This window comes from Odoribacter laneus YIT 12061 (genome assembly GCF_000243215.1).
GTDB lineage: Bacteria > Bacteroidota > Bacteroidia > Bacteroidales > Marinifilaceae > Culturomica > Culturomica lanea.
In genome coordinates, this window is the sequence record NZ_JH594596.1 from 247,560 (window position 1) to 362,902 (window position 115,343).

At 40.5% G+C, this 115,343-nt stretch carries 80 protein-coding genes, 1 tRNA gene and 1 pseudogene (1 of these 82 only partly in view); 45 read left to right on the top strand and 37 right to left on the bottom strand.

Going from position 1 to position 115,343, the window contains the following annotated elements; genetic code table 11:
* The 10 genes and pseudogenes from HMPREF9449_RS15705 to HMPREF9449_RS01170 all read right to left on the bottom strand — a co-directional run.
* Positions 1 to 400, bottom strand: a pseudogene (locus HMPREF9449_RS15705) (leucine-rich repeat domain-containing protein); the annotation flags it as partial.
* A gap of 133 nt (positions 401 to 533) precedes the next feature.
* A complete protein-coding gene (locus HMPREF9449_RS01130; protein WP_009135385.1) occupies positions 534 to 932 on the bottom strand; it encodes a hypothetical protein in 399 nt (132 codons plus the stop codon).
* Between the two features lies 1 nt (position 933).
* Positions 934 to 1,350 carry a hypothetical protein gene (locus HMPREF9449_RS01135; RefSeq protein WP_009135386.1) on the bottom strand — a complete coding sequence of 139 codons (417 nt, stop codon included), beginning with the start codon at positions 1,348 to 1,350 and terminating at the stop codon, positions 934 to 936.
* Between the two features lie 2 nt (positions 1,351 to 1,352).
* Positions 1,353 to 1,835, bottom strand: coding sequence for a hypothetical protein (locus HMPREF9449_RS16660; RefSeq protein WP_009135387.1), 483 nt, complete (start codon positions 1,833 to 1,835; stop codon positions 1,353 to 1,355).
* A gap of 841 nt (positions 1,836 to 2,676) precedes the next feature.
* A complete protein-coding gene (locus tag HMPREF9449_RS01145) occupies positions 2,677 to 3,129 on the bottom strand; it encodes a JAB domain-containing protein (protein ID WP_009135388.1) in 453 nt (150 codons plus the stop codon).
* A 95-nt stretch (positions 3,130 to 3,224) separates the two neighbouring features.
* Positions 3,225 to 3,497: a hypothetical protein gene (locus HMPREF9449_RS01150; protein ID WP_009135389.1), complete on the bottom strand. Its 273-nt coding sequence runs from the start codon at positions 3,495 to 3,497 to the stop codon at positions 3,225 to 3,227.
* 173 nt (positions 3,498 to 3,670) lie between these two features.
* Positions 3,671 to 5,233 carry a hypothetical protein gene (locus HMPREF9449_RS01155; RefSeq protein ID WP_009135390.1) on the bottom strand — a complete coding sequence of 521 codons (1,563 nt, stop codon included), beginning with the start codon at positions 5,231 to 5,233 and terminating at the stop codon, positions 3,671 to 3,673.
* 67 nt (positions 5,234 to 5,300) lie between these two features.
* On the bottom strand, positions 5,301 to 6,518 hold the full coding sequence (locus HMPREF9449_RS01160) for a site-specific integrase (protein WP_040611493.1): 1,218 nt from the start codon (positions 6,516 to 6,518) through the stop codon (positions 5,301 to 5,303).
* Between the two features lie 127 nt (positions 6,519 to 6,645).
* Positions 6,646 to 6,718, bottom strand: a tRNA-OTHER gene (locus tag HMPREF9449_RS01165).
* Between the two features lie 124 nt (positions 6,719 to 6,842).
* On the bottom strand, positions 6,843 to 8,345 hold the full coding sequence (locus tag HMPREF9449_RS01170; RefSeq protein WP_040611494.1) for a potassium/proton antiporter: 1,503 nt from the start codon (positions 8,343 to 8,345) through the stop codon (positions 6,843 to 6,845).
* Between the two features lie 160 nt (positions 8,346 to 8,505).
* Here HMPREF9449_RS01170 and HMPREF9449_RS01175 point away from each other — a divergent pair, with 160 nt between their 5' ends.
* The 7 genes from HMPREF9449_RS01175 to HMPREF9449_RS01205 all read left to right on the top strand — a co-directional run bounded on the left by HMPREF9449_RS01175 (position 8,506) and on the right by HMPREF9449_RS01205 (position 21,993).
* A complete protein-coding gene (locus HMPREF9449_RS01175) occupies positions 8,506 to 10,758 on the top strand; it encodes a cation:proton antiporter (RefSeq protein WP_009135393.1) in 2,253 nt (750 codons plus the stop codon).
* Between the two features lie 242 nt (positions 10,759 to 11,000).
* Complete coding sequence (locus HMPREF9449_RS01180; protein WP_009135394.1) at positions 11,001 to 13,358, top strand: ABC transporter permease; 2,358 nt, start codon at positions 11,001 to 11,003, stop codon at positions 13,356 to 13,358.
* 485 nt (positions 13,359 to 13,843) lie between these two features.
* Positions 13,844 to 14,968, top strand: a complete 1,125-nt coding sequence (locus tag HMPREF9449_RS01185; RefSeq protein ID WP_009135395.1) for a basic secretory protein-like protein — start codon at positions 13,844 to 13,846, stop codon at positions 14,966 to 14,968.
* A 17-nt stretch (positions 14,969 to 14,985) separates the two neighbouring features.
* Positions 14,986 to 17,322, top strand: a complete 2,337-nt coding sequence (locus HMPREF9449_RS01190) for a GH92 family glycosyl hydrolase (protein ID WP_009135396.1) — start codon at positions 14,986 to 14,988, stop codon at positions 17,320 to 17,322.
* A gap of 189 nt (positions 17,323 to 17,511) precedes the next feature.
* A complete protein-coding gene (locus tag HMPREF9449_RS01195) occupies positions 17,512 to 19,857 on the top strand; it encodes a GH92 family glycosyl hydrolase (RefSeq protein WP_009135397.1) in 2,346 nt (781 codons plus the stop codon).
* A 145-nt stretch (positions 19,858 to 20,002) separates the two neighbouring features.
* Entirely contained in the window at positions 20,003 to 21,142 is a 1,140-nt protein-coding gene (locus tag HMPREF9449_RS01200; RefSeq protein ID WP_009135398.1) for a clostripain-related cysteine peptidase, read from the top strand.
* 62 nt (positions 21,143 to 21,204) lie between these two features.
* Entirely contained in the window at positions 21,205 to 21,993 is a 789-nt protein-coding gene (locus HMPREF9449_RS01205) for a C40 family peptidase (protein ID WP_009135399.1), read from the top strand.
* 123 nt (positions 21,994 to 22,116) lie between these two features.
* Here HMPREF9449_RS01205 and HMPREF9449_RS01210 read toward each other — a convergent pair whose 3' ends face one another.
* From HMPREF9449_RS01210 to HMPREF9449_RS01220, 3 genes are all read right to left on the bottom strand, one after another.
* On the bottom strand, positions 22,117 to 23,481 hold the full coding sequence (locus HMPREF9449_RS01210) for a hypothetical protein (protein WP_009135400.1): 1,365 nt from the start codon (positions 23,479 to 23,481) through the stop codon (positions 22,117 to 22,119).
* Between the two features lie 202 nt (positions 23,482 to 23,683).
* Positions 23,684 to 24,763 (bottom strand): DUF1573 domain-containing protein, encoded by a 1,080-nt coding sequence (locus tag HMPREF9449_RS01215; protein ID WP_009135401.1) that lies wholly within the window; start codon positions 24,761 to 24,763, stop codon positions 23,684 to 23,686.
* On the bottom strand, positions 24,753 to 25,817 hold the full coding sequence (locus tag HMPREF9449_RS01220; protein ID WP_009135402.1) for a DUF1573 domain-containing protein: 1,065 nt from the start codon (positions 25,815 to 25,817) through the stop codon (positions 24,753 to 24,755). The genes HMPREF9449_RS01215 and HMPREF9449_RS01220 overlap by 11 nt, the downstream gene beginning before the upstream one ends.
* Positions 25,818 to 26,119: 302 nt before the next feature.
* Here HMPREF9449_RS01220 and rpsO point away from each other — a divergent pair, with 302 nt between their 5' ends.
* The 3 genes from rpsO (at position 26,120) to HMPREF9449_RS01240 (ending at position 29,959) form a co-directional block, all read left to right on the top strand.
* Positions 26,120 to 26,389, top strand: a complete 270-nt coding sequence (gene rpsO / locus HMPREF9449_RS01230) for a 30S ribosomal protein S15 (protein ID WP_009135403.1) — start codon at positions 26,120 to 26,122, stop codon at positions 26,387 to 26,389.
* A gap of 162 nt (positions 26,390 to 26,551) precedes the next feature.
* Positions 26,552 to 28,690, top strand: a complete 2,139-nt coding sequence (gene pnp / locus HMPREF9449_RS01235; RefSeq protein ID WP_040611149.1) for a polyribonucleotide nucleotidyltransferase — start codon at positions 26,552 to 26,554, stop codon at positions 28,688 to 28,690.
* Positions 28,691 to 28,855: 165 nt separating this feature from the next.
* Positions 28,856 to 29,959 (top strand): PdxA family dehydrogenase, encoded by a 1,104-nt coding sequence (locus tag HMPREF9449_RS01240; RefSeq protein WP_009135405.1) that lies wholly within the window; start codon positions 28,856 to 28,858, stop codon positions 29,957 to 29,959.
* A gap of 249 nt (positions 29,960 to 30,208) precedes the next feature.
* Here the strand turns inward: HMPREF9449_RS01240 and HMPREF9449_RS01245 are convergent, their stop codons facing one another.
* From HMPREF9449_RS01245 to HMPREF9449_RS01270, 6 genes are all read right to left on the bottom strand, one after another.
* Positions 30,209 to 31,117 carry a PLP-dependent cysteine synthase family protein gene (locus tag HMPREF9449_RS01245; RefSeq protein ID WP_009135406.1) on the bottom strand — a complete coding sequence of 303 codons (909 nt, stop codon included), beginning with the start codon at positions 31,115 to 31,117 and terminating at the stop codon, positions 30,209 to 30,211.
* Positions 31,118 to 31,129: 12 nt separating this feature from the next.
* Positions 31,130 to 32,896 (bottom strand): (Fe-S)-binding protein, encoded by a 1,767-nt coding sequence (locus HMPREF9449_RS01250; protein ID WP_009135407.1) that lies wholly within the window; start codon positions 32,894 to 32,896, stop codon positions 31,130 to 31,132.
* 31 nt (positions 32,897 to 32,927) lie between these two features.
* The gene (locus HMPREF9449_RS01255; RefSeq protein ID WP_009135408.1) at positions 32,928 to 33,257 is read right to left on the bottom strand and encodes a 4Fe-4S dicluster domain-containing protein; all 330 of its coding nucleotides are present in this window, start codon (positions 33,255 to 33,257) and stop codon (positions 32,928 to 32,930) included.
* Positions 33,258 to 33,266: 9 nt separating this feature from the next.
* Positions 33,267 to 34,298, bottom strand: coding sequence for an FAD-dependent oxidoreductase (locus HMPREF9449_RS01260; RefSeq protein WP_009135409.1), 1,032 nt, complete (start codon positions 34,296 to 34,298; stop codon positions 33,267 to 33,269).
* A gap of 140 nt (positions 34,299 to 34,438) precedes the next feature.
* Complete coding sequence (locus HMPREF9449_RS01265) at positions 34,439 to 35,509, bottom strand: heterodisulfide reductase-related iron-sulfur binding cluster (protein WP_009135410.1); 1,071 nt, start codon at positions 35,507 to 35,509, stop codon at positions 34,439 to 34,441.
* Between the two features lie 27 nt (positions 35,510 to 35,536).
* On the bottom strand, positions 35,537 to 36,229 hold the full coding sequence (locus tag HMPREF9449_RS01270) for a 4Fe-4S dicluster domain-containing protein (protein WP_009135411.1): 693 nt from the start codon (positions 36,227 to 36,229) through the stop codon (positions 35,537 to 35,539).
* A 247-nt stretch (positions 36,230 to 36,476) separates the two neighbouring features.
* Here HMPREF9449_RS01270 and rbr point away from each other — a divergent pair, with 247 nt between their 5' ends.
* The 5 genes from rbr to HMPREF9449_RS01295 all read left to right on the top strand — a co-directional run bounded on the left by rbr (position 36,477) and on the right by HMPREF9449_RS01295 (position 44,118).
* Entirely contained in the window at positions 36,477 to 37,055 is a 579-nt protein-coding gene (gene rbr, locus HMPREF9449_RS01275) for a rubrerythrin (RefSeq protein WP_009135412.1), read from the top strand.
* Between the two features lie 187 nt (positions 37,056 to 37,242).
* Positions 37,243 to 37,983, top strand: coding sequence for a biotin--[acetyl-CoA-carboxylase] ligase (locus HMPREF9449_RS01280; protein WP_009135413.1), 741 nt, complete (start codon positions 37,243 to 37,245; stop codon positions 37,981 to 37,983).
* A 32-nt stretch (positions 37,984 to 38,015) separates the two neighbouring features.
* The gene (locus HMPREF9449_RS01285) at positions 38,016 to 40,697 is read left to right on the top strand and encodes a transglutaminase-like domain-containing protein (RefSeq protein ID WP_009135414.1); all 2,682 of its coding nucleotides are present in this window, start codon (positions 38,016 to 38,018) and stop codon (positions 40,695 to 40,697) included.
* Between the two features lie 177 nt (positions 40,698 to 40,874).
* The gene (locus HMPREF9449_RS01290; protein WP_040611496.1) at positions 40,875 to 42,998 is read left to right on the top strand and encodes an HRDC domain-containing protein; all 2,124 of its coding nucleotides are present in this window, start codon (positions 40,875 to 40,877) and stop codon (positions 42,996 to 42,998) included.
* Between the two features lie 73 nt (positions 42,999 to 43,071).
* Positions 43,072 to 44,118 carry a DUF2776 domain-containing protein gene (locus HMPREF9449_RS01295; protein WP_009135416.1) on the top strand — a complete coding sequence of 349 codons (1,047 nt, stop codon included), beginning with the start codon at positions 43,072 to 43,074 and terminating at the stop codon, positions 44,116 to 44,118.
* 220 nt (positions 44,119 to 44,338) lie between these two features.
* On the opposite strand, the gene HMPREF9449_RS01300 is transcribed toward HMPREF9449_RS01295, so the two are convergent.
* Complete coding sequence (locus HMPREF9449_RS01300; protein ID WP_009135417.1) at positions 44,339 to 45,316, bottom strand: hypothetical protein; 978 nt, start codon at positions 45,314 to 45,316, stop codon at positions 44,339 to 44,341.
* 572 nt (positions 45,317 to 45,888) lie between these two features.
* On the opposite strand from HMPREF9449_RS01300, the gene HMPREF9449_RS01305 reads away from it, so the two are divergent.
* From HMPREF9449_RS01305 to HMPREF9449_RS01320, 4 genes are all read left to right on the top strand, one after another.
* The gene (locus HMPREF9449_RS01305) at positions 45,889 to 47,163 is read left to right on the top strand and encodes a replication-associated recombination protein A (protein ID WP_009135418.1); all 1,275 of its coding nucleotides are present in this window, start codon (positions 45,889 to 45,891) and stop codon (positions 47,161 to 47,163) included.
* 93 nt (positions 47,164 to 47,256) lie between these two features.
* The gene (gene kdsA / locus HMPREF9449_RS01310) at positions 47,257 to 48,063 is read left to right on the top strand and encodes a 3-deoxy-8-phosphooctulonate synthase (protein ID WP_009135419.1); all 807 of its coding nucleotides are present in this window, start codon (positions 47,257 to 47,259) and stop codon (positions 48,061 to 48,063) included.
* Between the two features lie 116 nt (positions 48,064 to 48,179).
* Positions 48,180 to 51,302: a SusC/RagA family TonB-linked outer membrane protein gene (locus HMPREF9449_RS01315; RefSeq protein WP_009135420.1), complete on the top strand. Its 3,123-nt coding sequence runs from the start codon at positions 48,180 to 48,182 to the stop codon at positions 51,300 to 51,302.
* A 6-nt stretch (positions 51,303 to 51,308) separates the two neighbouring features.
* On the top strand, positions 51,309 to 52,928 hold the full coding sequence (locus HMPREF9449_RS01320) for a SusD/RagB family nutrient-binding outer membrane lipoprotein (protein WP_009135421.1): 1,620 nt from the start codon (positions 51,309 to 51,311) through the stop codon (positions 52,926 to 52,928).
* Between the two features lie 229 nt (positions 52,929 to 53,157).
* Here HMPREF9449_RS01320 and HMPREF9449_RS01325 read toward each other — a convergent pair whose 3' ends face one another.
* Both HMPREF9449_RS01325 and HMPREF9449_RS01330 read right to left on the bottom strand, forming a co-directional pair.
* Positions 53,158 to 53,778 carry a WbqC family protein gene (locus HMPREF9449_RS01325; RefSeq protein ID WP_009135422.1) on the bottom strand — a complete coding sequence of 207 codons (621 nt, stop codon included), beginning with the start codon at positions 53,776 to 53,778 and terminating at the stop codon, positions 53,158 to 53,160.
* Positions 53,779 to 53,789: 11 nt separating this feature from the next.
* Positions 53,790 to 56,258: an endonuclease MutS2 gene (locus tag HMPREF9449_RS01330; protein WP_009135423.1), complete on the bottom strand. Its 2,469-nt coding sequence runs from the start codon at positions 56,256 to 56,258 to the stop codon at positions 53,790 to 53,792.
* A gap of 274 nt (positions 56,259 to 56,532) precedes the next feature.
* On the opposite strand from HMPREF9449_RS01330, the gene HMPREF9449_RS01335 reads away from it, so the two are divergent.
* From HMPREF9449_RS01335 to HMPREF9449_RS01380, 10 genes are all read left to right on the top strand, one after another.
* Complete coding sequence (locus HMPREF9449_RS01335) at positions 56,533 to 58,470, top strand: fimbrillin family protein (RefSeq protein WP_009135424.1); 1,938 nt, start codon at positions 56,533 to 56,535, stop codon at positions 58,468 to 58,470.
* A 144-nt stretch (positions 58,471 to 58,614) separates the two neighbouring features.
* Positions 58,615 to 59,526: a fimbrillin family protein gene (locus tag HMPREF9449_RS01340; protein WP_009135425.1), complete on the top strand. Its 912-nt coding sequence runs from the start codon at positions 58,615 to 58,617 to the stop codon at positions 59,524 to 59,526.
* 34 nt (positions 59,527 to 59,560) lie between these two features.
* On the top strand, positions 59,561 to 60,523 hold the full coding sequence (locus HMPREF9449_RS01345) for a fimbrillin family protein (protein WP_009135426.1): 963 nt from the start codon (positions 59,561 to 59,563) through the stop codon (positions 60,521 to 60,523).
* 53 nt (positions 60,524 to 60,576) lie between these two features.
* Entirely contained in the window at positions 60,577 to 62,508 is a 1,932-nt protein-coding gene (locus HMPREF9449_RS01350; RefSeq protein WP_040611151.1) for a fimbrillin family protein, read from the top strand.
* A gap of 460 nt (positions 62,509 to 62,968) precedes the next feature.
* Positions 62,969 to 64,963: an alpha amylase C-terminal domain-containing protein gene (locus HMPREF9449_RS01355; RefSeq protein WP_009135428.1), complete on the top strand. Its 1,995-nt coding sequence runs from the start codon at positions 62,969 to 62,971 to the stop codon at positions 64,961 to 64,963.
* Positions 64,964 to 64,996: 33 nt separating this feature from the next.
* On the top strand, positions 64,997 to 66,967 hold the full coding sequence (locus HMPREF9449_RS01360; RefSeq protein ID WP_009135429.1) for an amylo-alpha-1,6-glucosidase: 1,971 nt from the start codon (positions 64,997 to 64,999) through the stop codon (positions 66,965 to 66,967).
* 30 nt (positions 66,968 to 66,997) lie between these two features.
* Complete coding sequence (locus HMPREF9449_RS01365) at positions 66,998 to 68,287, top strand: glycosyltransferase family 4 protein (protein ID WP_009135430.1); 1,290 nt, start codon at positions 66,998 to 67,000, stop codon at positions 68,285 to 68,287.
* A 69-nt stretch (positions 68,288 to 68,356) separates the two neighbouring features.
* Positions 68,357 to 69,793, top strand: coding sequence for a glycoside hydrolase family 57 protein (locus HMPREF9449_RS01370; protein WP_009135431.1), 1,437 nt, complete (start codon positions 68,357 to 68,359; stop codon positions 69,791 to 69,793).
* A 236-nt stretch (positions 69,794 to 70,029) separates the two neighbouring features.
* Entirely contained in the window at positions 70,030 to 74,271 is a 4,242-nt protein-coding gene (gene glgP, locus HMPREF9449_RS01375; protein WP_009135432.1) for an alpha-glucan family phosphorylase, read from the top strand.
* A gap of 133 nt (positions 74,272 to 74,404) precedes the next feature.
* The gene (locus HMPREF9449_RS01380; protein WP_009135433.1) at positions 74,405 to 76,186 is read left to right on the top strand and encodes a MutS-related protein; all 1,782 of its coding nucleotides are present in this window, start codon (positions 74,405 to 74,407) and stop codon (positions 76,184 to 76,186) included.
* 17 nt (positions 76,187 to 76,203) lie between these two features.
* Here the strand turns inward: HMPREF9449_RS01380 and HMPREF9449_RS01385 are convergent, their stop codons facing one another.
* Positions 76,204 to 76,533, bottom strand: a complete 330-nt coding sequence (locus HMPREF9449_RS01385) for a translation initiation factor (protein WP_009135434.1) — start codon at positions 76,531 to 76,533, stop codon at positions 76,204 to 76,206.
* Positions 76,534 to 76,806: 273 nt separating this feature from the next.
* Between HMPREF9449_RS01385 and HMPREF9449_RS01390 the strand changes: the two genes are divergently transcribed.
* From HMPREF9449_RS01390 to HMPREF9449_RS01405, 4 genes are all read left to right on the top strand, one after another.
* Positions 76,807 to 77,619, top strand: a complete 813-nt coding sequence (locus HMPREF9449_RS01390) for a sulfide/dihydroorotate dehydrogenase-like FAD/NAD-binding protein (protein WP_009135435.1) — start codon at positions 76,807 to 76,809, stop codon at positions 77,617 to 77,619.
* Between the two features lie 128 nt (positions 77,620 to 77,747).
* On the top strand, positions 77,748 to 79,226 hold the full coding sequence (gene gltA, locus HMPREF9449_RS01395; protein WP_009135436.1) for an NADPH-dependent glutamate synthase: 1,479 nt from the start codon (positions 77,748 to 77,750) through the stop codon (positions 79,224 to 79,226).
* A gap of 387 nt (positions 79,227 to 79,613) precedes the next feature.
* On the top strand, positions 79,614 to 80,258 hold the full coding sequence (locus HMPREF9449_RS01400) for a porin family protein (protein WP_009135437.1): 645 nt from the start codon (positions 79,614 to 79,616) through the stop codon (positions 80,256 to 80,258).
* A 169-nt stretch (positions 80,259 to 80,427) separates the two neighbouring features.
* Complete coding sequence (locus HMPREF9449_RS01405; protein WP_009135438.1) at positions 80,428 to 81,063, top strand: porin family protein; 636 nt, start codon at positions 80,428 to 80,430, stop codon at positions 81,061 to 81,063.
* A 71-nt stretch (positions 81,064 to 81,134) separates the two neighbouring features.
* Here the strand turns inward: HMPREF9449_RS01405 and HMPREF9449_RS01410 are convergent, their stop codons facing one another.
* From HMPREF9449_RS01410 to HMPREF9449_RS01430, 5 genes are all read right to left on the bottom strand, one after another.
* Positions 81,135 to 82,325 (bottom strand): FprA family A-type flavoprotein, encoded by a 1,191-nt coding sequence (locus HMPREF9449_RS01410; protein WP_009135439.1) that lies wholly within the window; start codon positions 82,323 to 82,325, stop codon positions 81,135 to 81,137.
* Between the two features lie 192 nt (positions 82,326 to 82,517).
* Positions 82,518 to 83,723 (bottom strand): C1 family peptidase, encoded by a 1,206-nt coding sequence (locus HMPREF9449_RS01415; protein ID WP_009135440.1) that lies wholly within the window; start codon positions 83,721 to 83,723, stop codon positions 82,518 to 82,520.
* 101 nt (positions 83,724 to 83,824) lie between these two features.
* Positions 83,825 to 84,718 carry a CPBP family intramembrane glutamic endopeptidase gene (locus HMPREF9449_RS01420; protein ID WP_009135441.1) on the bottom strand — a complete coding sequence of 298 codons (894 nt, stop codon included), beginning with the start codon at positions 84,716 to 84,718 and terminating at the stop codon, positions 83,825 to 83,827.
* A 20-nt stretch (positions 84,719 to 84,738) separates the two neighbouring features.
* Positions 84,739 to 87,294, bottom strand: a complete 2,556-nt coding sequence (locus tag HMPREF9449_RS01425; RefSeq protein ID WP_040611152.1) for an FtsK/SpoIIIE family DNA translocase — start codon at positions 87,292 to 87,294, stop codon at positions 84,739 to 84,741.
* Positions 87,295 to 87,573: 279 nt separating this feature from the next.
* Entirely contained in the window at positions 87,574 to 89,220 is a 1,647-nt protein-coding gene (locus HMPREF9449_RS01430; RefSeq protein WP_009135443.1) for an AMP-binding protein, read from the bottom strand.
* 118 nt (positions 89,221 to 89,338) lie between these two features.
* On the opposite strand from HMPREF9449_RS01430, the gene HMPREF9449_RS16465 reads away from it, so the two are divergent.
* Entirely contained in the window at positions 89,339 to 89,482 is a 144-nt protein-coding gene (locus tag HMPREF9449_RS16465; protein WP_156793290.1) for a hypothetical protein, read from the top strand.
* 374 nt (positions 89,483 to 89,856) lie between these two features.
* Here the strand turns inward: HMPREF9449_RS16465 and HMPREF9449_RS01435 are convergent, their stop codons facing one another.
* Positions 89,857 to 91,257 (bottom strand): glutamate decarboxylase, encoded by a 1,401-nt coding sequence (locus HMPREF9449_RS01435; protein WP_009135444.1) that lies wholly within the window; start codon positions 91,255 to 91,257, stop codon positions 89,857 to 89,859.
* A 208-nt stretch (positions 91,258 to 91,465) separates the two neighbouring features.
* On the opposite strand from HMPREF9449_RS01435, the gene HMPREF9449_RS01440 reads away from it, so the two are divergent.
* Positions 91,466 to 93,112 (top strand): AMP-binding protein, encoded by a 1,647-nt coding sequence (locus HMPREF9449_RS01440; protein WP_009135445.1) that lies wholly within the window; start codon positions 91,466 to 91,468, stop codon positions 93,110 to 93,112.
* Between the two features lie 337 nt (positions 93,113 to 93,449).
* The gene (locus HMPREF9449_RS01445) at positions 93,450 to 93,980 is read left to right on the top strand and encodes a ferritin-like domain-containing protein (RefSeq protein ID WP_009135446.1); all 531 of its coding nucleotides are present in this window, start codon (positions 93,450 to 93,452) and stop codon (positions 93,978 to 93,980) included.
* Between the two features lie 510 nt (positions 93,981 to 94,490).
* On the opposite strand, the gene HMPREF9449_RS01450 is transcribed toward HMPREF9449_RS01445, so the two are convergent.
* The 4 genes from HMPREF9449_RS01450 to HMPREF9449_RS01470 form a co-directional block, all read right to left on the bottom strand.
* Positions 94,491 to 95,168 (bottom strand): ion channel, encoded by a 678-nt coding sequence (locus HMPREF9449_RS01450; protein ID WP_009135447.1) that lies wholly within the window; start codon positions 95,166 to 95,168, stop codon positions 94,491 to 94,493.
* A gap of 240 nt (positions 95,169 to 95,408) precedes the next feature.
* Positions 95,409 to 96,371 carry a glutaminase A gene (gene glsA / locus HMPREF9449_RS01460; protein ID WP_009135448.1) on the bottom strand — a complete coding sequence of 321 codons (963 nt, stop codon included), beginning with the start codon at positions 96,369 to 96,371 and terminating at the stop codon, positions 95,409 to 95,411.
* Positions 96,372 to 96,376: 5 nt separating this feature from the next.
* On the bottom strand, positions 96,377 to 98,146 hold the full coding sequence (gene gadC / locus HMPREF9449_RS01465; protein ID WP_009135449.1) for a putative glutamine/gamma-aminobutyrate antiporter GadC: 1,770 nt from the start codon (positions 98,144 to 98,146) through the stop codon (positions 96,377 to 96,379).
* Between the two features lie 105 nt (positions 98,147 to 98,251).
* Positions 98,252 to 99,454, bottom strand: a complete 1,203-nt coding sequence (locus HMPREF9449_RS01470; protein WP_009135450.1) for an MFS transporter — start codon at positions 99,452 to 99,454, stop codon at positions 98,252 to 98,254.
* A gap of 211 nt (positions 99,455 to 99,665) precedes the next feature.
* On the opposite strand from HMPREF9449_RS01470, the gene HMPREF9449_RS01475 reads away from it, so the two are divergent.
* Positions 99,666 to 101,132: a bifunctional metallophosphatase/5'-nucleotidase gene (locus tag HMPREF9449_RS01475; protein WP_009135451.1), complete on the top strand. Its 1,467-nt coding sequence runs from the start codon at positions 99,666 to 99,668 to the stop codon at positions 101,130 to 101,132.
* 267 nt (positions 101,133 to 101,399) lie between these two features.
* The gene (locus HMPREF9449_RS01480; RefSeq protein WP_009135452.1) at positions 101,400 to 102,902 is read left to right on the top strand and encodes a radical SAM protein; all 1,503 of its coding nucleotides are present in this window, start codon (positions 101,400 to 101,402) and stop codon (positions 102,900 to 102,902) included.
* Here the strand turns inward: HMPREF9449_RS01480 and HMPREF9449_RS01485 are convergent.
* Both HMPREF9449_RS01485 and nhaD read right to left on the bottom strand, forming a co-directional pair.
* The gene (locus tag HMPREF9449_RS01485; RefSeq protein WP_009135453.1) at positions 102,899 to 104,107 is read right to left on the bottom strand and encodes a class I SAM-dependent methyltransferase; all 1,209 of its coding nucleotides are present in this window, start codon (positions 104,105 to 104,107) and stop codon (positions 102,899 to 102,901) included. The genes HMPREF9449_RS01480 and HMPREF9449_RS01485 overlap by 4 nt on opposite strands.
* Before the next feature lie 75 nt (positions 104,108 to 104,182).
* The gene (gene nhaD / locus HMPREF9449_RS01490; RefSeq protein WP_009135454.1) at positions 104,183 to 105,598 is read right to left on the bottom strand and encodes a sodium:proton antiporter NhaD; all 1,416 of its coding nucleotides are present in this window, start codon (positions 105,596 to 105,598) and stop codon (positions 104,183 to 104,185) included.
* Positions 105,599 to 105,719: 121 nt separating this feature from the next.
* Here nhaD and HMPREF9449_RS01495 point away from each other — a divergent pair, with 121 nt between their 5' ends.
* Positions 105,720 to 106,112 (top strand): hypothetical protein, encoded by a 393-nt coding sequence (locus HMPREF9449_RS01495; protein WP_040611154.1) that lies wholly within the window; start codon positions 105,720 to 105,722, stop codon positions 106,110 to 106,112.
* A gap of 316 nt (positions 106,113 to 106,428) precedes the next feature.
* Entirely contained in the window at positions 106,429 to 106,959 is a 531-nt protein-coding gene (locus tag HMPREF9449_RS01500; RefSeq protein ID WP_009135456.1) for a hypothetical protein, read from the top strand.
* 98 nt (positions 106,960 to 107,057) lie between these two features.
* On the opposite strand, the gene HMPREF9449_RS01505 is transcribed toward HMPREF9449_RS01500, so the two are convergent.
* The gene (locus tag HMPREF9449_RS01505) at positions 107,058 to 107,438 is read right to left on the bottom strand and encodes a helix-turn-helix domain-containing protein (RefSeq protein ID WP_009135457.1); all 381 of its coding nucleotides are present in this window, start codon (positions 107,436 to 107,438) and stop codon (positions 107,058 to 107,060) included.
* A gap of 533 nt (positions 107,439 to 107,971) precedes the next feature.
* Between HMPREF9449_RS01505 and trxB the strand changes: the two genes are divergently transcribed.
* The 3 genes from trxB (at position 107,972) to HMPREF9449_RS16475 (ending at position 111,443) form a co-directional block, all read left to right on the top strand.
* Complete coding sequence (gene trxB / locus HMPREF9449_RS01515; RefSeq protein WP_009135458.1) at positions 107,972 to 108,940, top strand: thioredoxin-disulfide reductase; 969 nt, start codon at positions 107,972 to 107,974, stop codon at positions 108,938 to 108,940.
* Positions 108,941 to 109,508: 568 nt separating this feature from the next.
* A complete protein-coding gene (locus HMPREF9449_RS01520) occupies positions 109,509 to 111,287 on the top strand; it encodes a BACON domain-containing protein (protein ID WP_009135459.1) in 1,779 nt (592 codons plus the stop codon).
* 9 nt (positions 111,288 to 111,296) lie between these two features.
* Positions 111,297 to 111,443, top strand: a complete 147-nt coding sequence (locus HMPREF9449_RS16475; protein WP_009135460.1) for a hypothetical protein — start codon at positions 111,297 to 111,299, stop codon at positions 111,441 to 111,443.
* Here HMPREF9449_RS16475 and HMPREF9449_RS01525 read toward each other — a convergent pair.
* Positions 111,413 to 112,396 carry a DUF2027 domain-containing protein gene (locus HMPREF9449_RS01525; RefSeq protein WP_009135461.1) on the bottom strand — a complete coding sequence of 328 codons (984 nt, stop codon included), beginning with the start codon at positions 112,394 to 112,396 and terminating at the stop codon, positions 111,413 to 111,415. The two genes, HMPREF9449_RS16475 and HMPREF9449_RS01525, sit on opposite strands and share 31 nt — an antisense overlap.
* A 115-nt stretch (positions 112,397 to 112,511) precedes the next feature.
* Here HMPREF9449_RS01525 and HMPREF9449_RS01530 point away from each other — a divergent pair, with 115 nt between their 5' ends.
* Both HMPREF9449_RS01530 and HMPREF9449_RS01535 read left to right on the top strand, forming a co-directional pair.
* Positions 112,512 to 113,360: a phospholipase A gene (locus tag HMPREF9449_RS01530; protein WP_009135462.1), complete on the top strand. Its 849-nt coding sequence runs from the start codon at positions 112,512 to 112,514 to the stop codon at positions 113,358 to 113,360.
* 154 nt (positions 113,361 to 113,514) lie between these two features.
* Positions 113,515 to 115,343 carry the 5' portion of a urocanate hydratase gene (locus HMPREF9449_RS01535; protein WP_009135463.1) on the top strand. The gene runs 181 nt beyond the window's last position, so 1,829 of the gene's 2,010 nt are visible here — the first part of the coding sequence; the start codon lies at positions 113,515 to 113,517; its stop codon lies off the right edge, out of view.

A 115,343-nucleotide genomic window follows, 5' to 3' on the forward strand; every position in this document is an offset into this window, starting at 1 on the left:
CATTTTTTGCTATTAAAGAATTTAATTTATTATTACGACAATCTAAGTTTTCTAGATTAATATTTCTTGAAATATCTAATGAAGTCAATTGATTACCGCTACAATCTAAGCTTTTTAGATTATTAAAGTATTGGATACCTTGTAATGATCGAAAACCTTTATTGTATATTTGCATTAAATTTACTGCATTGGCTTCTGATGGAGATACTTTCCCATCTTTGTTTACATCAAAGTTTTCATAGCAATATTTCATAAAAGCTATATCATCCATAGCAGTACATACATCATTAGGATCACTCATTGGTGGCAATGGAGAAATAAAATTCTCTGAATCATCTTTGTCACAACTTACTATTAAAATAACAATAAGTATTAAAATTGGATAAATTATTTTTTTCATAATTTTAAGTTTAAAGATTAATTAATAGATATTCAATGATAATTCTTTCATCATATAGATAAAGTTTGATCGCATATGCCGAAGACTTATGTTTGTTTTTAAGAATTTTAAATTTATTTATTCTGTTTATTGCTCATAAACTTCGTTTAAAATTGTCAGGTAAAATGTCTTCATATTGATAAAATATTCCTCGTCGATTTAATATATCCTCCACATAGTTTTCTGTGACAATATCTTTAGATACAAGCTCTTTTAATTTGCCAACAGTTAAATTTAATCCACTATTAATAGTTTCTTTTCTTGAACTGAAGATACCTGTTGGGATTCTAATATTAAGAATAGGATTTCTCATATAGCTATTGTTTTCTATCCTGTCAAGGATTCCAACTCTACACATATATGCAATACAACAAAAGTCTTCCTTGTGTTCATATACATCATTCCCATTTGAGATCATTGGCTGTAATTCTGATAATAATTTTATTACCTTCCCCATGCATACAGCAATTCTATTTAAATCTATTGCTCCCATTTTATTTATTATTTAGATGTTCATAAGGATTGTTTTCCATAGCTTTTTGAAATTGATTCATTTGCCAAGTAAGGTAGTTCTCAATTTCTTCAACCATCTTTTCTTGAGGATAACCATTTTGGAATATCCATTTCTTATTAATATTTCCGAGTAAAGGCATGTAACCTTTCATCCTGACTTCAAGATTATTTCCGACATAATCCAATGCCCAGTTCATACTATTAGAGGAAAGAATTACACTGTCTTTTGATACTTTTTGCACCTGTAGACCTCCTGATTTTAAATAATCAATTAGAATACTATATTTCCCTTGCATTCCTCCAAAACTACTTACATGTGTTTGCACATGTTCTTTATGGTCTTTATTTACTGAGTAAATAATAAAACCAATTATAGCTATGCCAATAATCCACCACATAATTATTCAAAATATTTATTCATTATTTCTTTAGCAATTTTATCTACGAATAAATCGTATTGAGATTTAGATAATCCGCTCATAATATGCATTGTTGATGATGATTTAAATGCTTCGATATTTGATGCAATGGATGATTTACATAGAAGGTCAAGCATAATACTGTTATTATAATTATCCTTGATAATTTTATTCAAATCTTCTTCAAACGAAGTCTGAATTTTCTCCATTATCATTTTTAAAGCAAACTCGGGGTTTCTTTTAGCAGCTAACATTCCTGCAAATTTTTCCTTAGCTTCTTCTTCATTATTGCTGTCTGCGAGACAGTCAATTACTGAATCCATAAAATTTTCCATAATATTATTCTTTTTTGTAGCCATACCACAAAAAGAAAGTGTGGTACTTTCCTGCTGAGTCCAAGGTATCACCACAACACCTACAATCACAAACAAGGAAAGCCCACACCTTATGATGCGAGCATTCACTTACTTACTGCTGTGATTGTTAGTCTTCAAAGTGGTGATTTTAGGACTTCACAAGTAAGAAGCAAACACTTCTTTTTCTAATATGTCTTGATTAAACTTTTATTTCATTAGCAATCATTTAACTGATCATTCTGCAAAGTTAAAATTTTGCATAAATAAATAATCTTTTGAAAGCAACTTTTAAATAAAAATAAATTCAAGTCAATATCAGCATCATAGGCATGAGCTTATTTCCTTATCTGCTTGTCATATAGTATAGAAAGTAGGTAAATCACTTTCTCATTATATGATCATCAATGGTAAATGTACCATAAAATTATATTACATATCTCTGATTCTCATTATTTTTCAATTTTAAAGCCCTAATTCTTAATCAAAGAACTGGGGCTTACAACAATAATAAAACACAATACAAGGGAGTTACTCCTCATTCATTTTGGCTATTATACACGTCATAATCATACAGATAATTAGTTGGATAACAATTTTCACAATTAAAATCATTTTGCAGGATTTTAGTTATACAAATTAGATACTGACATTCTTAAGCACTCCGGAAGAGGGGTATTGGGATAAGCTAAAAAGGATGTCATTTCCATATCTCCTCGTGACAAGTGTATTCACTTCTCCTATAATAATAAATCAAGTGAATACATGTGCTCATTTAAATTACATAATAGTATATATGTACCTAAGTGAACAGTGTCGAATTTTTTTCATTTCTATAAGGTATATCACAAGTTTTTTCGACACTACAAAATTTCCTATCATAATGGATAAGAAATAAATGAGACTCCTGAAGGAATATGAATATTCAATGATAATTATGTATGTGAGTTCTTTATTGTCTTATTTTCCTTTCATCAGAATAACTATAATAATTATCTCGCGTAATAATTAAATGGTCATATAATTTGATATCTATTTGTTGTGCAGCTTCTTGTATTTTTTTAGTCATTACATCATCATAATTGCTTGGTAGTATGTTGCCTGTTGGATGGTTATGAGCTAGGATAATACTTGAACTATGAGTTAATAAAGCAGTTTGTAGTATCAACCTGACATCAACAATTGTACTATCCATCCCTCCTTCTGAAATAGTTGTAATACCTAAGACCTTATTTGCATTATTAAGTAATATTAGTTTTAAATATTCCTTGTATTCCAGTGTATCAGCATTGAAAGCCTCCTTTATTAATAGTTCATAAGCATCTTTGGAGCAATGAATGGTATATCTTTCTGATGCTCTTACTTTGGGTTTATAGCTAATAGCAATTTCACTCACTTGTTTCATAATTCAATGTTATATTAAGGTTATTCTATTTATAAAAAAAAAGAAGTAGTTAGGTTTATTACCTAACTGTCCTTCTGGAGTATTTTCATCAGTTATTACAGAATTGCCAATGTAGTAGCTTCTCCTTCTCCTTGCTGATGCAATAAAAAGAATAAATTCCCAGTTTCAGCAGAACATACTTCTGAAATTACAGGAGTTGTTAATTCTCCAGTTTCTACTTTTTTAGAACAAGCACCAGTTTCAAATCCATAAACAAAAAAGCATTTACCTGTGTGTTTATTTCTTTTCACTTCAATTTTCTCTACACCTTGTTTAGCTTTAAAATCAGTAACACTCATTGTTTTTAAGAACTTCAGATTTCTTTCCATGATTGTATTTTTTATGTTGTACAGGGGGACTATCCCCACTGGCTGAGTGATGGGGGAGGTTGGGAGGGTGTGATTTGAGCTTATAGCCATATAAAAAGCCTCAAAAATCAGAAAATTTTATTCTTAAGGGCAGCTCAAAACAGTAAATTTAGTAATATATTATAGATTATTGATTACCTATTATCTACAGAATTTGTCTTTATTTGGGCAATTATATCTTTGTCTAAATTTTCCTCATTCCACTCTTCAATGCTAAAATTTGGAGAAACTCCAATGCAGCTACATAGCTCTTGTTTCATTACATCTTTAATATAGGGTATGTATTCTGATGTAGATGCAATTGAATCATGTATTGTAAAGATAGGTATTTGTCCCTCTTTCTCATTCCATATTTTCCGACAACACCTATGTAGTATGACTTCACTCTCTATTGCTTGAAGTAGAATAGGTAGTCTTGCATGAGGTTTCTTGCTTGGCATATCGGAATAGTCTGCTTTTAATAGCCTGAATAATCTACCTATAGGAGGGAAAAGTCTCGAATTAAACAATCTTTTCATCTTACCAATTCTTGCATTCTTAGTTCTACCCCTATTTTTGCTAAATAGCAAACTAAACATCATTGTCTTGGCTTCTTTTCTATCAATAAAAGTTTCCTCCGTTCTTCTATAGTTATTTGCTAAGTCTTTAATATGCTCATAAATACCTCCATTTGACACTAACTCTTTGTATTGAACAAAGTCATCTGAGCACACTTTTTTAAAAAAAGTTGTTAAAGCCTTCATAAGTTTTTCCGAACCTAAAAATAATCCTTGCACATTATCTGGCAAATGACCAATGTTCAGAGGAATAGTGGAGTTTGGACTCCAAAAATCAGGATTTAAAATCAGACAGGTAAGATACGGTTGGCTATTTTTAATATCTACACTTGTAAGTTTTGAGTTGTTGTAGTGAAGAAAATTTCTATACTCTTTTTGTAGATTAGTTAAAGTGGAGTGCAACCTATGTACATTATTATCAAAATGAGCTTCATATTCCCCTAATTTAGTCTTACCTATATTCCTTATAATTGCTTGATATTGAGCTATAGGAGATTTCAACCTATCCAAATTACTATTCCAGTCCCATAATTTTTTACTCTTATCATTCATCTTCTGCTGTTTCACAACATAAGCATACAACTCTGCAATAGGATTAATGTTAAGAAGTTTTTCATCGTACCAATGGTATATATATGGATATTGATCTTTATTTGTATTTATTTGAGATTGATAAACATCATCTGCAAATCTGGTGATTACTTGTTTTGATACAAATGGTCGAGAAGAATAGTAGTTAGACCATCTGTATCCACGAGCCTTTTCTCCAACAATATACTGCTTATCAATATCAATTATCCCTGTTCTCTCTAAATAATTTACATACAATGATATATCCTTTATGTTGTTTTCAACTTTGCCTATTACAATCGGGGTATAGCCATTATTATTTATTAAATCCGTATTCCTCGCAGGAATAGAGGATATTAGAAATAAAAAGCAATAAACCTTATAGTCATGGAAATTAACACCTTTAGGGAATCCATATTCATAAGGAGGATAATTCTCCTTATGTCGAATTAGATCAAAATTATCCGGCAGTGGAATGATCTCTTTATGTTTAATATTTGCATAGGTAAAAAACAAAAAATTAAGATTATCACTATTATATTTAACCACCTTGTAATTCTTCAAACCCATAATCTCTATTTATATTACCATTATGATAGGAAATTTTAACCTCATATCAATAGCAAAATTATAAAAATTAGAGCAAATTACTCATTGCTTCATCAATTTGTTCATTGTCAAATTTATTCAGATATATAGCAGTGGTTTTAATATTTTGATGCCCCAAAGCCTCCGAAATAATTCCAATATTAACACCTGATTTCTTTAATACAGTCGCAAATGAATGTCTTGCAACATAGGTTGTTACATCAGTTGTAATCTCCAATTCCCTTGCGATTAATTTTAATTCACCATTTACTTGTGCACATATTTTATGAATTCTATTATTTTTTTGTATAGGTGTTATGTGTCTTTTGTTGTGTAATATAGGAAATAGATAACCCGAATAAAACCTATTCGATTCATACTTAGCAATAAGTAATATGGCTTGTTGTGATAATTTGAGATTTATTGCTCCCTTAGTCTTTTGCCTATGATATATCAACCTATCTTCTTGAATGTTTTCCAATGTAAGATTGGCTATATCCACAAATGAAATACCACCACACAAGTAAGAAAAGGTAAATATATCCTTTGCAAAATCTCTTCTTGACCCTGTTTTAGAATCAGAGTTTATAATTTTCATTACATCATCTTTACTTAATGCTCTTTTTGGGGTTTTGGTGTTGAACTTATTAACCTTGAATGTTTGGAAAGGATTTTTATCTGGATCAACAACATTGCTTTCTATAGCCCTCTTTATGACAGCACGAAGGGTTCTAAATTGAAAACTCATTGTGGTCTCTTTATTTCTCTTTTTTTGCATCCACTCTTCAAAAGCTCGTAAGAATTTTAAGTCTATATGGCTGAATGTGTAGGTCAGTTTTTTGCCTTGATTAAATCTTTTGAGGTTATTATATGAATTTAGATAGGCATAGCTGTTTCCTATTTTACCTTTAGCTTTGAGGTCTGCAATGAGATTCTTATAAAACTCCTCTACTGTTTGGGCCTTTATTTGAGGTGCCTGCTCATTTACAAGCGAAACTGCTGTAAACTCCTCTTTATCCAGACTCTTTTTGAGCACCTTTCGATGATACTCACTTTGAACATTAAGAATAATTTGTTGAATAATCTCTTTATTAGGACAGGTTGTTTTTGGTTGATTTTTCTTAAAATCCCAATCTTTAGCCCTTATAGATATTCCAAGGCTTTTCATGGTTCTCTTACCATCTTTTGAAATTCTTAACATCAGAGGGTGTTCTCCATTTGCCAAAGTTTTATACTTATAGCAGATAATTGAAATTGTGGCATTCATCTTTGTTTTTGGTTGACTTCTCGGTTGACTTTTGAAAGTCAACCAGTACATCAACCTGCCAAATTCACTATTAGCCACTAAAAGAAAAAAACCCAATAATCTCGTGATTATTAAGGTTTTTCCAATGTCGGGGTGACTGGATTCGAACCAGCGACCACACGCCCCCAGACGTGTACTCTACCGGACTGAGCTACGCCCCGAAAAAGCAGTGCAAATATAAAAGTTAAATTTGAAATGAGCAAGAGGTAGAAGGAAAATGTTGACTAAAAGTTTAAAGAGACAGAGGATCAGAAATTTGAAAGGGGAAGAACGGAAATAGGAGAATTAGTTTCTGCGGAGGGTATATTCTTCTATGCCGAGTTGGGCTAAGGTATGCCGGAGTTCTTCTTCATTGTCGGAGAGCAGAAGGAGTTTGTCGCCCGGAAGGAGGCGGGTATGGCCGTTAGGTACGAAATAGTTTTCATACCGTTTAATCATGATGACGAGGGTGTTTTGGGGGAAATGCAGATCCTGAAGCCGGTCTCCTTCGGTAAGCAGGTCGGGCATTACCGAGGCTTCCGCAACAATGGATTTGATATCTTCTGAAAGTTCCATATCAAATTCATTCGGTTTTTCTTGAGCCGGATGTGCTAAGCCGAGCAGGCGGGCAGCTCCGGAGACCGTAGTGCCTTGAATAAGTAGCGAAAGTATGGTAATAAAAAATACAATGTTGAAAATCTGACTGGCACCTTCGATATCTGCTAAAAGAGGATAAGTGGCAAAAATAATCGGAACGGCTCCTCTTAAGCCGATCCAAGATACAAAAATACGGCCGGGTAAAGTCATCTTACGGAAAGGAAGCAAGCAGAGGAAAACGGCTAGCGGCCGGGCAATAAAAATCAGGAATATACCAATCAATAATCCGATATGAGCTACCCCCCAGAGGTCTTTGGGATTAACCAGCAACCCCAGAGAAAGAAACATAATGATCTGGAAAAGCCAGGCTAAGCCATCAAAGAAGTTGGCTATATTTTTTTTATAAACAATACGGTGATTTCCGATGACTAAACCGGCTAAATATACGGCCAGGTAACCGTTGCCGTTTAATAAATCGGTTATTGAAAAAGTAAAAAAGAGAAAAGTGAGTAATATCACCTGATAAAGGGAGTTGTTCATCAGGCATACGTGATTAATGATATAGACAGCTATGCGTCCTAATACATATCCCATTATAATACCGATACTAAATTGCATAAAGAAAGAGAGTAATATCTGTCCCCAACTCATGTCTCCGGACTGGATGATTTGGAGTAATAATATGGTAAGCATATAAGCCATGGGATCGTTACTTCCACTTTCTAACTCCAGAAGAGGGCGCATATTTTGTTTTAAATTCAAGCTTTTGGAACGGAGAATGTTAAAGACAGAAGCTGAATCGGTAGAGGACATGACGGCTGCTAGCAAGAGACAGCCTACCAGAGGAGCAGCCATGGAGGGGTATAGAGATCCGATCAGCCAGTAAATAAAGTACCCGGTGATAAAGGTTGTCAGCAGAACTCCTACTGTTGCAAGTATCACTCCTTGAGGAATAATGGGCCGGATATCGTTTATTTTGGTATCCATACCTCCGGCGAACAGGATAATACAAAGGGATAACGTTCCGATAAACTGGGCTTCGCCGGCATTGTGAAACTGTATGCCGACACCGTCACTACCGAAAATCATCCCTACAATTAAAAATAATAATAAGACAGGTATGCCCAACTTGTAACCTGTTCGTCCGATAATCAGGCTGACGAATAAAAGAGTAGAGCCAATGAGTAATATATTGCCCGTCGTTACAATCATATAACTGATTTTTCTCATTATTCTAAACGCAGGAATAACTTGAAAGTTCTGCATTTATTTTTAATAAAAAGAAAAAATTAAAAAGAGGTATAAGATTTTTCTGAAATGTCTAAATTTGTAATTCAAAAGTTAGGAGGTATGGTATACTAAATGATTCTATATGTCTCATCTACCTACATTAGTCATTGATCTTGCCCTGATATTAGTTTCTGCTGGTATTATTACTCTTATATTCAAAAAATTAAAACAGCCTTTAGTATTGGGTTATATTGTAGCGGGATTTATTGCCGGACCTCATGTCGTCTTTACGCCTACTGTAATGGATACAGCCAATATACAAACATGGGCAGACATAGGGGTGGTCTTTCTATTATTTGCCTTGGGGTTGGAATTCAGTTTTAAGAAATTGATGAAGGTGGGAGGACCGGCTGTTATTGCAGCCATAACTATTATTGTAGGTATGGTTATATTGGGAATGTTGGTTGGGTCTGCAATGGGGTGGAAGCGGATGGATTGCATCTTTTTAGGAGGTATGTTGGCTATGTCTTCTACTTCTATTATTTATAAGGCACTGGAAGACATGGGATTGCGTACTCAGCGATTTGCTGGTCTGGTTTTAGGCATATTGGTAATCGAAGATTTGGTGGCAGTGGTGCTGATGGTCTTGCTATCGACTATGGCTGTCAAGAATAATTTTGAAGGAGCGGAAATGGCTTTCAGTATCGCGAAGTTGTGCTTTTTCCTGATGTTATGGTTTATTATCGGTATTTTTATTATCCCAACTTTTTTTAAGCGGACGCGTCTTTTGATGAACGAGGAGACTCTGCTAATCGTTTCTCTGGGACTTTGTCTGCTGATGGTCGTAGCTGCTACTCAGGTCGGATTTTCTTCGGCATTGGGAGCTTTTGTCATGGGGTCCATTTTAGCAGAAACGATGGAGGCGGAGAAGATAGGGCATTTGGTAAAACCTGTAAAAGATTTATTCGCTGCTATATTCTTTGTATCTGTAGGAATGATGGTGGATCCGGGGATGATCTGGGAATATATAGGGCCGATTATTTTAATAACATTTACTGTATTAATCGGACAGTCCTTATTGGGTACTTTCGGTATCGTTTTAGCGGGGCAGCCTCTTAGGGTGGCCATGCAATGCGGGTTTTGTCTTTCCCAGATCGGAGAATTTGCCTTTATTATAGCTTCTTTGGGATTGAGTTTACAGGTGACGGATCACTTTCTCTATCCGATAGTGGTGGCTGTTTCTGTCATTACTACCTTTCTGACGCCTTATATGATGCGATTGGCAGAACCTGCTTATCCTTTTGTCGAAAAGCATCTGCCTGTCAAATGGAAAAGACTATTGGATCGTTATACTTCGGGTGCTCAGGTAGTCAACCATGAAAGTAATTGGAAGAGGTTATTGGTTGCTTTGGGCCGGATTGTGGTGGTTTATTCTGTCATTCTAATTGCAGAATTGATTCTGGCATTCAGTTTATTATTACCTTTTATCCGGACTCACATACCGGGAATCTGGGGAAATATTTTAGCGGCTGTCCTTATCATTGTTTGTATGGCTCCTTTTTTGAGGGCCATTGTGGCAAAGAAAAATCATTCGGTGGAATTTCAGATCCTCTGGCAGGATAACCGTTTTAATCGGGGATATTTGGTATCTTTAATTGTTTTTCGGTTTGTGTTGGCCATGTTGTTTGTGATGTTTGTTATTTCAGCGCTTTTTAAAATTTCGATTGGTTTATTGATCGGAATAGCTGGAATGGCTGTCGCCGGAATGATCTATTCCCGTTATTTGAAAAAACAATCCATACTCATTGAGCGTCGTTTCCTCCGGAATTTAAATATCCGGGACATCAGTGCCCGTCCCAAAGGGAAAACGATACCGCATTTTGCCGGAAATCTATTGTCCCGGGATTTACATATGGCTGATTTTACAGTACCGGCTGATTCGAGATGGGCGGGGAGTTCTTTGTCAGAACTTGGGCTTAAAACGCAATTCGGCATACAAGTCGTGGCTATATTCCGGGGAAATTATTGTATAAATATACCAGGAGGAAGGGAGCGTATCTTTCCGCAGGACCGCATACAGGTGATAGGAAGTGACGAGCAATTGTTAAAATTCGGTAGTCAATTGGAACAGCAACTTGTACCAGGAGAAGACTGTGATTTAAGTCAGAGTGAAGTCAATTTACGTCAATTTATAGTCGATTCAAATTCCGCTTTTCTGGGGAAGACAATCAAGGAATCCGGTATACGGGAACGGTATAAGTGCTTGATTGTGGGTATGGAAAGAGGAGACAGTTCCCTGCATGATCCCACGGCCAATACCCGGTTTGAGGAGGGGGATCTGGTATGGATTGTAGGAGAGGATACTAATATTTATAAACTGATCCACGCTGAATAAATGAGCGGGAAGGGAGAAATAAATTTTTAGGGAATTTCTGTTTTTAATTTTCTTCGTGTAAAGTAAGATTTCTTTTCTAAAAAAGTTGTCTAAAAAATAGACAATGATGTCAATAAATTTGACATTTTAGGTTATTGCTTTATTTTTAGATATTTGATATATAATGATTTATATAGTATGGTATGAGTTTTGTCCAAAATGAGAAAAGGAGATAAATGTACTTATTATAAAATAGAAATAAAATGTTGTTGCAGTTGAAAGAATTCATTCGGGAAAAACGGAATAAACCGTTTTCATTTGTTGTAAATTGCGTCGGTATGTCATTGGCTTTTACGGCTCTTATTATTTTATTTACCTATGTACGGGCGGAATTGAATCACGACAAGGATGTGGTAGACAGAGCTGATATTGTGCGGATGAAAAATGCAAGTTGGGGGATCACTCCCGGGGCTTATGCTTCTTGGTTGGCCGGGAATTTACCGGAAGTGAAACAATATTGCCGGGTATTGGAGATGTCGATGGCTATTTTCGTTCCTCAGCAGGGAGAGATAGGGGAACAGTATGTAGAGGAGAATATTGTTCTGGCTGATAGTACTTATCCTGAATTTTTTTCTCTTCGTCTTCTCGCGGGAAATTTGAAAGATGCCTTAGTGACGACAGAACAGGTTATTTTAAGTGAAAGCATGGCCCGGCAATTATTCGGAGAGAGCGATCCACTGGGGAAGCAATTGGTGTTGGGTGGGGCTATACATTCCACTGTGGTGGCTGTGTACAAAGATATAAATAATCCGGGGCTTAGGCGTCCTAAAATGATTACTAATCTGAATTATGTGGATAAAGTGTGGCAGGCTGGTTATAGTGATTCTTGGTGGTCTTCCAACTGGGAAACTTATTTCAAATTGACTCCTGGGGTGGATCGGGCCCAATTGACGGAAAAATACAGACAATTGTATGCTCAGAAGTTAAAAAGCTTTGGATGGGAAGATGCTAATATACAGGATGAATTGCCTCAGGCAAAATTTTCAGAATTTAACGAACTTTACTTTACACCGGAAGTTGACTTTGCGCAACATGGCAACCGTGCCAATATTAATATTCTGATTTTAATAGCTGTATTGGTGTTGGGGGTAAGTATTATTAATTATGTGAATATGGCTACTGCCCGTCTGGCTGATAAAGCCCGGATTATCGGGGTAAAGAGAACATTGGGAGCGGGCCGCAGAAGATTGATTTCTTCTATTATTTTGGATTCTGTTGTGACTTGTTTTCTGGCAATGGTCATAGCTTGGATATTGGCTGAAATTTCTTTCCCTTATTTATCAGATTGGCTGGGATGCGGAGATGTATTGAATATTGATAAATGGGCGGGTATAATATTATTTATTTTGATCCCTTTGCTCAGTGGTTTATTATCGGGTATCTTTCCGTCCGTTTACCTGACCCAGATGAACCGGCTGGATTCTATGAATTCGCAACGGAATGAAAGCATTGCGTTACAAAGAGTAAAAGGAGGGTTAATGGTACTACAGTTTGCTGTTTCCATTGGATTGATAATTGCTACTTTGCTGATTAATAAGCAAGTCGAATATATAAAACATTTAGATCCAGGATATGACCGGACTGATGTAGTTGTTGTAAAAGGTCATGGGGAAGCTGTTTTATTGGAAAAATTTCCGGAATTCCGGAATTTATTATTACAGAACCCTTCTATCGTAAAAGTAGCCGCTGCTAAAGAGCCGATTTATAATATAGGAGAAAGAGGAGGACATTTGAGGGTACCGGGTAGTGGGGAGGAGATCGGAGGAGCTGTTACCTGGATAGACGAGAACTTTATGGATTTAATGGGATTAAAGTTGATAGAAGGGGAAGAATTTCAGGAAGGGACTAAAAACCGGGGTAAATTTATTATCAACCAACGTATGGCGAAAAGGATTGCAGCGGAGTCGCCGGATCATTCTTACCTTTCCGAGCGTCAGATCGGGGTGGTAAAAGATTTTAATTTTAAATCGATGCATCAGCCGATCGAACCGATGTATTTTGGTTATATAAACGATTACCAGCAAATGGCGGATGCTTATATCCGGATTGCTCCGGAGGACCGCAAGGCCACATTGGATTACATTGAGAAATGTTATCGTCAGATCTATCCTCAGACTTTTTATCAGTATAGTTTTATGGATGATGATTATGCCGGTTTATATGGATCAGAAGATTTATTTGCTAAACGTTTGCTGGCTTTTACAGCTATGGCTATTGTTATTGCTTGTCTGGGATTATTGGCTTTTGTCGCTTTCTTTATCGAACAGAAGACAAAGAGTATTGGGGTACGGAAAGTCATGGGAGCTACGGAGTATCAGATTATGGAATTGCTCAACCGGGATTTTATCCGTCGTCTATTTATCGCTTTTCTCATTGCTTGTCCCGTCGTCTATTATATGATTCATCTTTGGCTGGGTAATTTTGCTTATAAAACCAGTTTAAGTTGGTGGATATTTGTGTTGGCTTTTGTCATTATGATCGTTATTGCTTTGTTGACGGTGAGTGTGTTAACCTGGAAAGCGGCCACGAGAAATCCGGTGGATTCTTTAAAAACGGAATAAAACATGTTTCCGGGTTATTGTTTAATCTTTTTAACCGGATAAATATCTTATACACAGCCGAAGGAGAATACTTCCGCGAACGTGAAAAGGTGTCATTACCGGTTTAAACAAAATTCCTCGTCGTTTTACACATTAGGGACGTGCCCTAATGTGTAATTTTTACGTTATTTTGCTCCTAGGAAATGGAGAAGGGAGTTGTAATCAACGGGATTTCTGTTTTTCGCAAAAAAGGTCCGTCCCTCTGGAGGGCGGCAATCGCTTTTTTTACTGTTAGTTTATTGATTTGGAAAACAGCCGTTTCTCATCCGGTTAATTCATTGCGGAAAGAATAAGGATTTGGTGTCGGGTAGAAAAAGATCGGGTTTGAAAGGGGGAAGAGGATTCGAATACAATTAAAATTACTATTTATTTGTAAAAAATAAGAAAATTCAGAAGTTTATTTATTTTTGTATGTTTCATTTTTAAGGGATAAAAAAATTGAACATATGAAAGTTTTGGTGTGGATAAGTTTTGTTTTGTCTTTGTTCTTTTCTTGTAGCGGAAAAGAAGCACAAGAGTGCGGAACTTTACAGGATGGAGATTTGACGACTGTGTGTCGTGTCGTTGGAGAACGAAATCGGTTTTTATTAAATTGGTCCCAAGAGGGGGCCGTAAAGTCTTATAAAATATGGTCGTCGGGAGAGATTCCGTCACGGGATCCTGTTGCCTGGCAATTAAAGGGATCTGTGGATGGAAAAAGCTGGGCGGTGATAGATGAACAGCGGGAACAGGCTTTTTGTTCCCGTTATCAGGAAAAATTATATGCTGTGAAGCATCCGGAGAGTTATAATTATTATATGCTGGAGGTAGAGGTATCCCGTGGGGATACGGTGGTGCTTCCGGAGGTGGAGTTATATACCCGGAATTTGACGGTAAACTGGGAGCATTTTGCTTATCCGGAAGTGGTATTTACCGATGAGGATGATACCTCCCGGGGAAGTGCATATTACCGACAGTTGGTACAGATACCGGAAGAATATATCAAATACCATACTCGGAAAGTGGCTGAAATACTATATTTTAAAGCTAGTGATCCCATGCCGGAGGTACGTCAGATCGATTATTCCCTGAAAAATTTCAATGGGGTCTCCTATAAAGGAGGGGAACCGCCTGTGGTGCATATTGTGTATAGTACACAGCATATTGAAAAATCAGCCGAAGAATCGCTTTTTAAATTGGATGCTGAAACTCGGGGTGTTTTATACCATGAATTGACACATGCTTATCAACAGGAACCTAAAAATATCGGTAGTTATGGGACGAATAAAACTTTTTGGGCTTGTATTGAAGGCTTGGCGGATGCCGTGAGGGCAGAAGCTGGTTTATTCGATGTAAAAACCTTGCGTAAACCCGGTGGAAACTGGATGGATGGGTATAAGACGACCGGTTTTTTTATCCAATGGCTGACGACAAAAGATCCGGATGCTATTCGGAAGTTCCATCAATCGGTGCGGGATTTGGAAACCTGGAGTTTTGACGGTGCTATAAAATACGTATTTGGGGAGCAGCAGAGTATTGACGGAATGTGGCAGGAATATCAGGCTTTTCTGACTTCAGAAGAAAATAAATAACGCTATAAATAAATGGTATGAAAAAAATATCAAAAGTTTTATTGTTTACGCTGCTTTTTATGGGTGTGGGCAGTATATCGGCTCAAAGGAAAATCGATTATGTGAATCCTCTGATCGGTACGAATGGAATGGGGCATACTTTTCCGGGAGCTTGTGTTCCGAATGGATTAATACAGTTGAGTCCGGATACAGATACCGTTCCCCATAATGTAGACGGGGCTTATCAGCCGCGGGCTTATGAATATTGTGCCGGCTATCAGTATCACGATAAGAGTATTGTTGGTTTTAGTCATACCCATCTAAACGGGACGGGGCATTCAGACCTGGGGGATATTCTGGTAATGCCTGTGGTGGGGAAAGTGAAATTTAACCCGGGGACAGCCGAAAATCCGGATGCGGGATACCGTTCCCGTTTTTCGCACGATACTGAAAAGGCACATCCCGGGTATTATTCTGTTCTGTTGGATGATTATGGAGTGAGAGCAGAAATGACCGCCACACAGAGGGTTGGGGTACATAAATATACGTTTCCGGGAGGAGAGGCCCATATCCTGTTGGATTTGATTCACGGTATATACAATTATGACGGGAAAGTACTGTGGGCCAATTTGCGGGTGGAGAATGATACCTTACTGACCGGTTATCGGATTACAAACGGATGGTCGCGCGTAAATTATACTTATTTTGCGATTACCTTTTCAAAGCCTATAAAGAGTTATGGTTATAAGGAGAGGGGTAAGACTTTATACAACGGTTTCTGGCGTAAGTTCGATCTCTATCACAATTTCCCTGAGATCGGGGGGAGACGGGTGGTTGCTTATTTTGATTTCGATTTGAAGGAAGGAGAGGCTTTGGAAGTAAAGGTAGCCCTTTCTCCGGTAAGTGCATCTGGGGCTTTAGCTAATCTTCAAGCGGAGGCAGGGGGGAAAAGTTTTGAACAATTGAGGGCTGCGGCTGAGGAAAAATGGGAAAAAGAATTGGGGCAGATCGAAGTGGAAGGAGATTACGATCAGGTTTGTAATTTATATTCTTCTATGTATCATACGCTGATCAACCCTTCGGTATATATGGATCGCGATGGTGCTTACCGGGGTTTGGATCATGAGATACATCAAGCGAAAGACTTTACCAATTATACCGTCTTTTCGGTTTGGGATACTTACCGGGCTTTACATCCTTTGTATAATCTTTTGCATCCGGAACGGAGCCGGGATATTATCGCCTCCATGTTGGCTCATTACAGTCAGAGTGTACATGGATCCTTACCGATTTGGTCGCATATGGGCAATGAAAACTGGTGTATGATTGGCTACCATGGAGTATCGGTGGTGGCGGATGCTTATGTGAAAGGCATTCCGATGAAAGAAGAGCTAGCCCTGAAAGCTGTCGTGAACAGTTCTACAATTCCTTATTTGGATGGTACCAAGGAGTATATGAAATTGGGTTATGTGCCCCTGGAAAAAAGCGGAAGTGCTGCTTCTATTACTCTGGAATACGGGTATGACGATTGGGCAATTTACAATATGGCCGAGAAGATGGGAAAAAGAGAAGTTGCAGCTACTTACAAAAAAAGGGCAGCGGCCTATAAACATCTGACAGACCCTTCTTCGGGATTTATACGTCCGAAGAATGCTGCCGGGAAATGGAAAGAGAATTTTGACGTCTTGGATACACACGGACAAGGATTTATCGAAGGAAATTCCTGGAATTATTCTTTCTATGTGCCTCAGGATGTAGAAGGATTGATGGAAGCTATGGGAGGGGATAAACGATTTGTAGAGCGTTTGGACTCCTTGTTTACCATGCATTTACCTGAAAAATATTATGCCAATACGGAAGATATTACTGAAGAAGGATTGATGGGGAATTATGTACATGGGAATGAACCCAGTCACCATATTGCTTATTTGTATATGTGGACTTCCCAACCCTGGAAAACGCAATATCGGATACGGGAAATTATGGACCGTATGTACCGCAACAATATTGACGGATTGTGTGGAAACGACGATTGCGGACAAATGTCTGCCTGGTATATTTTCAGTGCCATGGGTTTTTATCCGGTTTGTCCGGGATCCGATCAATATGTGTTTGGCGCTCCTTATTTTCGGGAAATGAAAATTCATTTAGAGGGAGGAAAAGAATTAGTCATTAAGGCTCCTAAAGTAAGCAGTACAAACCGGTATATAAAATCCGTGCGTTTAAATGGAATACCTTATGACAAAGCTTATATTACCCATGCAGAATTAATGAAGGGAGGAGAGCTATACTTTGAAATGAGCAGTCGCCCGAATAAAAAACGGACTTTTACCGAGGCTCAGAAGCCTTATTCTTTAAATCGGGATATCCGGTAAAAGTGTAAATGGGAAGGAGATGAGCGGCACTCTCTGCCTGAGCAATGTTCTTCTGACGCTTCCCTGATTAACGAAACTTCGGTTCTGATGAAAGATAAAAAGCCGGGAGGCTGGTCAGCGAAGCTTTCATTCTTCAACAGAACGATCAAATGCTTTGGACAGTTTCATATTGATAATTACAGAAATAAAATGAAAAAAATATATTATGGTATAGGGAGCCTGTTGTTGCTATTGTTTATGGTTCAGGAGGCTTTGGCGGTGAACGAAACAGCTTTACAGCCGCTTATCCAATATGTGAAACCTTTGGTGGGAACTTCCGGTTTTGGGAATGTTTATCCGGGGGCACAGATCCCTTTTGGAGGAATCCAGATCAGCCCGGATACGGATTTTGATTATTATGATGCGGCTGCCGGGTATAAATACGATCATAAGACTTTATTGGGATTTAGTCTGACTCATCTGAGTGGTACAGGTATTCCGGATTTGGGGGATTTTCTTTTTATGCCGGGAACGGGGGAGATTAAATTTACTCCCGGGACTCACGAACACCCGGAGGCTGGTTATCGTTCCCGTTATGTTCACGAGCGCGAGTGGACTACTCCTAACTATTACGGAGTCGATTTGTTAGATTATGGTGTAAGGGCCGAGATGACTTCCGGAGTGAGAAGCGGAATGTTCTGTTTTACCTATCCGGAATCGGAAAAAGCTTTTATTCTGATTGATTTGAACCATACCCTTTGGCAGAGCTGTGAGTGGAGCAATGTACGCTTTGAAAACGATTCGACTCTTACCGGTTATAAGCTGGTAAAGGGTTGGGGCCCCGAGCGGCATATTTATTTTACGGCTGTATTTTCCCGTCCTTTTGAAAACTATGGGATTATGCAGGATACCACGCCTGTTGTGTATAACACCAAACGCTTCCGGAGTCATTTGGAGGCTTGGGGTAAAAATTTAAAAGTATGGATGAAATTTAAAACGGAAACGGGTGAAAAAGTGTATGTAAAGACTGCTATCTCTGCCGTCAGTACAGAGGGGGCTAAGCTCAATATACGGGAATTAGATGGACATACATTTGAGACCTTAAAAAAAGCCGGTGAAGAAAAATGGAATGCAGAACTGAGTAAATTTGTCGTCAAAGGGTCGCAGAAACAGTTGGAAACTTTCTATACTTCGGTTTATCATGCGGCTTTACATCCTTTTGTTTTTCAGGATGCCGACGGGAAATTCCGGGAACTGGATAAAAATATCGGTCAGGCGGAGGGTTTTACCAATTACACCGTATTTTCTTTGTGGGATACCTACCGGGCATTGCATCCTCTTTTCAATTTAATACAACGGGATGTAAATGCCGATGTCATCCGCTCGATGTTGGCTCATTACGACAAGAGTGTAGAAAAAATGCTGCCGGTTTGGTCGTTTTATGGAAACGAAACTTGGTGTATGATTGGTTATCATGCCGTTTCGGTGATTGCAGATGCGATTGTAAAAGATGTGAAAGGCTTTGATTACGAACGGGCTTATGAAGCGATGAAAATCACTGCTTTGAATCCGCATTACGATTGTTTGCCGGAATATATTTCGTTGGGCTGGGTTCCTTTTGACCGAGAGAAAGAATCGGTTTCCAAGACCCTGGAATATGCATACGATGATTATTGTATTGCTCAGGCCGCGAAAAAATTAGGCAAACAGAGGGATTACGAATATTTTCTGAATCGTTCTCTCGCCTATCAAAATCTGATCGATCCGGAGACAAAATATATGCGGGGAAGAGACAGCAAGGGAAATTGGCGTACTCCTTTTGCGCCTATTGCTTATCAGGGGCCCGGTTCGGTAAATGGTTGGGGAGATATTACAGAAGGATTTACCCTGCAATATACCTGGTATGTACCTCACGATGTACAGGGATATATCAACGAGGCCGGAGAAAAATTATTCCGGGAACGTTTGGACAGTATGTTTGTAATGGAGTTGCCGGATGATATTCCCGGGGCGCATGATATTCAGGGACGGGTGGGGGCGTATTGGCATGGAAACGAGCCTTGTCATCAAGTGATTTATTTATACAATTATTTGAAACAACCGTGGAAGTGCCAGGAAAAGATTCGTTATATTATGGATACTTTTTATGGAAACACTCCGGATGCTTTGAGTGGAAATGACGATTGCGGACAAATGTCTGCCTGGTATATTTTCAATGCCATGGGATTTTATCCTACAGCGCCTTCCAGTAATATTTATAATATTGGTTCTCCTGCTCTTGAAAGTGTCGATATGCGGATGAGTAACGGAAAACATGTGAAGGTTACGACGCAGAACTGGTCGCCTGAGAATGTCTATATCCGGGAAATGTATCTGAATGGGAAAAAGTATGATAAATCGTATCTTACCTATGACGATATTCGGGAAGGGGCTACCATTCATTTTGTGCTGAGCCGGAAACCGAACTACCGTCGGGCTATTTCGGATGCCGCAGTGCCTGCTTCCTTATCGGAAACCGGAAAGACGCTTTTGTATCGGCCCTCTTCCGGGCGGTAAAGAATTTTTATCAGAAAGCATATCGTTTTGGGGGAAGTGCTCTGTCTAAATTGACGAATGACCGGGTAGCTGTTGAAAAAATTTGAAAAAGCTTTTACTTTTAAAAAATAATCCGTATACTCGAATTCTAATTTAGAAAGAGACTATGCGGATTATTTTTTTTATTGCTATTATAGGGATATGCAGCTTATTCGGATGTCATGATCCTGCTTCGGAGAACCCTGTTTATACAGACAGGACGATTATTGTTTATTTAGGAGTTGACAACAATTTTACTGGAGAGGATAGAGAGAAAATTGAGAGTTTGACCCAAGGATGGGACAAAAATTTTCAAGGACGTTTGCTTATATATGCTGATCCTCAGAAGCCGCTGACGGGATCCGGTGATGGTTTACCTTATCTGACGGAGGTTGTATGGGAAGAAGGGCGAGCGGTAGCCAAGCGGTTAAAACAATATCCGGAGCAGAATTCTGCCAGTCCGAAAGTATTCCGTCAGGTCCTGGAGGAAATTATCGGAAATTATCCTGCTGCTTCTTATGGGCTGATCGTATTATCTCACGCATCCGGTTGGTTGCCTTCCGGTACGTTGGCCAGTCCCCGGACAATCATCAACGATGGGGAGAAGGATATGGAATTATGGGATTTTGCAGAAGCGATTCCGGTAAAAATGGATTTTATTGTCTTGGATGCTTGCTTTATGGCGGGGGCAGAAGTCGTTTATGAACTGAAAGACAAAACGGATTATCTGATCAGTTCGCCTGCAGAGGTTTTGGTGCCGGGCTTTGTATATCGCAATATGATGGCTCATTTGATGTTAGAACAACCGGATGTAGTGGCTGTTGCCCGGGATTTTTATGATTATTTTAATCGGCAGAGCGGAAGCATGCGTTCGGCAACCGTGAGCGTATTTAAGATGTCTGCTTTGGAACCTTGGGTAGCTTTATCCCGGACTTTATTAGAGAATATAAATGGGGAGCAGCAGGTTGATTTAGAACAAATTCAACGTTTTGGGTACGGAAAGAACAAATTGTATTTTGATTTGGGAGATTATATCAAGGCTCTTCATCCGGAACGTTTTGACGAATTTACCAAAATGGTGAATGATTGTGTCATTTATAAAGCGCATACCCCGGGTTATTATTCTGCAGGAACTTATTCCTACTCAGCTATCGAGGCTTATTCTGGACTTACAATTTATATTCCTCAGACAGAATTTCCTTATATCAATTCAGTTTACCGACGGTTAAAATGGACGCAACGGGTAAATCCTTATATTCCCCAATAACTTTCGGGAATCTGAATTTTTATTAATTTTGTTCTGTTTATTCTTTTTAATCAATCGTCGGTATGGCATTTGGTATTGCAGATTTAAGTATAGTTCCGGTACGGAAAGAACAATCGGAGAGAAGTGAAATGATTTCACAAATCTTATTCGGGGAATTATTTGAAATACTGGAAATTACGGACAAATGGCTCTTGGTCAGGTTGCAGGTAGACGACACGGAAGGATGGATCAGTCGAAATATGTATTTGCCTGTGACTGACGAGTATGCCGCTCGGTATACCGAGGAACAGCCGATGCTGACAACGGAAGTTTTCAATATCGTGACGAAGGAGGGGGATTATGGAAATAAGTTGATTGTGGCGGGTAGTGTACTGCCTTTTTTTGAGGCGGAAAAACAGCATTTTTCAATAGGGGAAGACTCCTATACTTTGGTAACGAAACCCCGTAATGTCGGAATGGATAGTTTGCGGGAGTTGATTATAGAATATGCTTTAAAATATTATAATGCTCCTTATTTATGGGGAGGTCGTTCTCCTTATGGGATAGATTGCTCCGGACTGGTCCAGATGGCTTACCGGATGGCCGAGATGAAATTGCCCCGTACGGTTACGGAACAAGTCAATTGCGGGCAGAATTTTTCTTTTATAGAAGAAGCCTTACCCGGAGATCTGGCTTTTTTTGGAGATGAGACGGATGTCACCCATGTCGGTATTTTATGGGAGCAAAACCGGATTATACATGCTTCCGGACGGGTAAGAGTAGACCGGGTGGATCACCAGGGAATTTTCAATGAAGAATTAAAACGCTACACCCACAATCTGAAAGTGATCAAAAGGATGATTGTAGAGTGAATGTTTAAAGAATAATTGGAATATTCTGAGTCAATAGACTCCTCCATAGTATTAAAGACGAGTTTTTGATTTTTACTAGAAATTGTAAATTAAAATTTTAGTATTTTGCATAAAATATTTTTATCATTTATTATTATTTTTCGGGCATTCTTTATAAATAATTAAAGTATGATATATTTCTCTTAATCTTTGATAATGGATAAAAGTTACAATCTTTTTTTTCATTATTATTAATAAAAAGAAAATAAAAAGAGGAAATAGAAAGGCTATTAAAGAGGATGCATTTTCTGAATTATATATACTATACTCTGAAAAAATAGATAAATTATATTTATTAAATATAAGATTTACAATTAGAAGTGTTAAAAATAATATAGTTAGTATAATTGTATAGGGAAGTAGTGTATTGGCTACATACCAAGAAGAGGCTGCCATTCGAATGTGCGATTCATTTTTAGTAATAATAAAGTAAGTTTTAGGCTGATGAGTTTGAATGAATATTTTATATCGATTTATTTTATTTTTACTACGAGCATTAGGCAAATACCAAGAAACTTCAGACAGTAAATCTATTTCATTTCTTTTTAATAAATATTTGTAATAGTTTATGTAAGGAAAATTACATCTGTTAGCTGTAGCACAAGCACATTCACATTGCATATCTAAAATACAATATAATATAATAACATCTTTTATTAGTTTCTGTTCTTTATCTTTTATTAGTTTCTGTTCTTCATTTTTTGTTGGTTTCTCATTTTTTGTTGGTTTCTCATTTTTTTTAATAAAGTTCTTTAATTTTTTTTCAATAATTGTAGTATATTCTTTTATAATAGTATTTTCAGAACATTCAATATCTTGTTCAGAATGAGGAAATAAAATTTTTAAAATTTTATTTTTCCATTTTAGCTCGCTTGAGAGGAAAGGAGAGGAGGAATCACTAATTGCTTTTAACTCTTCTATCAAATTTTCAAAATCCTTAGTATTCATGCCAAAAAAACGTTCTAGAGTTTTTGATTTATTTTCACATAAATCTTCTGGGAATTCAGATAAATATTTTATCTCTTGTATTAATTTATTTAAAACGTATTTGAATAATTTTTTATTTGAATTTTCAAAATTTTCATTTTTTAATTCCTTGCAAAAATTATTTATAAATTCTTTTCTTTGTTTAAGAAGACCTTTTTTATCAGGAATTTTGATATCTGATCGATAAAAAATAAGCCCTATCGTATAGGCTAGTATAAGAAAAGTAAGAAAAATAACTAGCCAAAACCATCCTTGCATGAATTCAAGACCAGTTGTTTTAGTACTTGTTTGATTAAGGTTAAAAGGAAGGCCATAAAATGTAAGTATAGGAAATACTCCACTTATTACGATAGAAAATAGAAATAGAACACCAGGAATTAATGCTCCCATAATATCAACCATTAATTCTTGTGCTAATCTTATACCTGCACTTCCTTGATTTTGATCACTTTTATTTAACATTGCACTATTAATTTAATTAATATGATAAATATATATTAATGAATATAATTTGAATGTTAAAAATAATTTATTATTCGTTAAATAATATTTATTATGAAATTTTTACTAAATTATAATAGTTATAAATATGACAATAAAGAGTTAAGAAAGTAATTGATATTTTAATTTCTATAGAAGTGATGCTTTAACTTTTGTAATAATATTATTTCTCGACATTACCGCTTATCGTAAGGGTGATTTCGGGATTTTTCGGGTCGTTGGTAAGGACTGTGATCGTCTTGTATTGGTAGCCTCTTTTTCCGGTAGGGTCAAAAATAGCCCGGATCGACATGGATTTTCCGGGAGCAATTGTATTTTTTCCGGGAATAACGGCTGTACAACCGCAACTGGATTTGGTTTTCCGGATGATCAATTCCGATTTCCCCCGATTTTCCAAAATGAAATCGCATTTCCCTTTTTCTTTGGGTTTGATCTTCCCAAAAGAGAGTGTTGTTTCTCGGAAATGGGCTACAGGGGCATTTGCTAATTCTTCCGGACTGAGTTTTGAAAAATCTTCAGCGATATTGGCGCTTACGGAGAGGCGGTTTCTGTAGGAATTTTCATCGTTGATCAGGAAAATGACGTTGTCATATACATAACCGTATTCTTTATTGGCAATAGCGTCGAAAGTCAGGATTAATCTGCCTTTTTCCTTGGGTCCGATCTGTTCCGGGATTTGGATGTCTAGGTAAGAAGGGGCGTAAAGGACAGATAATTGGGCTTCACTATCCAGTGCATTATAAAAATAGACGGTATCCTGCCTGAGGGTTCCGCTGTATACTTTTTGAAAATCGATATGGGAAGAGCGAAAGTGTAATCCGTTCATACTATATCGGTATAGCAGAAACGGTTTGTCAGGATTATCTACGATATTACCTTTTATGGAGAGCTTTTCCAAGGGGTTTGTGGTATTAGAAAACACCTGGATCGGATAGGAAAACTGGAGGGGAAAAGAGGTGGAAGGAAAAGAAATTTTCAGGATGGAAGACTGGCCGGGTGCAATCGGACTCTTTTCCCATTCCGCCTTGATCTGAGAAGTAACGGACGTTACCCGTGAAATAATGGCAGGCTCTTTTCCCGTATTTGTAAAACGATAGCTGACAGTCGTAGGCGTATCGTCAGCTTTTAAATCATTCAGGAGTATATCTTTATTTTCAAAACTGAGCGTTCCTTTCTGGGCAAAACCCAGATGTCCAAGTAAAAGGCTGGACAAAAGAATGACAATTTTTATATTACTGCACATTTCCGGTTAATTTACAGGTGACAATTGTATTTTTCGGGTCATTTAAGGTGAAAGATACGATTTTTACTTTTCTTCCTGCTATATCGTCTGTATTCAGCGTTAGGGTTACTTTGATTTTCTTTCCCGGTTTAATAATCGTTTTTGCGGGGACCACCGTGAGCATTTGATCGTCGGAAGTTTTTATTTTCCGGATAATCAGTTCGGATTTTCCTGCATTTTGAATATAGATTTCCTGTTTTTTGGTTGTGTTTTTTTTCAGTATGCCCAGATTTATATCTGTTTCTGAAAATACAGCTTGAGGAGCATTTTGGTAATGATTATTTTTATATTCAGAAAAATCTTCACAAATATTGGCCACCACACCGAGAGAACCTTTGTCTCCGGTATCGGTTTGTAATTCCATTTGATCGTTTACAAATCCCCAGTCCTTTCTTTGAGCTGCATAATAAGTAATATGGATTTCTCCTTTTTCACCGCTTTTCAGGGTTTCTGGAGTTACGGAGGCTAGGATATAATTTCCGGCCGGCTGGATACTGACTTTGACAGGACGGGTTCCTGTATTCACAATATCCATGGTTTTTTCGACAGTTGCCGTATTGTAAATACTGCCTAAATTTAGGTAATGGGAACGGGTTTTAAGGGAGCCTATGGAATGAGTATAGTCTGCATAGGGATCTGCGGCGCCGCTGAACACTTTTCCTTTGATTGTTAAAGATACAATCGCATTTTCCGCATTCGATTTTACCGTAATGGATTTCAGGAAAGAATTAGGACGGTTTTTAGGATTGAAGCTCACCTTAATACTACCTGTTTCGTTGGGGAGAATCGGTTTCCGGCTCCACTGGGGAGTGGCGCAACCGCAACTGGGCCTTACTTCTGTCAGAATCAGCGGACTATTTCCTGTATTTTTAAAAACAAAATCATAGGAGACCATTCCGCCGCTTTCACTGATATTTCCGAAATTGTGCATTGTCGTCTCGAATTCTATTTTTGCCCTTTGTCCGAATAAAAACAGGGGTAAAAGAAAAAATAACATTAAAATAACCCTTTTCATTTGTTTTCCTTTATTATTGTTGTTGTTTTCTGCGAGAGTGGTGAGAGATGTCACAAAAATAGAAATAGAAAAGAAAAAAGAAAAACAGAAAGAGATGAAAAACGATAAATTAGGAATTTTTTAAGGGTAAAAACAAGAAAATCAGAAAATATCCATCGGATAAAAGAAGGGAATGAACACAGGATACAAGAGAAATTATACAAAATAATCCTTTGTTTTCCGGAAGAAAAATTGTGCCAGATAAAAATAAAGTGTATCTTTGCGCCGTTTAACGATATTAATTATTTAAAGGTTTAGAAATTATGTATTTAACAGCGGAAAAGAAAGAAGAGCTTTTTTCTTCATACGGGAAGTCTAATAAAGATACTGGTTCTGCCGAATCTCAGATAGCTTTATTTTCCTACCGTATCAGTCATTTAACTGAACATCTGAAGAGTAATCACAAGGATTTTGGGACACAGCGTGCCTTGATCAAGTTAGTAGGAAAACGTAGAGCATTGTTGGATTATCTGAAAAGAAAAGATATTGAAAGATATCGTTCTATCGTTAAAGCGTTGAATTTGCGTAAATAAGCATACGTTTCGGACAAACCCGGGTTCTTCCCCGGGCTTGTTTTTATTTATACCTCCCTCCAAGCCTCCCTTGCAATTTTAATTCATCTGAACAGTTTTATTTGGGTGAGATTGCATATCTAATAAAAGAGTTCCGTTAAAATGAATTATTTTAACTGTTAAATTATGAATGTTATTGAAAAAAGTATTACGCTTCAGGACGGAAGAGTAATTACCTTGGAAACAGGAAAGTTGGCTAAGCAAGCCGACGGTGCTGTGATGTTGAAGATGGGCAATACCATGATATTAGCGACTGTGGTATCTGCTCAGGAAGCGGGTCCGGATGTGGATTTTATGCCGTTATCGGTGGATTATAAAGAGAAGTTTTCCGCTATAGGACGTTTCCCCGGAGGATTTACCCGTAGGGAAGGAAAAGCTTCGGATTACGAAATATTGGTATCCCGTTTAATTGACCGGGCGTTGAGACCTTTATTCCCGGACGATTATCATGCAGAGACTTTTGTACAAGTGACTTTGTATTCGGCGGATGAAGAATCAATGCCGGATTCACTGGCCGGATTGGCTGCTTCTGCTGCTATTGCCGTGAGTGATATCCCTTTTCATGGACCGATTTCAGAAGTAAGGGTGGCCCGTATTCAGGGGGAATATGTGATCAATCCGACTTGTTCTCAGTTGAAAGAGGCGGATTTGGATATTATGGTAGGGGCTACCTACGAAAATATTATGATGGTAGAAGGGGAAATGAGTGAGGTGTCTGAAAAAGAGATGTTGGATGCCATCAAGTTTGCTCATGTAGCCATTAAAGAGCAATGTCTGGTGCAAAAGGAATTGGCAGAAGCTGTTGGCAAAACGAAACGTACCTATTGTCATGAAGTGAATGACGAGGAATTGCGGAAAGATGTATGGGATAAATGTTATCAGAAGGCTTACGATGTGGCCCGTCAATGCAATGCCAATAAACACCTGAGGGGAGAATTGCTGAAACAGGTAGGTGAGGAATATATGGAAACTTTACCTGAAGAAGAGAGAGAAGCTAAAAAGATGATGGTGGCCCGTTATTATCACGATGTGGAAAAAGAAGCCATGCGCCGGATGATATTGGATGAAGGTGTTCGCTTGGACGGCAGGACGACTGAGCAGATCCGGCCGATTTGGTGTGAAGTGGGCTATCTGCCTGGACCTCACGGTTCTGCTGTTTTCACCCGTGGTGAGACGCAGTCTTTGTCTACGGTTACCTTGGGAACTAAATTGGACGAGAAGATTATTGACGAAGCCACAGAAAAAGGGAAAGAACGGTTTTTGTTACATTATAACTTCCCTCCTTTTTCTACAGGTGAAGCAAAAGCCAGCCGCGGAGTAGGACGGCGGGAAATCGGACACGGAAATTTGGCTCACCGGGCTTTGAAACGCATGATACCGGAAGATTTTCCGTATACAGTGCGGGTGGTATCCGATATATTGGAATCCAACGGATCTTCCTCTATGGCGACTGTATGCGCAGGAACGCTGGCTTTGATGGATGCCGGTGTACCGATGAAAAAGCCGGTTACGGGGATTGCTATGGGACTGATTACAGATAAGGGATGTGAGAAATATGCGGTGCTGTCAGATATTCTGGGAGATGAAGATCACCTGGGAGATATGGACTTTAAAGTAACCGGAACGGTGGATGGAATTACGGCTACTCAGATGGATATAAAAGTGGACGGACTGCCTTATGAGATTTTGGAAAAAGCTTTGGAACAAGCGAAACGGGGACGTCTACACATTATGAATATTGTCCGGGAAACCTTACCGGAACCTCGTCCGGAATTGAAGCCGCATGCTCCCCGTATTCAGACTATTATTATCGATAAAGATCAGATTGGAGCTGTCATTGGACCTGGTGGAAAAATTATTCAGGATATTCAGGAGAAATCAGGGGCTACTGTCAATATCGAAGAGGTGGATAATAAGGGGATTATCGATATATCCGCTTCTAATGCCGAATCCATTCAGATTGCTTTAAACCGGATCAGGGCTATTGTTGCCAGACCGGAGGAAGGCGAGGTATATGAAGGGACTGTGAAATCGATTATGCCTTTTGGCGCTTTTGTGGAGATATTGCCGGGAAAAGATGGTTTACTCCATGTTTCGGAAATTGATTATAAACGTATTGAGAAGGTAGAAGATGTTTTGAAAGAAGGGGATAAAATTCAGGTGAAATTGCTGGAAATAGACAAGAAAACCGGAAAATTGCGTTTATCCCGTAAAGCGTTACTGCCGAAACCAGAGCGGAAAGAAAGCAATAAAAATAATTGATTTCTTTTGCGATAAAGAAAATAACAGAAGTAAAAAAGAGGCGGGAGCCTCTTTTTTGCGTTATAAGAAATAGAATTCAACGCTATTTTAAAAGAAATCGTGTGGAATGCTAAAAGAGAAATTAAAATTAGTTTATCTTTGTAAGCTTTAAAAAGTATTGGGAACATGGAAAACAGATTAAAAATAGGAATCTCTCACGGCGATGTGAACGGTATTAGTTATGAGTTGATTATAAAGATGACGGCAGAAAACCGGATTTGTGAAATTTGTACACCTATACTGTATGGATCTTCTAAAGTAGCTGCTTATCACCGAAAGACACTGAATATTGAAAATTTTAATCTGAATAGTATACAAACCCCCCAGGAGGCCAACGCGAAGCGTTGTAATGTGATCAATTGTGTAGACGATGCTGTAAAAGTAGAGTTGGGCAAGGAAACTCAGGAAGGGGACGAAGTGGCTATGATTGCCCTGAAAGAGGCTTTGGATGCGCTGGACCAGCATGCAATAGATGCAGTGGTGGCAGCTCCTCAAAGCGTGAAGTCGTTTGGATTGGAAAATGCGTCGGGCTGTCCGGCTTTTTTGGCTGCCCGCTATGGGGTAAAAGATACTATGCCTTTGCTGGTGGGGGCAAAAATGAAAATCGGTTTTGTGACCACCCATATCCCTTTTAAAGAGATAACTCCTCATATTACTGCTGAACATATCGGAAAGAAGCTGAAAATGCTGGACAATTGCCTGAAAAAAGATTTTACCATCCGCAAACCCAGAATTGCAGTATTAGGCTTGAATCCGCATACCGGGGAAAATTGTACTTTTGGAGAAGAAGAACAAAATATAATTCTTCCGGCTTTGGAAAGAGCCCGGGAAAACGGAATTATGGCTTTAGGCCCCTATGCTGCTGATAATTTGTTCAGTGGTATGGAATTTGAAAAATTTGATGCGATACTGGCTTTATACCATGACCAGGGAATGATTCCTTTTAAAGCCATAGAGGGATACGAAGGTGCCGTATTAATGACGGGCTTGCCTGTGGTTTATACCTCTACCGTTACCGGTACGGCCTACGATATTGTAGGGAAGGGAGAAGCGGATGAATCTGCTTTGCGGAATGCCCTTTATCTGGCGATAGATGTATACAACAACCGCTTGCAAAATGAAGAATTGGCGACGAATCCTCTTCAGCATTATGATGTAGCCGGAAATGCGAATGAAAGCGATATGAATGTAGAGCAGATCGCGGGTGTAAAGGAAGAGATTGAAGATTGATTTTTCTTTCCAGACGGTTTATTCGTTTATTTGTCCGGCAGTGACTGGCAGTTCGTAAGGGGCTTCGATAATTTCTTTTTCAATACGGCAGCGATGATAAGTCGCGGGAGTTATGAAAAGGCATGGATTGCGGAAAAAGGGGCGTTTTTATGTGTATGGTAAACCTTTTCCGCACCCGAACAGCTAAGCTATACCATTTCCGGGCAAGGGAGTTTCGGAGGGGGTATTGTTATTGTCAAAGAATTTTTATCAGAAATCACTTAGATTTTCAAACATAACCGTGCTCAGGTATTTCTCGGCCCGGTCCGGAAAGATCACAATGATATTCCCTTTTTCAATGCGTTCGGCAGTTTTCAGGGCTGCTACCATGGCTGCTCCGCTGCTCATCCCTGCGAAAATTCCTTCTTCGGCGATGATCCGCCGGGCCATGGCGATAGCTTCTTCACTTTCGACCATAATTTGGATGTCTATACGGGAAGGATCGTAAATGGCTGGTACGATAGCTTCTTCCATGTTTTTTAATCCTTGTATATAATGTCCTTTGATCGGGTGGGCACATACAATTTTGATGTCCGGTTTACACTGTTTTAAGAATTTGGATATGCCCATGATCGTGCCGGAAGTTCCCAGTGCGCTGACGAAATAATCGATACAGCCTTTGGTTTGTTGCCAGATTTCAAGAGCTGTATTTTCATAGTGAGCCTGATAATTTCCGGCATTTGAAAATTGATCCGGCATAAAATATTTACCGGGATTTGCTTTCACCAGCTGGCGTGCTTTTCGAATGGCTCCGTCTGTACCTTCCGAAGCGGGGGTGAGGATGACTCTACCTCCGTAAGAACGGATAATCTTGCGGCGTTCCACGGAAACAGCTTCACTCATTACAATCTCTACCTCGTATCCCTTTACGATGCCGATAATGGCCAGACCGATTCCAGTGTTTCCGGAAGTCGGTTCGATAATGGTTTTGCCCGGACTTAGCTTCCCTTCCTGTTCCGCCTGTTCAATCATCTGGACGGCAATCCGGTCTTTGATGCTTCCGGTAGGGTTAAAACCTTCCAGCTTTGCATAGATGTTGACGTCTTTTTTAGTACATAATCTGTTTATTCGAACCATGGGGGTATTCCCTATGGTCTCCAGGATGTTTTGCTTTATCATAAGTGTGTTTATTTAGCAGGTTTCAGCCACAATTTCGGCAATATCTTTAACCGGTATTGCATCGGGTTTTTTAGCGAACGTCTTTTTACAAAGCGGACAAGCCGTCACGAGTACGTCGGGTTGATAGGACGTATAGATCCGGAGAGCATCCGTACTGATGCGGTGGCGTTGTGCTCCGGAAATATAAGTATTGGCCAGAGATCCTCCACAACAAAGAGAATTTTCATCATCATAGGGCGTATTTATTTTTTGACTTACCGCTTGCAGGATACGGTTGGGGGCTGCGTATACTTTGCTTCCGCGACCTAATTCGCAGGGATTGTGAAAAACCGTACGCCATTCGGAGGGGCGGGGGATTAAGTAGTGCTGTTGTATCAGATAGTCGATATATTCCGTATGATGCATGACCTGCATTTGTAATCCGTATTCTTCTTTAAATGTTTTGTAGCATATCGGACAGGAGGTGACCAGAATTTCTGCTTTTGAGGCTTGCAGGATAGCTTTGTTCTTTTCTACGATAACGGAGGCTGCATTTTGATTTCCGGAGAGAAGCATGGGACGTCCGCAACACACTCCGCCATTTTCGTCTATAAAGGTATAAGAGACACCTGCTTTTTGAAAAAGAAGGCGCATGGCCCGGATAACGCCGGGAGTAAGATGTCCCATACAACCGGCAAAATAAGCTACTTTAGCCGGGGTGAAAGGGAGTTGTTTGACGTAATTATAAGTGTCTTTGGTGATTCGGATCAGGTCCGGACGTTTACTTAAACGCAAAGCGTTGTGACGCAGGTCTACCGGACAACTGGCTTCACAGCGTCCGCACATCAGACAATTTTCCTGTTGTACGGAATAATCTCTTCCGTGACGTATTTTTTTCAGAAAGTATACGGCTTGTGTGTCGTTCAATCCGAGGGAGGTATTCAATTGGCAACGGTCGATGCAGATTCCGCAGCGGGAGCAGGAATAAACCTGGATTTCGCTAAAGGCGTTAAATGTTTTTCCTTGGCGGATCCCCCAATTTTTGAGGAAAATATAGACTATTTCTGTGGGTATATGCATATACCGGGAGAAAGGTAATAATAGAAAAAACAACCCCAAGGCAGAGGAATAAGCCCACCAGGCGGGATAAGCTAAGGCGTCCAGCGGTAAAAATGTAGAGAAGGCATCGCCGGCCGTATGTGTGAGAAAGCTTCCTCCTCCCCGGAGTCCGCTCGTAAAACTTTCGGCTAAAAACCGTAAGGGGAAAATAAGCCATAGTACAGTCAGAATCAGTAAATCCAAAGGCCTATGGCGGGTCGCTTTTTTCAAGCCTACAATACGGGAAGAAATTCGTTTGGCTAGCGCCAGAAAAAGTCCGGACAAGATAAATAACAAAATCAGGTCCATGATAAAAGCAAAGACATTGCTGTAAGGAAAAGTTTCATTTGCCGGATGAAAATAGCGGAAAAAAATAGCGAAATAAGGAGGATTCAGAGCACTTGTATGATAGACCATGGATTCTGTTTTCCCCATTACGATCAGCAGAAACCAACCTAAAGCAAAACACATATGCATATAGCCCAGAAAAGGATTTGTCCGGAATATTTTATGATGTACCAGGCTTTCCAGAAAAGTTTCTTTTATCGCTTTCAGGGTTTTGACACTGAACATGCCTTTTAAAATCAGCTTCTTTTCCTGACGGGAAAAGGTTCTGATCCATCTGATGTATTTGACAATCAAAAAGATAATCAATACATTCAGGCCGATAGTAAAAGGTAGTACAAAATGATCGTAGTACATAAAATGTTTTCTATTGATATAAATTCTCCATTTATTTTCTCAGGTATTGTATCAGCGTCAGTATCATTTTCCGGGTATCTACACCGCGGGGACATACCAGCAGACATTTGCCGCAAAGCATACATTTCGATAAATTGTTCAAGGCTTCCTGATTTTCTCCTCTTTTTACCAGCATCTGGAGCTTACGGATATTAAATTCCGTAAGATTCCCGGCTGTACAAGTGGCGGTACAGCTTCCGCAGCCGATGCAGAGCTTGCTGCTGGGTACTTTTTCTGCCAGGTAAAGGGCAAAAGTTTTATCATTTTTATCGTAATCGATACTTCTGGTTTCCGATATTGAGTAACCCCAAAGTGTTGTCATTCGATTTGATTATTTAGAAGAGGAAATTTGTTTTAAATAAGCAGCTATTTCACAAGCGGCAGAGCGGGCATCTGTAAGGGTATCGGTCAGGTTCATCGGAGCCGTACTGCATCCGGCCAGAAAGATTCCTTTTTGATTACTTCGGTTTGTGCCGTAGTGAGGATCTGCCGATTGAATAAATCCGTTGGGGGATTGGTTCAGCGATAATTGGCGGACCGCCTCGCGGCTTCCTTCAGAGGCTTCCATGCCTATCATCAATACCATCAGATCGAGAGTCATTTTAAGCGGCTTTCCGATCAGCGTATCTTCTACCTTTATGACAAGTTGCTTGTCTAGGGTTTCGGAGGCTTCTGAAAGCCTTCCCCTGACAAATTTGATATTGTATTTTTCCTGAGCTTCGCGGTACATTTCTTCATAACCGGGCCCGAACATACGCATGTCCATATAAAAACAGAAAATTTCAGCTTCGGGAAGCATTTCCCGGACTTCTATCGCCTGTTTTACAGCTGTAATACAACACAATTTGGAACAATGACAGTTGCCTATTTTTTCATCCCTGGATCCTACGCAATGAATAAATCCGATGCGTTTCGGATTTTTTCCCTCCGGTAGTTGAAGCAAATGATTTGAAAATAAATTTTCAAGTTCTACCGAAGTGATGACGTGATTGTATATCCCATAGCCGTACTCTTCTTTCCGCTGGGCTTCAAAGAGCTTAAAACCTGTTGTCAGCAAAAGGGCATCTCCTTCTAGCAGTCCTTGATCGCTCAGGAGGACAGAAAAGCGTCCTGCTGCTGTTTTTTGCAAATTCCGGGCTTCTGTATTCAAATGAAGGCGGATATTCGGATGTTCCAGGTTAGCCCGTAATAACTGACCTATTTCCTGTGCGCTTTTCCTATCGGGAAAAAGCTGGTACCAATTGTTTAAATGACCGCCTGTAGTACTTTCCTTTTCGATCAGATCTACCTGAATGCCTTCGTTTGCAAGCCTGTAAGCTGCTTCGCAGCCTGCCGGGCCTCCGCCGATAATAATTACCTTCATGTGTATATTACAGGTTTATAGTTTCTTGATTTTCGATTTATATCGTTCTTTTGCTCGACCTCCTGACGGGGAGAGGATTGAATGTACCGGCTTTGCCGTTTTCCGATCCGCTTGCTTTGTCTGGCTTCTCCGATATTTTTCTATTTTACTTTTAAATAAGTGGGACAGGCCGGTTCTCCCAACGATTCACCCCGTATATTCCGGTATTTTGCATCGGGATCGTACCGGATTCCCATTTTATCGAGTAGAGGTTCCACGGCGACCTGATGCATTTGTAACCCGATCTCCCAAGGGTCATATCCCAATAGGAGGGCTGTCAGTTCTTCGTAAGTGAGTACCGGTATTCCATAACCATCGGGGCCATAAGTGATCCCCTCCATTTCACTGATGGTATATTGCCATTTGTCCAGAAACATTCCACATCCCGGACAATTGGTTAAGATAAAATCCGGAGCATAGGCTTGCATGGATTCGAATTTTTTCTTCGAATTGGCAACAGAAAAGCCCCGGTTTGCCATTACCAGATAATTCCGGAAGCCAAATCCGCAGCAATGCCGTCGCTCCGGGTAGTCCACCGGTTCTCCTCCCCAGGCTTCAATCAGGCCGGAGAGAACGGCCGGAAATTCAGCTCCTCCGATTCCTTTCGACGGAAACATTTTTGCGTAATGACATCCGATATGATCTACTCCTCTTAGGGGTCTGCCGCTATGAACATCTTTCAGAGAATAGACCGCTAAATCTGCTATATTCTGCCGGAATTTATAGATAATATCCGAAGTGTGGGCTAAGTTTTTGGGTTTTTTAAATTCCCTTTTCGTAGCTTGCCACAGAAAATCCCTGATTTTTTCCTCTATTTCGGGATAGTGTTCCCAAGTATCCAGAATTTCTGTATAGATACCGAAGGAAGTAATACAGGAGGGTGTCATATTTTCATAGCCAGCTTCCGTCATCAGGGCAAAATGCCGGGCTACTACCGTCATAATGGTCTCTATGGGAACGACATCCGAATGATATCCGATGCCCGTACAAGTGGTATGGCGCGGATCATCTACTACCTCTTTCTGTAATTTATTCCGGAGAATATCCAGATAAGCCCATTCCGACCCGGGAAAGAAAGTCTGACGAATACAACTGCGTGCATAAAAATACTTGTCGTCAGCAATTTCTTTCTGATAGTCTTTCCATATTTGTTGTTTTCCTAGTAAATTCATACGTTTTCTTACCTTGCCCGTTTGAGTTTATTCGCTGTGAGAACCATTGTTTTCTGTGTAAACAGACATAAAATACTGTTCGATATCCTTCCCTGATTCTTTTGCTTTTTCTTCCGAACATTTTTGGATTTGTTTGAGGAAGTCTGTTCCTCCGGTAATGTCGAAAATTTTATGGAGCTCTTCCATACTTTGTTCGTCCACTTGCCGTAAAGCCCCTGGACCCGGTTTCCGGTAGTTGGCATGTACCCGCTCGTAAACATCGTCCAGGTGGGCGTAAACCCATTCCCATACGGGGCCTTGTTCGGGGTGCATTTCCGGTTTTACGATGTCCGGAGTTACGCAATATCCTCTTTCCAATATATGGGTATCTATCACTTTTTTTAAAGCATATTGTTGTCTGCCTTTTTCAGAACAGGTAAATGTTCCTTCGTCTTGGGCCAGTTTGCGCAAGGCCATGATGATTAATCCGGGGGTGTTTCCCCGGGGGCAGCGTGTTCTGCAGGACATACATTCCCCGCAATACCAGATAACGTCCGATTTTATATAATTACTAATGACTTCTTCGTCGTTCCTTTGTACGGAATCCACGATCATTCGGGGGTCGTAATTATAAAATTCGGCGGCAGGACAGATGGCGGTACATACACCGCAATTCATGCAACTGTTCATCCCTTCTATGTAATGGATATCCTTTTTTAGTTTTTCAATCAATGCAGCCATGCCTGTTGTTTTTACTGTTCCCGATTTCAGAACACAATATTACGTATGCAAAATTATATTTAAAAAAGCTGGTGTTAAAGTGAATAAATGCTTATTGTGAATGTGTATTTATACTTAGGCCGCTCCGGTCAAGGAGAAAAGCATTGCTTTTTTAGAGAGAAAGAAAAAATCAGGTATTTAAATGTTTTGTAACTCTTCTGTGTTTCAGACGTAATAAAGAATGTATTAATTATTAAAATTTAAGAGAATGAATAAGTCAGTAAAAGGAACCTTAACCGAGCAGAATTTATTAAAAGCTTTTGCCGGGGAGTCTCAGGCTAAAAACCGGTATACTTTTTTTGCAGAAGTAGCTAGAAAGGAAGGCTATGAACAAATTGCCGGAATTTTTTATGAGACGGCTTTGCAGGAAGAAACCCATGCCAAACGTTTTTTCAGTTATCTGGAAGGGGGTATGGTGGAAATTACGGCTGCCTATCCGGCCGGAGCAATATTAGATACGGGAGCTAATTTGCAGGAAGCTGCAGAAGGGGAGTTTGACGAATGGCATAATCTTTATCCTGTGTTCGGACAAATTGCTGCGGATGAAGGGTTTAGTGCCGTAGCTGCTCTTTTTAAACACGTTACCGAAGTCGAGAAAATGCATGAAAATCGGTATCTTAAATTATTGGATAACTTACGTTCTGACATCGTCTTTGCCCGTCCGGAAGAAGTCAGATGGTATTGCCGGAAATGCGGTTATGTCCATGTCGGTAAGACAGCACCCAAAGTTTGTCCTTCCTGTTTACATCCTCAGGCTTATTTCGAACTATTCCCGGATAATTATTGATTCCTGATTCTATAGAAGTGTTTTTCTCTGAAAATGCATCTGAACGGTTAAACAGACTGTTGGATGCATTTTTTATATTCAGATCTTTAAAAATTTAAAAATAATTGCTAAATGAAAATTTAGTTTTTAGATTCGCGTGGTGAAGTGTGTAAAGATAAAAGGTAAAGAAGGCAATAAAGTAAAAGACATGAAAAAATACGATCTGTCTGGTTTTCAGATCTTGGAATTTGAGGAATTGGATTCGACGAATACGAAGGCTGCCGAGTTGTTGAAAGGGGGACTGGAAGACCGGTCGGTTGTTCTTACTTTCCGGCAGACAAAAGGCAAAGGACAAGTAGGAAACAGCTGGGAAAGTGAAGCCGGGAAGAATATCTCGATTACCGTCGTATTCCGTCCTGAAAGATTGCAGGCTGTACAGCAGTTTGCCGTATCTATGGTGATTGCTTTAGGATGTCGGGATTTTATTCGTAAATATGTGCAGGGATGTTGTGTAAAATGGCCAAATGATGTGTATGTGGGAGAACAAAAAATGGTGGGAATATTAATTGAACATACAATAGCCGGTGCTTTTATCCGTACTTCCCTCTGCGGGATTGGTATCAATATCAATCAGCGGCAGTTTTATTCGGATGCTCCCAATCCGGTCTCTCTCTTTCAGTTATTGGGTAAAGAATTGGATATCCGGGAGGCCTTGAAAGAGCTATTGGAGTGTATAGGAAAACGTTATGAAAGGATTCGGGAGGATACAGAGTTGAGAAGAGATTATCTGGAGGCTTTATACCGTAAATGCGGTGATTATGTCTGGGAGGATGCTAGCGGAAAATTTGTGGCCTCTTTCAAGGGGATAGATGAATATGGCAGATTAGTGTTGAAAGATAGTGAAGGAAAAGAACGGGTTTACGGTTTTAAAGAAGTAAAATTTTGTTGAAAATGAATTTCTCATTCGTTAATTAGAATCATATGTTACGCATTATCAGTTTTCTAGTGGTGTTTTTATGTTTGGCGGCTTGCCGGGAGGAAAGGCATTTTATTACGGATACGGCTTACCGGAGGACGGTAGAAGAGGATTTTGAACACAAAAAGCAATTGTTGTCCGGTTCGCAGGAAGATCTGTTCCTGATTTTTAATCAGCCTTTGACTTTAGAAGAACGGGAGGCTTTGGAATTTATATACGCTTATGCTCCCTTGACGGATTTAGCGACCTATGGAGGAGATTTTTTATTGAAAAATGTCCGGCAGTCGTTAAAAGTAAGGGCGGAAATGCCTTGGGGAAAGGAGATTCCGGAAGCTATTTTCCGGCATTTCGTACTTCCGGTGAGGGGACATAATGAGGGATTGGATTCTTCCCGTTTTGTTTTTTACCGGGAATTAAGAGAGCGGGTGTTAAGTTGTAAGACGATGGAAGAAGCTGCTCTGGAAGTGAATCATTGGTGTCATGAGAAAGCGATCTATCAGCCGACAAACGGACGGACTTGTGCTCCTTTGACGATGACTACGACGGCTTACGGTCGTTGCGGAGAAGAATCCGTATTTGCATTGGCTGCCATGCGTTCTGTGGGTATTCCGGCCCGTCAGGTGTATACTCCCCGTTGGGCTCATTGTGACGATAATCATGCCTGGATAGAGGTTTGGACCGACGGGCAATGGAAATATTTGGGAGCTTGTGAGCCGGAGCCCCGTTTGGATATTGCTTGGTTTACTGCTCCGGTACGCCGGGGATTGTACATAGAAGCCCGGGTTTTCGGAAAATATAAGTCGGACGAGGAGATTACTGCGATGAACGCAAATCTGACGGCAGTGAATGTGACAAGCCATTATACTGATGTAAAAAAAGCTGTGATTCGGGTAGTCGATTCGGCGGGCCGACCGGTAGAGGGCGCTAGCGTGGAGTATAAAATATACAATTATGGGGAATATTATCCGGCTGTCACATTGACTACCGATAAGCAAGGGATTTCTTCCTTGACGGTGGGACGGGGAGATTGGATAATCTGGGCTTCCAAAGACGGAAAATTCGGTTTCGGAGAATTGGAAGCTGCTCATCGGGATACGTTGAAAATTGTAATGGATAAAGGGGGAAACGAAAAAGAACAGTATGCTTATCATATAATTCCTCCGGTAGAAAAAGAATATCAGGCTTTGGTCAAGGATGAAGAGCGGGCAGAAAATGACCGGCGTTTTATGCGGGAAGATTCTATCCGGAATGCTTATATTGCTACTTTTATGACTGAAGATGCGGCTCAGGAAAAGGCAAAAGCCTGGGGATACCCTTTTAAATCCTTTTTCCGTTATATACAGGCTGCGAGGGGGAACTATCCGGTCGTTCTTCGTTTTCTGGAGGGGGAAAGCGGAAAGGGAGAAGAGAGAAAAGCTGTGGCGATGGAGCTGTTGGATGTTTTACCGGAAAAAGATTTGCAGGATATCACGGTCGATATTCTCGAAGATCAGTTGGAAGGGGCTTTTGTATATGCTTCCCATCCCCGTTGCCCCGAATATAAGACCCGGGAGTATAGGAACCTGTACCAGGAGTATATTTTAAATCCCCGGATAAAAAACGAATTTATCTCGGCTTACCGAAAGGTGTTATCGGCTTATTTAAATCGGGAAAGTATTCGTACGCCCGAAGAATTGCTCCGGAAAATGGAGGAAATAAAAGTGTTGGATAGTATAAATACGATCAATATCTTAACACCTCCTGCCGGTGTATTGAAGACGATGATAACTGATACACGCTCCAAGGAGCAGTTCTTCGTAGCTGCTTGTCGCACTATGGGAATAGCTGCCCGTTTAAATCCGGTGGATGGGAAACCGGAATACAGGGTAGACGATCATTGGAAGCCGGTCAGTTTTGTTGCTCAGCAAACAGCAGGGCCAAAGGGAGAATTGATGGTTGTTTATAAAGGAAAAGCCGTAAAAGATCCGGCTTATTATACGCATTTTACTCTTTCCAGAATCAAAGATGGTAAGGCCCGTTTATTGGATTTGGGCAGTAATGCGCAGGTCGATATGGGCGGTGGTGCTACTTACAGTACAATCTTCCGTTCTCCGGTGGCCTTGGAAGAAGGATCATACATTTTAGTGAGCGGTAACCGTAAAAGTGATGGTTCTGTTTTATCCAATATGTTGACCTTCCAGATAAAAGCCGGTAAATGTACTCGGGTGAATCTGGTTTTACAGGAAGTACAAGAGACTTTAACTGTGTTGGGGGATATTGATACGAGAATGAAATATATACCGGAGGGCAAAGAAAAACCGGTAAGAATAGAATTGCCTCGCAAAGGCTATACAGCTCTTGCTTTGATCGGAGTAAATCAGGAACCGACGAATCATTTGATAAGGGATATGAGCGGAATGAAGGCGGATTTCGAAGCGAAAGGGATCCCGATGGTATTTCTTTTCCCCGATTTACCTCAACTGGAAAAGTTTTCCCGTTCTGATTTCCGGCCCTTACCCGTAAATATGCATATTGGATACGATTATCAGGGAAAAGTGGCCGGGATGTTAAAAGAAAGATTGGGTATAAAGAACGGGGATAACTTACCGATTATTGTAATGGTGAATAAAAAAGGAGAAGTTGTTTTCCTTTCACAGGGATACCGGGTTGGTTTAGGAAATCAGATTTTGAGGTTTATGAATTTATAAATCTAACATATTCCGGAAGTCTGGGGAAAGGAGCGGGATACGGATTTATAAATGATATTTTAATTCGAATGCCCGGAAAGTATGGAGGTAAGAGAGAACTTTCCGGGCATTTTTATTTCATCGTTTTTCGGAAAAAATGCTGTACCTTTGTTGTATGACAATAGGTGCGGGTTTATTATGGAAACGAATGTGCAATTGGAATTAGCGTATAATTTTCTGCAATATACGGGAGTAAATGTCTTTTTGACGGGAAAAGCCGGTACGGGGAAAACGACTTTTTTACATCGATTGAAAAGATTGTCTCCTAAGCGGATGATTGTGCTCGCTCCTACCGGAGTTGCTGCTATTAATGCCGGGGGGGTAACAATTCATTCTTTTTTTCAACTTCCTTTCGGTCCTTATAGAGCACCCCTTACGAATGAATTGCCGGAGACGAAAGAGCGTTTTACCAACAAATTCAGTAAAGAGAAAATCGATATTATTCGTAGTCTGGATTTATTGGTGATTGACGAGATTAGTATGGTCAGAGCGGATTTGCTGGATGCTGTTCACGATGTCCTGTGCCGCTACAGAGATAAAACTCGTCCTTTCGGAGGGGTGCAATTATTGATGATAGGGGATTTACAGCAATTGGCACCTATTGTAAAGGAGGAAGAATGGAGTTTATTAAGGACCTATTATAAGTCGCCTTTCTTTTTCAACAGCCTGGCTTTGCAGCAAACCTCTTATGTGAGCATTGAATTAACTCAGGTTTACCGGCAATGTGATGGGGAGTTTATACGCTTATTGAATGCAATACGGGGAAACTGTGCTGATCAGACGGTTTTCGATTTACTGAATCGTCGTTATATACCTGGTTTTAAGCCCGGAAAAGAAGAAGGATATATTACGCTTACGACTCACAATGCCCAGGCTCAGTTGATCAATAGCCGGGAACTGGAAGAGATCCCGGCATCTGCTTATTCCTTTCTGGCAGAAGTAAAAGATAATTTTCCGGCTTATGCTTTTCCTACGGAGGAACGTTTAGTATTGAAAAAAGGAGCTCAGGTCATGTTTGTGAAGAATGATTCTTCTCAGGAGAAGCGTTATTACAATGGGAAAATCGGTAAAATTACAGCAATAGGCGCGGAACGGATCCGGGTAAAATGTGCAGATGACCGGGAGGAAATAGAAGTAGGAAAAGAGGAATGGACCAATACAAAATATACGATTGATCCGGAGACGAAAGAAATTACTGAAACGATAGAAGGGGTTTTCCGGCAATACCCTTTAAAAACGGCTTGGGCCATTACAATTCATAAAAGTCAGGGATTAACTTTTGAACGGGCCATTATTGACGCTGGAGCTGCTTTTACGCACGGACAGGTTTATGTTGCCCTTAGTCGCTGTAAAACCTTGGAAGGATTGGTGCTGAGTTCTCCTTTGAAAAACAATGTTTTGATCAGCGACCGGACGGTGGAAAGTTTTACCGAAAGGGTGGGGAAGAGTCAACCGGATGCGATTGATTTGGAAAAGGCCCGTCTTCAATATTATACGGAATTGGTGACGGATTTATTCGATTTTACGCTTTTGTGGAAGCGTTTACAGAGAGTTGCTTGGGTTTTCGGAGAACATTTGGGTAAATTGTATCCCGAATGGACTGCTCGTTATCGTCAGGCCAGGGAAAATTGTTTTTCGGAAATCGTCTCTGTCGGTGAGAAATTTAAAATACAGTTGACACGGTTGATTGCAGCCAGTGAAAATGCCGAGCAGGATAAACGGATCAGGGAAAGAATTAGTAAAGGAGTGATTTATTTTTCCGAAAAATTACAGACGATCGTATTGGATTTGTTGGAAAATTCCGTTTTAGAAATAGATAATAAAGAAGTACGTAAAATCGCCGAGGAAGCTTTGGGACGTTTGCAACGGGAAGCTGCTGTCAAACAGGAGACTTTGACCGCTGCGGAAAATGGTTTTTCTGTGAAAAGCTATCTGGCGGCGCGTTCCCGGGCAATGCTGGAAAAACCTAGGATAAAAATGCGGAAGAGTACCGATAAAATAGATATTTCCGCAGATATCGGGCATCCTGAATTATACAATCGTTTACGGCATTGGCGGAAAGAGGAGGCGGACAGGCTGAAATTGCCGGTTTATACCATTATGCAACAGAAAGCGCTTTTGGGAGTAGCCAATACCTTACCGACGAGTGGAAAAGAATTATTAAAAATTCCGGGTATCGGAAAAAAGGTAATGGAAAAATACGGGAAAAAACTATTGGAAATTGTAGATGAATTCAGGTTGGGTATAAACGAGCCGGAGTAAGATATTGAACTTTTTGTATAAGATACCGTATATTAAGGGTAATTACAAATTTACAACCTTTAATATTGAGAATATGAATTATGGTATCAGTGTTTTATTCCGGGCAATTCCGGTAGTAATGGCCTTCATTTGTTTTTTTCTGGGAGGTTTTATTTTTTTATATGGGAATGATGCCGCAAGGGACGTAGCGGGGCCTGTGGTATTCTTTTTAGGGGCCATATGTTTGGCTTTGTACGCTACGGCAGCTACCATTATCCGTCAATTGATTCATAAATTTCACCCTTTCCTCAAGTACCTTATTCCGGGTTTTGGATATTTGGTGGCATTAGTGACGATTGGCTGTGGAATATGGATTTTCAGTCAGGGTACTTCCGGTTTTATTGTCTCCGGGCATGTGGTATGCGGAGTGGGATTGATTGCATGTTGTGTCTCAACGGCTGCAACTTCTTCTACAAAATTTTATTTGATTCCTCAGAATTCGAGTTCCGGGAGTTTGGCTTTGAATAAAGAAGGTTTTTCAGGATTTACCGAAAAAATTCTGATTCTGTTGACAGTCATCTTTTCTATTATCGCTTGGGTTTGGTGTATTATTTTGCTTTCTCGTATAGCAGAAGGGGCAGAATATTTTGTTGCCGGTACGGTAATGGGTGGCCTGGCTTGTATTTGTAGCAGCTTGATAGCCCTTGTGGCCAGTATTTCCCGGCAGATTCGCAACGATTACGGAGAAAAAGATCGTAGTTTTTGGCCGAAATTAGTTTTTTTCTTTGGTACAGTCTGTATTCTTTGGGGATTGGTCGTTATTTTGACGATGATCGGAAATGTAGCAAACACAACTGGATTTATAATGATTGGCTTGGGATTGGTCTGTTTTAGTATTTCCAGTAAAGTATTGTTGTTAGCTAAAGTTTGGAGACAAGGATACGCCTTGGCGAACCGGATTCCCTTGATTCCTGTGATTACGGCACTTTTGTGTTTATTTATGGGGGCTTTTCTCTTTGAGGAAGGTATTCTGGATAATGCTTTTTTTGTACCGGCACGGGTATTGGTTGGCTTGGGAGCCATTTGCTTCTGTCTTTTCTCTATAGTGAGTATATTGGAGAGCGGAACTTCAAAAAAATAAGGGAAAAGCTTGTTCCCTTTTAGGAGTAAATACATACTTTTTATTTACGGAGTAAAGGATTCCTATCAGGCAACACAAAATTGATAAATCAACAGAAGGAAATAATTACACATTAGGGACGTGCCCTAATGTGTAAAATCAGAGAGATTCGGATAAAATCGATGGGGGGACTTAAAATAGCAAAAAAGGTCCGTCCCTCTGGAGCTTTTATTTTTCTCCTTTAAGCTCCCCAACCGGTCGTGTTCCAATTAACCGGCACATATTCCACCCATCTTTCGCCTTTTGCATTTGTCCGGATAATGCTTTTCTTTTGGGCCCTATGCAATCCGCTCATATTTGATACAAGAGGAGTCAGCAGGAATAGGACAGCAAAGGCACAAATCAGCAGGATAAATCCCATTGTGAAAATGAGGGATGTCAGATAGATCAAAACGATCATGGTGAGTGGGACATAAACGATCATCAGGCAGCAAAGCAGAGGGTGTTTGTAAGTCTGGACGATAACGAGCACCGTTTGTACCAATATCGCTAATCCATAGAGAATCCCACTTCCTTGTTCCAGGATAGGCTGGATATGCTGGAGTTGTTCGTTGTTTACCACGAACGACAATACTATGAATGTAATGAAAATCAAACCGATCAGTATCAAAGGGGACAGGTAAAGGAGGGGCATTTTTAACTCCAGCATTTCTTTGAAGGTGGCAGTAGAAAAATAAAATGCAGCCAGTACAAATAAAGTGGATATCAGCAGGACAAAGAAATAGAGGATTTTATCCCAAGAAAAACTGAACGTGGCGAAAGCATGTACACAACTATATTGCGGGTCGTCTAGGGCTGCATATAGCAGTAAGGCAAATTCCCAGCCAATCAGAATCAACCACCAGATGGTCATGGAAAGACGGTTAAACCAACCTTTTTTAACGATCAGTAAAACCATAATCAGAGAGAGCAAGGTTAGGCCACAGACTGACCAGACCGTCCAGAGTGCTCCGCGAATACCTTTCCAAGTAGATTGGGAGATTTTCTGACTCAATGGCAAGAGCGGATTCAGACGCGCATATTGATGGGTAGTCGAGTCCTTTGTAGAGAGGATTGTTTCTTTTGTCTGCTTAGCTCCGGAGGGATGATTTTTTGCATCACCCATCGATGGGAGAAGGAAAAAAAGTGTGAGGAGAAAGAAAAATACTTTTGTTGACATAGGTATCAATTTAGGTGTTTTTACAAATATACTCATTTATATGCAAAAAGAAACAAAAATGTTTATTTTGTCATATTTTTGCATATAGAGGAAGTTGGTGTTGTGAATTTTTTCGGTTAAGGTTTTCCCTTATAGTCGTCAAATTATCTGAGGGAGAAACATATCGGGGGTAAAAAAGTAACTGATTCGTGGAAAAGAGGATAAGTAATAAGAAGGGCTTACACTTCTGTAGAGAGGAGGAATATCGGGAAGACAGAATGATTAAATTCTCTCAGGGGAATACCCCTTGGAAAAAAATACTTCTCGTTGTGAACCTCATACTTTCCTGACGCCAACAACGGATCTGATTTTGAAAATTGTTGCTGTAATCGGCTTTTATGCCGAAGAAAGCGGGTTGTCGTAAGAAAAATGCGATTTATTTTCTGGGTAAAAAACGAGGTGAAACAGACATCCTTTTGTTCCGGATCCTACCTTCCCCCGTCTCCGGAAACTATTAAAAAAAATAAGGGAAAAGCTTATTTCCCTTTTAGGGGTAAATCCTTATCTTTGCAAAAAGATAAGGATTTTTGGTTATGGAAAATAAGCCTTTGGCAGAACGGATGCGTCCGAAAACGTTGGATGATTATATCGGGCAGAAACATTTGGTGGGAGAAGGAAAAGTTCTGCGTAAAATGATAGAATCAGGGGTTGTCTCTTCTTTTATTCTATGGGGACCTCCGGGGGTAGGGAAGACGACTTTAGCCATGATTATTGCAGAGCAGTTGGAGAGGCCTTTTTACGTATTGAGTGCCGTCAGTTCCGGTGTCAAGGATGTGAGAGAAGTCATCCAGAAAGCTGAAAGCCAGCGTTTTTTCAATACGCCTAATCCTATTTTGTTTATAGATGAAATACATCGATTTTCCAAAGCCCAGCAAGATTCTTTGCTGGCGGCTGTAGAAAAAGGAACGGTGACATTGATTGGTGCTACTACGGAAAATCCTTCCTTTGAGGTGATTTCTCCGCTTTTATCGCGCTGTCAGGTTTATGTACTGAAAGCTCAGGAGAAAGCGGATCTGGAAGAATTGATCGATAAGGCCCTGACAAAAGATTTTTATCTGAAAGAGAAAAATATTCTGGTAAAGGAGAAAGAAGCTTTAATCTCTTTTAGCGGAGGGGATGCCCGAAAGCTACTGAATATTCTGGAACTGGTTGTAAATGCTCAGACGGGCGACCCAATTGTCGTGGACAATGAGACGGTACGGAAAGAACTTCAGGAAAACCCGTTGATGTATGATAAGGACGGGGAACAGCATTACGATATTATTTCCGCCATGATAAAATCTATCCGGGGAAGCGATCCGAATGCGGCTCTTTATTATATGGCCAGAATGCTGGAGGGAGGGGAAGATCCTAAATTTATTGCCCGGCGTTTAATTATCTCTGCTTCGGAAGATATCGGACTGGCTAATCCGAATGCCATGTTAATTGCCAATGCTTGTTTTGAAGCTGTACATAAAATTGGAATGCCGGAGGCCCGGATTCCTTTGGCTGAATGTTTGATTTATCTGGCTACTTCTCCTAAAAGTAATTCAGCTTATCTGGCTATTAATCGGGCGATGGAGGTGGTAAAAAAGACAGCTAATGTCGCTGTCCCCCTTTATTTGAGAAATGCGCCGACCAAGTTGATGAAAGAGTTAAATTACGGAAAAGATTATAAATATGCACATGATTTTCCCGGGAATTTTGTCGATCAGGAATACATGCCGGAAGAGCTGAAAAATACAGTACTTTATTATCCCCAAAACAATGCGCAGGAAATAAAGATTTTCGAGCGGTTGAAAAATTGGTGGAAGCGAAAGTATAAATGAGGATAGTTCCGTACCCAGGAGGGTGGAGTAAAAAATGGTGTGGATGTGCAGGAGAAACAAAAAATTTTGAAGGAATAATTTAAGCTAAATCATATGAAATTAATCGAGGAAATTAAGAATTCGGAAATGTTCTTTTTATTAGCAGGACCTTGTGTGATTGAGGGGGAGGAAATGGCGTTGCGGATAGCGGAACACATAAAGGAAATAACAGACCGTTTGAAAATACCTTATGTATTTAAAGGGTCTTTTAAAAAAGCGAATCGCTCGCGTTTGGATTCTTTTACCGGTATAGGAGATGAGAAGGCTCTGAAGATATTGTCGAAGGTGAGAAAAGAATTCGGAATTCCGGTTGTGACGGATATTCATTCTCCGGAAGATGCTCTAAAAGCTGCAGAGTATGTGGATGTATTGCAAATTCCTGCTTTTTTATGCCGCCAGACGGATTTATTGGTGGCTGCCGCTAAAACCGGAAAAGTAGTCAATGTAAAGAAAGGACAATTTCTTTCTCCTGAAGCGATGCGTTTTACTGTGGAGAAAGTGAGGGAGTCACAGAATCCGAATGTGATGGTGACGGAGCGGGGGACAACTTTCGGTTATCAGGATTTAGTAGTGGATTACCGGGGGATACGGATTATGCAACAAGAATGCCGTTGTCCCGTGGTTTTGGATGTAACCCATTCTCTTCAACAGCCGAATCAGAGTAGTGGGGTGACAGGAGGACAACCGGAATTGATAGAAACGATAGCTAAGGCGGGTATAGCCGTCGGAGCGGATGGTATATTTATCGAAACCCATATGGAACCTGCCCAGGCAAAATCAGACGGTGCTAATATGTTGCGGTTGGACTTAGTGGAAGGGTTACTGGAAAAATTAGTGAGGATTCGGAAGGCTATTTTGTAAACCGTAAAAAAGTTTAAAAAACAAAATTTTTAGATAAAATAATTTATTAATCGTTTTCTTTGTAACATAAATCTCTGTATGGGAATAGTGAGAAACCTTTTGATAAATTATAGGACATGAGTATAAAAGCGATCGGGTTTGTTGGTATAGGACTGTTTCTTTCTTTTTTTTGTGCTTTGGGAAAAGAATCGTCTCCTTTCTTTTCTACAGACCGGAAAGAAAAGGATTCGCTTTTTGTAGGGAAGGGAACGCTTCCGGTCAGGTTACAGGGTATTGTAACAAACCGGAAGGGAGAGGCTTTGCCGGGAGCTACGGTTTTAGAGAAAAAGACAGGGCGTGGGACGAGTACTGACATATATGGCCGTTTTGAATTAGATGCGGCTATGGGAAATGAGGTGGTTGTATCTTTTATAGGGTATGCTTCCCAGGCCTTTGTTTGTACGGACTCATCGGTTTTGCAAATTATTTTAGAGGAAGAGTCGCTTTTATTGGAGGATATCTTGGTGACCGCTTTGGGGATTCGTAAAAAAGAGACTTCTCTGGTGTATGCTGCTACAGAAATTAAAGGGGATGAAATCGTAAGGGTCAAAGATCCGAATCTGATTGTTGCACTTATGGGGAAAATTGCCGGTATGCAGATTCATAAGAGTTCTTCCGGGCCGGGAGGATCGGCCCAGGTGTTGTTGAGAGGATCCCGTTCTGCGGCCGGAAATAATCAACCTTTATATGTGATAGATGGAGTGCCTATGTTAAATTCCGGAGGAGAACAACCATACACGGCTATCGGGGGAGTGGCTGACGGCGGAAACCGGGATGGAGGAGATGGTATCTCTAATTTAAATCCGGAAGATATAAAAAGTATAAGTATATTGAAAGGCGCTCCTGCAGCTGCCTTATATGGAACGCAGGCGGCGAACGGAGTGATTCTGATTACTACTAAAAAAGGACAGGCGGGCAAGCAAGAGGTTACTTTTTCTTCTCATTTCCTGTTTGAAAAAGCGATATCTCTGCCGAAATTCCAGAATGCTTATGGGGTAAGTGATGGAATTGAGAGTTGGGGAGAACGAACGGTTACCAAAGCTTACGATCATGCCGGAGATTTTTTCCGCAGGGGGTATACCGCTATTCATACTTTTACGATTTCGGGGGGAAATGAGAAACAGCAGACTTATTTCTCCTATGCGAATACGAGTTCGAAAGGGATTGTTCCGCATAATCGTTTGAGCCGTCATAATTTTAATCTCCGGGAGACAGCTGAATTTTATCAAGGACGGTTAAAGCTGGACGGGAATATCAGTTTGATCCGGCAGATGGTGAAAAACCGGCCGGTACCGGGAGGATTTTATATGAATCCGCTGGTCGGCTTGTATCGTTTTCCCCGGGGAATGGATATGACAGAATACCGGGAGCATTTTGAGGTATTCAATCCGGACCGGAATCTGATGGAGCAAAATTGGCATTCCTCTACGGAGGATTTTGAACAAAATCCCTATTGGGTCATTCATCGTGTACTGAGTAAAGATCAGAGGAACCGCGTGATGGCTTCTTTAGCTTTGCAATTGAAGTTCACAGATTGGCTTCGCTTGGAAGCCCGGGGGAATGTGGATTACTTATCGGATAAATTCAGGGAAAAATTCTATGCTTCTACAGCGCCGGCTTTGGCAGGAATAAACGGCAGATATATCGATTCTGAATATCAGCAAACCTTGTTCTACGGCGACGTATTGATGAAGGGCGAACGGAAATGGAAGTTATTTTCATTGCAATTTGCTGTCGGGGCGAGTATGAATGACAATACCGTCAATGCACTCCGTTACGATTCAAAAACGGCTTCTTTAAAATATCCCAATGTGTTTACGGTGGCTAATATCAATATGAATAGTTCTGCTTATATAGAAGAGAAGAAGGAAGCTCAGCGGCAGATGCAATCGGTTTTCGGTACTTTTCAGTTGGGATACAGGGATTTAGTATATTTGGATGTGACAGCCCGTAATGACTGGTCGTCTACTCTTGCTTACACTACTCATGAAAAGAGCGGCTTTTTTTATCCTTCTGTCGGTATGTCGTGGATACTATCCCGGACGATAAAGATGCCGGCCTGGGTTTCGTTGGGAAAAATCCGGGCAGTCTGGAGTCAGGTTGGAAATGATATTCCGCTTTACATCACTTGTCCGACTGCTTCCATATCAGCAGGTGGAGAGGTGCAGATGCCGGATGCGGCTCCTTTTGAAGATATGAAACCGGAAATGAATACTTCTTTTGAAACGGGAACGGAATGGAAGTTTTGGGAAAACCGCTTGAATCTTAGCTTTACTTGGTATATCAGTCATACCCGCAATCAATTTTTTAAACTTCCGGCAAAAACAGGAGATACTTATGCTTACCGGTATGTAAATGCTGGAAATGTGCGTAACAAGGGAATCGAATTAAGCCTGGAGGCTTGGCTTGTAAATAAATCGGCTTTTAGCTGGAAAACAGGGATAAATTATGCGATGAACCGGAATAAAGTATTGCGTTTACACGAAGAACTTCCTGTTTTTATTTACGGTCCTTACGGTTTTTCTTCCAGTTATGCCCTGAAGTTGGTAAAAGGAGGTTCTTTCGGGGATATATATGGGAAAGCATTTCTCCGGGATGAAAACGGAGAAATTCTCTATGAGACCGCAGGGGAAAAAGCAGGTTTGCCTAAAATATACGGAGAAGGGAATACCGTTAAAGTCGGGAATGCGAATCCCCGTTATACATGGAGTTGGCAGAATACATGGAGTTGGAAAGGATTGTCATTGTATATGCTGATAGACAGTAGAGTGGGGGGGGAAGTCTTGTCTCAGACCCAGGCCGATATGGACCTGTTCGGGGTGACGAAGGCTACGGCAGAGGATCGTGACAGAGGATACGTGGAGCTGGAGGGGAGGAAAATCACCCGGGTGAAAGAATTTTATAAACTGGTTGTCGGTGGCCGTGCGGGAGTGACGGAATATTATATTTACGATGCTACTAATGTTCGCTTGAGGGAGCTCTCTCTGACCTATGCTTTGCCGGAGAGGTGGATGCAAAAGACAGGCATATTTCAGAATGTTCATTTTTCAGTCATGGCCCGGAATTTATTTTTTATCTATAAAAAGGCTCCTTTTGATCCGGATTTGGTCCTTTCTACAGGAAACGATAATCAGGCGATCGATTCTTATGGCATGCCTACTACCCGGAGTATCGGTTTTTATGTTCGTTGTACTTTTTAGAAAAAGATGTATAGGTTTTATTTATATATAATCTTAGGATGTTGTATCGCTTGTACCGGTAATTTTCGGGATATGAATCGGGACAAAGCCGGTATAACGGAAGAAGAGATGCAGATTGATTTCAATCAGTTGGGCTTTCCTTTGGGGGTTATTCAACAAGGCATTTATTTCAATTATGATTACGGGAAAGGGAAAAACTGGCCCTACCAGATTATGCAAAATCTGAGTGCGGATATGTTTAGCGGCTATATGCATGATTATAAACCACTGAATGGGGGGAGTCACAATTCGGACTATAATTTACAGGACGGTTGGAATGGTACTTTTTGGGAGAATACTTATGCATACATCTTCCCTCAGATCAAGAAGTCGGAAGATGCTTGCCGGGATACCTTCCCCGATTTTTATGCAGTAACGAAGATCTTGAAAGTATTTACAATGCACAGAGTGTCGGATTATTATGGTCCTATCGTTTACCGTCATTTCGGCGAAAGCCAGTCAGCCTATCAGCCCGATACGCAACAGGAGGCCTATTACGCTTTTTTTCAGGATCTGGATACGGCTGTGTATTTACTGGCTTGTTATATAGAAGAAAATCCGGGGGAATGCCGGTTTGCGAAATTCGATTTGTTGACGGACGGCACTTGTGAAGGTTGGATAAAAATGGCCAATTCCCTCCGGCTTCGGTTGGCTGTTCGCCTGGCTGTGGCAGATCCGGAAAAAGCCCGGAAAGAATGTGAGAAGGCTTTGGAAAATAAATATGGGGTATTGGAAGATCCCGGAGAAGTAATTGTGGTATCTACCCGGGAGGGCTATGTCAATCCTTTAGGAGAAATTAATAAAGTATGGGGAGAGGTTTTTTTAAATGCTTCTATGGAATCTATTTTAAACGGCTATCGGGATCCGCGTCGTGAAAAATTTTTCAGTCCTTGCCCGGAGGATGTCGTTTTGACAGATCGGGCGGGGAGAGATTCCGTTGTGGTGCCTTTAAAGGGACAATACCGGGGCATCCGGCAGGGAACTCTTTTTTCTCATACCTATTATGCTTCTCATTCCCGGATATATGTCTCCCAGTCGACGGCTCCGATTTTAATGACAGCTGCGGAAATGTGGTTTCTCCGGGCTGAGGCTGCTTTAAGGGGATGGACGGGAGAGAATGCGGAAGATTGTTACCGTAAAGGTGTAAAAGTTTCTTTTTCCCAATGGGGGGTACCCGATGCCGAAGACTATTTAATGAGTGATAATACAGGAGCTGATTACGAAGATGTTTACACTCCTTCCAATTGTATTGCAGCCCGCTGTAAGGTTTCTCCCCGCTGGGAAGCGGATGAAAATGCTGAAGTAAAGTTAGAGAAGATCATTACACAGAAATGGCTGGCTGTTTTTCCTGAAGGCTGTGAGGCCTGGGCAGAACAGAGGCGTACGGGATATCCCCGTCTTTTTCCCGTGAAATATAATAATAGTAAAAATGCTTCTATCGATACAGAAATCATGATCCGTCGGTTGAATTTTCCCGTCAGTTTACAGGATTCCGACCTTAGTCTGTATCAGGCCTTATGTAGGGCTTTGGGCGCAGAGGATAACGGAGGGACGCGTTTGTGGTGGGATACAGGACGGAATTTTTAAATGAAAAATGCTTCCTTTTCCCCGGCTATCGAATTTATTGGCGGATTATTCTCAAGCAATAGAGGGTCCGGAAACATTTTTCTGAGTTAAAGAGTTATCAAGTTGAGCGTATTGAAATATACGATTGTTTAACTATCCGGGAATTGTTTTTCGTATATGGAGAAAGAGTGCCCCATGTGACAGGAAAATTATATAAAATACGTTAAAGGTATTTTTTCGGCTATATAAACTATAGATAAGCCGGGGCTTCCGGACCGGTATTGAATAATAAATCGAGAATACTTAAGTTTGGTACAAAGGGAAAACGGTCGTTAAAAGTTTGAGTATAAGGACGGCAGATAAAATTGCTGTCTTCTGCTTTACAGCGGCTGGGCTTGGGGTGAATAATTTCCCGGTAATCGCAGAAACCGGCAGGTGAGGTGATGTAATCGGCGGTGCATTGGATGGTTCGTTTTAAAGACAATAAAGAAAGAAGGGTGTCCAGTATCCGGTTGTTCAAATCCAGCAGGTATTTTTCCTGGGATTCAAAAAAAACGGATAAATCTTCTGTATAATAATCGTAAAAAGGCGAATTTTTGTAGGCCGATTCAATACTTTTGAAATGTAATTTTTGCCATTTACAGGAATAATCGATTTGGGCTTCTTTTGTCAGAAATTTTTGGCCGTCTTTTTTCTTGACTGGCACCACCAATGGCATTATTCCGTTTGCGAATTGAATTCTGCACCGGTTCCGGTAACTTTGTTTTCCATAGTTTTCGTATTGTTCAATACAAAACTGTTCGTGCTCCTTTATTTTGGAAAAATACTGTATAGGCGGGAAGTAGGCGGTATTTAAAAGCAATATACTCATAGGGTTGATTTTTAAATATCCAGTTTTACGACGGTAATGCCGGCTCCGCCCAATTGTACCTGTTCGTCCGCATAAGAGCCGACGAGAGGATTGGTACTGAGAAACTGACGGATGATTTGTCTCAAAGCTCCGGTGCCGGTCCCATGTAAAATACGGAGATTTTTAGAATCGAGCATGACGGCCTCATCCAGAAAGTCTGTCACTTTTTGTAAGGCTTCTTCTCCCCGCATTCCTCTTACGTCAATTTCCGGTTTGAATAACAATCGCTTTTGACTGATATTTTCCCGGAAATCCGGATATACAGAAGGAGAAGAGGTTCGTATTTGCTTTTTTACTTGATTGGCAGATACTTTTTCTAATTTATCCACACTTACGTTCGTTCGGATATTGCCCAGGGCGATGACTGCATTTTTGTCCTTTATTTCCAGTATTTCGCCGACAGCCTGGTTGGGGAGTTTTACGAAATCTCCTTTTTGAAGCTGGATTTCAGCCGGCTGATGGGAAGATAAGGGGGAAGTTTGTGGGGTCTCCTTTTTTTTCCTGTTTTCCCGTTTTTTTATTTTTTCAATTTTTTGTTTCAAGCGTTTTTCTTCCTCTTCTTCTGCAAATAATTTCTGCTTTTGAGCTTCCATTTCCTCCCGGAGTTTCCGGGTTTTTTCTTTATCGGCTTGGTTTTCTCTTATTTTTCGTATTGTATTTTCAATTGTCTTGTTGGCTTCTGCTAACAACTCCTTCGCTTTTTCCTGAGCTTCTTTAATAATTTCTTTTCGTAAACGGGAAGCTTCCTGCAATTCCTGGCTGTATTTTTCCACAACTTCATCCAGGCGCTTTTCATTTTCATGAATTTTTTTTCGTTTTTCTTCCCAATACCGTTTATCCCGGGCAATATCTTTCAAATGCTTGTCGTAATGGATATGTTCTTCTCCTACTTTCGAAGCGGCTTCATCGAGAATTTCTTTGGAAAGCCCGATTTTTTTAGCGATTTCAAAAGCGAAAGAAGAACCGGGTTTTCCGATTTCCAACTGAAATAGCGGCATCATCCGGTGATTGTCGTAAAGCATTGCTCCGTTTTCGATTCCGGGAGTGGCCGAGGCAAAATGTTTCAAATTGGTGTAATGCGTCGTAATCACCCCTTTAACGTGATGATCATTTAAGGCATGCAAAATCGCTTCCGCTATGGCTCCCCCCAACATCGGTTCTGTTCCGGTTCCGAATTCATCGATCAGGACAAGGGTATCCCGGTCGCCATATCTTACAAAGTTTTTCATATTAATCAGGTGAGAACTGTAAGTACTCAGATCATTTTCCAAAGACTGTTCATCTCCGATGTCGATTAATATTTTTTTAAAAATGCCAAACCGACTGGCTTCGCTCACCGGTACAGGTAATCCGCATTGAAACATATATTGTAATAAGCCTGCAGTCTGTAAGCATACCGATTTCCCTCCTGCATTTGGGCCGGAGATCAGAATGATACGTTGTTCTTCGTTGATTTCTATGCGGAGAGGAATTAATGTTTTATCTGTGTTTTTAAAGGAGAGGTATAACAAGGGATGTCTGGCTTCATACCACAACATTTCGGGAGCGGAAGTAAAAACCGGGCTGATGGCATCCATTTCTATTCCGAAGAGGGCTTTGGCTTTCGTGTAGTCTACAAAAGCCAGGAAGTCGTATGCCGGAATAATATCTTCGATATACGGGCGAATATCGTCGGCAAACTTTCGTAAAATGCGGGTAATTTCCCTTTTTTCTTCCAATTGCAATTCCCTTATTTCGTTATTGGTTTCGATGATCTCGGTCGGTTCAATATACGAAGTTTTACCTGTGGCAGATTCGTCGTGCACAATCCCGTTGACCCGGCGTTTGTAGGCGGCTGGTACAGGAATCACCATACGTCCGTCCCGGATTGCGATAGCCGTATCCTTTTCAGCCCACCCCTCTGTTTGTGCATCTTGCAGTAAGGCTTGCATACGGCGGGAAATACCGGATTGTTTCTTTAAGATCTGACGTCGTATTTCTCCTAATTCTGAAGAAGCATTGTCTTTTATGGTGCCATGTTTGGAAACAATGGAATCCAAATGTTGTAATACGTACGGAAAAAGTTGGATCTGTCCTGCTTTAGCCGTCAACACCGGATAAGTTTCGGTTTTCCCTTGAAAAAAACGGAGAATCGCATGCAAAGATTCCAGTGAATTCTTTAAAGCGACCAGTTCCGGTATGTCTAAAAACAAACCCTCTATCCGTATTTTTGATAAAAAGGGACGGGCATCCGTATAGCGATTGTCCGGAAATTCTTCTTCCCGCATAATCCGCATAAATTCGGCTACTTCCTTTTGTGCTTCTTCAATTTGTTCTTTGCGATCGGAAAAGCACATCTGTTCTACCAAAGCTTTCCCCATTTCACTTCGGCAATTCCGACTGATTAAAGAGCGTATCTTATCGAATTTTATCTTACTTTCAAAATTTTCCGGGTATATCACGTCCTCCTCCTCTCTTGTATTTGAATTGCAAAAATAAGGGAAAACATCGAATGTCGAAAAAACCGCTTTATTAATTCTTGTAAAATAATCAGTTTAGCCTGAAATCTGAACGGCTGTCTAAGGAGGGAAAACATACTTTCGAAAAATCATTTTTCTTATTTCTTTTTATATAAGTTAAGATTTATTAACTTTGGAGATTGAGATACGATAAAAGCATCCGACAAAATCGGAAATAAGAGGTCGGTGATAAATAGAGAAACTTAAATCAGGGAAAATGAAGAATATTTTATCCGTCATCATTTTGTTTATTGCCTTCATTTCTTGTGAAAAAGGAGAGGAGCAAGCGAATACAGCTGCGAAGAGAATGCGTATAGAAGCAGGGATTACTTCCTTACATTCCCGGGTCAGCTCTTTGGAGTCGGGGGATTATGTATTTGATAAAGGGGATGAAATCGGGGTTTTTGTAGCGGCGAAAAGGCAGTTGCCTGTGAGAAAAGAAGAGACTTGGAATATTTTACATACTTATAGCGGAACGGAGTGGATAGCAGAGAAGATGCTGGCTTGGCTTTCGCAGGAGACAGGTACTCAAAACGATGTGATTGGATACTATCCTTATAAACGGGATATAGAGGATTTTTATGCTGAACCGTTTACCCTTTCGGTTTTTCAGAACACCATCACGGGTTTACAGAAAAATGATGTGATGTACGGAAAGGTTACGGCTACGAAGACCTTGTCCAATGATCCGGTTCCTTTAGAACTTTCCCATAAATTTGTACAACTCAGTTTGAATATTGCTTACGGCGATGAAGGAGACGTTGTAGCTGAAATAGAAGAGTGTAACATACGATCTGCATCTGTTGCAAAACTGGATTTGATGCGGGGGACGGTAGGAGAAGTAGGAGGAGAGATCGTCCGGATAAAACCTTATTTATATGCTTCGGCACCTGAAGGATATAAATATGCTTTTTCAGCTATATTACCCCCTCAACACATTTCCCGCAGTATGGAATTTATAGAAATAAAAATAAATAACCAGCTTTTAGTTTTTAAAACGGATATAGATTTAAAATCCGGGAAACACTATACTCTTCATTTAACGTTGAATAAAGGGAAATTGGAACTGACGGCTTTGTTTGTATCTGCCTGGGAAGGAGGAATTCGTATCACGGATAAGAATTATTCCAAGGTAAAAATGTATCAACACGGGGAAGTCATCCCTTATCAGGTAAACAGAACGATAAACCCGGTTACGTTAGTGTTTGTAGGAGACGGATTTACTACTTCCCATATGTTGGAGAATGGATATTACGATCAATGTTTGAACAAAGCAATAAGGGCTCTGATGGGAACTGCCCCTTATGCTACTTATAGCCACTATTTCAACATTTATAAGATTGCAGCTGTTTCGGAGGAGGAAGGAGCCGATAATAACTCTACGGGAGAAATGAAAAATACGTTTTTTAATGCCCAGTGGAGTGACAATTATGGTGATATGAGTTGTGATTATGATGTCGTTTTCGATTTTGTTCAACGCTATTGTCCGGATATACAAAGCGGTGCGACCGATATCGACCGGGTCGCCATTATTGTGATTGTCAATGATGCACGTTATGGCGGCATATGCTGGACCTGGGCGAGCGGCCGGTCCTATTGTATGTGTCCGGTCAGTTTCGACGGTGCTCCTATTTCCTGGAGGGGAGGATATGAAGGTACGGGCATAAATACAGGGGATTGGACAAACACGGTGGTACACGAAGGCGGAGGGCATTGCTTTGGGAAATTGTTAGATGAATATTCTACTTATCTGCAGAAATTCCCGGAAGATGTCATTACCAGCCATTATTGGTCGGTTCCTGTGGGATGGAATTTGACAGTGGATACAGATAGTATCCCTTGGCAGTCTTTCCGAGGGAAGCCGGGATATGAAAAAGTCGGACTTTACGAAGGAGGTGGCGGGTATTTTTATGGAATATGGCGTTCGGAACTGATCAGTTGTATGATTGATAATCGTTTTTATTTTAATGCTTCTTCCCGGGAATTAATTGTAAAACGAATTAAATCTTTAGCGGGTGAATCTTATTCTTTGGAAGAATTTATGAGTAAAGATTCCGATTACGATCCCACAGGAAAAGAGAACCGGACCGTTACTGCCGGTGCCCGGGTTATGCCTCCAACTGCACCTCCCGTTTTAATCCAGCGCATTCCTTAAACAAATAAAATAAAGAAAAACTTTAGGGGAATTTCTTTTTAACAAATTTCTACCTCGATTATCGTAACAAAATCTATAAATTTGTCATTATACAATTATAAAATGCAATTTTGTTTTTTTTAAGAATAATTTTAATCAAAAAGTATGAAACGTAAGCTGAAAAACAAATGGGGAGTTACTTTGTTTTTAGGTATCACTTCGCTTCTCGGGGCTTGTACTGGGGAAGGTTGTGAAACGGAAGGTCCCTCACAACCCGTAATGCAAATCTTGACCAGTGGGATTGAAACCCGTGCTGGTGTGGAAACCCAATTTGTCACGGGAGATGAGATTGGAATTTATGTCGTTAATCGGAAAGCGGAGAATGTTCCGGCTTTCATTGCGGGGCTGACGGGGAACTGGTTAGATAATGTAAAAGCGACACTGGAGTCGAACGGAATTTGGAACAGTAATTTTTCTTTGACCTGGAAGGATAAAAGTACAGTGATCGATGCTTACGCTTATTACCCTTGGGAAACGACACCTTTGAATGCCGAAATAACGGCTTGGCCGGTGAAAGTATTGACGGATCAGAGTCAGGCCAGTGCTATCCGGAAAAGTGATTTTTTATGGGCAAAGACTAATGGTATTTCCTATGCTTCGGATAATGGACGTTTGACCCTGGGATTTAAACATTGTTTTGCCAAACTGAATATTAGTATTACAGGTAGTGGCATAACCAATGGTGCCCAGGTGGTTTCTATGGAGATCAGCGGGTTAAAAACGACCGCTACCTTTAATATGAACACAGGAGAAATAAAAGAGGTGACGGGAAATGCCCAGTTGATGACTCCTTATTATACTGCTGATGCGAAGAATACAGCGGAAGTTGTTTTTATTCCCCAGACAGTAGAGGCCGGAAAATTCTTATTGTTTACGATCCAGGATTCGCAAGGCCTGAGGTCGTTTATTTATAATTTGACAGAAACTACCGTTTTTAATGCGGGAGAAGAATATGAACTTCAGTTTGAGTATACAAGTGAGAAGGGGTTGAAACCTGTTCTTTCGGTAAAAAAGTAATGGACAGAAATAACAAACAGATAAAAAGAAAGATATGAAATCAATACTATTCTATACAGGACTACTGGCAGGGACGTTTTGGGCCTGTGGTGGAGGTGGAAATGAGGAGCCTACCCCTGAACCCCCGATTCCTTCTGTGGAGAAAATAGAGATGAAAGTTGCTGTATCCGGCATTCAGGCCTGGGGAGAAATGGGTGAAAAATTCGAAGACGGACAAAATATCGGTTTGTTTGCCGTGAATCGGGAAAATGCAGGAACCAAAGCCCGGCTGACTTCTGCTTCCGGAAATCAAGTGAACAATGTAAAAAATACCTTGCAGAGTGATGGAAAGACCTGGAAGGCTGCTTCTACAATGTATTGGAAAGATGCCAATACGGTCGTCGATGCTTATGCCTATTATCCTTGGGTAAGTACTCCTTCGGGGGCGGAGGTGACCCGGTGGCCGGTAACTGTAAAGAGCGACCAGACGAAAGAGGAGGATGGGAAAGCCAGTGATTTTCTCTGGGCGCATTCAAGCGGACAGAAGGCAGGTAGTGATGGGATATTGTCTCTTGCTTTTCAGCATCTTTTGTCTAAGATTATTCTGAATATTAAGATAGAAGATGCGATAAAAGATGTTTATACAATTAATGGAGTAAAGTTTACAGCCTTACAGACAACTGCTACCTGTGATTTAAATACGGGAGATGTAACCGCTCTTCAAGAAAATAAAAGCGAAATGATTCCTTATGATAAGACGCCAGATAAGCAGAACCTGGAATTGATTGTGATTCCGCAACATATCGTTGCTGCTAAGTTTTTGAAGGTAGAGGTGAATATAGGTGAGGGGGTGATCCGTACCTTTGAATACAATCTTTCGGAAGATTTACAGGGTGAAAGAGGGAAACTGTATACTTTAGAAGTGACTGTAGAAAAAGAATCGGAACCTTTAAAACCGATAGATGTGAAAATTTCTGACTGGGTTTCAGGAGGAAATCAAGATGTAGAGACGGATTGAGAAAACAAAATCGCTTGATGAGTGAGAATTAAAAACGAATGTAGTTGAAGCATATGAATAAAAAGAATATCATCTGGGGCATTGCTTTATTATTAGCCAGTTGTACCCAAGAAATGGAATATCAGCCACAGTCTTCCGAATTACGGATCAGTGTTGGTGTCAACGAAACCCGGGTAAGCCAAGGAAACGACGGCTATACGTTTGATACAAATGATGAAATAGGGGTATTTGTCACTTCTGAGGGGAAGTCGATACAAGCTACAGACAAGTCCTACAATATGAAAAACAGGTGGAGCGGTTCCGGCTGGGTGGCTGAACGGCCTATGTATTGGACATCGGATGAAGTGGGGACGAAAAATAATGTAATAGGATATTATCCTTATACAACGACTGTTTCTGATCCTACAAAGTTTGTGTTTACGGTTGCTGCAGATCAATCTACAGCCAATAAAATGCAAAAAAACGATTTCCTTTACGGAAATACCCTTGCTGTAAAAACGGCTGAAAATGCAGCTGTACATTTTACGATGAATCACAAAATGGCCCGAATAACGGTCAATGTGAAATACAGTACTCAATTTACAGGTACGGAATCCATTACGAATTTTAAAATCAATGTTTTGCCTACGGTATCGATTGATTTAAATACGGGTACTTTAGGGAAAGCTTCTGGGGAGAAGACCGCTATTTCTTTGGGAAAGGTGGGGAAAGCGACAGAAGGTTATCTGAGTACTTATGATGTAATCGTTGTGCCTCAGCGTGTAACGGAAGCTGAGCGGTTGCTATCGTTGTCTATAAATGGTAAAGAACTTGGTCTTTCCCTGACCAAAGAGTTTGAAAGCGGAAAACATTATGTTCTAAATTTGACGGCAGGAAAGGAAGGTTTGGATTTGACGGGAATTACGGTATCGGATTGGACGGCCGGAAAAATGCTGATCGGGGAAGTCGTAGAAGAAGAGTTGTATTATAAACACGGAGATGTCATCCCCTATATGGTGAACAGGCAGCAAAAACCTGTCACTATTGTATTTGTCGGGGATGGGTTTACGATAGAATCGATGAAAAAACAAGGCGGATTCTATAATGAAAGTCTGGATAAAGCCATTAAAGCACTCTTTAATACGGAGCCCTATAAGACCTATCAGGATCATTTCAATGTTTATAAAATTGTTGCGGTGTCGGCGGAAGAAGGAGCGGATAATACTTCTACGGGAGATATGAAGGATACCTTCTTCGGGGCTGGCTGGAACAATAGCTATAGCGATATGAAATGCGATCATAACACTGTATTTAATTTCGTACAGCAGTATTGTCCGGATATTGTAAACAAGCAGACAAATATTGATAAAGTGGCTATTATCGTCGTTGTCAATGACGAACGATATGGGGGAATGTGCTGGTCCTGGAGTTCCGGACGGGCTTACTGCATTTGTCCGATAGCCAAAGGAGGTGCTCCTCTGTATTGGTCCGGAGGATATGAAGGTACGGGCTTGAATAAAGGCGACTGGACAAATACGGTTGTACACGAAGGTGGTGGACATTGCTTTGGTAAATTAGGAGATGAGTATTATTCGAATGAAGGCTATTATCCGGGGTCTACTATTTCTGGTCACAGTTGGCCCGTGCCGATGAGCTTAAATTTGATTGCCAATAAAAATAATGTGCTTTGGGAACATTTTATCAATTTGGAAGGCTATCCTAAAGTAGGACTCTATGAAGGGGGAAGCGGTTATCTTCACGGTATATGGCGTTCGGAACTGATCAGTTGTATGATCGATAACCGTTTTTATTTTAATGCTCCTTCCCGGGAATTAATTGTAAAACGAATTAAATCGCTGGCTGGAGAAACCTATTCATGGAATGAGTTTCTGGCTAAAGATGTGAACGTTGACAATACCCCGGCAGTAACGGGTATACAAGCTGCTTCCATTCAGATTATGCCGCCTACAGCTCCTCCGATGCTGATCGATAACTCATTGAAATAGTCTGTAAACTAGATAGTTTAAATAATTCTTTCATTTGTAAACGAAATGCCTGATGTGCGGAAGCATATCAGGCATTTCGTATTTAATTATCCAGAAGGTAAATAAAAATTAATAAAAAATTGTAAATAAGATTTTTTTTATTTATTTTCGAAAGGACCAATACTGTTTGTTCTTATTTTTTAAGAGCAATTTTTGCAGGAAGATGTAAATAAGAAAACGGGACGAAATAGAGATAATTAAATAAAAAAAATGTAACAATTTCTATATATAAAACGTATGCGTATATTAATACATAAAATCCTTATTCAAAACGAACAAGTGCTTTAAAAATGTGTTACTTTTGTAGTTGAGTAGTGTTTTTCCAAAGTTTGGTATGGTTATTAAATTATTTTAATAAGTGTAATGATTATGAAAAGCGCTCTGTAAGGGGTTATTCGCTAACCGATAAATAGAAGAGGATATGATGAAAAAGAATGGTAGTTTTGCAGATAAAGACCTTTTATTAGAACCTTTCAGGTATACGATCCGGAAGCGGTATGAGAATTTTGTATTGAGGGAAGTCGGATTTACGGAAGGGAAAAAGAGGTTGGCAGATGTTTTTAACTCCCATCTTTATTATGGACTTCATAAAACCGATAAGGCTTGGGTATTTCGGGAGTGGGCTCCGTTTGCTACGGCCCTGTATTTGATAGGGGACTTTTCCGATTGGCAGAAGAAGGAGGAATATCGGTTACACAAAATAGAAAATGGCAATTGGGAATTAGACTTGCCTTTGGACCGGTTGCGGCATGGAATGAAATATCGGTTGTGGGTAGAATGGAAGGGGGGAGAAGGAGAACGTTTGCCGAGCCATGTGAGAAGGGCTGTACAGGATGAGGATACGAAACAGTTTTCTGCAGAAGTATGGGAGCCGGCAAAAACTTATCTATGGGAACACGAGTTTCGGCACAGGGAAAAAAATCCTTTGATCTATGAAACTCATATTGGAATGAGTACGGAAAAGCTAGGGGTATCTACTTTTGAAGAGTTCCGGCAGCAGGTGTTACCGCGGATTGCGGATTTAGGATACAACACTATCCAGTTGATGGGGATACAGGAACATCCTTATTACGGTTCCTTTGGTTATCAGGTATCCAATTTTTTTGCTGTGAGTTCTCGTTTCGGGACGCCAGACGATTTAAAGAGATTAATTGACGATGCCCATGGGAGGGGAATAGCGGTTATCATGGATTTGGTCCATTCCCATGCTGTGAAGAATGAAATCGAAGGGTTGAGCCGATTTGACGGGACGTACGATCTCTATTTTTATGGAGGGGAAAAGGGGGAACATAAACTGTGGAATTCCCGTTGTTTTGATTACGGGAAAAATGAGGTATTGAATTTTTTGTTATCCAATTGTAAATATTGGTTGGAGGAATATCGGTTTGACGGTTTCCGGTTTGACGGCATCACGAGCATGTTATATTGGGATCACGGCTTGGGGCGTGATTTCACGGAGTATAAATTTTATTATGATGGAAATCAGGACGAGAATGCGATTATTTATCTGACCTTGGCCAATTGTTTGATCCATCAGGTCAATAAAAATGCCATTACGATTGCCGAGGATATGAGTGGAATGCCGGGATTGGCTGCCCCGATTGACGAAGAGGGAATCGGTTTTGATTTCCGGATGAGTATGGGGGTACCGGATTACTGGATAAAGTTGGTTTCAGATCAGCGGGATGAAGACTGGCATGTGGGGGATTTGTTTTATCAGATGACCAATAAGCGGGATGATGAGCATACCATCAGTTATGCTGAAAGTCACGATCAGGCTTTGGTGGGCGATAAAACATTGATTTTTAGAATGGTCGATAAGGAAATGTATACTTCCATGAGTGTCTTCGAACAGAATATGGTGGTCGACCGGGGAATAGCTTTGCACAAGATGATCCGTTTATTGACGATTACTACTGCCGGAGATGGATATTTGAATTTTATGGGGAACGAATGGGGGCACCCGGAATGGATCGATTTTCCCCGGGAAGGGAATAGTTGGAGTTATGAACATGCCAGGCGGCAGTGGCATTTGATGGAAGATCCTACTTTGCGTTACCATTTTCTAAATGATTTTGATAAGGCAATGTTAAAACTGGTGAAACGGGAAAAAATTTTCCGTTATCCTTCTATACCCATGGTAAGGGATAATGAACGTCAGGTCCTGATTTTTTCGAGGGGAGATTTGATACTGGCTTTTAATTTTAATCCTGTGTCTTCTTTTTCCGATTATAGTTTCATCGCTCCTCCGGGAAAATATAAAGAACTTTTAGATACCGACGGGCGTAAATTTGATGGATTTGGTCGTATAGATAAAAGAGTAGACCATTTTACAGAATATAAAGAAGGCGAAGGGAATATATTGAGTCTTTATTTGCCTTCCAGGGCAGCTTTGGTATTAAAATTGAATGATTGAAAATATAAACGGTTATTATAGATATAAAAAATTATGGCTTATTTAAAATTTAACAAAGATGAATTGGTGAATCTGGAGTATTCATTAAAACGCGAGGTTTTAGCAACCAATAGAGCGGGAGGATATATGTCATCCACTATTATTTGTTGCAATACGCGTAAGTATCATGGGTTGTTAATTGTGCCGATAGAAGAATTCAATAATGAGAATCATGTGCTTCTGTCTGCTTTGGATGAAACAATTGTCCAGCACGGGCAGGCATTTAATTTGGGAATTCACAAATATCCCGGAAATTATGAGCCCCGCGGTCATAAGTATATTGTTGATTTTGAATATGAGCCTGTTTATACACTGACCTACCGGGTAGGAGGTGTCGTTTTAAAAAAGGAAATTGTATTAGTACACAATGAGGACCAGGTATTGATCCGTTATACTTTGGTGGATGCCCATTCGGAGACCTTATTACGGCTGAAACCGTTTTTGGCTTACCGGAATGTAAATTGCCTTTGTAAAGCCAATATGGTAGCTAATACGAAGTATGAGGGGATTGAGAACGGGATTCGTTCGAAGTTGTATAACGGTTTTCCTTATTTGAATATGCAGCTGAACAAAGCCAACGATTTTGTTGCTGTGCCGGACTGGTATCTGAATATTGAATATATGGAAGAGGAGAACCGGGGGTATGATTTCCGGGAAGATTTATTTGTCCCCGGATATTTTGAGGTGCCGATTAAGAAAGGGGAAAGCATTGTCTTTTCGGCTTCTACCGTACCGGCTGTTCCGGGTCGTTTAAAGGCTAAATTTCAGAAATTAGTGGATGCCCGTGGCCCCCGGGATAGTTTTGTAAATTGCTTGAAATATTCAGCTTCCCAGTTTATTGTGAAGGACGGAAAAGATACGGAAATTATAGCAGGGTATCCTTGGTTCGGTGCTTGGGGACGGGATACTTTTATTGCATTGCCGGGGGTAACTTTGGCGGCAGCAGGGGATGTGAAGACTTGCAAGGACGTATTGGACACCATGTCCCGGCAAATGAATAACGGACTTTTCCCCAATGTCGGAAAAGGGAAAAATGCTGCTTACAATTCGGTGGATGCTCCGATGTGGTATTTTAAGGCCTTACAGGAGTATGGGGAAGCTATCGGAGATACAACTGTGGTTTGGAAAAATTACGGAGCAAAAATGAAGGCTATTCTGACGGCTTACCGTACGGGGGTACATCCTCAGGTGCAGATGCATGAAAATTATCTGATATGGGCGGATGAACCCGGGAAAGCTTTGAGCTGGATGGATGCTATTGTCAACGGACGCCCCGTTACGCCCAGAGGAGGATATCAGGTGGAAGTCAATGCACTTTGGTATAATGCGGTATGTTATACACTGAAGTTAGCCCGGGAGGCCGGTGACGCTAAATTTGTAAAGGAATGGGAAAAGATTCCTGAAAAAATAAAAGAGAACTTTATTCAGGTTTTTTGGTATAATGAAAAAGAGTACTTGGCCGATTATGTGGGGACGAAAGGACAGAATGTATTTGTACGCCCGAATCAGATTATCGCCTGTTCGCTTGAATACAGTCCGTTGACGGATGAAATGAAAGGGAAGGTGCTGGATGTGGTGAGAAGAGAACTGTTGACTCCCCGGGGATTGCGTACATTATCGCCTAAGAACCCGAATTATAAAGGATTATACGGAGGGAATCAGGCGGTTCGGGATGAAGCTTATCACCAGGGGACGGTGTGGCCTTGGCTGACCGGTCCGTATATTGAGGCTAATTTCCGTTTATACGGAGCCGCTTTTGTGCCTACGGCAAAAGAACTGGTTGCTGGTTTTGAGGAAGACATGACGTTGTATGGCGTATGTTCTATCTCAGAGGTTTACGATGGAAATCCTCCTTATGCCCCGAATGGATGTATTTCCCAAGCCTGGAGTGTAGGGGAAATCCTTCGTAGCTTGGCATGGATTGAGAAATTCGAGAAAGATGTTCCGAGGAAGAGGAGGGGATAAAATAGTTAATGATTTGAATTTGAATAATATATGAAGACGAGAGTGTTAATGTTCGGTTGGGAGTTTCCGCCTCATATTGCGGGAGGTTTGGGAACTGCCTGTTTAGGCCTGACGAAAGGGCTTGCTAAACAGGGTGTAGAAGTGTTGTTTGTTATGCCAAAAGCCAGTGGGGATGAAGATCAGAGTGCAGCGAAAATTATCAATGCAAGTGATGTCGAGGCTTTGTTCGATGTAGTCGATGTAGAAGAATATTGGAAAAATATCAATTTTATGGAAATCGGATCGAACCTGATTCCCTATATGGATCCGGAGCATTTTGAAAAAGAAGTGAATGAACGGGTCAAAACGGGACAGCGGGAGGAACGGATCGGATTTAAAAATAAGTATACTTTTTCCGGAAAATACGGGGCAAATTTGATGGAAGAAGTCGCCCGTTATGCTATTGTAGCGGCCACCATAGCGCGTCAGCAAAAATTTGACGTGATTCATGCGCACGACTGGTTGACGTATGCTGCGGGTATTGCCGCGAAAAAGGTATCTGGCAAGCCCTTGGTTATTCATGTGCATGCTACGGAATTCGATAGAAGTGGCGAGAATGTGAATCAATTGGTATACGATCTGGAACGGCAGGGCATGTTGGCTGCCGACCGGGTGATCACGGTGAGTAATCTGACGCGGAATATTGTTATCAACCGGTATGGAATAGATTCGGCAAAGGTGGTAACTGTGCATAATGCAGTCGATTTTCAGTCCTATAAGGATATGGATGTAGAGAAAGGCGTAAAAGAAAAGGTAGTTACTTTTTTAGGACGTATTACTTATCAGAAAGGACCGGAGTATTTTATCGAGGCTGCCAATAAAGTATTGAAAGCTTATCCAAATGTCCGGTTTGTCATGGCGGGAAGTGGAGATTTGATGAACCGTTCTATCCGAAGGGTGGCTAAACTGAGGATAGCTACACATTTCCATTTCACTGGCTTTCTGAAGGGGCAGGATGTGCAAAAGATGTTTGCCCAGAGCGATGTGTACGTCATGCCATCGGTATCTGAACCTTTCGGTATTTCTCCTTTGGAAGCGATGCGTTCCGGAGTGCCTACAATTATTTCCAAACAATCCGGGGTAGCAGAAGTTTTAAAACATGCTTTGAAAGTAGATTTTTGGGATGTAGATGCTTTGGCTGATGCGATTTACGGTTTGTTGAAATATCCGGCACTTTCGCGAATGGCAGGACGTTGCGGATTGGAAGAAGTGAATACGCTGAAATGGGAAAATGCTGCTTATCTGCTAAAACATATTTACGAAGAAGTAAAACAAAATTGAATGGGAGAATGGACTTTTAGCAACGGAGGGAGGGCTTTAAATAGGAATAAAACAATAAATTAAAATAGTATGGATAAAAAGACATTATGCTTGTATTTTCAAGTTCATCAGCCGGTGCGCTTAAGAAAATATCACTTTTTCGATATAGGTAAGAGTCATGACTATTATGATGACTTTGCCAATCGTACGATTACCCAAAAAGTGGCCCAGAGATGTTATATACCAGCCAATAAGATGATGCTGGAACTGATAAAGAAATACGGGAAAAACTTTAAAGTCAGTTTTTCCATATCTGGCTTGGCTATCGAGCAGTTTGAAAAATATGCTCCGGAGGTAATCGATGGTTTTAAAGCCTTGGCTAAAACAGGTTGCGTAGAATTTTTGGCCGAAACTTACTCACATTCTTTGGCTAGTTTAGCGGATGAAAAAGAGTTCAATACTCAGGTAAAACAACACGCAGAACTGATGAAAAAGTTATTGGGTTATACTCCTGTATCTTTCCGGAACACAGAGCTCATTTATTCTGATAAAATCGGAGAGATGGTCGCTCGTATGGGGTATACTACGATGTTGACAGAGGGAGCGAAACACATATTAGGCTGGAAGAGTCCGAATTATGTTTATACCAACTCTCTGAATCCGAAATTGAGATTATTGTTGAAAAATTTCCGGTTGAGCGATGATATTGCTTTTCGCTTTTCCGATCGGTCGTGGGGGGAATGGCCGCTTACGGCAGAAAAATATACCGGTTGGCTGACAGAGGCCGTGAAGAATGAGGACGTCATTAACCTGTTTATGGATTACGAAACTTTGGGAGAGCATCAGCCGGAAGATACCGGGATATTTGCTTTTATGAGAAGTTTACCAGAACAGGTACTGGCCACTTCTGCTTTTGAATTTCTTACTCCCCGCGAGGTTGTTGCCAAGCATCAGCCCGTAGCTCCCTTAAACGTACCTTTCCCTATTTCCTGGGCGGATGAAGAAAGAGATTTGACGGCTTGGCTGGGAAATGAACTGCAAATGGAAGCTTTTGAGGAATTGTATAAGACTCGGGACAAAGTAAAAGCTTTGGATGATCCGGAAATTAATTACGATTATAAATGCTTGCAAGCCAGCGACCATTTTTATTATATGTGTACCAAGTTGTTTTCGGATGGAATTGTACATGAATATTTTACTCCTTACGATTCTCCTTACGAAGCCTTTATTAATTATATGAATGTGCTGAGTGATTTTATTGCTCAGGTGGATGAAAAGACCGAGAATGCTGCAAAGGGGAAAAAGAAGCTGAAGGAAGAACCGAAAAAAGAGAAGAAAGAAATAAAGAAAGAAAGAGCCGGAAAGAAAGAGGTTGCTGCTGAGGTTCAGGCTGTGGAAGCTGAAAGAAAGGAACAAAAATTGGAAAAGGCTGCCCGGAAAGCGGAAAATGAGAAAATTGAGACGGAAGTTAAAAACGCCCGTATAGATAAATCCGCTAAAGGTACCCGGCGAACGACTAAAAAATAAATGATATTAGCATAATGAATAGAAAGGAAGTTTACGGATCAGCTGAAAACAGTGAGATCTGTAAACTTCATGTTTTTATGGTGGAAAGCTGCGAATAAAGTCGTTTTTGTTTTATACGTTCTGGCTGCTGGAACGAATGAATTTATGGGGGACATTTGGGTTTTTTATGTATTTTAACTGTCTCTCCTATTGTTTTTTTCGTATCTTTGCGCGCACTTTTGTTTAAATATAAGATTATGGATAACAATAAATTGAAGAATCCCGCCTATTTGTTTGAGGTCAGTTGGGAGGTTTGTAATAAAGTCGGAGGGATACATACGGTAATTTCTACGAAGGCTTTGAATATGGTGAAAGAATACAGTAACAGCCATATTCTGATCGGTCCGGATGTCTGGAGATATACGGAACAGAATCCGGAATTTATTGATGATCCCCGGTTGTTTAAATCCTGGCGGGTAAAAGCGGCCCAGGAAGGCTTACGTATCAAAGTGGGAAGGTGGAATGTTGCAGGACAACCTGTTGTGATTTTGGTCGATTTTACCACTTTTATCACACAGAAAGATGCGATCTTTTCTTCTTTTTGGGAAAAATATAAGTTGGATTCTATTAGCGGACAATGGGACTATATAGAACCGGCTCTTTTCGGATATGCGTCGGGAAAAGTTATTGAAAGCTTTGTGCGTTTCAATACGACGATGCGGCAACGCATTATTGCTCAGTTTCATGAATGGATGACCGGTACCGGACTTTTATACCTGAAGTACGCGATGCCTCAGGTGGGTTGTGTGTTTACAACTCATGCTACGGTATTGGGACGTTGTGTAGCGGGGAATAATTTACCCTTATACAGCGAGATGAAAAATTATGTGCCGGAGGAATTAGCCCGTCGTTTTAATGTGGTTTCCAAACAATCTTTGGAGAAGACGGCGGCCCGCAATGCCGATTGTTTCACAACGGTCAGCGAGATTACAGCCACTGAATGTTCCCATTTTCTGGATGTAGATGTGGATTTGGTGACTCCGAATGGTTTTGAAAATGTCTTTACGCCGAAAGATACGGAATTCGAAGAGAAGCGAAAAGCCGGGCGGGAGAAATTTATAAAAATTGCTCAGGCTCTGCTGAGACGTCCGGTCAGTGAGAATGCTTTGATTATCGGTATCAGTGGACGGTATGAATTTAAGAATAAAGGAATCGATGTATTTATAGAAGCTTTGGGGCGTTTAAACCGGAATAACGGTATGAACCGGGAAGTACTGGCTTTTGTGTTGGTTCCTGCCGGTCAGAACGGTCCTAACAAGGAATTATTGCATAATCTGGAATATCCTAACGATCCGGTGAATGGAAGTACTTACCTGACTCATTATTTATCCGATGAAATGCATGATCCGGTTATGAATAGTATCCGGGTACAAAAGCTCGATAACGGGGAAAACGATCCGGTGAAGGTGTTCTTCGTACCTAGTTATTTGAATGGAGACGACGGTGTGTTCGATATGCCTTATTACGATCTGTTGATCGGAATGGATTTAACGATTTTCCCTTCTTATTACGAACCCTGGGGGTATACTCCTCTGGAAAGCCTGGCATTTAAAGTGCCCACTATTACTACAACTTTGGCCGGTTTTGGGGTATGGGTAAAAGAACATTACAATATGGACCACCCGGGAATAGAGATTATTCGCCGGGAAGATGGAAATAGCGACGAGGTGATTGGGGCTATTGCTGACCGGATTAAAAGTTTTACTACACTGGATGAGCAGGAGATTCTTCAATATAAAGAGAATGCGAAAGACGTTTCCCGGATTGCATTATGGGATAATCTGATTATTTATTATAAAAAGGCCTATGAGATCGCTTTAAATCAGGTGAATGAACGCTTGAAAGCGATGCCGGTTGCTTTAAATGAGCAGGTATCGTATATTGAAAAGCAACTTTCGGTGAATACACCTCATTGGATTAGTGTGATGATCCATCGCTCTATTCCGGAAAAGTTAATAGCGCTGGAAGAACTGGCCAAGAATTTATGGTGGTGTTGGAACGATGAAGCCCGGGAGTTGTTTAGAAGTATCGATATGGAACAGTGGCGGGCATGTGGACATAATCCGATTGCTTTACTGGATAAAATTTCATTGAACCGTTATAAGGAATTGGAAAATGATCCGGAATTTGTCAGTCGCCTGGAAAGTGTGTACGCTCACTTCAGAGCCTATATGGACGGAAAGGAGCATATGAGTGGGGCAGGAGTTGCTTATTTCAGTATGGAATACGGGTTGCATACTTCCTTGAAAATCTACTCCGGTGGTCTGGGTATTTTAGCCGGAGATTATTTGAAGGAAGCCAGCGATAAAGGTACTAAAATTACGGCGGTGGGATTGTTGTATCGTTACGGTTATTTTACCCAGAAACTTTCTGCTATGGGAGATCAGGAAGCGGAATATGAAGCTCAGGATTTTATGAAAATTGCGGTTACTCCTGTGCGGGATCGGGAAGGGAATTGGCTGACAGTGAGTCTGGTCTTCCCGGGACGTAATGTATATGCAAGGATCTGGAGAGTGGATGTGGGACGTATTGAATTATATTTGTTGGATACGGATTTTGAAGATAATCTTCAGGAAGATCGCTCTATTACCCACCATTTGTATGGAGGGGATTGGGAAAATCGTTTGAAACAGGAATTGTTATTGGGATGTGGAGGTATACAGGCTTTGCGGAAATTGGGGATTGATGCAGCGACTTATCATTGTAATGAAGGTCACGCTGCCTTTACCGGATTGGAACGCTTGAAAGAATATATCACGGAACAAGGTTTATCGTTTGCTGAAGCGATGGAGGTGGTGAGAGCTTCTTCTCTCTTTACGACCCATACCCCCGTCCCCGCGGGACACGATTTCTTCTCCGAAAATATGTTACGTACTTATATTTCCCATTTCGCCGATCGGTTAAAGATTAGTTGGGAACAACTATTGGGGTTGGGAAAAATCAATATGGCCGATCCCAATGAAAAATTCTCTATGAGTTTTCTGGCGGCCAATTTATCTCAGGAAGTAAATGGAGTGAGTTGGTTGCACGGAGAAGTGAGCCGGGAGATTTTTAAAGGATTATGGCCGGGGTATTTACCGGAAGAGTTACATATCAGTTATGTGACGAACGGAGTTCATTATCCGACCTGGACAGCTCCGGAATGGAAGAAAATAGAAGCATCTATTTTTGGAGAGGCTTTTCAAACCCATCATTACGATAAAAAATGTTTTGAAGAGATTTATACCGTGTCCGATGAAGTTGTTTTCGAAGTGCGGAATAAATTGAGAAAACGGTTGATCGACCACGTAAAGAAAATGCTGACGGATGGAGTTACTGCTTCTTATTTTACTCCTCGACAGGTGATTGAAATACACGATACCTTGCGGGATGATATTTTAACAATAGGGTTTGCCCGTCGTTTTGCCACCTATAAACGGGCTCATTTGTTATTCCGTAATCTGGATCGTCTGGATGAGATTGTGAACAATCCCCAGCATCCCGTACAGTTTATTTTTGCCGGGAAAGCCCATCCTGCAGATAAGGCCGGTCAGGATTTGATCAAACGAATTGTCGAGATATCCAAGCATCCTAAATTTATGGGTAAGATTTTATTCTTACCGAATTACGATATGGATTTGGCAAAGAAGCTGGTGCAGGGAGTGGATGTGTGGATGAATACCCCTACACGTCCTCAGGAAGCTTCCGGAACAAGTGGAGAGAAAGCTGCGATGAACGGAGTGATGCATTTTAGTGTGTTGGACGGCTGGTGGGTAGAGGGCTATCGTCCCGATGCCGGTTGGATGCTTCCTATGGAACGCACTTATGAGAATCAATCTTTTCAGGATGAACTCGATTCGGAAATGATTTATAATATCATAGATGATGAGATTGCCCCCTTGTTTTACGATAAGAATGCAGCGGGGATGTCGCCTAAATGGATTAGCTATATTAAAAATACGATTGCTAAGGTCGCTTCCAATTTTACGACTAACCGGATGTTGATCGATTACGAAAATCAATATTATATTCCGATGTCGGAACGGTATCATCAGATGATTGCAAATGATTTTGCCATGGCAACTGAAATTGCAGAATGGAAAAAGAAAGTGACGCGCGAATGGGATAATATTGAAGTGGTCAGTCTGGATATTCCAAATCGCTCCAAACAAATCATCGCTTTAGGGAAGGCGTATTGGGGAGAAGTAACCTTGGAAATCGGAGATCTGTCGATGGAAGATATAGGGGTGGAATTGGTTGCTGCCGAGCAGAAAAACGACCGTTTGGTGATTCGTCATCAGTATGATTTCACTCCGGTATCTCAGGAAGACGGGAAAGCTACCTATCATATTGATGTGACAGCAGATGCCCCGGGCGTGCTCAATTTAGCTTTGCGTATTTATCCGAAAAATCCTTTGCTCCCTCATCGGCAGGATTTTGCTTTGGTAAAATGGTTATAATTACTTTTTTAAACCAATAGGAAAGAGCCGCTCTGTGCGGCTCTTTTTAGTGACAGGAGAACAGTTGTTTTGTCTTCGATGGCGTTTTACCGGCAGACTGTATTGATTTTTGTCAAAAAAATGTTGGAATGTTATGAGACCTGAAGAATATTATGCCCGAAAACAAACAGAGATACAACGGGAATTACGATTGATAAAGAAAAAGCGGAATGGTATTACGCTGGGGAAAATCGGACTATTTGTCGGAAGTTGTATCGGTTTGTATTTTTTTGCGACAACAGCTGCTTGGGAAATATTGGCTGCAATTGGCTGTGGTGTCGTTTTATTTGTTATTTTATCTGTCTGGGAAAATAAAGTAATCGTTCAGATTCGGAAATGTGAGATGAGCAGCGCTTGCTGCCAGACGGAATTGAATTATCTGGAAGGAGATTATGTCGGTTTGGCAACAGGCGTGGAGTATGGAAAGGCCGATCATCCGTATGCGATGGATTTGGATATTTTAGGAGATCATTCCCTTTTCCAACATATAAACAGGACTGTTACTCCGGGAGGAAAAAATAAATTGGCTGATTGGCTGCTCGCTCCTTCCCGGATGGCCCTGGAAATAAAAGAAAGGCAGGCGGCTGTGGAAGAATTAGCAGGATCCCCGGATTGGTGTAACGAATTTCGGGTAGAAGGAAAGCTCTATGCTCCGGAAGAAAGCAGACCCATAGATTTAACGACCTGGTTGAATGCTCCGCCCTATTTTTCACGTCCTTTCAGTTGGATTTATGTGAGTAATATCCTGACAGGGGGAGCATGGATAGTCGTATTATTTTCCTGGCTTCCTTTTATTTTTGCTTTGGTATTATCGCTTGGGCAATTGGGATGGGTAACGTTTCATTCAAAACGTATGAGCCTGTATAATGAACAATTAGACGGGTTTATACGAATCACGGCCGTCTATTTGCGTTTAATCCGCCGTATGGAAGAAATTCCGTTTCATTCGAAGCGTTTGGCCGACTTGAAAGAGAGATTAATGGGCAAGAATCAGCATGCTTTAAAGGCTTTTGCTACTTTGAATTATCAGTTGAACCGTTTTGAACAGCGAGGTAATTTTTTGGCAAATAGCTTGTTGAACGGATTGGGTACCCATACGTTTTATGTAATAAGAAATTTGGACCGCTGGAAGACCCTGTACGGAAGCTCTGTTTTAAAATGGATAGAGGCCGTAAATGAAACAGATGCCTTGGTAAGTATGGCCGTTTATCGTTTTAACCATCCGGAGTATACTGTTCCGGTTTTAAAAGAAGATAAATGGTTATCGGCTGAAAAGGCGGGGCATCCTTTGCTGGGAAAAGACGGAGGGATAAAAAACGATTTTTCTGTTCAGAAAATCCATCAGTTTTCTGTTATAACGGGAGCAAATATGGCTGGAAAAAGTACCTTTTTGAGGACGATCGGAGTAAATTTAGTATTGGCTTTATCTGGAAATGTTGTTTGTAGCCGGAAGTTTGAATTTAGTTTGATGGAACTTTTTACAAGTATGCGGACGACAGATAATTTAGCCCGGGGAACTTCTTATTTTCATGCAGAATTACTGCGGTTAAAGCAGTTGGTAAGCCGGGCAGAACAGACGGACCGGCTTTTTATTATTTTGGATGAAATGTTGAAAGGTACCAATTCCCAGGATAAGCTTTATGGTTCTTTGAAGTTTCTGGAACGCTTACTGCAGTTGCCGGTTTCCGGGATTGTTGCCACCCACGATCTGGCGTTGGGAGAATTGGCTGAAAAATATCCGGATCATTTTCAGAATTATTGTTTTGAAATTACCTCTACGGACGAAGCGATTCAATACGATTATCAATTGAAAGCCGGAATTAGCCGCAATATGAATGCTTCGCTGCTTCTTCGGAAGATGGGTTTAATTCAATGACAAAAATGTCCTCTCTCTCATCGGGCACGATAGTGATTGTCGTGAAGAATCGCCAGTATTTTCTCTTTAAAAGCGCCTTGGATGAGGATTTGTCCGTCCTTGACCGATCCCCCGACCCCGCATTTATTTTTCAGTAATTTAGCCAGTTCTTTTAAATCTTCTTCCGAACCGATAAAACCCTGAATCAGAGTAACAGTTTTTCCGGCTCTTTGCTTAGTGTCCAATACGACTTTCAAGTTCTGCTTTTCTGGAGAAAGCGTTTCCGGTGTAGTTTCTTGTGCATATTCATAATTGTAGTCCGGATTGGTGGAATAGACAATGTTGATTCTTCCTTTTTTATTGCTCATAAAATTGTGTTTTAGTGGATACCGAAATAATTCTTTTTGTAAAGAACGGGTTTCTGTTCTTCCGGTTGGTTTCTTCTGCAAAATTAAAGTTTTTTGTTTAAATTTCAGCAAAAGACTTGATCAGTTGGAAATAGCGATTATTTTTGTATGATTTAAAACATAGATGTGCTTTAGTGGACCTTTTCGTTTTATTTTTCGAGGGAGAAAATCAGATGAAAAGAATGAATTATAAGAAGAGTAGGTTTTTTAATGTAAACGTATAATTTAAAAACGATGAATAAAATACTGAAAAAAAGGTATTTTTCGGACAGGGTAGTGCAAATGGAAGTAGAAGCTCCTTTAATTGCAAGAGCCCGTAAACCGGGAAATTTTGTAATTGTCAGAGTCGGTGAAAAAGGAGAACGTATTCCTTTGACAATTTCTGAAGCCGATACTCAACGCGGAAGCATCACTTTAGTGGTTCAAAAAATGGGGGTGTCCTCTACGAAATTGTGTGAATTGAGAGAAGGGGAGTATATTACGGATTTGGTCGGTCCTTTGGGAAAGGCAACGCATATTGAAAAGGTGGGGACTGTATTGGCTTGTGGAGGGGGTGTCGGGGTAGCACCTTTATTGCCGATTGTACAGGGTTTTAAAGCAGCGGGTAACAGAGTAGTGTCAGTAATTGCTGCCCGGAATAAGGATCTGGTCATTTTAGAGGAAGAAATAAACCGCTATTCGGATGAAGTGATCGTGATGACAGACGATGGTAGCTATGGACGGAGAGGGTTGGTGACAGAAGGTATGGAAGAAGTAATAAAACGGGAGAAGATAGATATGGCTGTTACTATCGGGCCTGCGATTATGATGAAATTTTGTTCGAAGTTAACGGAAAAGTATGCGATTCCTACGATAGCGAGTTTAAATGCGATTATGGTAGATGGTACGGGTATGTGTGGGGCCTGCCGGGTGACGGTGGGAGGAAAAACGCGTTTTACTTGTATTGATGGACCGGAATTCGATGCGCACCAGATCGATTTCGATGAGATGATGTCGAGATTAGGGGGATATAAAAATATAGAGACTGAAAAAATGGGTCATTTATAATTTTGGGGGGAAAATAAGGCAGTTTTAGGGAGGATATAAGGATGGGATGGAGAGAATCATTTTTCTGATAAAACTGAAAAGAAAGGTAGAGAGAAACGGTAAAATAGAAATTTGTAATAAGTTGCGATATGGCTGTAAGCGATAGAAATACGGATTGGAGAAAAAAACTCCGGGAAGAAACAAAGGGAAAAGAAAGAACTGAAATCGAACGGGTGAAAATGCCGGAATTGGAACCGGCAGAGCGAATAAAGAGCCAGCGTCTGGAAGTAAATACGGGGCTTACGGAAGAGATGGCTCTCCGGGAAGCAAAGAGATGTATGGATTGTGTAAATCCGACTTGTATGGAAGGCTGTCCGGTAGGGATCGATATTCCGGGATTTATTAAGAATATCGAAAGAAGAGCCTTTGGGGAAGCTGCGGCTGTGCTGAAGCAAACCAGTGCTTTACCGGCAGTTTGCGGGAGAGTATGCCCCCAGGAAAAACAATGTGAAGCAAAGTGTTTTTATATTCAAAAACTGAAGAAAGAACCGGTAGCTATTGGCTATCTGGAGAGATTTGCTGCCGATTATGAGCGGGAGTCCGGACAGGTTTTCCTTCCGGAAGTAGCTGTTTCCACTGGAATCCGGGTAGCTGCTATTGGTTCTGGGCCTTCGGGCTTGTCTTTCGCAGGCGATATGGTAAAATTAGGATATGATGTGACTGTATTTGAGGCTTTGCATGAAATCGGGGGCGTTTTAAAGTATGGTATCCCTGAATTCCGTTTACCCAATAAAGTGGTGGATGTGGAAGTCGATAACCTGCGGAAAATGGGGGTGAAATTTGTGACTAATTTTATTGTAGGACTGACAGAATCGATAGAGGAATTGAAAGCAGAAGGATTTCAAGGATTTTATGTGGGCTCGGGGGCCGGATTACCCCGTTTTATGAATATTCCGGGAGAAAATGCCAATGGAATTCTTTCTTCGAATGAATATCTTACCCGGGTAAATTTGATGGGAGCAGATCAGGAAGATGCAGATACTCCGGTTTTTCGCGGGAAAAATGTAGTCGTAGTAGGAGGCGGAAACACCGCTATGGATTCTGTACGGACAGCAAAGCGCTTGGGGGCAGAGAGAGCTATTATTGTATACCGGCGCAGTGAGGCAGAAATGCCTGCCCGTATAGAAGAGGTAAAACATGCGAAAGAAGAAGGATGCGAGTTTCTTACCTTGACCAATCCGGTTGAATATGTGGCCAACGAACAAGGACGGGTAAAACAGGTGAAAGTGCAGAAAATGGCTTTGGGAGAACCGGACGAAAGCGGAAGAAGAAGTCCCGTCCCCGTAGAAGGATCTGAATATTTGATCGATGCGGATGTCGTTGTGGTAGCAGTGGGGGTTTCTCCCAACCCGATTATTCCCCATTCTGTATCCGGACTGGAAGTTTCCCGGAAAGGGACAATTGTTGTCGATGAAAATACGATGCAATCCACTATTCCGGGTTTATATGCCGGAGGAGATATCGTCAGGGGAGGAGCAACCGTTATTTTAGCTATGGGAGACGGACGCCGAGCTGCTTTTTATATGGATAAATATTTGAAAAATTTTAAATCGGATGGAATGAGCTGAAAAAGAATTGAATTCTTGGAGAAAAGTAAAATAATTATTGTCTGCGAAAGATCCGAATAGAATTTTTGAATACAGGAAATACTGCTGAAATCCAGTTGGCTAAATTCAAATAGGAATAAAAATTACACATTAGGGACGTGCCCTAATGTGTAATTTTTTTAAGAGGGTATTTTCATTTTAAAAATTTATATTCCGATTCAATCTCTGATTTTAGAAATGTTTTTTATTTTAAACTTTATTAAAAATATTGTATAATTTTAAATAATTTTTTATGTTTGTACACGGCTGTTTAAAGGTAGAATCCTTTATAAAGCAGGTTTGGGTGTGGAAATAAAATTTAGGTGTCGTCTATATACAAATTTTTATAAAAAATAAATGCTATAAGTTATGAAAAGACTTTTGTTTTCTATTTTGATTTTGGCGGGTATTTCTGGTGGAGTACTGGCTCAAGAGAATTTTTATTGGGGATTTAGGGGGGGAATGAACTTATCCCATACGGTACAGAAAGCGGATATGGGAGCTGATTTGGATTACAAGAGTAAACCTGGTTTTCGGGTGGGGATGGTTGTGGGAACAGGGATTGTAAAAAATTTGTCTTTAGAGACCGGATTATATTTCACGACATTGGGTATGAAAAATAAATTGATCACGGATGAGGTGAAGTTTAGCATCAATTATATACAACTTCCGATTCAATTTGCTTTTCGTCCGGATTTAGGAAAGAAACTTCGGTTGCATGTGGGGATGGGGCCCTATGTAGCTTGTGGGGTAGGAGGAAAGATTGAAAATCGTTCGGAAAATATAGATGTGTATGGGGAGGAAGACTATTTTAAAAGATTTGATGCGGGAATGTCCGTATCCGGGGGATTGTGTATTGGTAAATTTTTTGTTGGCTTAGGGTATGATTGGGGATTGGTGGATATATTTACGAATCAGTTTAAAGCGGATATTGGTGTAATAGGCGGAGGAAGTTCAGAAGGGCGGAGATTGCATAACCGGAATTTCTGGGTGGGAATCGGTATTAATCTGTGAGGAGACAGTTCTTTTTAGGAAAAATAAAAGTAATTGACAGATATTTAATACAGTGAAAAGAAGAAAACGACTTGTATAAAGAGGGGAAAACATGCGATTCTACAAGTATCCCGGTGTTTTCTGAATAATATTAATGCTCTTCCGGGAAAAGGGCCTAAACTGATAAGCTATGAAAAGGTTTTTACTATGTCTTTTGATTGTAGGAGGTATTTTTTTTGAATTGAAAGCTCAGGAAGAAATGTATTGGGGGCTAAGGGGCGGGTTGAATCTTTCCAATATCCATGAAAAAACGGATGTAGATGTGACTGCTGATTGGGAAAATAGGACCGGTTTTCGTCTCGGAATGGTTATTGGTGCACCTCTCAAGGGTAAATTGTATATTGAACCGGGTATATATTTTACGACTTTGGGTATGAAATACAAGGACGATAAAGATGAGATAAAGTTGAATATAAACTATTTACAGATACCGATTCTCCTTACCTTTCGTCCTCATATAGGAGAAAACACCAGATTGCATTTAAGTGCGGGACCTTATGTCGCTTGCGGAGTGGGAGGAAAGATGAAATTTAATAAGGTCAAAGTGGATATTTTTGGAGATGATGAACTGGTTAAGCGTTTTGATGGAGGTATTTCTTTCAGTGGAGGTTTTAGTATCAAGCGTTTTTATATTGGAATGGGGTATGATTTGGGGCTTGTTAATATAGAATCTAAATCTTCCGATTCTGCTGCTGTAGTCGTTGGAGCAAGTTCAGAAACATATAACCGGAATTTCTGGGTGGGAATCGGTATTAATTTGCAATAATTTTTTATATTCATTTATCAAACAGAGGGGGTTGTACAGCCTCCTCTGTTTGTATAGGTTTATTTTTGGATTTATGCCTTTAGTTTTTCGGCCATGGCATAAGCAATATTCCGGCAATCTTCTACGTCCTGAGATTTGGGTGAACCGGAAGCATCGGCATGGGGAGCTACGATTTCCCATTTCATTTTGTCTGCAAATTGAGTGAAACGGGGGAGTGCGCCTCCTGCCCAGGTTTTATTGGTAAAAAAAGCCAGGTAGTGATTTTTGATACCCATATTTTCCAATTCACTTAAAAGGGTTTCCATAGTAGGAAAAATCCCACCGTTGTAAGAGCAACTTCCCAAGATGACCCCTTTATACCGGAAAATATCGTTGATCATATAAGAAGGATGGGTTTTAGAGGTGTCGTGTATTCTGATTTTTTTTATACCTTTTTCTGCCAGAAAACGACCGATCAGATCGGCCATTTTTTCGGTATGACCGTACATACTGCTGAAAGCGATGACAACGCCTTCTTCGGTTTCATATTTACTCCATTTATCGTATTTGGCGATGATTTCGGGAATGTGACTTCTCCAGATGGGGCCGTGGGTGGCACAAATCATACGGATAGCGAGACCCCCTAATTTTTTCAGAGCTGTTTGGGCCGGCATGCCATACTTTCCGACGATATTGGAATAATAACGGCTGATTTCTTCTTCCAGATACTCTAAATCTACCTGATCATCGAAGATTCCTCCGTCCAGTGTACCAAAAGCTCCGAATACATCCCCGCTGAATAATAATTGTTCTTTGGGCAAATAGGTGACCATGGTCTCCGGCCAGTGAAGCATGGGTACCATATAAAAATTCAATTGCTGTTCTCCGAGGTTCAGACAGCTTCCTTCTTTTACTTCCAGAAGATTGGTATGAACGCCATAAAAGTTTTCCAGCATAGGGAAAGTTTTACTGTTTCCTACCAGGGTTAAATCCGGATAATGACAGAGAAGAGCTTTTATTGCTCCGGAATGATCCGGCTCCATATGGTTAATAATCAAATAATCTACTTTTCTTCCGTTTAAGGTTGCTTCGAGACTTTCTATATAATCGTCCATGCGGCTTCTTTCTATGGTATCGATAACGGCTACCTTTTCGTCTATAATGACGTAGGAGTTGTAAGCTACGCCTTTGGGAAGCGGCCAATAATTTTCAAATAAATGCGTTCTTCGGTCATTTACTCCGATCCAAAAGATGTTTTTTTTAATCTCTATTGCCTGATTCATATAAATTGTATTTTGTGATTAGATTTAATTTATCTTATTCGTTTTAAAAACCGAAGAATAGATTCTGGCCGAAGGAATATTTTCAAACTTTCCTTATCGGTTCTAAAAAATAGAATTCTTCTGTCGGTATGCAAAGGTAAAAAAAAGTCGTCATATACCATATGACGACTTTTTAAACTCATTTCTTATCGATTATTTAATTCCTAATTTATCTTTTAATGCCTGAGGAAGAGCATCTTTATGAATCATAATAGAAGTCGTTTTGTATGCTACAAACGGATAGGAAGCATATAAATAACCGTGGTATTGGTTATAATCTCCCCAAGAGTTTTTAATAATGAAATATTTGTTTCCATTCTGATCGACAGCCTTCCCGACAGCATGCATTCCGTGGTCGTCAGTGGTCTGGAAATTATCGAAAGCTTCTTGACGCATTTCCTGGGTGATGGTTTTTTCTTTGCCCGGTTTTTCTAACAATTTAGCTTGTTTGTCTTCCTTTTTCATCTTTACCCATTTTGCAATTTCAGCATCACTGGTTTCTGTATTTTCCATATCCGGAACAATGGCAATTCCGTCTCTTAAGAATCCGATTTCAGAAACGTCAGATCCCCAGGAGAACGTATAACCGTTGTCAATGGCTTTGTCCAATACTTCCATCAACTCATCCAACGGAAGGTTGTAACTTTCTTCCCCAATCCAGTTGTCGGGAACTTCCAGCGCAAATTTTGTATAGAAAGGATGATGGGTGAAAGAAGTCAGACTGATATAGTCGTCCATATTTAATCCGGTAGACTGGTAGAAAGACATAGGAGTATATTCTTTTCCCCGGAAGGTGAATTTTTCCGGTTTGGCGCCTAGGTAAGCATCCAGAATGCCGTCGAATCCCTTTTTCCAGGCTGTACTTAATTTTTTATTCGGATTTGATACGATCACTTTCAGATAAGCTCCGAGCACTCCGTCGAGCTCCGCATGAGCGTGTATATTTTCTCCGTAATTTAAGCCACTGTATATTTCCAGCGGAACGATACCGTAGTTTTTGATAGCCCAGTTAACATCGGCGGAAGCTCCTCCCTGTGCAAAATTCATACAACCGTGCATACGGACGTATTTATCTGCTTTTTCGTTATATGTATTCCAAACGATATACATAGGAGCTAAGCTTACACTGTCTTTACCAAGACGCATCATTTCCGATTCCAGAAAGGAAATGGTCGACCAGGACCAGCAGGTACCGGCTCTATCCTGAGATTTTACGGAAGTAGCAGGCAAACGTTTGAGTTCTGTAAACTGATAACCTTGTTTTTCTTCTTCTTTTTTCTTTTTCTTGCTGTTACCTGCCGTTGCTACTGTAGCGAGAGCCAGCAACAAGCTAAACATTAAAAGTGCGGTTTTTCTCATTTTAAATTTATTTTAAAAGTTTGTTGTCCACTTTTCATTCTGGCTTTATGGACGTTTATAGTTTAATTTTAGATCTCTATTGGGGGATAAAGATAATGATTTTATTCAATAGGAGGAATTTCGTCCTGAAGAAAGCGATATTTCCGGTTACAAATGGCGATAAAGATAACGCCGGCAATCAGCATGATTAAGGTATCCAAATGAGAAGCTGTCGGATGGAGATCCTTAAATAAGGCATGTGTTTGTAAGGCAGAAGCGTCTGAAGTAAAGGTTACAGCAGCTAAGAAGTTGTTGGCCAGATGTAATCCGATAGCTAGTTCCAGTCCGTCGTCTTTTATTGCGATAAATCCCAGTATTAGTCCCATCAGCATGTATTGGGGAAGGGCAACTTCTATTCCGAAAGCTTTAATTTCCGGATTACTGATATGCATAAGCCCGAAAAGAATAGCGATCAGGAAAAAGGCAACCCATTTAGACTTAAAAAGAAGCGCGGCGCCTTGCATCAGGTATCCCCGGAAAAGAATTTCTTCAAAAGCCGTCTGAAAAGGGAGAAATATCAGGGAAATGATTACCAGTATAAGGAAGTTGACCGGATCAAACTGAAACAAAATATCCGAATCGTTTGACGTCCCTATTGTAATGGCAAACGTGATAAGGGTGAGAATACTCCAGATTGCGGCACCGAAACCCAATCGCTTCCAGTCGAATTTCGGACGTCCCGTAACAATGTCCAAATATTTCTTTTTTTGAATGAAATGAATACAAAGAAAAAGAGCTATAAAGCCGCCTACGAAAGTAAATAATGTAAGGGCAAGACCTGCATTCGTGGAGGTCAAGGTACCTATATTTCCTTGCATGGCAGCTTCCGGATTTTGGATAATCAGGTAGACGGCCAGTGGCAGACTTGCAATTTGTATGGCAACGAAAACGATAAGAAGGGTGAGTACATAAAAAGTCCAGTGATTTTTTCCCCTGTACGCTTTTTCCAGAAACATAATTGTTGAATTTACAAAAGTTAAAATTTATCTCCGAGATTTTTTAATAATAGTTCCAGACTATATTCATCGGGAATCAGCACCTGTCGGGCTTTGCTCCCTTCAAAGGGACCTACAATGCCTGCGGCCTCCAGTTGATCTACAATGCGTCCCGCCCGGTTATACCCGATAGAAAAACGGCGCTGTATAGAGGAAGTCGAACCCTGTTGGGAGTTCACCACTAATTTAGCGGCTTCTTCAAATAAAGGATCTTTCACTCCCAGATCGGCTTCTTGAATATTACTTCCTCCCTCGTTTTCCGGAATGTATTCCGGTAGGGCGAAAGCGGAAGGATAAGATTGCTGGGAAGCAATAAAATGAGTGATCGCATCGATCTCCGGCGTATCGACAAAAGCACATTGCACCCGGGTCATTTCGTTTCCTACAGAGATCAGCATATCCCCCCTTCCGATGAGTTGGTTTGCTCCGGGGGAATCCAGAATGGTGCGGGAATCAATCATTGAAGCAACTTTAAAAGCAATGCGAGCCGGGAAATTGGCCTTGATCACACCGGTAATGATGTTGGTAGACGGTCGTTGGGTCGCGATGATCATGTGTATCCCGACAGCCCGTGCTAATTGGGCAATGCGGGCGATGGGCTGTTCCACATCTTTGCCGGCAGTCATGATCAGGTCGGCAAATTCGTCGACTACTACCACAATGTAAGGCAGGTATTTATGTCCTTTTACAGGATTTAACTGGCGTTTTATAAATTTCTCGTTGTATTCTTTGATGTTTCTCACCTGAGCTTCTTTCAACAGATTGTATCGGTTGTCCATCTCGATACAAAGGGAATTTAAGGTATTGATTACCTTAGAGGTTTCTGTGATGATGGCGTCTTCCTCATCCGGTAATTTTGCCAGAAAGTGTTTTTCGATAATCGAGTAAATGCTGAGTTCTACTTTTTTGGGATCTACCATCACGAATTTTAACTGGGAAGGGTGCTTCTTGTAGAGGAGAGAAGTGATGATGGCGTTTAATCCTACGGATTTCCCCTGACCTGTAGCACCGGCTACCAATAAGTGAGGCATTTTGGCCAGATCAAAAGTATAGGTTTCGTTTGAAATGGTACGTCCTAAAGCTACCGGAAGGGCATATTTGGATTCCTGAAATTTTTTGGAGGCGAGTATACCACGCATCGAAACGATTTCAGGGTTTTGATTAGGCACTTCTATTCCAATCGTACCTGCGCCCGGAATAGGGGCTATGATACGAATTCCTAGAGCGGCCAAACTTAGAGCGATGTCGTCTTCCAGGTTCTTAATCTTGGAAATCTTTACGCCTGGAGCCGGAATAATTTCGTAAAGGGTTACTGTCGGACCGATGGTGGCTTTTATCTTGACAATTTCAATTTTATAATTTTTAAGTGTTTCGACGATTTTATTTTTATTTTCGTCTAATTCGTGCTGCGTTACTTTAGGGTTCCCTGTAGAATGTTCTTCCAATAAATCGAGGGCTGGATAACAATAATGGGATAGGTCGAGTGTTGGGTCATAATCTTCTTCGGGCTGAAGATTTCTGCTGACCGTTTCTTCTTGCTTTTCATTGCTAACCGTTAGTTCTACGTTTTCCCCTTCCTCTTCTTTCCCCTCATCGAAAGGGAGGTCTTCCGCTTGCCCGTTTGTAAAGGTTGTTTCTTGTTGTATATCCGATTTCGTTGGGAATTCAGTGCCTTTAGCTGGGAAAGTATAAGGTGTGCTATCTTCTGCAACCTCTTCATTTTTCCGGAGATAGTCTTTACCGGGATTAAACTCGTCTTCCAGAGAGATAAACGGGGGAAGGGTTTCGTCGAGGGGAGGCTCTGTCCTAGATGTTGTATACGGTTGGGACAGAGGAATATCGGTTTCCGTTTCTTCTCCGCTCTGGTTGGTCGAAGATTCCGGTGTTTTTTCAACTTTTTTCGGAATCAGACTTTTGAAGTAAGCTACGCATTTATAAAAAGCTTTTTCGAATCCGAAAAACAGGATGATGGCAAAAGTCAGTAAAAGCAGGAAAAAGGTCCCGATTCCTCCGATAAGGGAATTCAGCCACTGAGTGACAAAATATCCATGTGCTCCGCCCGGATAAAGATAAGATCTTTGTAGGTCGAACACAGAATAGAACAAATCGGAAATATAACCCAAAAACACCGAAAACCAGATGATCAATACGATACTGAAAAAAATTTTTTTCGGGTATCCGGTAATTTCTTTGCCGGCAATTCGAATACCGGAGAGGATAAGTATATAACAAAATATAAAAGAGGAGATACCGAACCATCTGTTGATCAGCAGATCGGAACACCAGGCTCCCAGATTGCCGGCCGGATTTGCAGCGGTTATTTCCGGGTTACTTACAATTTGCCGGAGACCTTTATCGATAAGACTTTGGTCAATTCCTCCTGTAAAGAAAAAACCGATAAATGAAAATAAGAGATAAAGGGAAAATAGAATAAAAGCCAGTCCGATAATAAAACGGGTACGGGGTTCTTTTAAAAAGGATAACGCAGCTTCTGACTGTTTTTTTTCATGAGTCCGTCGGTTTATATTTTTTTTCATTCGTAAACGCTTCTCTAAAATTGTAGGTAAAAATATAAATATCTGATACAAAAATACTTAATGAAATAGAATAAGAATTTGCCTGCTTTCAATTTTGCTTTTGCAAGATACAAATTAATTGAAAACTGAAAATTGAAAATTGAAAATTATTTTAAAAAGGAGGGAGAGAACTGTAAAATATACCCCGGTATTCCTCTGTTTTTCCGGGCTCTTCGAAAGAAATAAGGGAAATCTTCCGAAAAGAGAAAAATTCCGAGGTATACCGGGGTATAAACAATATTATTGATAAAGGAAACGTTTTATACTCCGTTTCGGTGTTTTTTCAAATTCTTCGTTGTAAATTTTAATTTTCGAAAGCTGACTATAAGCCGGTAATTGCTGGTTGAGTTCTTTCAGATTTTCGTTCATGATTTTAGGTAGATCATCGTCTTGAATATGATCGTTACCGGCGGCTTCAAAATCCGGATATACGAGAGCGACCAATTTTCCTTCCTGTTCGATGACGATGGATTCCATCACATATACCATCGTATTCAGCTTGTCTTCGATTTCTTCGGGATAGATATTTTGTCCGCTGGGACCTAGCAACATGTTTTTACTGCGTCCTTTGATAAAAAGGTTGCCTTCTGCATCGATAAGTCCTAGATCTCCTGTGTGCAACCAACCGTCTTTGTCGATAGCGGCAGCGGTTGCTTCCGGATTTTTATAATATCCCTCCATGACACAATCCCCTTTTGCCAGGATTTCTCCTACGATGTGTTGGGGATCTTCCGAATCGATTTTCAGTTGTACCCGGGAGACTGCTTTTCCGCAGGAACCCTGACGGAAATATCTCCAATCTTCATAGCTTAAAAGAGGACCGCATTCTGTCATCCCGTATCCTACAGTATAGGGAAAATGAATCGATCTGAGGAAATTTTCTACTTCTTTGTTTAAGGCAGCTCCTCCGATGATCAATTGTTTAAATTTGCCGCCCAAGGCATCCATGAGTTTCTGGCGAATTGAATCCTTGATTTTATCATTGATAACCGGGATATTCATCAGCAGCCGGATATGCGGTTTTTCAATGGCCGGGAAAATTTTCTTCCGGATAATTTTTTCGATGATCAAGGGTACGGTAATGATCAGATCCGGTTTTACTTCCGCAAAAGCGTCTGCTATGATTTTGGGAGAAGGGGTACGGGAAAGGAAATGAATATGTGTCCCGTTTACGAACTGATAGATGAATTCAAAGGCAAGCCCGTACATATGAGCCATCGGCAACATACATACGATTTGTTCTCCCGGGTTATACCCCAGTACTTCGATTCCGAATTTCATATTGGTCCACAGGCTGCGGTAAGGGAGCATAACACCTTTGGAGAAACTGGTGGTACCGGAAGTATAGTTAATAACTGCCAGCTCGTCCAACTGATCGTATTTATAGGTTACGTTTTCCGCTTTAAACCGTTCGGGGTATTTTTTCCCGAACAATTCATTCAACCGTTCGCGCGCCTCGGTCAGGGATTCTTTATTCGAATGCCGCAAGGAATAATCTTCTATGCGAATGATACCATCCAGATTAGGCATAGCATTTTCGTCCAGGTTTTCCCACACTATATCTCCTGCAAAGAGAAGACGGGATTCCGAATGATTGACAATGTGGTGAATATTGTCCGGTTTAAATTCGTTTAAAATGGGAACGGCAACGGCTCCATAGGTCAAGGTCGCCAGAAAAGCAATTCCCCAGCTCGACATATTGCGGCTGCATAGAGCAATTTTATCCCCCTTTTTAATACCACTGTGTTCAAAAAGTATATGTAATTTTTCAATTTTCCGGGCTACATCTTTATAAGAAGAAGTGGCCCCTTTAAAATCTGTGAGTGAAGGTTTGTCCCAATTTTTTTTTATACTTTCTTCAATGTATTGTATAAAGCTTTCTTCCATGATGATTTATTTAGCGGCCTCAAATATAACTCTTTATATATTAAAACGGAAAGAAAAAAAGAAATTTAGGATTTCTACAGGAAGTATAGGGAAAAGTAGAAAAAGAAACTGAAAAAGTGTGCATGCTGTCATTTTTCCTTTTGCCCATCATTCTGTAATGAAAATATGCTGGCTCATAAAAGTAACCCACGAAGCGAGAAAAGCGGTGGATGATTTTTACGAAAACAGTATCCGTATCTTTTTCAAACTCTATGGGACTTAGGTCACCGGTTATGCTGTTTATCTGGGGGAAGATGCTGCCGACAATCCCCTGCAGAATCCATTAGTCGATTTTACAAAGGCTGTCTCTTCCGCTGAAAAACTGGAGCGGATACGAAATATATTGCCTCCTTTTATCAGAGAAGAGGGGACTGCTTATTACGACCGATTCCGTGGGGATATCCTGATTTCCGTGTAAATCCCGGAATCGAACTTCCTAGCCACAAAGAGGGTGGTTCGCTAAAACTTGTTTCTGAATAAACAAAAGAAGAAGCTGTCCTCCGGGTAAAATTTTACTTGGGGACAACTTCCTCTTTTCAAGTTAAATATTTCAAGAGATGTCGGATATAACCTTCCTTTCGGTCGCTTGCAGAACTATTAACGGGCGTGGTTAAATCCTCTCGGTTTCTGTGGAATTTTATTTCTCCATTGGATAGCGCTATTGGTGGGTTCCTGTAATTTGTCCAGAATTTCGATATTACGGCGCATATCCTGCATCAGCAGGTCGGCCAAATCGATACCTGTACCCTGACGGACTACTATACGCATAATAACGACGTCTTCCATTGCTTTCGGCATCGTATAGGCGGGTACCTGCCAACCTTCTACATGTAATGCATCCGATAAATCGTAAAGAGTCCATTTCCGGTTGGGGTCTTCTTTCAGTTTCCATACAAATAACGGATTCGGATTTTCATCACTCAGGAACTCGAATATACCTATTTCATCCAATTGTTTTCTCAGATAAGTACATACATCCAGACAATTCTGTTGAACCTGACGATATCCTTCTTTACCCAAACGCAGGAATTGATAATATTGGGCTAAGACCTGATTCCCCGGGCGGGAGAAATTGATGGAAATACTGGGAATATCTGCTCCCAGATAATTCACGGCAAAATTCATATCCTGCGGTAAATATTGTTTGTCTTTCCATACGACCCAACCTACACCCGGATATACCAAACCGAATTTATGTCCGGAAGTACTGATAGAAAGTACCCATTTCAACCGGAAATCCCATTCTGTTTCCGGATCGATAAAGGGATGGATAAAGCCACCTGTAGCCGCATCTACGTGTATACAAATCTCCCAGCCTTTTTCTGCATTCAATTTATCCAATGCATCGTTTATGGCTTTTACATCGTCATTTAAACCGGTGATGGTTACGCCCTGAATCGGAACGACGCAAATGGTATTTTCATCACACATCCGGACCACATCATCCGGATCCAGCGTTATTTTATCATAAGTTACCGGTACCATACGCATTTCCACATCCCAGTATACGGCAAATTTTTCCCATACTACTTGCATGCAGCTGGAGATAATGAAATTGGGTTTATCGGTAGGCAGCCCTTTGGCTTTCCGACGTTTTTGCCAACGTTTTAAGGCAGCAATTCCTCCCAACATACAAGCTTCGGAAGAACCTACTGTACTTGTTCCGGTACAATACGGATCCTCGGGGGAATTCCATAATTTAGCCAATATATTTACACAACGTCTTTCAATTTCTGCCGTCTGAGGATATTCTGTTTTATCGATCATGTTCTTATCCATATTTTCGGTCATCACCCGACGGGCATAATCGTCCATCCAAGTCGTAACAAACGTAGCTAAGTTTAAGCGGGAATTTCCGTCCAGCATAGCCTCATCGTGTACGATCTGATAAGCCACTTCTCCCGGCATAGAATGATCAGCCATTTCAAATTTCGGTGCAACCCGGGCTTCTTCCGATGTACCGAAAATGGGAGTGTTTGGATTTTCTGTTTTCTTCATAATTAATTTGATTTAAAATATTGAAAATTAACAAAATAGTAAACAATTTCTATTGCTCGCTTTTACTTACGACTCTTTATGGCTAAGGTTTCAACTCCTCACATTATTTAACTTAGAAAGACAACCTATAACCCTCTTTTAAGAACTTATTCTTTAACCTTTTAGAGGCATTCGGAGTATAAATACGAATAAGAAGAATTGGAGAAATATGGAAAATAGCTTTATATATTTACTTGAATACAGTATAAAAGAACATTGGGAATTGCCTGCGTTAACTGATTATAAAGGGGTTACTTATACGTATAAAGATGTTGCCCGAAAAATCGAGAAATTGCATTTATGGTTTGAGAACAGCGGTATCAGAAAAGGAGATAAAATCGCCTTATGCAGCCGGAATGCCTCCCATTGGGGAATTGCTTTTTTGGGAATCGTCACTTACGGAGCGATCGCCGTACCGATTTTACATGAGTTCAAGCCGGACAACATCCATCACATTATCAACCATTCCGAAAGTAAATTATTGTTTGTAGGAGATTCGGTGTGGGAAAGTTTGAATCACAATCATATGCCTCATTTGGATGGGATTATCCGGATGGAGGACTATACGATCCGGCATGCTAATAATCCGATGTTAAGTCAGGCGCGTGAACGGGTAAACGAACTTTTCGGACAGAAATATCCGGATCGGTTTACAGCAGAAGATGTAAATTACAAGTTTGAAAAACCGGAAGATATTGCCTTGATCAATTATACTTCGGGAACAACCAGTGCTTCCAAAGGTGTATTGCTCCCTTACCGGAGTATGTGGTCTAATTTACGCTTTGCGTTGGATAAAATGGGTTATCATCCCGGAGAAAAATTGGTTTCAATCCTCACTATGGCACATATGTACGGATTGGCTTTCGAATTTATTTATCCTTTTGCCAGTGGTACACAGGTATTTTTTTTGGCTAAAATCCCTTCTCCCCGGGTAATTAGTGAAGTATTTAGCAATATACGTCCTCATTTAATTGTAGCTGTCCCTTTGATTATCGAAAAAATTATCCGAAAAGGTGTTCTTCCTAAAGTACAACGGTCTCCCATCCAATTGTTTCTGAAGATTCCTTATCTGAAGAAAAAGATAAAAGCCTCTGTCCGTCAGAAAGTGCTGGATGCTTTCGGAGGACGGTTTAAATTATTAGCGGTGGGAGGAGCTGCTTTAAATCATGAGGTAGAAGCTTTTCTGGCCGATATCCGTTTCCCTTATACGGTGGGTTATGGTATGACAGAATGCGGGCCCGGTATCTCTTTTGACAATTGGATGACTTTTCGGCTGGGGTCCTGTGGGAAAGCCGTTGACCGTATGGAAATCCGGATTGATTCTTCGGATGCTCACCGGATTGTAGGCGAAATTTTGGTAAAGGGAACAAATGTCATGAAAGGGTATTATAAAAATCCGGAAGCCACTGCTGCTGTCGTCGATGAAGAAGGCTGGTTGCATACCGGGGACCTGGGTATTTTGGATAAAGACAACTATTTGTATATTAAAGGGAGGAATAAAAATATGATCTTGGGTCCCAGCGGGCAAAATATATATCCCGAGGAAATCGAGGACAAATTGAATATCATGCCTTTTGTAGCCGAGTCGTTAATTATCGAGCAGGACGGGAAACTAGTAGCCCTCGTTTATCCGGACTTTGAAGCTGCAAAAGCGGCCAAACTTTCGGATGAAGCTTTGACAAAACAGTTGGAACATAACCGGAAACAATTAAATGAAATTCTTCCGGGCTATAGTCAGATTACGAGAATCCGAATCCGCCACGAAGAATTTGAAAAAACGCCGAAACGGAGTATAAAACGATACCTCTATCAATAATGCCCGGGGGACGAGGTCATTTGCGGATCGGTGTAAAAGTTGTGGTCTGATTGAAAAAAGAGCAAAATGATGAAACTCAACTGAAATCAAAAAATAACAGATTGGGGAAAAGCGAATCGGGGCAAGGGTATACTTTAAAGAGTCGTTCATTTAAAAGACTGATAGAAATGAAATAACCGTTGGTTCATAAAAGATATCTTTTCAGAAATTGTTTCACGCTACTCTGAATGAATTTTTATTTAATTAAAACCGTTGTTAAAACTTCAAGCTGTTCGAACAAAAAATTTTTTTGTCCGTTAACATATAAATAGAATAAACTAAACTAAACACTAAAATTATGGCTAAAGAAAGTGTAGAAATCCTAAAAGGAAAGCTGGATGTGGAAAATTTGATTTCACAGTTGAATGCAGCATTGTCGGAAGAATGGCTGGCCTATTATCAATACTGGGTAGGTGCATTAGTCGTTGAAGGGGCGATGCGTGCCAATGTACAAAGTGAGTTTGAAGAACATGCAGAAGAAGAACGGAAGCATGCTCAGATGCTAGCCAAACGCATTATCGAATTGGAAGGAGTGCCTGTTTTGGATCCTCAGAAATGGTTTGAGTTGGCAAGGTGTAAATATGATACTCCGCAAGACTTTGGTTCTGTTCGTTTACTGAAAGACAATGTGGCTTCTGAGCGTTGCGCTATTCTGCGGTATCAGGAAATTGCCGATTTTACGAACGGGAAAGATTTTACTACCTGTGATATTGTGAAAAAAATTCTGGCTGAGGAAGAAGAACATGAACAGGATCTTCAGGATTACCTGACCGATATCGATAAAATGAAAAAATCACTCCTCGAAAATGAAGTGTCCTCTAACAGTTAAATGGATAAATGATTATTTCCCTTAATAAGAGCTCGGTATCGTGCCGGGCTTTTTCCCTTTAATTTTGATTTGTTCTCCTTCTTAATTTATACAAAAATCGTTCTTCCCCTCCAGTTTGGTCTTGGAGAAATAACTATTGTCCGAAGATTCTTTATTCAGAATACGGAATTTAATTTTTTAATTCTTTAAGGGAGCGAAAATATGTACCATGTCGTGTTTACCAATGTTTTTATGCCACGACCGAATAATTCGGCTATTTGCTAGCGGTTTATCCAAAATGTTTCGTTTTCAAACTTGACCTCAATAGAGATTTCTCCGTCTTTTGTTTGGTAAATAACGAGGTTGCTTTCTGATCTTATGGGTTTGACAAATTCTGACTATCTAAATTTAAGTAATTTAGATAGATTGTCTTGTCATAGGGACAAAGTTTTTCTAAAAAAGAATTTTTATGGAGTAATAGGTAGTGAAAATTTGAAAATTGTTTTAATCTTTACAGTACTTTCTTGTCCATTAATTATTCTCTATCCTTTTCCGCTTATTCTGGAACCTGGTAGTCACGTAGGCAGTAAAAATCGGAAAGAAAATCATTCCTGAGGCGGCCAGGACGACGGCTAAAGATTGACCGAGTTTGGTAACGCCGAAGATGTTGGAGCCGACGGTGGTGACATTCATGAGGGCCCAGTTGAAGGCATCCCAGTAGCCTTTTACCAAGGGATTGGGACCGTGTTCTACAAAGAAAAAGATGATACTGGAAAAATAAATGATGATAAATAAGATGGTGAGGTAAGTGATAAATAGATTTGTAATTTTACTGGAAGTCATCCAGTTGACGATCAAGGAAACTCCATAAATCCCCCGAGCCAGTGGGATAAGACGTAAGGCGACCCAAGCTCCGTGCGAAAGGGTGGGAGCAAAAGCATATACGATGTTGAGATAAGGAATCGAAACCAGGAAGAAAAACAGATTACGCCACATAAAGCGCCAGCCTTGACCGCTGTAAAACCAACGGACAAAAAAATCCAATAAAAATATAAAACAAACGATCAAGTGGGTATTGAGGATAAATTGCTCGCTTAAAACAGGTCGTACAGAGAGAAGTTCTATAGATACAATAATGATGATAAATAAACTTCCCAGTAAAACCAGGACGTTCAGAAATTTTTCAAATATTCTATTTTCTTGTTTCATAGTTCGAAGAATAGAAAAAGAGGTTGTCCAAAGGCTTTTTGTATGGAAGAGTGGTTTTTATGGCTGCTGATCAAAGTCTTGGAAACTTCAGATTGACAAATTTTTGGTCTGATCAATCCGGGTCAATCCGGGACTTTCGTTTTGTTAATCACCAAGGAGGTCTTTCCATGCCGGAAAGAAATGCTCCTTACAAAAAGACTAGACTTGACGTTGCCGGACAACCTCTTTTATTGTTTACGATTACATTTCTATTTCGATAGTATTGTTCCGGAAGATGTTCAATTTCAGTTTTTGAGTAATATACTTGATGGCTGCCTGGGCTTTTACGGAGTTCCCGGCCTCATCCAGAGGGGGAGCGAAAGCTGCAATTCCGAAGGCGCCGGGCATAATGCCGATGACTCCTCCGCCTACTCCGCTTTTGGCGGGTATGCCGGAAGTATAAAGCCAATCACCCGTATGTTCATAAAATCCGACAGTTGCCACTAAAGAAGTAATTTTAGGCGCTAATTCCGGGTCAAAGACTTGTTCTTGGGTCACTGGATTCAGACCGTCGTTTGCCATCGTACAACCTGCAATGGCTAATTGTTTGGCTGTAACTCCCATGGAACACTGGCGGGTGTAAAGGTCGAGTGACATGTCGGGATCATCATAAATCCGATTGTAGTTTTTCAGCAGCCAGGCAATAGACCGATTGTTGAAGTTTGTGGCTGTTTCCGATTTATATAATTCATCTAACAGGACCAATTCACTTCCGCTTAAAGCTGCCATATTGTCTATAATAGCGCTCCATTTGCCCTCACTGTCTCCGATCGGTTTTACCATACTGTCGGCAGTGATCGCGCCGGCATTGACCAAAGGCGTACTGGGATGATCTTTTTCCAACAAAATAGCCATAATGGAGTTGAACGGTAAACCGGTTGCATCGGCTCCGATTTTGTTCAGTATCTCTTCTGCTCCGTATTGTTTAAGCACTAATACTGCTGTAAAGACTTTTGATACCGATTCGATGCCGAATACGTAGTTCGTATCACCGGCTTCGATGACTTCTCCGGTAGGCAGGCAGACGGCTATGCCGAAAAGATTCGGGTCTATTTTAGCGAGGAAAGGAATATAATCTGCATTTTTACCTCCCTGTATTCCTTTGACTTTTTCGTACGCCTCTTTTACAACATTCCGGAGGTCGTCTATTTTTATTTTATTCATATCATTTACTTTTTAGGATGAGTGTTACCTGTATTATTACGAGTTGAATTACCTGGTTTGTTCCGATTTGTATGGGTGGAATTGTTTGTCGGAGGGGTTTTCGTATCGTTAGGAGGGGTTTGCTGACCGGCATGTTGGCTTTGTTGATAACCTTGTTTATCGGCTTCGCTTACGGTGGTGTTCCGGGTGTTGGAAGCTGTTCCTGATTTTACATTGGAAGCAATTGTATTGGCAGGAGAACCGCCTATATGCTGGGCTGCTGGTCCGGCATTATCTACGGGAGCTGCTGCTTGCGCTGCTGTAACGGGAGCTGTTTCCCAATGGAAAGGCTGGAATTCTGCATCTGGATTTTTCCAGGAAGGTTTTCGTAAAGAATAAATAAGTAAAGGTATGGCTACAAAAATTACGCATCCGAGAATGAGAACCGTAAACCATACCGTATTGCTTCCGGTATTGATTTGGGAAGGTGGAATAAAGCTCAGTATAAAGGCTAGTAAAGCTCCCAGAAAACCGATTCCGGCAACGATCCATATCAGTCCATTCCCTTTTCGTCCGATAGCAAAAGGACGGTCGGCTTTCGGCATCCGGTAACGCAGTGCTATGGCTGCTGTGAACATAAGCATATACATAATCAGATAAAGCAATACTGTCAGCTGAGAAAGCATTTGATAGAAAGACTGTACAGAAGGCATTACGACAAATAGAAGAGACAACAAGGTGACAATACATCCTTGTATAATCAGAATATTTTTTTGTACGCCTATTTTATTGGTTTTCTGAAAAAATCTGGGAAGATAACCGGCTTTGCCAACGGCGAAAATACCTTTTGACGGACCGGCTACCCAGGTAAGTACGCCGGCTAATACACCGAACATTAAAGCGATGGCAATAATGGGAGAAGCCCAATGGAGATGGAGATAATTCAGGTAATTATCAAAGCCGACCAATAAACTTTGGGTGAGGTTGATGTCTTTAGCGGGGATAATTAATCCCAAAGAGAAAGTACCTAAAATAAAGATAATGACGATTACAATGGCGCCGATAAAAATGGCTTTCGGGTAGTTTTTACTGGCAGGAGGTTGTACATCCATGACGTGGATACCTGACATTTCCATACCGGCATAAAACAGAAATATACTGGAAGCCAAAACCAGGTTATTGAAGTTTGATAAATCGGGGAAAAATCCCTGACTCATATCCATATTGTTGTGTCCTCCTGTGGCCAGGTAGATAATTCCGAATAAAATAAGCAAACCGGCGGGAATAATTGTACCCACCATTGCTCCGATTTTAGAAATCTTACTTACCCACCCCAAACCTTTTAGGGAAATGAATGTTGCTACCCAATAAATCACCAATACGGTAATTAATGTAAAAATTTTATTAGAAGCCATCAAAGCATCTTCAGAGGTATTCATGCCGATATAAGCAATCGATACAGCACCGAAAGTCAGTACGGTAGGATACCAGATTGTACTTTCAATCCATTGCAAGAAGATTGCCAAGAATCCATAGCGTTTACCATAAGCTTCTCCCACCCAGCGGAATACACCCCCTTCTTTATTGGAAAACATTGCTGCCAGTTCAGCAGCTACCAAAGAGGTTGGGATGAGAAATACGATAGCTGCAAAAAGGTAATAAAATGCCGAGCTAAGTCCGTATACGGCTTCAGCTGGAAGTCCCCTGAGGCTTACTACGGCGGCGACGTTCATAATCGCAAGCGTCATAACGCCTAGTTTTGCTACGGTACTCGTTTTTTTTAGGTTTGTTGCCATAATTTGAATTAGTTTAGTTAATTAGTTCAGAGTGTTATCTATTTACTTTCTTCTTCATTACCGGGTAAGTACGTAAGAGTGAGATTGAATGTTTATATCCTCACATTATTTAACGTTGTTGTTTTCTTGTATTTGTTTCATACCCAGTGTTTTACTGTTGAGGCGAAAGAAAGCAAACACGGTAAAGGCTGCCCCTAGGATCATACAAAGAATAAACGGAAAATAGGCGGAATCCAGAGAAAGCCAGCTTAAAATAAAAGGATAAGTAATGATGGAAATATAATTCATCACCATAACTAGAGAGAGGGCATAGGTGGCATCGGCTGTCGGGACCCCATTGGCTGTTTTGTCGTAAATAATGGGTTGCATAATCCCATATCCCAGACCGATCAGAATAACGCCTAGTGTAAGGAGTAAGATACCGCTTTTAAAAGCAAACAATACAAGGCCCAAGGAGATGGCAGCGAGGGAAATAACATTGGTGTAGCCTTTAAACCAAGAAATTACCCGGTTAATATCGAATCCTGGCAGGGTAACGGCTAAAAAGAAAATGGAAATGAGAGTGCCCGATTTTTCGGCATTTCCTATGTGTAAATTTTGCATATAAAGGGAGAGATTAAAGGGAACGGTCAGGGCGAGAAAAGTAATAAAATAATACAATAACATGAGTTTTATCGGCCATTTAAAGCCGGAATGTGAATCCGAAGCAGAGGGGAGAGAGGTGGATTGTACATAAGGAGGAGTATTATCCAAAAAAAAGGCAAAGAAAAGAGAGATCCCGGAAAAACAGTATACCAGAAATGAATAATGCCAGTTAATACCGGCCAGAAAACCGGAAAGTAAGGTCGCTAATACGAGAGTCAGGTTGTTGATGGCCGATGCGATGCCCAATTGGCGTGTGCGGCGGGCTCCGGTAAAATAATCAGCGATAAGTCCCGTGGAAAAAGGAATAACCATTCCTGCCCCGATTCCCAGAAAAGCACTCACGACCAGCAATAAATTCAACCTATGGACAAAAGGATAAATGATACTGCAAATAAAAAAGATGATCAGACCGGCAATCAAAAGCTTCTTTTTGTTGAGTCGTAAAGAGAGTCGTCCTGCTATCAGGATAAAAGGGACAATAATAAAAGAAGGCAGTGACTCAAGCATTTGAAGATGGAGATTACTTGCTTTTTGGAATACGGTTTCCAGATCTCCGAGAATGGGGGAAATCGCTAAACCCGGCAAGGATGTGACCATGGAAATAGAATAAATGGCAAATAAAACCATTATTCCGATTGTTCCTCGTCCTGTTTTTATTTTCATATCGAATGTATGCGTTTTATCGGATTTACTGATTTTAATGGTGGAAAGTTCAAGTATTTTTTGAAATCCCCTGCTTAAAGTCCTTGTTTTTGTAAAACTTTTAATAAAATGCCGCTAATTTTATATATCGGCACAGACATATACGCGAAAAAAACGGAAAAAGTTGATTTTTTATTATTACTTTCGAAAGCTAAAACAGAAATTATATATTATGTTATTCAGAAAAATTTATTTTGTGGTATTTGTTCTGCTGTTGGCTATATTTTCTGCCTGTCAGTCAGATAAAAACATGACCGCTGCTACGACCCGTGTCGTTATTATTTCCACTAATGACATTCATGCTCAGATTGATCATTTTCCAAAGTTTGCGACTTTTTTAAAACAGATCAGGGCGGAAAATCCCCATGTCCTTTTAGTAGACGGAGGAGATCGTTTTTCAGGGAACGTGTATGTGGACAATGCCAAGGAAAAGGGAAAACCGATGTTTGATTTGATGGGCAAGCTGGGATACGATGTAGCTACTTTGGGAAATCATGAATTCGATTATGGTGAAGCTGCATTAAATAAACGAATTTCAGCGTCCTCTTTTCCGGTTATCTGTGCGAATATGCAGACAAAAGGCACTTCTTTGCAACAGCCTGATCCTTACCGGATAATTGAGAAAGCTGGTATTAGATTTTGTTTTTTAGGATTAATAGGAACGAATGCCGTCACCCATATTCCGGCTACAAATCCGGATAATGTAAAGGACATTACCTTCCGGTATTATAAAACTGCGGCTTTTGAAAATAGAAAATTAAAAAATCAGTGTGATGTGTTTATCGGTTTGACGCATATCGGGTTTGTAGGCGATTCCTTATTGGCTATAGCTATGCCTGAATTGGATGTCATTATTGGAGGACATTCTCACACTTTAATCGAGGGACCTCTGAGAATCAACAATGTATTGGTGAGCCAGACGGGTTCTAATTTAAAATATGCCGGAGTAACCTATCTGGATTTTAAAGGTAAAAAATTAGTAAACAAGACTTATAAGGCTGTAAAACTGGATACTTTTGCGGAGGACGCAGAAATTAAAGCTATGGTCAGGGAGATTTGCAATCGTCCGGAATTTAAAGAGAAAATTGGTACCACTTCAAAGGGATTGAAATACAAAGAAAACGTGGCGAATATGGTAACGGATGCGATGAGTGAAGCGGCGGATTGCGATTTTGCTTTTTATAATAGCGGGGGAGTGCGTTATAATTCTATTCCTGCGGGGGATATTACGCGGGAAACCATCTACCGGATAGAGCCTTTCAACAATTACATCGTCAAACACCGGCTCACCTTAAACGAAATGAAACGATTGATATTGAATCGTTTTAACGGTTTAAAAAACCAGGAAAATCGCCGGATCGATTTATTTGTTTCCAAAGGGAGGTATACTATTTTGAAAAATGAAGAAGGAGAAGGGGTAGACGTCGTATTTGTCGATAAAAACGGGAATAAACTGAAAGATCCTGAACAGGAATTTACGGTGGGATTGAGTAATTACGTAAACAGTACTTACGATTTTATTGGAAAAGGGAAGGGAGAGAATACCCATATTCCTATTGTAGAAGCCATGGAAAAATTTGTTCAGACTCAGGGAGACGTGAACAATCAGGAACGAAGGACATTTATTAATAAAAAGTGATAAACATTTAATTGTTTCACTGTTCAATGGTGTAAAAGTTCAACTATTCCGCTAGGAAAAGGAGGGATAGTACTTTAGGTGGGAGAAATGCCTGTCTGATACTTCCGTCAAAAATATTCCTCCCCGAGGACTTTTACACAATTGAGCATTCTCACATTTCCATATTTTCATATTCAAATATTTAGATTCAGGCTTGTACGGGGGGGGAGTGAAACTTATTTGTCTTTTATGCGTTTATAGGAAAAATATAAACAAATTTCACTGCTAATGAAGACATTTAAGACACAAGTACAAGCCTTTGCGATGAAGAAATTGCTCAAATATGTAGAGAAGGATCCGGAACAAAACGCATCCAAGGCTTTGAAATGGATTAAAAAGATCGATACAGACGGTACATACGGTTCATCGTGGGATACCTTGGCCGAGTGCTTGAAAGATCCACAAAATAACTGGACCCGTTTGGTTATGAAAGCATACAATGAATGGGATCCGTATGTAAGGCGAAAACTTTTTGAGGCTCTGATTTGTAATGCTGCCATCATTGGGAATAGTGCCATAAAGATTACCAGTAAGAAGTACGGTGTAAATGTTCCCTGGACAATTTTGATGGACCCTACTTCTGCCTGTAATTTAAAATGTACGGGATGTTGGGCGGCGGAATACGGTCATCGGATGTCAATGGATTTTGAAACCTTAGACCGCATCATTGCAGAAGCAAAGGATTTAGGAGTATATATGTTTATCTTTTCCGGAGGAGAACCTTTAGTAAGGAAAAAGGATATCATTCGTTTGTGTGAAAAACATCCGGAATGTTATTTCTTGGCTTTTACGAACGGTACATTGATCGACGAAGCTTTTGCGGACGAGATGCTGCGGGTTGGAAATTTCGCTCCGGCCATCAGCGTAGAAGGTTATGAGGAAGAAACAGATATGCGCAGGGGAAAAGGGACATACCAGGCTGTCATGCGGGCCATGAAAATACTGAAAGAGAAACGTTTGGTATTCGGCATGTCTACTTGTTATCACCGAAAAAATGTAGATGTTGTCGGATCGTCCGAATATATGGACTTTATGATAGATAAGGGAGCTGCTTTTGTCTGGTATTTTACCTATATGCCCGTAGGCAGTGATGCCATTCCCGAATTGATGGTAACAGCTGAACAGCGTAAATTCATGTATAATCAGGTGAGGATGTTCCGAAAGACAAAACCTATTTTTGCTATGGATTTCTGGAACGATGGGGAATATGTAAAAGGTTGTATCGCCGGAGGGCGTTATTATTTCCATATTAATGCAAACGGTGATGTGGAACCTTGTGCTTTTATCCATTACTCCAATGTGAACATAAAAGATATGTCTTTACTCGAAGCCCTTCGCTCTCCTTTGTTTAAAGCTTATCAGGAACGACAGCCTTTTAATAAGAATCATTTGCGTCCCTGTCCTTTATTGGATAATCCGAATAGTCTGAAAGAAGTCGTACATGTTTCCGGAGCCCGTTCTACCGATATGTTAAAGCCGGAAGATGTGGATACTTTAACAGATAAATGTCAGGATACTTCTCAAAGATGGGGAAATGTAGCGGATAAAATCTGGTATGAACGTCCGGATGTGCAGGAAGAAATGAGAAAAGAAGGAGAAATGCCTCCCTCTACTAAGGAAGAGAGAGAAAAAAGAAAAATAACGGAAATCCCTGAAATCCCCCGAGAACATCCGGGGAAAACGGAAAAAATCAAGAAAGAAGAGCCGATTGAGATCGAAATCAAAGGTTAGGCTTTTTCACAATCAATGAGGATACGTCGGGCATTGCCGAGGGTGGTCGCAAAAAGGTAGAGAGGACCTCCGTCGGAAATGCCCGAACTTTTTCGGATTTCTTCCACTCTCATGGGAAAATTCCGAACACTGATATTGGCTTGGGGAAATTGTTTACCCCATTGCTTTAATTTTTTACGGGAAAAGTCCATTACCTGTCTTACTTTAAAAATACGTCCGGGAAAATGATTTATTTTTTGATCCGAAGTGTATAAATGGCTGTGCTGGTGTAACTTGTCGATTGAATATTGTTCACTGATCAATTGAAAAGCTCCGCTTTTTAAGATGGCACTATTGGGTTCGTATATGTAGTTTTTAACGGTATCTGCCAGCTGATAAACAGCAGTTTGTTCCTGTCCCCACTGAAAAGAAAAAAGCTGCCGTTCACCTGAAGCCGTGAAATTTACGGTTACTACTTTTACTTCGGGTTGCGGTTTCTTACTTTCCAACACCAGTATCATCTCTTTACATTCATTTCTGACAGCTACAATGTGAATTTCAATTATTTCCGGAATTAATTTTAATGTTTCTGTGGGGTCGGCCATCGGAGAGATTTTGACGATAAGCCGCCGGGATTTTTTTAAAAGTATATTTTTTAATTGTAGAATATCCGGTTCGCATTCCGTTATAGCGAATAGACGTTTATTGTTGCCGGACCTGCGGGCCGGATCGATATAAAAAGTATCTGCTTGTAGAGTGGGGAGAAGGGTTTGGGCATCTGCTTCTATAACTTGAATATTACCGGCTTTTAAAACAGCAAAATTAGCTGCTGCTGCCTTACAATATTCCGGAAATCGTTCGATATAGATCACTTTTTGGGCAACTTGTGAAAAAAACCAGCTATCTATCCCCAATCCTCCCGTCAGGTCGCATACTTTTTCCCCGCGAAGGAGAGATTGCTTATATCGGGCTGTCAGTTCGGAAGAACATTGCTCTGCAGAAAGACGGGAAGGAAAGAGGAGATCCGGCTGATCATACCAGGTTGGCAACTTGTCCCGAATTTGTCTCCGGGCCAGGATTTGATCCACGGCAAAAGCCACGGGGATCTCTTTATACTGTTTTGCATTCAGCAGTAACTTATCGGTATTGTCCGTTAAGTGGGCTGCAATGAAATTTTTTAATTCTGGGGTCAAAACTATTCCGGCTACTGATTTTTCAGGAAACAAAGATAAGGAATTTTAAAAATGAAATCCTTTTATAGTGCCCGGAAAAGTTATTCGCTGGATCCTTGGAACGAAATTTTAGAGTAATTTCTGTAAAATATAAATGCCGATACCGGCTAAAAAACCTACGATAGCCCATCCGGAAATATGTTTGACATACCACATAAAATTAATTTTTTCCAGTCCCATAACGACTACTCCTGCAGCGGAACCTATAATGAGGATGCTTCCTCCTGTTCCGGCACAATAAGCAATCAATTCCCAAAATGTTCCGTCCTGTACAAAATTGGCCATATAAGCCGGTTCGGGCATAGCCGCTGCAGCTTGAGGGCTGAGTACAGGATACATACCCATAGAGGCTGCTACCAGAGGAACATTGTCGATTACAGACGAAAGGAATCCGATAATGATACTGACGATATAAACATTGTGTACGTCCCGGTCCAGAAAAACCGATAAATCCTTCAATACGCCTACAGCTTCTAAGGCAGCTACAGCCATCAAAATTCCGAAAAAGAAAAGAATAGTGGGGAAATCCACTTTAGATAACACATAGGGTAGCCGGAATTGCTGAGCCGGTGTGAGATTTTTTTTACGGTTATAAAAAATATCCATATAAACCCATAATAATCCCAAGGCGAGTAGAATTCCGGCAAAAGGCGGTAGATGGGTAAGCGATTTGAAGACAGGGACAGACAGCAAACAAAGGATGCCTAATATAAAAATAATATTACTTTCTTTTCGGTTGACGAGGTTTAAGTCTTTTCCTGCTGATTTGTCGGCGGTGGGAGTGACATTCCCTTTTAACTGCAGCGAAATGATCCAAAGCGGGAAGGCCAGGGCAGCGACACTGGGAAAAAACAAAGACCGTATGACATCTCCGGAAGTGATGTTGTCGTTTATCCATAACATAATCGTCGTCACGTCTCCTATAGGAGTCCAGGCTCCTCCTGCATTGGCGGCGATGACGACAACACTTCCGAAAATCCACCTTTCCTGCGGCTTATCGAGTAATTTTTGTAAAAGCATAATCATCACAATGGCAGAAGTCATATTGTCCAGTACAGAAGACATAAAAAAAGTGATAAATCCGATCAGCCAAAGCAATTTTTTTTTATTGCGGGTTGTAATACGTCTGGTGATGCCTTCAAAACCTTTATGTATATCCATGAGTTCGACAATCGTCATGGCCCCTAACAAATAAAAAAGTATTTCTGCCACATTGCCCAGATGATCCACGATTTGTAAATTTACAATATACTGGATCACCTGTTCCGGTTTAGAAAGGGAAAGATATTCTTTATGTGCTGCTAAAAATTCACTGAAAGAAGTTGCATTGGCCTGAATAACTGTCGAGGCTGCGGAAAAAATAAAAAGGGTCCACAAAAACATACCCAGTATTAAAGCTACAGCTGCTTTATTTATACCGGTTTTATTTTCCAGTGCTATAAAAACATAGCCTAGAATAAAAATGACAATCATTGCAGTAACCATAGTAAGCTTATTGTTTTTTTTCTATACGGAAGAATAAAAGAAGACGTTACACCACATATTTCAAATCTTCCTTTTTCTTTTCTGTAAAATGTTCGTATATTTGTCTTACTGTTTGAAAGGGATGAAACATTGTATTCTCTACATATTATTTCTTTGGATTGCCGTATTGATTGCCGATACGGCAAAAGGAAACGATGTGTCATTCCCCGATATTTCGAAAGCTGAATGGTCTACGGAAAAGGAAGAATCTGTCAAATTATGGGAATTTGTGGCTTCCAATGATGCGGCGGATATTTCGCTTCAGCAACATAATCCTTTTAGCCAGAACAATTCTTTTAGGCGGAATCTACAGCTCAGGTCCTTACAGGCTAAAATCGTATTTCATTTATCTGGAAATTTTCAATCCTTTTCGGTAGAAACCTGGCGTACTTTTCTTTATCTCTACCGCAACCATTATGCTCAACAAAAAATGTGGGGTTACTACATTTACGGATTGTGCAAAATCATTATTTAGGGTATTATCTATTTAGTCGAATGTTCGAAAGTCCGGGAAGAGTTTTGCTTCCTGGGGGAACGGATTGACATTTGCTGAGGAACGGAGCCTTTCTTCCCGATTAATCTTGAATCAAGGTCGGAAGTTTATTCCTGAGGCATAGCGAATCGTTCATTATTTGAACATGAAAAACTGGGACGAACCGAATTCCGGTTTAAAATCGTCCTGTTTTATTTCGGTTCATCGAATTTTAATTTTTATCCGGACATCTCTTCTGGAAGAATCCACGGGAAAATCTGGCAGAGGGGATAAGGAAATAACCTTAAATAACCTGATTATGTCAAAATATAAAACAATAACAGAGGATATAGAAACTGTAACCAATAAAGAAGTTGTAAAACAAAATAGAGTTTCTCTGGTGGCTTTAGGACTTGTGGTAGCTGCCGTTTTATGCGTAGCCGGCGGATGGGCTATCGAAGATCCCAATTCGTCTTTATCTACCTTTTTATTTACAGCAGCTGTTTTCCTTTTTTTAGGAGGAATCGTTAAATTTTTTATGGGCAGGGAATGTTATTTATTTCGCCCTACAGGCAGTCATTTACAAAAAATAACGGTTTATTTTGATGCAAAAGAATCTCAACCTTTGCAATATTGTATTGAAGAAAAAAGATTTGAAGATTTAAAACAGTTGAAGAGACAAATCAATACTGGTGTCAAATTGGACGTTATGCTTACCGGCGACAAAAAATTTGCTGCTGTACAGCTTTCAGAATACGTTCCTTATGCGTATGAAGCCATTTCTCCTGTAATTTGTTATTATGGGGAGGAAGCGAAAAACTTTTCCCACTATCTGGGAAACGGTAGATAATCCTTCTGCTGAAAACAAAAGCCTGGAAAATGATTTATCTTCATTTTTCAGGCTTTTTTATATATAAAATATTTGTCTTGCTTGGTGAACGTTTATTTTCAGTTTTGAGAAGGAATATCCGGAATTTTTCGGATCAACAACGTAATTTGCATATCTTTTTCCCGTATGCTTTCGTGTTGACTTTCCAGGAGATTGATGAGTTTACGAATCATTTGCTTGTCGTCGATGTCCGCCGGAGTACGGTTATAAACCGTTTGAGGCTCTTCTGTAATGTATTTGGGACCGTCTCCAGTTTGTAACCAGGCTTTATTTACGCCTAATAATTTGCAAAGTACAGTTAATTTCGTAGAATCAGGTTTGGTTTTTCCTTTGATATAATTGGAGACAGTGCTGGCAGATATATCTATAGCTTTAGCAATTTTATACTTAGATATGCGTTGTTCCTCGATGATACTTTGTAAACGTTCTGGAAATCCCATAATATTTTAAATTAAATTAAATATAAAATTCAATGAAAATAATCCAATATTTATTTGCATGTAAACAAATATTGTATTATATTTGTAAATTGCTTATATACAAATATAGTTATAAACAGTTATATTTTCAATAACTGAAGGGATTTCAATTGCATAATTAATAATAACTAGTTGATTTATAATTTTTTTCAAAATTTTTTTTTATTTATCATAATAGATTTAGCCGGCAATTAGAGGTTGTATTCTCATTTGATTTATGTATTTTAAATCGTATTTAATCTTTTTATAAATATTCTTTTGTGATCCAAAATTGGATGATTTGTAAAGTATTTTTCTAGAACTTTGTTTTGTTTTTCTTTCATCTCTCCCTTTCTTAGGGGGATGCTTTTTTATATTCGGAAAAACAGGGGGGAAAGCTTCTCTTTTCACTTTTAACTTTTTTTTAAAATGTATACCTGAAAAGAAAAATGGAATTCAAAATTTAAATTAATAGATTTGTATAACTAAAAATAACGAACATAAACGAGAAAAATATGTCAATAGAGAATCCGATAGAGAAAGTAAGATGCTTGATTATAGGTTCCGGTCCGGCGGGCTATACAGCTGCGATATATGCTGCACGTGCAAATTTGAAGCCTGTTTTATATACGGGCATTCAGATGGGAGGGCAATTGACGACCACCACTGAGGTAGAAAATTTTCCGGGATATCCCGAAGGGGTTACAGGTCCGGTAATGATGGAGGATATGCGCCGGCAGGCGGAGCGTTTCGGAACGGATATCCGTTTTGGAATGGTAGATGAAGTCGATTTTTCAGCTCCACCCTATCGGATTGTAATCGATGGGGAAAAACAATTGTTGGCCGAAACTGTCATTATTGCTACCGGTGCTACGGCCAAGTACCTTGGAATACCTGCGGAAGAGCGCTTTAAAGGGTTGGGAGTGAGTGCGTGTGCTACCTGTGACGGATTTTTTTATAAAGGAAAAGACGTAGCAGTGGTGGGAGGGGGAGATACGGCCTGTGAAGAAGCTACTTATTTAGCCGGTATATGCCGCAAAGTCTACATGATTGTCCGGAAAAATTATCTGAGGGCTTCTAAAGCCATGCAGGAAAGAGTAAATAAAACTCCCAATATCGAGATTCTCTACGAACACAATACAAAAGATTTGTATGGGACTGATATGGGATTGGAAGGAGCCCGGCTGATTTACAAAATGGGTACCCCGGAAGAAAAGGAACACGATATAAAAATAGATGGATTTTTCTTGGCGATCGGACATACTCCCAATACGGAAATGTTTAAAAAATATATACAAACGGATGAGCAGGGCTATATCCTTACGGAAGGAAAAACCTCTAAAACCAATGTTGCAGGAGTGTTTGCCGCAGGAGATGTAATGGATCCGGATTACCGCCAAGGCATTACTTCCGCCGGTGCCGGTTGCCGTGCAGCTATGGATGCAGAAAGATACCTGGCCGATTGGGAAATCAGAAATAAGTGATTCCTGAAGAACACTTTGACGAAAAAGGATAGAAAATAAAGTCCGGTCCCTAAAAATGTTTGTACATTCGTAATCTTGGCAAAGATTTAAATATAAAACTACTGGAAAGACAATATTCCAGTAGTTTTTTTAGGGAATGACATCGAGTTAAATGTTAAGTTTATTATTTTTTATTAATTATTTGTATAATTATAAAAATAAAATCGCTATTAGTGAGGCCTGATAGGACACTATTTTACCTGTTTGTTTCTTTCCCTATCCGAAGAAAAAGATGGAAAAACCGTTGGTAGACAAGTAAAGTCGAAGGCTGGCAAATGAGCTGTTGTCCTTTATTCGGCATGAAAAACCAATTGGATTTAAGCATTATTATATTTTAAAATTTAAATATTTATTAGATTTGTGAGTAGGATAAGAGAAGAAAAGAAATATCCGGGAATTGTACTACCTTGTTTAAACAAATAAGCGAAAGGGGGAAGAAGGGGTAAAATGTTCGGAATAGGTTTCCGGCAGGGAAAGCAAATAGATTTAACTTTTTATACATGATTTGTCTAACTAAAACCTAACTACCATGAAAAGATTGTGCGTCGTTTTTATTTTGCTTTTGGCCGTTTTTGCCTGTGAAGAGGACGATAAAAATGTTCCTTTGTTTATACAGCTTATTTCGGAGGACAGTTCGGTTGTAATTGATCCGAGCGGAACTTCTGCTTTTTTTACGATTTCCGCGGCCGGAGGAGCTGTTGTTTTCAAGTTGAATACGAATATCACGGAAGGGATTACGGTTTATTCGGAGGGAAATACGTGGTGTGACGCCTCTTTATCGGGAGATGTATTTGTTGTTAGTGTGAGCAAATTGATCGGAGAGGAAGAGCGGAGTTGTAAGATGCAAATTTTATACGGAACAGAGGTAAAAGCTACGATTTCAATTATGCAGACTGTAGCGCCCCGTTTAGCTTTGAGTAAAGAGGAGGTTCGTTTCTCCGACGGAGGAGGTTCCGAGCAAGTTATGATACGGACCAATCAAGCAAAATGGGAAGTGATCAATGAAGCCTCCTGGTTGACAACAGAAAAAAAGGACACGGTACTGACGTTGACGGCTGTTCCGAATAACAGCGGAGAAGAGCTGACTGCAACTGTAACGGTAAAAGCCGGGGAAGGCATGGATGCTATTGAAGCGGTTATCACTGTAATACAAAGTAGCGGAAGTATGATTTTGGAATATACGCTTCCCCTGGCCGAAGCAACGATAAAATTACCGTTTGAAAATACATTTAAAGCGACAGTGGATTGGGGAGACGGAACAAAAGAAGAGTACGATTTGTTTATCAATCCTCTTTCCACACCTGCTCCTACTCATACCTATGCGAAGAAAGGGGTATATTATGTCAGTATTTCCGGTACTGCGGAAAAAATATACAGTGTTTTGGGTTATACAACAGAGATGAACAGTTATATTACCGGGGTAAAACAATGGGGGAATTTAGGGCTCACTTCTTTGGAAGACGGTTTTTTTGCCAATTCGAATTTGAAATATATTGCTGATAATCCGGGAAATGCTTTTACGGAAGTTGTTTCGTTTAAGAATGCCTTTAAAAACTGTGTGGCTCTGGAAGCCGTTCCGGCAGGTTTATTCAAAAATTGTGCTAAATTGGAAGATGTATCCTTTTGCTTTACCGGATGTACATCCCTGACGGAATTTCCCGAAGGACTTTTTAAAGATTGTCCGGCCATTACAAACTTTGGAAGTTTTTCTTCTTCTAATACGGCTCTTTTAAGTATTCCGGCAGATTTATTCGCTTATTCTCCGGAAGCTTTGAGTTTTAGCAATGTATTTTCTACCTGTACGGCCTTGACGGAAATCCCGGGAGATTTGTTTAAGAATTCTACGAAAGCGACAAAATTTGATTATTGTTTTTATGGTTGTAAGAAATTGGAAAGAGTGCCTGCAGGTTTATATGCAAATTGTGCGGCTGCAACCACCTTTATCAGTGCTTTTTTCGGTTGTGAGGCTTTGGAAATTGTAGAAGAAGGCGTATTTACCAATTGCACGGCTGTGACCTCTTATAAATGGCTTTTTGCCAACTGTAAGCAGTTGAAAACAGTTCCGGTTAATATTTTTGATAACAGCAGGGGGGTGACTGATTTTTCCGGTACTTTACGGGATTGCGAATCCCTGACAGGAGAATCTCCTTATACGCGGATAGGAGAAGTTAAAGTACATTTATATGAGAGAAGTATGTATACGACGGATTTTACTGCTCCTAAAAATTATTCTACTTGTTTTAGAAACTGTACCCGTTTGTCCGATTATGCGACAATAGAAGCGTCTTATGTAAATTGGACAAAATAGGAATATTGGATGGACGGCAGATTGACCGATCCATATGCGTCTGTGGCTCTGCTGGCTACTGGAACCTTGGCTCAGACTAAAGAATTAGCCGGGGCATTGGTTCCTGTAGTCAGTGCCGTATTCCTCTATTTGATAATGACCATCGTTGCTCCGTAGCCGTATTGTTTAAAAGAGGCATCTTGATGACGGAAACGCTTGTATTTCGTCTGAAGCTCCCATAGAATACGCTGACGGAGCACGCCGTCGCCTTTCCCATGGATGAATACGATTTTTTGTCCTTTCCGCAGTTTGTATTTTTCCAAGGTTTTATGGAAAACATCCAGCTGATAGTCGAGTATATCTTTATTTTCCATGCCTGTAGTCGTTTCCAGTAATTCATTGATGTGTAAATCTATTTCAATGATATTGTTTACGATCTGTTTTTGAGGTTTAGGGGCAGAGGTACTTTCTTTTTTTTCTTTTAAAGCCTGGGTAATATCAGTTTCTTCTAATTCTTTTTGAAGGGGACTCTCTTTGTCCAGGGGCCGGACAAAAGCCATGTTTTCAAACCATTTGGTGTGTTGATAACTGCCAGTTTTGCAAAGAGAAGTTTGGGAAAGCCGGATGTGAACGTCTACGGTCTGCCGGGGACTGTATTTTCCTTTCTGGTAAAAAATAGCCTGAATATGAAAAGCTTTAATCCGGTCCAATTCTTTTCTGCTGTATACCCCCAGTGATAAAGCGGTGTCTGGATTGCAATTTCCGGCAGAGAGTGCAGAATAAGATTCTCCGTTATACGTACCCGCTGCATAGAGGCAAGTCAGGCCTGTGTCGTTTATCAAATATATTTCGTATCGGCTTTCCGGGAGATTTTGAAAATTTTCAGGAACCAGAGCGAGATACAGACTGTCTGTGGATGCTGTAACGACCGTTGTCTGGGGGCGAACTTTCCTGTCCGTATCCGTATTGAAATCAGATTGAATGACGACCAGATCGTTCAGGGAAGCCGGAATTTCAAATCCGTATTCTTCGCAATAGACATTTACCGTGTTTTGGTCTATTAGTCCTGTGACTTTACCCTCTAGTTTTTCAGAAATAAATCTGACGATATCCCCGATTCTTATGTGCATAGTTCTACTTTTTATCTGTTTTTAAACGTTGTAAAGTTAGTGTTTTTGAAAAGAATTTTTGCTATAACTTTCTTGCTTTTAAAACGTACACCTTTTGCCTGTTTAATTTAAAATTATGGGAAATAAATTTTTAATCCTCTGTCTTTTAGGGTTTCTGATGGAAATTCCTTCTGCGTATGCTCAACAGAGAAAATTTTTTTCGCAGGGAAATGTATCGCGAGACAGTGTGGCCGACGATTTGGGAACGATTCCGGCCTTTACGATCTATAAGGATAATTATCTGATTACGGGGACGAATTTCTCCGGGGGGAAAATCACCAAATATAATTCCGACGCAAAATTCCAGATCAGTTTGCGGCATCGTCTTTACAAAAGTATGTTGCCTTGGCGGATCTATCTTTTTTTTACTTATACGCAAAAATCTTTTTGGGATATTTACCGGAAATCCGCACCTTTTACCGAGACAAATTATAATCCGACTTTGGGATTCGGCCATAATTTTGTAAAGGATAAGCGTATTGCCGGAGTGGCGTTTCTCCAATTTGAACATGAATCCAACGGGAGAGACAGTATTTGGTCCAGAAGCTGGAACAAAATCAGTTTTATGGGGTTGTATGCTTTTAAACGAAATTATACTTTACAAGCTAAGTTCTGGATTCCGGTAATGGTCGCTAAAGAAAATAAAAGTTTGCCCCGTTATGCCGGAGTAGGATTACTCGCTGCTACCTATACCAGTAATAACGAACGTTTGAATTGTTCGGTTGTAATGATAAAAAGGGCAGAATGGAACCTGAGCGCCAATTGGAAGATAGAAGTTGCCTATAAAATTTTTAAGTTGGATAATCAATACGTTTTTCTGCAATTTTATAACGGATATGGGGAAAGTATGATTGCATACAAATATTTTCAGCGTTGTGTACGGGTAGGAATTGTGATAAAGCCCAATTCTTTTACTATTTTTTAATTCTTTTTATCTCAGGAAACATTCACTAAATACTTGTTTCCCTGCATTTATATTTTTAAATATTGATACATTTCCCGGAAAATCCGAAGTTTCTTTTCCGAAATCGTTTGAAAATATTAAATTAGCAGATTAAAAGAATTTAAGGAATTGCTATATGACTTTAGAAGAATTTCAACAATCGATACGGGAAGGGATACCCGTGGAATTACCTGTTCCCCAACCTTATGATCCGCAGATTAACCATGCTCCCAAACGGAAAGATATTTTGACCCGGGAGGAAAAGCAATTGGCCGTTCGCAATGCTTTACGTTATTTCGATCCCCGGCATCATGCTGTTTTAGCTCCTGAGTTTGCAGAAGAATTGGAGAAATACGGACGCATTTATATGTATCGTTTCCGGCCTGCTTATGAAATGCATGCCCGCAATATCCGGGAGTATCCGCACAAGAGTTTGCAGGCAGCGGCTATTATGGGGATGATTCAGAATAATTTGGATAAAGCAGTAGCTCAACATCCTCATGAATTGATTACCTATGGAGGAAATGGGGCTGTATTTCAGAATTGGGCCCAATATCGGTTGACGATGAAATATTTGTCGGAGATGACGGATGAACAGACATTGGTTTTGTATTCCGGTCATCCCATGGGGTTATTTCCTTCTCATAAAGAAGCTCCCCGCGTAGTGGTTACCAATGGAATGGTTATTCCGAATTATTCCAAACCGGATGATTGGGAAAGATTTAATGCCTTGGGGGTTTCTCAATATGGACAGATGACTGCAGGATCTTTTATGTATATCGGTCCGCAAGGAATTGTACACGGGACGACAATTACCGTTTTGAATGCCGGTCGTAAAATTGCCAAACATGGAGAGAGCCTGGCGGGTAAATTATTTGTTACTGCCGGTTTGGGAGGAATGTCCGGGGCCCAGCCCAAGGCAGGCAATATTGCCGGATGTGTCAGTATTACGGCAGAAATAAATCCGAAAGCAACTCAAACCCGTTATGAGCAAAAATGGGTGGATGAGGTGATAGAGGATTTGGACCTGTTGATGGAAAGAGTAAAGAAAGCGAAAGCGGATAAAGAAGTTGTTTCTATTGCTTATCAGGGAAATGTGGTGGATTTATGGGAGCGTTTGGCGGAAAGTGACATATCGGTGGAATTGGGATCGGACCAGACGTCCTTGCATAATCCCTGGGCTGGCGGATACTATCCGGTAGGGCAGACTTTTGAAGAAAGCAAGCGGATGATGGCGGAAGAACCGGAATTGTTTAAGGAAAAAGTACAGGCGACCCTAAGGCGACATGTAGCAGCGATCAATAAATGTGTGGCTCGTTTTGGTACTTATTTCTTTGATTACGGAAATGCTTTTTTGTTGGAGTCTTCCCGGGCAGGGGCAGATATTTTAAAACCAAATGGAGATTTCAAATATCCTTCTTATGTACAGGATATTATGGGACCGATGTGTTTTGATTACGGTTTCGGCCCTTTCCGTTGGGTATGTACGAGTGGAAAACCGGAAGATCTGGCAAAGACAGATGCTTTGGCCGCTGAGGTTTTGGAGAAACTGGCTTTGGAAGCACCCCAGGAAATCCAACAGCAAATGCATGATAATATCCGTTGGATCAAGGCTGCTGGAGAAAACCAGCTGGTGGTAGGTTCACAGGCTCGTATTCTCTATGCAGATGCCGTGGGACGTATTCGGATTGCAGAAGCTTTTAACCGGGCTATTGCAGAAGGATATTTGTCTGCCCCAGTGGTGTTAGGCCGGGATCATCACGATGTGTCGGGAACAGATTCTCCTTACCGGGAAACTTCTAATATATACGATGGTTCGAAATTTACGGCCGATATGGCTATTCAGAACGTCATTGGGGATTCTTTCCGCGGGGCAACCTGGGTATCTATTCATAACGGTGGTGGAGTCGGTTGGGGAGAAGTGATCAACGGTGGTTTTGGAATGGTGCTCGACGGCTCCAAAGA

Excerpts from the sequence above, each read along its gene's own strand:
- HMPREF9449_RS01130 (WP_009135385.1), bottom strand. The coding sequence starts at position 932 with ATGGGAGCAATAGATTTAAATAGAATTGCTGTATGCATGGGGAAGGTA.
- HMPREF9449_RS01135 (WP_009135386.1), bottom strand. The coding sequence starts at position 1,350 with ATGTGGTGGATTATTGGCATAGCTATAATTGGTTTTATTATTTACTCA.
- HMPREF9449_RS01145 (WP_009135388.1), bottom strand. The coding sequence starts at position 3,129 with ATGAAACAAGTGAGTGAAATTGCTATTAGCTATAAACCCAAAGTAAGA.
- HMPREF9449_RS01150 (WP_009135389.1), bottom strand. The coding sequence starts at position 3,497 with ATGGAAAGAAATCTGAAGTTCTTAAAAACAATGAGTGTTACTGATTTT.
- HMPREF9449_RS01155 (WP_009135390.1), bottom strand. The coding sequence starts at position 5,233 with ATGGGTTTGAAGAATTACAAGGTGGTTAAATATAATAGTGATAATCTT.
- HMPREF9449_RS01160 (WP_040611493.1), bottom strand. The coding sequence starts at position 6,518 with ATGAATGCCACAATTTCAATTATCTGCTATAAGTATAAAACTTTGGCA.
- HMPREF9449_RS01170 (WP_040611494.1), bottom strand. The coding sequence starts at position 8,345 with ATGATTGTAACGACGGGCAATATATTACTCATTGGCTCTACTCTTTTA.
- HMPREF9449_RS01175 (WP_009135393.1), top strand. The coding sequence starts at position 8,506 with ATGTCTCATCTACCTACATTAGTCATTGATCTTGCCCTGATATTAGTT.
- HMPREF9449_RS01180 (WP_009135394.1), top strand. The coding sequence starts at position 11,001 with ATGTTGTTGCAGTTGAAAGAATTCATTCGGGAAAAACGGAATAAACCG.
- HMPREF9449_RS01185 (WP_009135395.1), top strand. The coding sequence starts at position 13,844 with ATGAAAGTTTTGGTGTGGATAAGTTTTGTTTTGTCTTTGTTCTTTTCT.
- HMPREF9449_RS01190 (WP_009135396.1), top strand. The coding sequence starts at position 14,986 with ATGAAAAAAATATCAAAAGTTTTATTGTTTACGCTGCTTTTTATGGGT.
- HMPREF9449_RS01195 (WP_009135397.1), top strand. The coding sequence starts at position 17,512 with ATGAAAAAAATATATTATGGTATAGGGAGCCTGTTGTTGCTATTGTTT.
- HMPREF9449_RS01200 (WP_009135398.1), top strand. The coding sequence starts at position 20,003 with ATGCGGATTATTTTTTTTATTGCTATTATAGGGATATGCAGCTTATTC.
- HMPREF9449_RS01205 (WP_009135399.1), top strand. The coding sequence starts at position 21,205 with ATGGCATTTGGTATTGCAGATTTAAGTATAGTTCCGGTACGGAAAGAA.
- HMPREF9449_RS01210 (WP_009135400.1), bottom strand. The coding sequence starts at position 23,481 with ATGTTAAATAAAAGTGATCAAAATCAAGGAAGTGCAGGTATAAGATTA.
- HMPREF9449_RS01215 (WP_009135401.1), bottom strand. The coding sequence starts at position 24,763 with ATGTGCAGTAATATAAAAATTGTCATTCTTTTGTCCAGCCTTTTACTT.
- HMPREF9449_RS01220 (WP_009135402.1), bottom strand. The coding sequence starts at position 25,817 with ATGAAAAGGGTTATTTTAATGTTATTTTTTCTTTTACCCCTGTTTTTA.
- rpsO (WP_009135403.1), top strand. The coding sequence starts at position 26,120 with ATGTATTTAACAGCGGAAAAGAAAGAAGAGCTTTTTTCTTCATACGGG.
- HMPREF9449_RS01240 (WP_009135405.1), top strand. The coding sequence starts at position 28,856 with ATGGAAAACAGATTAAAAATAGGAATCTCTCACGGCGATGTGAACGGT.
- HMPREF9449_RS01245 (WP_009135406.1), bottom strand. The coding sequence starts at position 31,117 with ATGATAAAGCAAAACATCCTGGAGACCATAGGGAATACCCCCATGGTT.
- HMPREF9449_RS01250 (WP_009135407.1), bottom strand. The coding sequence starts at position 32,896 with ATGTACTACGATCATTTTGTACTACCTTTTACTATCGGCCTGAATGTA.
- HMPREF9449_RS01255 (WP_009135408.1), bottom strand. The coding sequence starts at position 33,257 with ATGACAACACTTTGGGGTTACTCAATATCGGAAACCAGAAGTATCGAT.
- HMPREF9449_RS01260 (WP_009135409.1), bottom strand. The coding sequence starts at position 34,298 with ATGAAGGTAATTATTATCGGCGGAGGCCCGGCAGGCTGCGAAGCAGCT.
- HMPREF9449_RS01265 (WP_009135410.1), bottom strand. The coding sequence starts at position 35,509 with ATGAATTTACTAGGAAAACAACAAATATGGAAAGACTATCAGAAAGAA.
- HMPREF9449_RS01270 (WP_009135411.1), bottom strand. The coding sequence starts at position 36,229 with ATGGCTGCATTGATTGAAAAACTAAAAAAGGATATCCATTACATAGAA.
- rbr (WP_009135412.1), top strand. The coding sequence starts at position 36,477 with ATGAATAAGTCAGTAAAAGGAACCTTAACCGAGCAGAATTTATTAAAA.
- HMPREF9449_RS01280 (WP_009135413.1), top strand. The coding sequence starts at position 37,243 with ATGAAAAAATACGATCTGTCTGGTTTTCAGATCTTGGAATTTGAGGAA.
- HMPREF9449_RS01285 (WP_009135414.1), top strand. The coding sequence starts at position 38,016 with ATGTTACGCATTATCAGTTTTCTAGTGGTGTTTTTATGTTTGGCGGCT.
- HMPREF9449_RS01290 (WP_040611496.1), top strand. The coding sequence starts at position 40,875 with ATGGAAACGAATGTGCAATTGGAATTAGCGTATAATTTTCTGCAATAT.
- HMPREF9449_RS01295 (WP_009135416.1), top strand. The coding sequence starts at position 43,072 with ATGAATTATGGTATCAGTGTTTTATTCCGGGCAATTCCGGTAGTAATG.
- HMPREF9449_RS01300 (WP_009135417.1), bottom strand. The coding sequence starts at position 45,316 with ATGTCAACAAAAGTATTTTTCTTTCTCCTCACACTTTTTTTCCTTCTC.
- HMPREF9449_RS01305 (WP_009135418.1), top strand. The coding sequence starts at position 45,889 with ATGGAAAATAAGCCTTTGGCAGAACGGATGCGTCCGAAAACGTTGGAT.
- kdsA (WP_009135419.1), top strand. The coding sequence starts at position 47,257 with ATGAAATTAATCGAGGAAATTAAGAATTCGGAAATGTTCTTTTTATTA.
- HMPREF9449_RS01315 (WP_009135420.1), top strand. The coding sequence starts at position 48,180 with ATGAGTATAAAAGCGATCGGGTTTGTTGGTATAGGACTGTTTCTTTCT.
- HMPREF9449_RS01320 (WP_009135421.1), top strand. The coding sequence starts at position 51,309 with ATGTATAGGTTTTATTTATATATAATCTTAGGATGTTGTATCGCTTGT.
- HMPREF9449_RS01325 (WP_009135422.1), bottom strand. The coding sequence starts at position 53,778 with ATGAGTATATTGCTTTTAAATACCGCCTACTTCCCGCCTATACAGTAT.
- HMPREF9449_RS01335 (WP_009135424.1), top strand. The coding sequence starts at position 56,533 with ATGAAGAATATTTTATCCGTCATCATTTTGTTTATTGCCTTCATTTCT.
- HMPREF9449_RS01340 (WP_009135425.1), top strand. The coding sequence starts at position 58,615 with ATGAAACGTAAGCTGAAAAACAAATGGGGAGTTACTTTGTTTTTAGGT.
- HMPREF9449_RS01345 (WP_009135426.1), top strand. The coding sequence starts at position 59,561 with ATGAAATCAATACTATTCTATACAGGACTACTGGCAGGGACGTTTTGG.
- HMPREF9449_RS01350 (WP_040611151.1), top strand. The coding sequence starts at position 60,577 with ATGAATAAAAAGAATATCATCTGGGGCATTGCTTTATTATTAGCCAGT.
- HMPREF9449_RS01355 (WP_009135428.1), top strand. The coding sequence starts at position 62,969 with ATGATGAAAAAGAATGGTAGTTTTGCAGATAAAGACCTTTTATTAGAA.
- HMPREF9449_RS01360 (WP_009135429.1), top strand. The coding sequence starts at position 64,997 with ATGGCTTATTTAAAATTTAACAAAGATGAATTGGTGAATCTGGAGTAT.
- HMPREF9449_RS01365 (WP_009135430.1), top strand. The coding sequence starts at position 66,998 with ATGAAGACGAGAGTGTTAATGTTCGGTTGGGAGTTTCCGCCTCATATT.
- HMPREF9449_RS01370 (WP_009135431.1), top strand. The coding sequence starts at position 68,357 with ATGGATAAAAAGACATTATGCTTGTATTTTCAAGTTCATCAGCCGGTG.
- glgP (WP_009135432.1), top strand. The coding sequence starts at position 70,030 with ATGGATAACAATAAATTGAAGAATCCCGCCTATTTGTTTGAGGTCAGT.
- HMPREF9449_RS01380 (WP_009135433.1), top strand. The coding sequence starts at position 74,405 with ATGAGACCTGAAGAATATTATGCCCGAAAACAAACAGAGATACAACGG.
- HMPREF9449_RS01385 (WP_009135434.1), bottom strand. The coding sequence starts at position 76,533 with ATGAGCAATAAAAAAGGAAGAATCAACATTGTCTATTCCACCAATCCG.
- HMPREF9449_RS01390 (WP_009135435.1), top strand. The coding sequence starts at position 76,807 with ATGAATAAAATACTGAAAAAAAGGTATTTTTCGGACAGGGTAGTGCAA.
- gltA (WP_009135436.1), top strand. The coding sequence starts at position 77,748 with ATGGCTGTAAGCGATAGAAATACGGATTGGAGAAAAAAACTCCGGGAA.
- HMPREF9449_RS01400 (WP_009135437.1), top strand. The coding sequence starts at position 79,614 with ATGAAAAGACTTTTGTTTTCTATTTTGATTTTGGCGGGTATTTCTGGT.
- HMPREF9449_RS01405 (WP_009135438.1), top strand. The coding sequence starts at position 80,428 with ATGAAAAGGTTTTTACTATGTCTTTTGATTGTAGGAGGTATTTTTTTT.
- HMPREF9449_RS01410 (WP_009135439.1), bottom strand. The coding sequence starts at position 82,325 with ATGAATCAGGCAATAGAGATTAAAAAAAACATCTTTTGGATCGGAGTA.
- HMPREF9449_RS01415 (WP_009135440.1), bottom strand. The coding sequence starts at position 83,723 with ATGAGAAAAACCGCACTTTTAATGTTTAGCTTGTTGCTGGCTCTCGCT.
- HMPREF9449_RS01420 (WP_009135441.1), bottom strand. The coding sequence starts at position 84,718 with ATGTTTCTGGAAAAAGCGTACAGGGGAAAAAATCACTGGACTTTTTAT.
- HMPREF9449_RS01425 (WP_040611152.1), bottom strand. The coding sequence starts at position 87,294 with ATGAAAAAAAATATAAACCGACGGACTCATGAAAAAAAACAGTCAGAA.
- HMPREF9449_RS01430 (WP_009135443.1), bottom strand. The coding sequence starts at position 89,220 with ATGGAAGAAAGCTTTATACAATACATTGAAGAAAGTATAAAAAAAAAT.
- HMPREF9449_RS01435 (WP_009135444.1), bottom strand. The coding sequence starts at position 91,257 with ATGAAGAAAACAGAAAATCCAAACACTCCCATTTTCGGTACATCGGAA.
- HMPREF9449_RS01440 (WP_009135445.1), top strand. The coding sequence starts at position 91,466 with ATGGAAAATAGCTTTATATATTTACTTGAATACAGTATAAAAGAACAT.
- HMPREF9449_RS01445 (WP_009135446.1), top strand. The coding sequence starts at position 93,450 with ATGGCTAAAGAAAGTGTAGAAATCCTAAAAGGAAAGCTGGATGTGGAA.
- HMPREF9449_RS01450 (WP_009135447.1), bottom strand. The coding sequence starts at position 95,168 with ATGAAACAAGAAAATAGAATATTTGAAAAATTTCTGAACGTCCTGGTT.
- glsA (WP_009135448.1), bottom strand. The coding sequence starts at position 96,371 with ATGAATAAAATAAAAATAGACGACCTCCGGAATGTTGTAAAAGAGGCG.
- gadC (WP_009135449.1), bottom strand. The coding sequence starts at position 98,146 with ATGGCAACAAACCTAAAAAAAACGAGTACCGTAGCAAAACTAGGCGTT.
- HMPREF9449_RS01470 (WP_009135450.1), bottom strand. The coding sequence starts at position 99,454 with ATGAAAATAAAAACAGGACGAGGAACAATCGGAATAATGGTTTTATTT.
- HMPREF9449_RS01475 (WP_009135451.1), top strand. The coding sequence starts at position 99,666 with ATGTTATTCAGAAAAATTTATTTTGTGGTATTTGTTCTGCTGTTGGCT.
- HMPREF9449_RS01480 (WP_009135452.1), top strand. The coding sequence starts at position 101,400 with ATGAAGACATTTAAGACACAAGTACAAGCCTTTGCGATGAAGAAATTG.
- nhaD (WP_009135454.1), bottom strand. The coding sequence starts at position 105,598 with ATGGTTACTGCAATGATTGTCATTTTTATTCTAGGCTATGTTTTTATA.
- HMPREF9449_RS01495 (WP_040611154.1), top strand. The coding sequence starts at position 105,720 with ATGAAACATTGTATTCTCTACATATTATTTCTTTGGATTGCCGTATTG.
- HMPREF9449_RS01500 (WP_009135456.1), top strand. The coding sequence starts at position 106,429 with ATGTCAAAATATAAAACAATAACAGAGGATATAGAAACTGTAACCAAT.
- HMPREF9449_RS01505 (WP_009135457.1), bottom strand. The coding sequence starts at position 107,438 with ATGGGATTTCCAGAACGTTTACAAAGTATCATCGAGGAACAACGCATA.
- trxB (WP_009135458.1), top strand. The coding sequence starts at position 107,972 with ATGTCAATAGAGAATCCGATAGAGAAAGTAAGATGCTTGATTATAGGT.
- HMPREF9449_RS01520 (WP_009135459.1), top strand. The coding sequence starts at position 109,509 with ATGAAAAGATTGTGCGTCGTTTTTATTTTGCTTTTGGCCGTTTTTGCC.
- HMPREF9449_RS16475 (WP_009135460.1), top strand. The coding sequence starts at position 111,297 with ATGGACGGCAGATTGACCGATCCATATGCGTCTGTGGCTCTGCTGGCT.
- HMPREF9449_RS01525 (WP_009135461.1), bottom strand. The coding sequence starts at position 112,396 with ATGCACATAAGAATCGGGGATATCGTCAGATTTATTTCTGAAAAACTA.
- HMPREF9449_RS01530 (WP_009135462.1), top strand. The coding sequence starts at position 112,512 with ATGGGAAATAAATTTTTAATCCTCTGTCTTTTAGGGTTTCTGATGGAA.